At 62.2% G+C, this 115,343-nt stretch carries 87 protein-coding genes (2 of these 87 cut by a window edge); 83 read left to right on the top strand and 4 right to left on the bottom strand.

The features are described from left to right. From NUW13_03940 to NUW13_03585, 72 genes are all read left to right on the top strand, one after another. Positions 1–718, top strand: the final stretch of a protein-coding gene (locus NUW13_03940) for a PAS domain S-box protein (protein ID MCR4438178.1). It extends 1,505 nt beyond the left edge of the window; 718 of the gene's 2,223 nt are visible here — the last part of the coding sequence; the start codon falls outside the window, past its left edge; its stop codon occupies positions 716–718. 71 nt (positions 719–789) lie between these two features. Further along, positions 790–1,215 carry a response regulator gene (locus NUW13_03935; GenBank protein ID MCR4438177.1) on the top strand — a complete coding sequence of 142 codons (426 nt, stop codon included), beginning with the start codon at positions 790–792 and terminating at the stop codon, positions 1,213–1,215. Positions 1,216–1,415: 200 nt separating this feature from the next. Then, complete coding sequence (locus NUW13_03930; GenBank protein MCR4438176.1) at positions 1,416–4,844, top strand: PAS domain S-box protein; 3,429 nt, start codon at positions 1,416–1,418, stop codon at positions 4,842–4,844. A 52-nt stretch (positions 4,845–4,896) separates the two neighbouring features. Continuing rightward, positions 4,897–5,703: a response regulator gene (locus NUW13_03925; GenBank protein MCR4438175.1), complete on the top strand. Its 807-nt coding sequence runs from the start codon at positions 4,897–4,899 to the stop codon at positions 5,701–5,703. Positions 5,704–5,713: 10 nt separating this feature from the next. Next, entirely contained in the window at positions 5,714–6,226 is a 513-nt protein-coding gene (locus tag NUW13_03920) for a response regulator (protein ID MCR4438174.1), read from the top strand. Further along, on the top strand, positions 6,223–6,687 hold the full coding sequence (locus tag NUW13_03915; GenBank protein MCR4438173.1) for a hypothetical protein: 465 nt from the start codon (positions 6,223–6,225) through the stop codon (positions 6,685–6,687). The genes NUW13_03920 and NUW13_03915 overlap by 4 nt, the downstream gene beginning before the upstream one ends. A gap of 263 nt (positions 6,688–6,950) precedes the next feature. After that, positions 6,951–10,751, top strand: a complete 3,801-nt coding sequence (locus NUW13_03910; protein MCR4438172.1) for an ATP-binding protein — start codon at positions 6,951–6,953, stop codon at positions 10,749–10,751. A 49-nt stretch (positions 10,752–10,800) separates the two neighbouring features. After that, on the top strand, positions 10,801–17,751 hold the full coding sequence (locus NUW13_03905) for a PAS domain S-box protein (protein ID MCR4438171.1): 6,951 nt from the start codon (positions 10,801–10,803) through the stop codon (positions 17,749–17,751). A 159-nt stretch (positions 17,752–17,910) separates the two neighbouring features. Beyond that, on the top strand, positions 17,911–22,245 hold the full coding sequence (locus NUW13_03900) for a PAS domain S-box protein (protein ID MCR4438170.1): 4,335 nt from the start codon (positions 17,911–17,913) through the stop codon (positions 22,243–22,245). A 70-nt stretch (positions 22,246–22,315) separates the two neighbouring features. Further along, a complete protein-coding gene (locus NUW13_03895; protein ID MCR4438169.1) occupies positions 22,316–22,783 on the top strand; it encodes a response regulator in 468 nt (155 codons plus the stop codon). Further along, positions 22,780–24,369, top strand: coding sequence for a response regulator (locus NUW13_03890; GenBank protein MCR4438168.1), 1,590 nt, complete (start codon positions 22,780–22,782; stop codon positions 24,367–24,369). Before NUW13_03895 ends, NUW13_03890 begins: the two co-directional genes overlap by 4 nt. Before the next feature lie 14 nt (positions 24,370–24,383). Next, on the top strand, positions 24,384–25,595 hold the full coding sequence (locus tag NUW13_03885; protein MCR4438167.1) for a response regulator: 1,212 nt from the start codon (positions 24,384–24,386) through the stop codon (positions 25,593–25,595). Further along, positions 25,592–26,785: a response regulator gene (locus NUW13_03880; GenBank protein MCR4438166.1), complete on the top strand. Its 1,194-nt coding sequence runs from the start codon at positions 25,592–25,594 to the stop codon at positions 26,783–26,785. The genes NUW13_03885 and NUW13_03880 overlap by 4 nt, the downstream gene beginning before the upstream one ends. Continuing rightward, a complete protein-coding gene (locus NUW13_03875) occupies positions 26,775–27,980 on the top strand; it encodes a response regulator (GenBank protein ID MCR4438165.1) in 1,206 nt (401 codons plus the stop codon). The genes NUW13_03880 and NUW13_03875 overlap by 11 nt, the downstream gene beginning before the upstream one ends. Further along, positions 27,946–28,314, top strand: coding sequence for a response regulator (locus NUW13_03870; protein MCR4438164.1), 369 nt, complete (start codon positions 27,946–27,948; stop codon positions 28,312–28,314). The genes NUW13_03875 and NUW13_03870 overlap by 35 nt, the downstream gene beginning before the upstream one ends. 93 nt (positions 28,315–28,407) lie before the next feature. Continuing rightward, a complete protein-coding gene (locus NUW13_03865; protein ID MCR4438163.1) occupies positions 28,408–30,519 on the top strand; it encodes a PAS domain S-box protein in 2,112 nt (703 codons plus the stop codon). A 634-nt stretch (positions 30,520–31,153) separates the two neighbouring features. Then, entirely contained in the window at positions 31,154–31,567 is a 414-nt protein-coding gene (flgB, locus tag NUW13_03860; protein ID MCR4438162.1) for a flagellar basal body rod protein FlgB, read from the top strand. A gap of 18 nt (positions 31,568–31,585) precedes the next feature. Beyond that, positions 31,586–32,083 (top strand): flagellar basal body rod protein FlgC, encoded by a 498-nt coding sequence (flgC, locus tag NUW13_03855; protein ID MCR4438161.1) that lies wholly within the window; start codon positions 31,586–31,588, stop codon positions 32,081–32,083. Positions 32,084–32,114: 31 nt separating this feature from the next. Beyond that, complete coding sequence (locus NUW13_03850; protein ID MCR4438160.1) at positions 32,115–32,459, top strand: hypothetical protein; 345 nt, start codon at positions 32,115–32,117, stop codon at positions 32,457–32,459. Positions 32,460–32,508: 49 nt separating this feature from the next. Then, positions 32,509–32,811 carry a flagellar hook-basal body complex protein FliE gene (gene fliE, locus NUW13_03845; GenBank protein ID MCR4438159.1) on the top strand — a complete coding sequence of 101 codons (303 nt, stop codon included), beginning with the start codon at positions 32,509–32,511 and terminating at the stop codon, positions 32,809–32,811. A 26-nt stretch (positions 32,812–32,837) separates the two neighbouring features. Beyond that, positions 32,838–34,397, top strand: coding sequence for a flagellar M-ring protein FliF (gene fliF / locus NUW13_03840; GenBank protein MCR4438158.1), 1,560 nt, complete (start codon positions 32,838–32,840; stop codon positions 34,395–34,397). Position 34,398: 1 nt separating this feature from the next. Beyond that, positions 34,399–35,409, top strand: a complete 1,011-nt coding sequence (gene fliG, locus NUW13_03835) for a flagellar motor switch protein FliG (protein ID MCR4438157.1) — start codon at positions 34,399–34,401, stop codon at positions 35,407–35,409. Then, positions 35,402–36,022, top strand: a complete 621-nt coding sequence (locus tag NUW13_03830) for a FliH/SctL family protein (protein MCR4438156.1) — start codon at positions 35,402–35,404, stop codon at positions 36,020–36,022. Before fliG ends, NUW13_03830 begins: the two co-directional genes overlap by 8 nt. A gap of 19 nt (positions 36,023–36,041) precedes the next feature. Beyond that, on the top strand, positions 36,042–37,349 hold the full coding sequence (gene fliI, locus NUW13_03825) for a flagellar protein export ATPase FliI (protein MCR4438155.1): 1,308 nt from the start codon (positions 36,042–36,044) through the stop codon (positions 37,347–37,349). 30 nt (positions 37,350–37,379) lie between these two features. Further along, complete coding sequence (gene fliJ, locus NUW13_03820) at positions 37,380–37,832, top strand: flagellar export protein FliJ (protein ID MCR4438154.1); 453 nt, start codon at positions 37,380–37,382, stop codon at positions 37,830–37,832. Continuing rightward, the gene (locus NUW13_03815; GenBank protein MCR4438153.1) at positions 37,829–38,575 is read left to right on the top strand and encodes a hypothetical protein; all 747 of its coding nucleotides are present in this window, start codon (positions 37,829–37,831) and stop codon (positions 38,573–38,575) included. Before fliJ ends, NUW13_03815 begins: the two co-directional genes overlap by 4 nt. Positions 38,576–42,542: 3,967 nt before the next feature. Beyond that, complete coding sequence (locus tag NUW13_03810; protein ID MCR4438152.1) at positions 42,543–43,490, top strand: flagellar hook-length control protein FliK; 948 nt, start codon at positions 42,543–42,545, stop codon at positions 43,488–43,490. A gap of 15 nt (positions 43,491–43,505) precedes the next feature. Continuing rightward, complete coding sequence (locus NUW13_03805) at positions 43,506–44,162, top strand: flagellar hook assembly protein FlgD (protein MCR4438151.1); 657 nt, start codon at positions 43,506–43,508, stop codon at positions 44,160–44,162. Between the two features lie 26 nt (positions 44,163–44,188). Then, positions 44,189–44,584: a flagellar protein gene (locus NUW13_03800; GenBank protein MCR4438150.1), complete on the top strand. Its 396-nt coding sequence runs from the start codon at positions 44,189–44,191 to the stop codon at positions 44,582–44,584. Between the two features lie 81 nt (positions 44,585–44,665). Beyond that, entirely contained in the window at positions 44,666–46,651 is a 1,986-nt protein-coding gene (locus NUW13_03795; GenBank protein ID MCR4438149.1) for a flagellar hook-basal body complex protein, read from the top strand. A 91-nt stretch (positions 46,652–46,742) separates the two neighbouring features. Further along, positions 46,743–47,549 carry a motility protein A gene (locus NUW13_03790; protein MCR4438148.1) on the top strand — a complete coding sequence of 269 codons (807 nt, stop codon included), beginning with the start codon at positions 46,743–46,745 and terminating at the stop codon, positions 47,547–47,549. After that, complete coding sequence (locus tag NUW13_03785) at positions 47,546–48,274, top strand: flagellar motor protein MotB (protein ID MCR4438147.1); 729 nt, start codon at positions 47,546–47,548, stop codon at positions 48,272–48,274. Before NUW13_03790 ends, NUW13_03785 begins: the two co-directional genes overlap by 4 nt. Positions 48,275–48,310: 36 nt before the next feature. Continuing rightward, positions 48,311–48,931 (top strand): flagellar basal body-associated FliL family protein, encoded by a 621-nt coding sequence (locus NUW13_03780; protein MCR4438146.1) that lies wholly within the window; start codon positions 48,311–48,313, stop codon positions 48,929–48,931. A gap of 69 nt (positions 48,932–49,000) precedes the next feature. Beyond that, entirely contained in the window at positions 49,001–49,912 is a 912-nt protein-coding gene (gene fliM, locus NUW13_03775; protein MCR4438145.1) for a flagellar motor switch protein FliM, read from the top strand. A 5-nt stretch (positions 49,913–49,917) separates the two neighbouring features. After that, positions 49,918–50,832, top strand: a complete 915-nt coding sequence (gene fliN, locus NUW13_03770; GenBank protein ID MCR4438144.1) for a flagellar motor switch protein FliN — start codon at positions 49,918–49,920, stop codon at positions 50,830–50,832. Continuing rightward, on the top strand, positions 50,829–51,353 hold the full coding sequence (locus tag NUW13_03765; protein MCR4438143.1) for a flagellar biosynthetic protein FliO: 525 nt from the start codon (positions 50,829–50,831) through the stop codon (positions 51,351–51,353). Before fliN ends, NUW13_03765 begins: the two co-directional genes overlap by 4 nt. After that, positions 51,337–52,128 carry a flagellar type III secretion system pore protein FliP gene (fliP, locus tag NUW13_03760; protein ID MCR4438142.1) on the top strand — a complete coding sequence of 264 codons (792 nt, stop codon included), beginning with the start codon at positions 51,337–51,339 and terminating at the stop codon, positions 52,126–52,128. Before NUW13_03765 ends, fliP begins: the two co-directional genes overlap by 17 nt. A 13-nt stretch (positions 52,129–52,141) precedes the next feature. Beyond that, entirely contained in the window at positions 52,142–52,411 is a 270-nt protein-coding gene (fliQ, locus tag NUW13_03755) for a flagellar biosynthesis protein FliQ (GenBank protein MCR4438141.1), read from the top strand. A gap of 8 nt (positions 52,412–52,419) precedes the next feature. After that, positions 52,420–53,190, top strand: a complete 771-nt coding sequence (fliR, locus tag NUW13_03750) for a flagellar biosynthetic protein FliR (protein ID MCR4438140.1) — start codon at positions 52,420–52,422, stop codon at positions 53,188–53,190. A gap of 13 nt (positions 53,191–53,203) precedes the next feature. Continuing rightward, positions 53,204–54,298, top strand: a complete 1,095-nt coding sequence (gene flhB, locus NUW13_03745) for a flagellar biosynthesis protein FlhB (GenBank protein MCR4438139.1) — start codon at positions 53,204–53,206, stop codon at positions 54,296–54,298. A gap of 13 nt (positions 54,299–54,311) precedes the next feature. Beyond that, entirely contained in the window at positions 54,312–56,411 is a 2,100-nt protein-coding gene (gene flhA / locus NUW13_03740) for a flagellar biosynthesis protein FlhA (GenBank protein MCR4438138.1), read from the top strand. Beyond that, complete coding sequence (gene flhF, locus NUW13_03735) at positions 56,374–57,534, top strand: flagellar biosynthesis protein FlhF (GenBank protein MCR4438137.1); 1,161 nt, start codon at positions 56,374–56,376, stop codon at positions 57,532–57,534. The genes flhA and flhF overlap by 38 nt, the downstream gene beginning before the upstream one ends. A 3-nt stretch (positions 57,535–57,537) precedes the next feature. After that, positions 57,538–58,371 carry an AAA family ATPase gene (locus tag NUW13_03730; GenBank protein ID MCR4438136.1) on the top strand — a complete coding sequence of 278 codons (834 nt, stop codon included), beginning with the start codon at positions 57,538–57,540 and terminating at the stop codon, positions 58,369–58,371. After that, complete coding sequence (locus NUW13_03725; protein ID MCR4438135.1) at positions 58,359–58,610, top strand: hypothetical protein; 252 nt, start codon at positions 58,359–58,361, stop codon at positions 58,608–58,610. The genes NUW13_03730 and NUW13_03725 overlap by 13 nt, the downstream gene beginning before the upstream one ends. Positions 58,611–58,631: 21 nt before the next feature. Beyond that, a complete protein-coding gene (locus tag NUW13_03720; GenBank protein ID MCR4438134.1) occupies positions 58,632–59,402 on the top strand; it encodes a FliA/WhiG family RNA polymerase sigma factor in 771 nt (256 codons plus the stop codon). 11 nt (positions 59,403–59,413) lie between these two features. Then, complete coding sequence (locus NUW13_03715) at positions 59,414–59,698, top strand: hypothetical protein (protein ID MCR4438133.1); 285 nt, start codon at positions 59,414–59,416, stop codon at positions 59,696–59,698. 13 nt (positions 59,699–59,711) lie between these two features. Next, the gene (locus tag NUW13_03710; protein MCR4438132.1) at positions 59,712–60,413 is read left to right on the top strand and encodes a flagellar hook-basal body protein; all 702 of its coding nucleotides are present in this window, start codon (positions 59,712–59,714) and stop codon (positions 60,411–60,413) included. Between the two features lie 27 nt (positions 60,414–60,440). Then, positions 60,441–61,229 carry a flagellar basal-body rod protein FlgG gene (gene flgG, locus NUW13_03705; protein MCR4438131.1) on the top strand — a complete coding sequence of 263 codons (789 nt, stop codon included), beginning with the start codon at positions 60,441–60,443 and terminating at the stop codon, positions 61,227–61,229. A 91-nt stretch (positions 61,230–61,320) separates the two neighbouring features. Next, entirely contained in the window at positions 61,321–61,959 is a 639-nt protein-coding gene (flgA, locus tag NUW13_03700; protein ID MCR4438130.1) for a flagellar basal body P-ring formation chaperone FlgA, read from the top strand. 15 nt (positions 61,960–61,974) lie between these two features. Continuing rightward, positions 61,975–62,559, top strand: a complete 585-nt coding sequence (locus NUW13_03695; protein ID MCR4438129.1) for a flagellar basal body L-ring protein FlgH — start codon at positions 61,975–61,977, stop codon at positions 62,557–62,559. A gap of 70 nt (positions 62,560–62,629) precedes the next feature. Continuing rightward, positions 62,630–63,781 carry a flagellar basal body P-ring protein FlgI gene (locus NUW13_03690; GenBank protein MCR4438128.1) on the top strand — a complete coding sequence of 384 codons (1,152 nt, stop codon included), beginning with the start codon at positions 62,630–62,632 and terminating at the stop codon, positions 63,779–63,781. Positions 63,782–63,799: 18 nt separating this feature from the next. Next, positions 63,800–64,579 carry a transglycosylase SLT domain-containing protein gene (locus NUW13_03685; GenBank protein MCR4438127.1) on the top strand — a complete coding sequence of 260 codons (780 nt, stop codon included), beginning with the start codon at positions 63,800–63,802 and terminating at the stop codon, positions 64,577–64,579. Further along, on the top strand, positions 64,566–65,105 hold the full coding sequence (locus NUW13_03680; protein ID MCR4438126.1) for a flagellar protein FlgN: 540 nt from the start codon (positions 64,566–64,568) through the stop codon (positions 65,103–65,105). The genes NUW13_03685 and NUW13_03680 overlap by 14 nt, the downstream gene beginning before the upstream one ends. A gap of 9 nt (positions 65,106–65,114) precedes the next feature. Beyond that, positions 65,115–66,494, top strand: coding sequence for a flagellar hook-associated protein FlgK (gene flgK / locus NUW13_03675; GenBank protein ID MCR4438125.1), 1,380 nt, complete (start codon positions 65,115–65,117; stop codon positions 66,492–66,494). Positions 66,495–66,507: 13 nt separating this feature from the next. Beyond that, positions 66,508–67,623, top strand: coding sequence for a flagellar hook-associated protein FlgL (gene flgL, locus NUW13_03670; protein ID MCR4438124.1), 1,116 nt, complete (start codon positions 66,508–66,510; stop codon positions 67,621–67,623). Between the two features lie 46 nt (positions 67,624–67,669). Beyond that, positions 67,670–68,143: a flagellar assembly protein FliW gene (locus NUW13_03665; protein ID MCR4438123.1), complete on the top strand. Its 474-nt coding sequence runs from the start codon at positions 67,670–67,672 to the stop codon at positions 68,141–68,143. Beyond that, positions 68,115–68,381, top strand: coding sequence for a carbon storage regulator CsrA (csrA, locus tag NUW13_03660; GenBank protein MCR4438122.1), 267 nt, complete (start codon positions 68,115–68,117; stop codon positions 68,379–68,381). The genes NUW13_03665 and csrA overlap by 29 nt, the downstream gene beginning before the upstream one ends. Next, positions 68,353–69,498, top strand: coding sequence for a tetratricopeptide repeat protein (locus tag NUW13_03655; GenBank protein ID MCR4438121.1), 1,146 nt, complete (start codon positions 68,353–68,355; stop codon positions 69,496–69,498). Before csrA ends, NUW13_03655 begins: the two co-directional genes overlap by 29 nt. A gap of 120 nt (positions 69,499–69,618) precedes the next feature. Then, the gene (locus NUW13_03650) at positions 69,619–71,355 is read left to right on the top strand and encodes a tetratricopeptide repeat protein (GenBank protein MCR4438120.1); all 1,737 of its coding nucleotides are present in this window, start codon (positions 69,619–69,621) and stop codon (positions 71,353–71,355) included. A 10-nt stretch (positions 71,356–71,365) separates the two neighbouring features. Continuing rightward, positions 71,366–72,745, top strand: coding sequence for a tetratricopeptide repeat protein (locus NUW13_03645; protein MCR4438119.1), 1,380 nt, complete (start codon positions 71,366–71,368; stop codon positions 72,743–72,745). 234 nt (positions 72,746–72,979) lie between these two features. After that, complete coding sequence (locus NUW13_03640; protein ID MCR4438118.1) at positions 72,980–74,206, top strand: flagellin; 1,227 nt, start codon at positions 72,980–72,982, stop codon at positions 74,204–74,206. A gap of 92 nt (positions 74,207–74,298) precedes the next feature. Beyond that, positions 74,299–74,643: a flagellar protein FliS gene (locus NUW13_03635; protein MCR4438117.1), complete on the top strand. Its 345-nt coding sequence runs from the start codon at positions 74,299–74,301 to the stop codon at positions 74,641–74,643. Then, positions 74,640–76,409 carry a flagellar filament capping protein FliD gene (fliD, locus tag NUW13_03630; GenBank protein ID MCR4438116.1) on the top strand — a complete coding sequence of 590 codons (1,770 nt, stop codon included), beginning with the start codon at positions 74,640–74,642 and terminating at the stop codon, positions 76,407–76,409. The genes NUW13_03635 and fliD overlap by 4 nt, the downstream gene beginning before the upstream one ends. A 43-nt stretch (positions 76,410–76,452) precedes the next feature. Then, positions 76,453–76,818, top strand: coding sequence for a flagellar protein FlaG (locus tag NUW13_03625; protein ID MCR4438115.1), 366 nt, complete (start codon positions 76,453–76,455; stop codon positions 76,816–76,818). Positions 76,819–76,859: 41 nt separating this feature from the next. Continuing rightward, positions 76,860–77,249: a hypothetical protein gene (locus NUW13_03620; protein ID MCR4438114.1), complete on the top strand. Its 390-nt coding sequence runs from the start codon at positions 76,860–76,862 to the stop codon at positions 77,247–77,249. A 14-nt stretch (positions 77,250–77,263) separates the two neighbouring features. After that, positions 77,264–77,647, top strand: a complete 384-nt coding sequence (locus NUW13_03615; GenBank protein ID MCR4438113.1) for a hypothetical protein — start codon at positions 77,264–77,266, stop codon at positions 77,645–77,647. Between the two features lie 95 nt (positions 77,648–77,742). Next, positions 77,743–78,573: a protein-glutamate O-methyltransferase CheR gene (locus NUW13_03610; GenBank protein ID MCR4438112.1), complete on the top strand. Its 831-nt coding sequence runs from the start codon at positions 77,743–77,745 to the stop codon at positions 78,571–78,573. A gap of 15 nt (positions 78,574–78,588) precedes the next feature. Beyond that, positions 78,589–79,521 carry an HDOD domain-containing protein gene (locus NUW13_03605; GenBank protein ID MCR4438111.1) on the top strand — a complete coding sequence of 311 codons (933 nt, stop codon included), beginning with the start codon at positions 78,589–78,591 and terminating at the stop codon, positions 79,519–79,521. Between the two features lie 517 nt (positions 79,522–80,038). Beyond that, positions 80,039–81,364, top strand: a complete 1,326-nt coding sequence (locus NUW13_03600; GenBank protein MCR4438110.1) for an ATP-binding protein — start codon at positions 80,039–80,041, stop codon at positions 81,362–81,364. Positions 81,365–81,376: 12 nt separating this feature from the next. Beyond that, positions 81,377–81,592 carry a hypothetical protein gene (locus tag NUW13_03595; GenBank protein ID MCR4438109.1) on the top strand — a complete coding sequence of 72 codons (216 nt, stop codon included), beginning with the start codon at positions 81,377–81,379 and terminating at the stop codon, positions 81,590–81,592. A gap of 526 nt (positions 81,593–82,118) precedes the next feature. Continuing rightward, positions 82,119–84,566 (top strand): glycosyl transferase family 36, encoded by a 2,448-nt coding sequence (locus NUW13_03590; protein ID MCR4438108.1) that lies wholly within the window; start codon positions 82,119–82,121, stop codon positions 84,564–84,566. Between the two features lie 7 nt (positions 84,567–84,573). Continuing rightward, complete coding sequence (locus NUW13_03585; GenBank protein MCR4438107.1) at positions 84,574–86,184, top strand: putative N-acetylmannosamine-6-phosphate 2-epimerase; 1,611 nt, start codon at positions 84,574–84,576, stop codon at positions 86,182–86,184. Between the two features lie 192 nt (positions 86,185–86,376). Here the strand turns inward: NUW13_03585 and NUW13_03580 are convergent, their stop codons facing one another. From NUW13_03580 to NUW13_03565, 4 genes are read right to left on the bottom strand one after another with little or no spacing between them, the layout of a single operon-like run. Further along, the gene (locus tag NUW13_03580) at positions 86,377–88,269 is read right to left on the bottom strand and encodes a family 10 glycosylhydrolase (protein MCR4438106.1); all 1,893 of its coding nucleotides are present in this window, start codon (positions 88,267–88,269) and stop codon (positions 86,377–86,379) included. Between the two features lie 7 nt (positions 88,270–88,276). Next, positions 88,277–89,743 carry a DUF5009 domain-containing protein gene (locus NUW13_03575; protein MCR4438105.1) on the bottom strand — a complete coding sequence of 489 codons (1,467 nt, stop codon included), beginning with the start codon at positions 89,741–89,743 and terminating at the stop codon, positions 88,277–88,279. A gap of 5 nt (positions 89,744–89,748) precedes the next feature. After that, positions 89,749–91,917 carry a hydantoinase/oxoprolinase family protein gene (locus NUW13_03570; GenBank protein MCR4438104.1) on the bottom strand — a complete coding sequence of 723 codons (2,169 nt, stop codon included), beginning with the start codon at positions 91,915–91,917 and terminating at the stop codon, positions 89,749–89,751. 16 nt (positions 91,918–91,933) lie between these two features. Next, positions 91,934–93,409 (bottom strand): citrate transporter, encoded by a 1,476-nt coding sequence (locus NUW13_03565; GenBank protein ID MCR4438103.1) that lies wholly within the window; start codon positions 93,407–93,409, stop codon positions 91,934–91,936. A 240-nt stretch (positions 93,410–93,649) separates the two neighbouring features. On the opposite strand from NUW13_03565, the gene NUW13_03560 reads away from it, so the two are divergent. From NUW13_03560 to NUW13_03510, 11 genes are all read left to right on the top strand, one after another. After that, positions 93,650–95,512 carry an FAD-dependent oxidoreductase gene (locus tag NUW13_03560; GenBank protein ID MCR4438102.1) on the top strand — a complete coding sequence of 621 codons (1,863 nt, stop codon included), beginning with the start codon at positions 93,650–93,652 and terminating at the stop codon, positions 95,510–95,512. 238 nt (positions 95,513–95,750) lie between these two features. After that, positions 95,751–98,654, top strand: coding sequence for a TonB-dependent receptor (locus tag NUW13_03555; protein ID MCR4438101.1), 2,904 nt, complete (start codon positions 95,751–95,753; stop codon positions 98,652–98,654). 33 nt (positions 98,655–98,687) lie between these two features. Then, positions 98,688–100,724: a hypothetical protein gene (locus NUW13_03550; protein ID MCR4438100.1), complete on the top strand. Its 2,037-nt coding sequence runs from the start codon at positions 98,688–98,690 to the stop codon at positions 100,722–100,724. Positions 100,725–100,732: 8 nt separating this feature from the next. Next, a complete protein-coding gene (locus NUW13_03545; protein MCR4438099.1) occupies positions 100,733–101,686 on the top strand; it encodes a PorV/PorQ family protein in 954 nt (317 codons plus the stop codon). A gap of 3 nt (positions 101,687–101,689) precedes the next feature. Then, positions 101,690–102,508, top strand: a complete 819-nt coding sequence (locus NUW13_03540; protein ID MCR4438098.1) for a hypothetical protein — start codon at positions 101,690–101,692, stop codon at positions 102,506–102,508. Positions 102,509–102,520: 12 nt separating this feature from the next. Beyond that, positions 102,521–103,171, top strand: coding sequence for a hypothetical protein (locus tag NUW13_03535; protein ID MCR4438097.1), 651 nt, complete (start codon positions 102,521–102,523; stop codon positions 103,169–103,171). A gap of 20 nt (positions 103,172–103,191) precedes the next feature. Next, positions 103,192–105,156, top strand: coding sequence for a T9SS type A sorting domain-containing protein (locus NUW13_03530; protein ID MCR4438096.1), 1,965 nt, complete (start codon positions 103,192–103,194; stop codon positions 105,154–105,156). Between the two features lie 91 nt (positions 105,157–105,247). After that, complete coding sequence (locus NUW13_03525) at positions 105,248–107,122, top strand: family 10 glycosylhydrolase (GenBank protein ID MCR4438095.1); 1,875 nt, start codon at positions 105,248–105,250, stop codon at positions 107,120–107,122. A gap of 5 nt (positions 107,123–107,127) precedes the next feature. Then, the gene (locus NUW13_03520; protein ID MCR4438094.1) at positions 107,128–108,384 is read left to right on the top strand and encodes an ROK family protein; all 1,257 of its coding nucleotides are present in this window, start codon (positions 107,128–107,130) and stop codon (positions 108,382–108,384) included. 232 nt (positions 108,385–108,616) lie between these two features. Beyond that, on the top strand, positions 108,617–114,208 hold the full coding sequence (locus NUW13_03515; protein ID MCR4438093.1) for a T9SS type A sorting domain-containing protein: 5,592 nt from the start codon (positions 108,617–108,619) through the stop codon (positions 114,206–114,208). 239 nt (positions 114,209–114,447) lie between these two features. Beyond that, positions 114,448–115,343: the 5' portion of a T9SS type A sorting domain-containing protein gene (locus NUW13_03510; GenBank protein ID MCR4438092.1), read on the top strand. 484 nt of this gene lie beyond the right edge of the window; the window shows 896 of its 1,380 coding nt (coding positions 1–896); it begins with the start codon at positions 114,448–114,450; its stop codon lies off the right edge, out of view.

Raw genomic sequence — 115,343 nt, 5'->3', positions numbered from 1 at the left:
GCCGGTGATGATCCAGGGCGCGCACTATGGCGCCTTTGTCATCTACCAGGACATCACCCAGCGCAAGCGGGCCGAAGAGGAGCTTGTCAGCTCGCTCAAGGAAAAAGAGCTGCTCCTCAAAGAGATTCACCATCGGGTGAAGAACAACATGCAAGTGATCTCCAGTCTGCTCAGCCTGCAGTCTTCGTACATCAGCGACCCGCGCGCCTTGGCCATTTTCAACGACAGTCAGAATCGGGTCAAGTCGATGGCCCTCATCCACGAGAAGCTCTACCAGTCGAAGAATCTCTCGCGGGTGGATTTCGCCGAGTACACGAAGAGCCTCACCAGCCACCTCTTCGACTCTTATGGCGTGGACCCGGAGCGCATCACCATGGACGTGCAAGTGAACGGCATCGACCTGGCCATAGACAGCGGGATTTCCTGCGGGCTGATCGTGAACGAGCTCGTTTCCAATGCCCTTAAACACGCCTTCCCAGACGGGCGGAAGGGGAAAGTCACGGTGGGACTGGAGCGCGCGAACGGTTCCTACGTGCTCAAGGTGAGCGATGACGGCGTGGGCTTTCCTGCTCATGTGGATTTTCGCAACACCGAATCGCTCGGCCTGCAGTTGGTCAATACCCTCACCGATCAGTTGGAAGGGACCATTGAGCTGAGTGCCAACGGCGGCGGCACGACGTTCACCATTTGCTTCCCGGATGGCACCAAGCGCCGTTAGCAGAGAGGGCAAAGGAGCCTCCGTGGAGGTGGGGAACTGTTGAAAGGTAACTCACTGGCAGGAACAGCGACATGGACCGAGCCACTCGCATCATGATTGTCGAGGACCTCAACATCACGGCCCTGGACCTCAAGAATCGGCTGCGCAAGATGGGCTACGAGGTGGCGGCCTTAGCAGGGTCAGGGGAGGAGGCGATCCAGAAGGCGGAGCAGGTGCGGCCGGACCTTATCCTCATGGATATCCGCCTCAAGGGAGAGATGGACGGCGTGGAGGCGGCAGAGAGGATCCGGCAGAAATTGGACATTCCGGTCATTTACCTGACCGCGCACGCCGACGACTCCACCCTGCAACGGGCAATGGAGACCAGGCCCTACGGGTATGTGCTGAAGCCCTTCGGGGAGAAGGAGCTGCGCATTACCATCGAGATGGCCTTGCATCGCCACCGCGAGGAGAGCAAACTGCGCGACCAGGCCGGCACCCCTGCCCAGGTGCAATGAGTCGGTCGTTTCTGCCCTGGAGCGGTCGGTACGCGGGGGCGAGGTCGCACACCGTACCATGCTTGGGTCCGGAGAAACGCACGACTTGGGCAAACACCGACCTCACGTGCGGCCTGGCGAGCGCAGCGCACAGGGTTCGCAGCCAAGGCGCCACACGTTGCTCGGGTCGCTGGTAAAGAGGGTATGCCGAGAGGGCGCACATGAAAAAGGAGCACCACGTGGATGACCATTCTCCGCACCGAGGGGACCTGCACCGCGCCAGGATAACTGTGCTTGCCCTGGCATTTGCCCTTATTGGGGCAATGCATGCGTACTACTACTTTGTCCGCGGCCTGCCGGTGGGCAACGACGCGCTGGCCTGGCTGCTTGCGCTCGGGGGGGCAGCTGCCCTGGTGGAAGGGACCTTTCGCCTGCTGGAACGAAGGCAGGCCTCTTTGGAGCGTGAGATCAACCTTTGCCTCCAGGCAGATGTGGAACAGCAGCGGGCGCAAGAACAGTTGCGGCGCTACAATCAGGCGTTGACCCGGCTCACCACCAGCCCGCTGCTGTTCAGCGGCAATCTCGCTGCTGCCCTGCAGCAGATCACGGAGACCTCGGCCCACACCCTGGAGGTGGCGCGCGTGGGCGTGTGGATGTACGTGGAGGAACGCACGAAGATCCGCTGCCTCAACCTCTACGAGCTGGCCGCCAACCGCCACACCTCTGGTCAGGAGCTGTGCGCCGACCACTACCCCACCTATTTCCGCGCCTTGGAAGAGGAACGGGTGATCCCGGCGCACGATGCACGGGCGGACGACACGACCAAGGAGTTTGCGGCCGAGTATTTGGAGCCTCTGGGCATCGCCTCCATGCTGGATGCGCCGATTCGGGTCAACGGTGTCACCGTAGGCGTGCTCTGCCACGAACATGTGGGCCCTCTGCGGCAGTGGAGCGTGGAAGAGCAAGCCTTTGCCAGCTCCATGGCCGACATGGTTGCCCTGGCCATGGAGGCAAGCGAGCGCTGCCGCGCCGAAGAGTCCCTGCGCGAAAGCGAGCGGAGCCTGCGCAGCATCTTCGACAATATGGAAGAGATCTACTTCCTGGCGGACAACTCCGGCCTCTTGCGCAAATTGAGCCCGGCCGTGGAGCGCTACGGGTACAGGCGCCAGGAGCTTATCGGCAGGCATGTCGAGACGGTGTTCTTCAGCGCGGAGGAGCGGGCGTCGTTCTTGGCGGCGTTGGCCAAGCAGCGCTCGGTGAGGGACTTTGAGGTGCGCCTCAAGTACGCCGACGGCACGCCGTTCCATGCTTCCATCAGCGCCCGCTTGATTCTTGACGACGATGGGCACTGCACCAGCACCGAAGGCATTGTGCGCGATATCTCCGAGCGCAAGTGCCAGGAGGCGGCGCTCAAAGAGGCGAAGTGGTTGTACGAAACCCTGGTGCGTACCTCCCCGGAAGCCATTGTGCTCGTGGACCCGGAGGGCATCTTTGTGGCAGCTAATGAACGGGCAGCCCGGCTGTTTGGCTTTGCCTCGCCGGCCGACATGGTGGGCAGGCCGGCAGTTGTCGTCCTGCCCAAAGAGGCACACGAGCGCGCGCGCAGCATGTTGCCTTCGTGCCTTCCCGGTCAGGTCGTGGAACGGGAGCACACCCTTCTCCGCAAGGATAGGAGCAGTTTCCTGGCCGAAGTGAGCGCGTCGGCCATCCACGCGGCTGACGGCAAGCTCCGCGGCTATGTGGCCATCGTGCGCGACGTGACCGCACGCAAACAGGCCGAGCAGGAAATCGAGCGCCGGCAAAAGTACTTGGAGTCGGTGCTGGTCAACTCGCCCAGCGCCATTGTCACCCTAGACAAGAATCACCGTGTGGTGGAGTGGAACAAGGCCGCAGAGCACATCTTCGGCTACTCCCGCGAGGAGGCGCTGGGCAAGGATATCGACGAGCTCATCGCCAAAGGGGACGTGCGCAAGGAAGCGATGGGTCTCACCCGGCACGTGCTGAGCGGCAAGGACATCCTGGCGCACGAGGCGATGCGCCTGCGCAAGGACGGCACGCCGGTGGACGTCATCGTCTCGGGCTCGCCCATTCGTGTCGGCGACCAATTGCATGGCGTGGTGGCGGTGTACACGGACATCTCCGAGCGCAAGCGTTCCCAGGCTGCCCTGCAGGAGAGCGAAGAGCGCTTCCGCAACTTAGTGGAAACCTCCCCGGACGGGATCGTCAGCCACAGCCAGGGCAAGGTGATATTTGCCAACCGGGCCGCTGCCCGCATCCTCGGCTACGAAGGCCCTGAGGCAATGGTCGGCGGGTCGGTCATGGAGTGCGTGCACCCCGACTACCGGCAGACCGTCCTCGAACGTGTGTGGAAGATGATGGCTACCGGCGAACCGGTGCCCGCCATCGAGGAAAAGTTCCTCCGTGCAGACGGTACGGTGGTGGACGTGGAGGTGGCAGCCAGTCCCGTGGTGGTCGACGGCCAGTTGGCCTCGCAGGTGGTCTTTCGGGACATCACCGCCCGCAAGCGTGAGGAGAAGGTGCGCGAGGCTATCTACAAGCTGTCCGAGGCGGCCAACAGCGCCGACGATTTGCAGGCGCTCTTCCACTCCATTCACGCCATCGTCGGGGAGCTGATGCCGGCACGCAACTTTTACATCGCGCTCTACCACCCAGAGACCGGCACGTTGAGCTTTCCCTACTTTGTGGACGAAAACGACGAGCCGCCCAAACCGCGCAAGCTGGGCAGAGGGCTGACCGAGCATGTGCTCAAGAAAGGTACCGCGCTGTTGGTCCCGCGCGAGGGCTTTGCGGAATTGATAGCCAGCGGTGAGGTGGATGCCATCGGCACGCCCTCGGTGGATTGGTTAGGGGTGCCACTGGTCGGCACCACCGGCACCATCGGCGTGCTCGCGGTGCAGAGCTACACCGAGGGGGTGCGCTTCGGGGAGGAGGAGAAACGGATCCTGCAGTTCGTCTCCAATCAGGCGGCTATGGCCATCGAGCGCAAGCGTTCCAGCGAGCAGCTCAAGACCTCCCTCAAGGAGAAGGAGGTGCTGCTCAAAGAAATCCACCACCGGGTAAAGAACAACATGCAGGTCATCTCCAGCATGCTCAATCTGCAATCCGGGTGCATCGCCAATCCGGAGGTGGAGGCAGTGCTCAGGGACAGCCAGAACCGGCTGCGCTCTATGGCGCTCATTCATGAGAAACTCTACCAGTCGCGCGACCTGAGCCGGATCGATTTCAGCGACTACATTCGCAAGCTCACCGACGATCTGTTCCGTTCGTACAGCGTGAACCCGGAGCGCATCACACTGACCACGCATGCCGAGGATGTTTCGTTGGGCATCGATGCCGCCATTCCCTGCGGCTTAATCATCAATGAGCTGGTGTCCAACTGCTTGAAACATGCCTTCCCGGGCGGCAGAAGCGGCCAGGTGCAGGTCAGCTTGGTGCCGAAGAACGGCATGTACGAGTTGACGGTCAAGGATGACGGCGTGGGCTTTCCCAAAGACCTCGACTTTCGCAATACCGACTCGTTGGGGCTGCAGTTGGTGACGACGCTCACCGACCAGTTAGACGGCACCATCGAGCTCAACTGCAACGGAAAAGGCACGGAGTTCAGGATTCTGTTCAAGCGAGATGAATAGCGCCGGATGCCGGCGGGCGACAGACGGGAGAGCTTAAAGGGCAGAGGGTAGCATGGAACCGGCAGCACGAGTGCTCATTGTCGAGGATGAAGTCATCGTGGCTAAGGACATGGAGGCGATGTTGCGCAACCTCGGCTACGCGGTCTGCGGCATCGTGCGCACCGGCGAGCAGGGGGTGTGCCGCGCCAGGGATGAAGGGCCTGACCTGGTGTTGATGGACATCGGGCTCAAGGGGGAGATGGACGGCATCGAGGCGGCACGGCAGATTAGGGCAATCGCCGACATCCCTCTTGTCTACTGCACCGCCATCAGCGATCTTGCTACCTTTCAGCGCGCCAAGCAGACTGACCCCTATGGCTTTATCTGCAAGCCCTTCGAGGAGAAGGACTTGCGCAGCGTCGTGGAACTGGCGCTGCACCATGGCAGGCGGGAGCGGCAGCTCAAACTCATGCTGCGCCTCTTCCGTGCCACGCTCAGCTGCGCCGAGGAGGCGCTCCTGGTCGCCGACGTGAAAGTGGAGGTGGTCTACCTCAATGCTGCCGCCGAGGCGCTGACCGGCTGGAGCGAACAGGAGGCGGTGGGGGTCCCGCTGCGGGAGCTGCTGGTTTCGGCGCCAGGACTGGCCATTCCGGAGATCGCGACACTCGCAGAGGAGGGGCTTGCTGGAATCCTCCCTGTTGCCTTCAGCCTCTTCACGCGCGACGCCCGCCGTGTGGCGGTGAGCGGTAGCATCCAGGCCCTGACCGATGCAGGGGTGATTGGCTATCTGCTGCGCTTGCGGCACGCCCAGAGGGTCGAGCACGCGGATACGCCTGGCGCGGCGTGGGACATGGCCGCAAGCCGCGGCCCACGAGCATAGGGAGGAGACAATGGCAAAGCCCTATATCCTCCTGGTGGAGGACGATCCGGACGACCGGAGACTCACCGTGCGTCTGCTCCGCCAGGCATATGTCGAAGGCGACATCGTCACGGTGCGGACTGGGACAGAGGCGTTGCAGTACCTCTTCGGCACCGGGCAGTTCGGCGGTCGCGACCTGAGCTACAAGCCAGAGATGGTGCTCTTGGACTTGGGTCTGCCGGACATGGGCGGCATGGAGGTGTTGCGCTGCCTGCAGGCGAACGAGCGCACCAGGGACATACCGGTGGTGGTCCTGACCTCTTCGCACTCAGAGGAGGACCTGGTGGAAAGCTATCGCCTCGGCGCCAGCAGCTACCTGCGCAAGTCGGCACAGCAGTTGGGACTATGCTGCCTGGTGAGGGGCGGCTCATTGCAGGGCGCACGACCGGCTGACCAGGGGCAGCACGCCGCCGGCCGCTCATCACTCTCGCGCGTCAAGGGCGCTGCTCGAAGGCGAGGGGGAAAAAGAAAGGTCAAGGCATGAAGAGAGAAGGCAAGGTGAAGGTCGCAGCGGAAAATGCCGCCGAGCAGGGGCAAGTGGTTATCTGCATACGGGACATCATGCGCTTTGTGGATGCCCTGGAGCTCAGGCGGTCGTTGAACAAGGTGAACGGCCACGCCCTATTGGTGGCCATGACGCCCTGTCTGGTGGATTCCATCGCCGAGCGCATGCTGGGAGATGTGCCGCATCTGGTGCTGCATCCGCCCTTCGATACCCTGCGGGTGGAGCTTGCGGTGCAGCAGCTGAGCGGGGAAGGCAGCGGTCCGCTTCTTCTGGTGGAGGTGGCCTGCCCGGAGGACGCCGCCCGCGTTCGGCAGGCGGTGGCCGCGGCGGCCAGGTGCTTGTTCACCGCCAGCGCCGACCTGCGCCTGGCATGCCCCCCGGCACCTTGCGCCACGAAGCGTTTCGCCACGACCCGGCAGCACCAGGCCGCCGCTGCCTGAAGGGAGCACGGCGAGCGAGTAGCAAGGGAACGAGGATGAGCGGAATGGTAGCATGTGGCCTGCGCCCTGCCGGCCAGCCTTTCCATAGACGTGCGGCGGGCGATGAGCAGAGCGAGTGGAAGGGAGCATGATCGTGCAGAGCAGCGAGGAGGGAGCCCGTTTCACCATTGCCTTTCGGGAGGCGGAGACGTGTGACCGGGTGCCGGAGCCCGCTACGTCACCGGGCGGGACTGCACCGTGGGTGGAGGTTGTGGAGGCGGAAGATGGAAACGGTCAATTCCAGGAAGAACCTGCTAGGCAATGAACGGCAAAGGAGCTTTGCCAGAAAGGGCGAAGGAAACGCCCGTGTGCACTGCCTGACCAGGCAATTGCCGGGGTGCACGAGGGCCTGGGGGCGGGACAACAACAATGGGGAACGCCGAGGCCCGGCAAGAATACCTGGGCTACCAGCCTGGCTGGCCGCACTTGTTGCCGCCCTCGCTTTGGCAGGCACTGCCCTGGCTCAGGTGGAGCCGCGGGGATTCACGCACCTGACGGTTGCCGAGGGGCTGTCGCAGAGCATGGTCTACTGCATCGCCCAGGATAGCAAGGGCTACCTCTGGTTCGGCACCGAGGACGGGCTGAACCGCTACGATGGCTACACGATTCGCGTGTTTCGTTCCGATCCGCGCAGAGCCGGCGCTGCGCGTGTCAACCCGCTGATCAACATCTACGCGCTGTGCGCAGATCCCCAGGGCGGCCTGTGGGTCGGTGCCTATGGCGGCGGATTGAGCTACTACGACCCTGCCAGCGAGCAATTCCGCACCTATTTGCCCGACCCTCAGGACAGCACCAGCCTGAGCAGCTACAATGTCGCCGGCCTGTGCGTGGACCACGAGGGCGTCCTTTGGGTGGCCATCTTAGATGGCGGCCTGAACCGCTTTGACCGGTCCGACGGCACCTTTGTCCGCTACCGCCCCAAGGAAGGCGACCCCACCTCGCTGAGCAGTGCTTTTGTGCGCTGCGTGTACGAGGATCGCTCCGGTCGCCTGTGGGTCGGCACTGACGGCGCTGGCCTCAACCTGTTTGAGCGTGCGGAGGGCCGCTTCCGGCAGTACCGCCACGACCCGCGCGACCCGAAAAGCCTGATCGACGACTATGTGCGCGGTATCTGCCAGGGCAGCAGGGGCACCCTCTGGCTGGCCACGGACGGAGGCCTTGAGGAGTTTGACCCAGAGCGCGGCGTGTTCATCCACCACATCGGCAGGGCGCGTGCCCACCCTGGCATTCCGGGTGAACGGCTGTGGACGGTGTTGGAGGATGCGCAGGGCAACGTGTGGTATGGCACGCGAGGCGGCGGCCTGGTCAAATACGAGCCGGCCACCGGCAGGGCCACTCGCTTCGCCTACAACCCCGCTGACCCCCACAGTCTGCGCAGCGACGTGGTGTGGAGCTTGCTTGAGGACCGCAACGGCGTGCTCTGGGTAGGCACCATGAGCGGGGTCAGCGCCTATAAGGTTCACCTCAGCAAGTTCCCCCTGTACCGACACGATCCGGACGACCCCAATTCGCTCTGCGACAACTCCGTGCGCGCCTTTTTGGAGGATCGCCATGGCGACCTGTGGGTCGGCACCGACAACGGCCTATCCCGCTTGCGCCGCAGTGCGGGCTGCAAGTTCGTCTTCACCTCCTACGTTCTGGACACGACGCGCTTCAGCGCCACCACCGGCAGACGAGTCTTCGCACTGGCAGGGGATTCTACCGGCGGCCTGTGGATAGGAACCTATGGCGGCGGCTTGGCGCGCCTGGACCGCGCCACCGGGCGCCTGACCCGCTACCGTGGCAGCCAGGAGAATCCCCGCGCCTTGCCAAGCGACTTTATCAGGGCCTTGCACTGCGACCGGGAGGGCGCGCTTTGGGTGGGCACGGTACAAGGCCTAGCGCGCTATGACCACCGCCACAATGCCTTTGCTCGCTTCAGCAGCGAGCCAAACGATTCGACGACCCTGAGCGGCAACCAGGTGCTGGACATCTGTGCAGCCGACTCGGGCAGGTTGTGGATAGCCACCAGCGCCGGGCTGAACCTGTTCGACCCGCACACTGGGCGCTGCCGCCGCTATCTGCGCCAGGAGGACGACCCGTACAGTCTGAGCACCGATTACGTCACTGCCGTGTACCAGGACGCGCGAGGGGTCGTCTGGCTCGGCACCTTTGGCGGCGGCCTCAACCGTTTAGATCCGGCAACCGGTCGCTGCACCGTGTACACTGAGGCAGAAGGGCTTGCCAACAATGTGGTCTACGGGATACTGGCCGACCGCCAAGGCCGACTCTGGCTGAGCACCAATGCGGGCCTGTCGCGCTTCGACCCGGCCACCGGCAGTTTCCGCACCTATGGCGTGGCCGATGGCCTGCAGAGCAACGAGTTCAACGCCGGCGCCTACCTGCTGGGCCGCGACGGCACCATGTACTTTGGCGGCGTAGAGGGATTCAACGCTTTCCACCCCGAGGCGATGCACGACGACCCAGTGCCACCGGCAGTGGTGCTCACCGGTTTTCGGCTCTTCAACCAGCCGGTGCCCATCGGTGAACCGGTGAACGGCCGTGTCCTGTTGCCGCGCGCCATCGGCGAGGTTACCTCGCTGCGCCTCTCCTACGCCGACCGCGTGCTCACCTTCGAGTTCGTCGGCTTGCACTCCATTTGCCCGGCGCGCATCACCTACGCCTACAAAATGGACGGTTTTGACCGAGATTGGAACTATGTGGGCACCAGGCGTTTTGCCACCTATACCAATCTGCCTCCCGGCAAGTACCAGTTCAAGGTCAAGGCGGCCAATGGGGACGGGGTGTGGAGTGAGCCTGCAGAGGGCCTGGCCGTCGAAGTGGTGCCGCCGTTTTGGATGAGGTGGTGGTTCAAACTTGCTGCGACAGTGGCGTGTGTGGCCATCGGCATGGGTGCAGTGCAGTGGCGCACCAGTGCCGTGCGGCGGCAAAATGCCGAGCTCGAGATGCGGGTGGCGCAGCGCACTGCCGAGCTGCGCAAAGTGAATCGCGCGCTGAGCACCGAGGTTGCCGAGCGCAAGCGAGCGGAAATGGCCGTGCGCGCTGAGCGCGAGCAACTGCTGTCGGTCATGGAGAGCATTAGCGAGCCCATCTACGTGGTGGACATGGACACCCACGAAATTCTGTTTGCCAATGGCGCCCTGGAGCGCCCCTTTGGCAAGCCTCTGGTGGGCGGTACGTGCTACCGAGAGCTCCAGGGGCTCGATGCTCCTTGCCCGTTCTGCACCAACGGGCGCATTCGTGAACTGGACGGCGAGCCCTACGAGTGGGACTACCACAATCCCATCGTCGACAGAGACTACCACCTGGTGGACCGGGTCATTCGCTGGCCGGACGGGCGGAGAGTGCGGTTCGAGATGGCCATCGATGTCACCGAACGCAATCGCGCCATGGCCAAGCTCACGACTTCGCTCGAGGAAAAGGAGGTGCTGCTCAAGGAAATTCACCACCGCGTGAAAAACAACATGCAGGTCATCTCCTCCATGCTCCGCCTGCAAGCCGGCTACATCGACGACGCGCGCGCCCTTGAGCTCTTTCAGGAGAGCCAGAATCGGGTCAAGTCCATGGCCCTCATCCACGAGAAGCTGTACCAGTCGCAAGATTTGGCGCGCATCGACTTTGCCGACTATCTCCGCAACCTGACCAGCCATCTTTTCCGCTCCTACAGCGGCCGCTCCGACATCACGCTGAACCTCGAGGTAAGCGACGTCCGTCTTGGCGTGGACGTAGGCATCCCCTGCGGGCTCATCGTCAACGAGCTGGTCTCCAATGCGCTGAAGCATGCTTTCCCGAACGGCAGGAGCGGGCAGATCACGGTGAGTCTGCAGCGCACCGACGACACCTATGTGCTCAGCGTCAAGGACGATGGTGTCGGCTTCCCCAAGGACGTGGACTTTCGCGACAGCCCATCATTGGGGTTGCAATTGGTCAACACTCTGACTACGCAGTTGGAGGGTGAAGTGGAGCTCATCTCCAACGGGCAAGGGACAGAGTTCCGCATCACTTTCGGCGCCGAATCGGCGTGAGCCAGCGTGGCTGCCCTCCTATGGCACCGCAACGCGAGGAAAGGGGAAAATGGAACAGAAACAGCGGATTCTGATTGTTGAGGACGAAAGCCTGGTGGCCGCCGATTTGGCGCAGCTCCTGGAGAAGCTCGGCTACCGGGTCACCGGCCGGGTAGCGACCGGAAAGGCGGCCCTGGCCGCGGTGGAGCAGGAGAGGCCAGACCTTGTCCTCATGGACATCGGCCTGAGGGGCGAGCTGGACGGCATCCAGACTGCCGCGCAGCTCTCCGGCCGTTGCGGCATACCGGTGGTCTTTCTCACCGCCCATTCGGATGATGCGACGCTGGAGCGGGCCAAGCAGGCGCAGCCCTTCGGCTACATCCTCAAGCCCTTCGACGAGCGCGAAGTGCGCGCCACCGTGGAGATGGCCCTGCATCGGCATAAACTTGAGCAGATCCTGCGGGAATCCGAACAGCGCTTCCGCGCAGTAGTGGACAGCGCCGACGACGCGGTCCTTATCGCCGACGAGCAGGGGAACATCATCTTCGGCAACCAGACCGCCACGAGGGTGTTCGGCTACACCATGTCCGAATTGGTGGGGCGACCGCTCACCGTGCTCATGCCCGAGCGGTTGCGGGCGCACTTCAGCGCGCGCTTCCGGGAAAAGGCGGCCGTGCACCGGCAGGCGGTCCTGGGCATGAGCAACGAGTCGGTGGGTCTGCGCAAGGACGGCAGCGAATTCCCGGCCGAGCACTCGCTGGCCTGCTGGACTGTGGGTGGACGCACCTTTTTCAGCGCCACCATCCGCGACCTGAGCGAGCGCAAGGAAGCCCAAGAGGCCATCTGGCGCAAAGAGGTGATGCTCAGCACCATCATCAACTCCACGCGCGATGCGATGATTGCCGTGGACCGAGACGGCCTGGTGCAGGTGTTCAATCCTGCCGCCGAGGCCTTGTTCGGGCGCAGCCGCCAGGAGATGCTCGCCAAGAAGCTGGACGGCCTGTTTCGCGAGAAATGGTTCAAATTGGTGCGCAACTGCTTTGCGGAAAAACCGCAAGAGGCCGGGGTGGTGGAACTGACCGCCCTGCGCGCCAGCGACGAGCCAGTGCCAGTGGAGCTCTCCCTGTCCAAGGTCTCGTTGAACGGCAAGAGCTTGGTGGTCATGCACGTGCGTGACATCTCGGAGCGCAAGCGTTCCGAACAGGAGTTGCGCGAAAGCGAAGAGCGCTACCGCCAGGTGAGCGAGACCCTGCCGGTGGTCGTCTACAGCGCGCTGCCTGACGAGCATCTCAGCTTCCTGTTTGTCTCGCGGCGCATCGAGGAGGTGACCGACCACCCGAGCCGGGAATTCACCGCCGATCCAGAGCTGTGGTGGCGGCTGATCCACCCTGCCGACCGCGCTCGCGTCCAAGAGCAGCGGCGCCTACGCGGTCAGAGCGGCTTCCAGTGCGAGTACCGCATCATCGGCAAGGACGGCAGCCCGAGGTGGATCAGGGAGGAGGCCGTTCCTGTGCGGGACGCGGGCGGCCACATAGTGGCGGTGAGCGGCTTTCTGGAGGACATCACGCGACAACGGCACGCTGCCGAGCGGCTGCGGCGCGTGAACCGCGCTCTGCGCGTGTTGCGCCGCGCAAGCAAGGCACGCCTGGCCATGCAGGACGAGCAGGAGCTGCTGCAGCGCATGTGTACCCTGCTGGTCACTGTGGGCGGTTATCGCTTGGCATGGGTGGGGGTGGCAGAGCGGGACCGTACCAAGAGAGTTCGGCCGGTGGCACAGGCCGGCTACGAAGAGGGCTATCTTGAGGGCCTGCGCCTGACCTGGGCGGACAGGCCGCGCGGCCAGGGTGCCGCCGGCACTGCCATTCGCAGCGGCAAACCGGTGGTGTGCACGAACATCGCCACCGACCCGCGCTTTGCGCCGTGGCGGAAGGAGGCACTGCGCCGCGGCTATGGCTCCTCCGCTGCCATCCCCATTCTGGTCCAGGGGCAGGTGTTCGGCGCGCTCAACGTCTACGCCCAGGAGGCAGAGGCATTCGACCCGGCCGAGAGCGAGCTGCTGGCCGAGCTTGCTGCCGACATCGGTGCGGCGATTGCGGCGCTGCGGCTGTCCGCGGACCGGGAGGCGTTGGCCAAGGAGCGAAAGGACTATGGGGAGCGTTTCACCGCCCTCTTCCTGGAGAACACCCTCCCCATGGTGGTCCTGGACGAGCGCGGCAAAGTGCTGGAGGCCAACCCCGCCGCCCTGGCTTTGCTCGGCAACAACGAGCTCCTCAACGAAGAGCGGCAGGCATGCCTCTCACAGAGTGCGCGTGGCAAGGGGCGTGCGCGCCTGCCGCAGCTCGACCGCATCGAGCTGGAACGCCAGCTCAATGGCAAGGCGAAGAGTTTGGAGTTCAGACTGCTGCCTGCCACCTGGAACGGAAAGAAAGCTTTCCTCGGCGTCGGGCATGATGTGTGTGACTTTAAGCAAGAGCTTGCCCTCCGCCAGACCGCAGAAGAGCACTCCCGCCTGCTGGTGGAGAACGCCCACGAGGCCATCGTCGTCGTGCAGGAAGACGCGATCGTCTATGCGAATGCCAGGATCAGCCAGGTCACCGGCTATGCCCCGGAGGAGATCGTGGGCATGCGCCTGGTGCAGCTCATCCATCCAGAGGACCGAGAAAGGACGCTGGCGCAGTACCGCAGGCGGCTCGAGGGCGAGACGACTCCTGGCTTTGGCCGCACGCGGGTCATCACCCGGCAAGGTCAGGTGCGTTGGGTGGAGTTCAATGCGGTCAGTTTCATGTGGGAAGGGCGCCCGGCGACGTTGGCCTTCGTGGAGGACGTCACCGACCGCCACCAGGCAGAACTGGACCTGGTGCGCGAGCGTGACCTGCTCTACGCGCTCATGGACAACGTGCCGGACTGGGTCTTTTTCAAGGACACGGAGTCGCGCTTTGTGCGGCTGAACAAGGCGTGTGTCGAGGTGCTGGGCGTCGGCCACCCCCGTGAAGCCGTGGGCAAGACAGACTTTGACTTTTTCCCGCCTGACGATGCCCAGCGCTCCTTTGCGGAGGAGCAGCGTATCATGCGCACCGGCCAGCCGCTCGTCGGTCGGGTGGGACCTACGCCCACGCGCGACGGCAAGGTGCTGTGGCGCTCCGAAACCAAGGTGCCCATCCGCGATAAGGAGGGCCGTGTCGTTGGCCTGGTGGGCATCTCGCGCGATGTCACCGAGCTCTTGGAAAGCGAGCGCGCCAAACGGGAGAGCGAAGGGAAGTACCTCCACCTTGTCGAGCGGCTCACCGACGGCATCGTCCTCATCCAGGAGGGCCTCGTCAAGTATGCCAACCCGGCTGTTGCCGCCATGTGGGGCGGCACCGTGGAAGAGCTGCTCAATACGCCGTTCTCCAAGTATGTGGCACCTGAGCAGCTTCCGGCGGTGGCCGAGCGCTACCAACGCCGCATGCGCGGTGAGTCGGTGCCGTCGCTCTTCGAAACCCTATTGCTCGATAGGACGGGCGGGCGGCACGAGGTGGAGCTGAACGCAGGACTCATCACCTACGAGGGCAAGCCGGCGGACCTGGTCGTGGTGAGGGACATCAGCGCGCGGCGCCAGGCCGAACGTGCCCTGCGCGACAGCGAGGAGCGTTACCGGCACATCTCGCAGATGATTTCCGACTTTGCCTACGCCTTCCGCGTGGAAGAAGACGGCACCATGTGGGGCGAATGGCTCACCAACTCTTTCGTGCGCGCTTTCGGCTACACTATGGAGGAGATCGACCAGCGCGGCGGCTGGCTGACCATGGTCTATGCGGAGGACGTCCCTGCCGCCCTGGCCCATGCGAAGAAGGTGCAGCAAGGGCAGGCAGACACGTGCGAGTTCCGCTTTGTGACGCGCGAAGGGCAGGTACGCTGGCTGCGCGACTATGCCATCCCGAAATTCGATGCCGAGGCCGGCAGGGTGACGCGCATCTACGGAGCCGCCCAGGACATCACCGAGCGCAAGGAGGCTGCCGAAGCCCTGCGGCAGAGCGAGGAGCGCTATCGGCGCCTGGCAGAAAACGCTCAGGACATCATCTACCGCTACGACTTTGTGCCGCAGCGTGGCTTCACCTACGTCAGCCCCGCCGCTACCCTCATCACCGGCTACACACCAGAGGAGCACTATGCCGACCCGGACCTTGGGCTAAAGCTTGTCCATCCTGAGGACCGGCCACTGCTGGAGAAGTACTTGCAGGGCCAAGTGGACAGCGGGCCCATCGTGCTGCGCTGGGTGCGCAAAGACGGGCGCATCATCTGGACCGAGCAGCGCAACGTGGGCATTCGCGATGCGCAAGGTAACCTCATTGCCGTGGAGGGCGTGGCGCGCGACATCACCGAACGGAAAGAAGCCGAACAACGCCTGCGCGACAGCGAGGCCCGCTACAATGCCTTCGTCAACGGCACCACCGACATGGTCTTCCTCAAGGACAGCGACTTCCGCTACGCTATGGTGAATGCGGCAATGGCAGAGTTTTTTGGCCTGCCGCCTGAGCAGGTCATTGGCAAGACCGACTTTGAGCTGATGCCCAAGGAGCCGGCCGGGCACTGCCGCGCCTCTGACCTGCAGGCCATCGCCAACGGCGGCCCGGTGGTCAATGAAGAAGTGGTCGGCGACAGAATCTTCGAAACGACCAAGTTTCCGGTGACCATAGCCGGCCAGCAGGTGGTGGGCGGCATCATCCGCGACGTCAGCGAAAAGAAGCGGCAAGAGCATGAGCTGAGGGATGCGCTCTCCCTCCTGCATGCCACCTTAGAGGCCACCGCCGACGGCATCCTGGTGGTGGACCGGCAAGGGAAGGTGCAGAGCTACAACCAGAGATTTTGGGACATGTGGAGCATTCCCAAGGAGGTGGCCGCCACCCGCGATGACGACCAGCTCCTGGCCTTTGTCCTCGACCAGTTGCAGGAGCCCGAGGAGTTTCTGCGCAAGGTGCGCGAGCTGTACAGCGACCCGGAGGCCGAGAGTTTTGATGTGCTGCACTTCAAAGATGGCAGGGTGTTCGAGCGCTACTCCCGGCCGCAGCGCATAGGGCAGGAAGTGGTGGGGCGCGTGTGGAGCTTCCGCGACGTGACCGCGCGCGTGCGGGCGGAACAACACCTGCGCGAGCAGCAGGAGCAGGTGCGCGCCTTGGTCGAGGCTGCCCTCGACGGCGTGGTGATGCTTGACCAGGACGGCAACGTGACCCTGTGGAATCAAGCAGCCACGCGCATCTTCGGCTATGACGCAGACGAGATGACCGGCCGCAACCTGCATGCCCTGCTGGTGCCCCGCGAGCTGCGAGACAGGCACGCCGCTGCCTTTGCGCGGTTTCGCGAGACCGGCAGCGGCGCAGCGGTGGGCAGGACCATGGAGCTGGAAGCCCTGCGCAAGGATGGCACCACGGTGCCCATCGAGTTGTCGCTCTCTGCCGTGCAGCTCAAGGGAGCGTGGCATGCCATCGGCATTGTGCGCGACATCCGCGAGCGCAAAGCTATGGAGGCGCGCCTGCGCGAGAGCGAGGAGCGCTACCGCGCCCTGTTCGACCGCTCCATGGACTGTGTGTATCTGCACGACTTTGAGGGGAGATTCCTCGACGCCAACCCCTCCACGCTCAGGCTCTTCGGCTACGAGCCCAAGGAGGTGGCCCGTCTGTCCTTCGCCGACGTGCTCGATCCCGAGCAGTTGGCCCTGGCCAACAAGACGCTGCAGGAGATCGTGGAAACGGGCGCCCAGCGCTCGACGACCGAGTTCCGGGTGCGGCGCAAAGACGGCACCTATGTGGACCTCGAGATCACCTCGTCGCTCATCTTGCGCGATGGCAAGCCCTATGCCGTGCAGGGCATTGCCCGCGAGGTGACCGAGCGGAAGAAGTTGCAACAGGAGCTCAGGCGCGGCTACCAGACCATGGCCGCGCTGAATGAACTTCTCACCCTGTCGCTGTGGCCCGCGCCGTTAGAAGAGCTGCTGCAGCAGGCCTTGGCGATTGTGGCCAAGGTGCCATGGCTGGGCGTGGAGGCCAAGGGTGCCGTTTTCCTGGCCGAGCCTGGCGAGGGGTCGCTGGAGATGAAGGCGCACATGGGGCTGAGTGCGCCGTTGCTGGCCGCCTGCAGCCGCGTGCCTTTTGGGCGCTGCCTGTGCGGGCGCGCTGCCGAGCAGGCCGCCGTGGTCATCGCCGACCGTTTAGACGACCGCCGCGAGGTCAGCTACGAAGGGATGACGCCCCATGGCCACTGCTGCGTCCCCATCATCTCAGGCGAAACTGTCCTTGGCGTGCTCAATTTCTACATGCAGGAAGGGCACGCATGTGAAGGACAGGAGCTGGAGTTCTTGCGGGCGGTGGCGGGCGTGTTAGCTGGCATCATCCAGCGGCGACGCGCCGAGGATCAGGTGAAGGCCGCCCTGCAGGAGAAGACGGTGCTGCTCAAGGAGATCCACCACCGCGTGAAGAACAACATGCAGGTCATCTCCAGCATGCTGCGCCTGCAGGCAGGCTACCTGAGCGACCCGCAGGCCCTGGAGGTGTTCCAGGAGTGCCAGAACCGGGTGCGCTCCATGGCCCTCATTCACGAGAGCCTGTACCAATCCGGCAACTTGGCGCGCGTGGGCTTTGCCGACTATGTGCGGCGGCTGGCCTCGCAGCTTTTCCAGACCTATCGGGTCAAGGCAGACGGGGTGGAGCTGCAAGTGGATGTGGAGGACATCTACCTGGGGGTGGACACGGCCATCCCTTGCGGTTTGATCGCCAACGAGCTCATCACCAACAGCCTGCGCCATGCTTTCCCGGATGGCCGGGGAGGTCTGGTGACCGTTGGCTTGCACCGCGAGAACGGCCGCTATGTTTTGCGCGTGGCTGACGACGGCATTGGCTTCCCGAAGGACATCGACTTTCGTAACACCGACTCGCTGGGACTGCAGCTGGTCAACACGCTGGCCGGGCAGCTGGAGGGCTCGGTGGAGCTGGTGGACAACGGCAAAGGCACGGAGTTCCGCGTCGCATTCCCGGTTGTTGACCGCTGAGAGACGGGACTGCCGCGGCTGGTTCGACGGGCCCTTTGCGTGGTGAAAACATCAGGCCAGGAGAACCACGAAGGAACCATGTGTGAGGTGGGGAGAATGGGCAAGACAAGTGCAATAGCTTGCAGAAAGCGTGCAACAGCGCAGACCTGGAAGCGTACCTTGGCACAATTGCGTCCGGTTCTTGACAACATGCCCACTGCGGTGATGCTGCTGCACCGAGGGCGCGTGGTGTATGCCAATGCGGCATGCCGCCAGCTGCTGGGCAATGGGATTCTCTCGAACAACCTCGCTGGCAAGGGCTTTCGTCAGCTGGTCGATGGAAACGACCGCCAGTGCGTCGAGCAGTGGCTGCAAGAGCTCGCTTCCTCCCATCAGCCAGTAGCTGTTAAGCTGGCACTGAGAGGGAGCAGCGGCGCGGCCACCTGGGTCGGCGCAACCTTTGCCCCTGTCTCTCACGATGCCGAACTGGTCCTCGTTTCTCTGGCTGCAAATGGAGCGGCCCCCCTCGCACCGCACCATGAGCAGGAAGTCTATCGCTTGATCTTGGACAATGTCAATGATGGCATCGTCATGAGCCAGCAGCATCGTTTCATCTTCTTCAATCCGAGGTTTGCCGAGATGTTGGGGTACGAGCCCGAAGAGCTCATGACCATGGACTACCGAGCGCTGCACACGGAACAGGGGTTGGAAATCCTCGCGCGCCGCACCAGGGCCAGGGAGCGGGGCGAAGAGGTGCCGTCGCGCTACGAGACCACCTTCCGCAAGAAGGATGGCAGCGAGCTCCACGTGGAGGTCAACGTGGCCATCGTCGATCACCATGGGCGGCCGGCCACCTTTGCGGTGGTGCGCGACGTGAGCGAACGAGAGTGGGCGGCGCACGTGCAGGCGAAGCAGTTGGAGTTGGCCATAGCGCTCAGCCAGGTCACCGACGTGCAGGAGTGCCTGCGCCTGTGTTTGCGTGCGGCGCTGGACATTGCTGATATGGATGGCGGCGGCATCTACTTGGTGGACGGGGCCACCGGGGCGTTGGATCTCGTGTACGAGCACGGCCTCCCGCCAGAGTTTGTGGCGCAGGTGAACCACTATGGTCCCGATTGTCCCAATGCCAAGCTGGTGAAGAAAGGCAAGTCTGTCTTCACCAGTTATGCAGAACTGACCAAGAGCCTGGGGAAGTCCGTGTGCGGTCCCCTGCGCGCCATCGGCGTGATCCCGTTTTTGCACAAAGGCAAGGTGGTGGGGTGCATGAACGTCGCTTCCACCAGGCGGGATGAGGTGCCGCCCCGTGCGCGCGGGGCGCTGTGCTTGGTCTGTGCGCAGGTGGGCGGCGTGGTGGTCAGACTAAAGGCGGAGCAGACTCTCCATGATCGCGAACAACGCCTGGCGGCCATCATCGAAGGGATGAATGAGGGGTTGATCTACTTCGACGAACAGGGCTTGATCCGGTTTGCCAATCGACGCTTCTGCGCCATGGTGGGCTACACGCTCGAGGAGTTAGTCGGTGCCAATGGCGTCGGCTTGTTGGTTCCCAAGCAGGAGCGGGCCGTGGCGGGGACGTGGATAGATTCTTGCCTCCACGGGGAACTGGCGGAGCACGAGACCCAGCTGCAGAAGAAGAGTGGCGAGCGCTTCTGGGTGCGCTGCACCTGGGCACCGCTCCACGACCCACAGGGCAAGGTGATGGGCACCGTGGCCTTGGCCACCGACATCACCGATCAGCGGCGGGCCATGACCCTGCTCTCCTTGCTCTACCAAATATCCAATGCCGCCAATCGCACGTTCAGTTTGCAAGAGCTCTTTCGGGAAATCCACACCGCCTTGGTGGAAGCGGTGGATACGACCAACTTCTTCGTCGGCCTCTATGATGCGGACAAGGACGAAGTCACTTTTCCCTACTGGGTGGACGAGAGGGACAGCTATGCAGAACCGCTCTCGTTGTCGGCAGACGACTCGCTCTGCGCGCGGGTCATTCACGGGCGCTGCCCCTTGTTGGTCAGGGGGCCTGAGCTCGAGGAGCTGGTGAGCAGTGGCCAGCTCAGGCTCAGGGGCAGTAAGCCTCTGGTCTGGTTGGGGGTGCCGCTCATGGATGGTCAGGAGGTCATCGGGCTGATCGCCCTGCAAAGCTACCGTGATCCCTCCCTCTACAGCGAGCGTGATGTGGAGCTGGTGCAGGTGGTCTCCAACCAGATCGCCGGTGCCATTCGGCGCAAGCGGGCGGAAGAGGAATTCCGCCGCAGCGAGGAGAAGTACCGCCTCCTGGTGGAGAACGTCAACGACGCCATCGTCATCAGCCAGGATGACCGGTTTGTCTTTTTCAACCCGCAGTTTGCTCGCCTGTTGGGCTATGAACCGCACGAGCTGGCGAACAAGGACTACCGCGACGTCTACACCGAGCGAGGGGTAGCCTTGCTCATGGAGCGGCAGCGGCGCCGTCGCGCCGGCGAGGAGGTGCCGTCGCGATATGAGACGGCCTTCCGGCGCAAAGATGGCAGCGAGGTGGAGGTGGAGGCCAATGTCACCATCATCACCTATCAGGGGCGGCTGGCTACCTTTGCGGTGATTCGCGACATCACCGAGCGCAAGCAGGCGGAGGCGGCGTTGGGGCGCCGTGCCTTGCAGTTGCAGACGGCCGCCGAGGTGGCGCGCGCTGCTACCAGCATCCTTGACCCCGACGAGCTCATTGCGCAAGTGGTTAACCTCGTGCGGGAGCGCTTTAACTTCACCTACGTCGGCCTCTACTTGGTCGATGAGAGTGGCCAATGGGCGGTGCTGCGCGCCGGTACCGGGCCGCAAGGGCAGCACCTGGTGGAGCAAGGCCACAGAATACCCGTGGGCGGTAAGTCGATGACCGGCTGGTGCATCACCAACGCTCAGGTGCGCGTGGCGCAGCACGTGGAGGACGACCCGGTGCATCTGCCCAATCCATTTCTTCCTGAGACGCGTTCCGAGGTTGCCCTGCCCTTGATCGCCCGGGGCGAGGTCCTGGGCGCGATGACCATCCAGAGCGCGCAGGAAGCAGCCTTCACCGACGAAGACGTCGCCACCTTGCGCACTATGGGCGGCCACGTCGCCACTGCGCTGGCCAATGCCCGCCTGTACAAGGCCTTGGCGGACGAGCAGTTGCTGATGAGGGCGCTCATGGATTCTATCCCCGACACCATCTATTTCAAAGACACGCAGAGCCGCTTCATAAGGGTGACCAGGTCCCTGCTGCGAAAATTCGGTATCGATGACCCGGCGCAGGCGTTTGGTAAGACTGATTTCGACTTTTTCACCGAGGAGCATGCACGCGCGGCATACGAGGACGAGCAGAACATCATCCGCACGGGTGAGCCCATCGTGGGCACTGAGGAAAAGGAGACCTGGCCGGACGGTTCGGTGACCTGGGTGCGCACCTCCAAATTGCCGCTGCGCGACCAGCAGGGGCGTATCATTGGCACCTTTGGCATTTCCACGGACATTACGGCGCGCAAACGGGCAGAGCAGGCCTTAGCTGAGGAGCGCAATCTGCTGCGTACCCTCATCGACAGTCTGCCCGACCGCATCTATGCCAAGGATGCGGAGATGCGCTTTACCCTGAACAATGCCGCCCATCTCCATGCGCTGGGCGTGCAGTCGCAGGCGGAAGCGCTGGGCAAAACGGACTTTCACTTCCGTCCGCCTGAGGTAGCAGAGCGCTTTGCGGCAGAGGACCGCGCCATCTTGGAGTCCGGGCTGCCCGCGGCCAACCGGGAAGAGGAGACGATTCTCCCCAACGGCGAGCCCGGGTGGCTGTTGTGCACCAAGGTGCCGGTGCGCGATGCGGAAGGTAAGATCAGCGGGCTGGTGGGCATAAGCCGCGACATTACCGCGCAAAAGAAGGCCCAGATGGCTCTGCAGGCCTCGCTGCGCGAGAAGGAGGTCTTGCTCAAAGAGATCCACCACCGCGTCAAGAACAACATGCAGGTTATCTCCTCCATGCTGCGCCTGCAGTCCAACTACATCGAAGACCCCAAGACCTTGGAGCTGTTCAACGAGAGCCAGAATCGCGTGCGCTCCATGGCCCTTATCCATGAACAACTCTACCGGTCAAATGACCTCTCGCACATCGATTTTGGCACCTACGTGCGCACGCTCACTGGTCAGGTGGCCCGTTCCTACGAGAGCAAGGCCAACATCAACCTGGTGGTGGAGGCGGACGGTATCGCCTTGGGGGTGGACGCCGGCATCCCCTGCGGGCTGATCATCAACGAGCTGGTCTCCAACGCGTTCAAACATGCTTTCCGCGGCCGCGACTCCGGCACCATCCAGGTGCGCATGTACCATGAGGATGACAGGATCGTGCTGCGCGTGCGGGACGACGGCGTGGGCTTCCCCAAGGAGGTGGACTTTCACAACACCGAGTCGTTGGGCATGCAGTTGGTGACCACGCTCACCGATCAGCTGGACGGGACGATCGAGCTGGTGAGCGAAGGGCAGGGCACCGAGTTTGTCATCACCTTCCCGGCGTCGCGGTGAATCACGAGGGGTGCCATAAGTTTGGGTTCTTGCACCGGGTAGTCCGATCACGTCTACGGGTCGAGTGGCGATGGACGGTAAGCCGAAAATACTCGTGGTCGAGGATGAACAGATCGTGGCGCTGGACATGAAAGGGATGTTGCAGCGCCTGGGCTATGTGGTGACCGGGCTGGCAGCCACTGGAGAGCAGGCCATCGACAAGGCGGGCCTCACCAGGCCGGACCTGGTGCTGATGGACATCAAGCTGCGCGGCGACATGGACGGCGTCCAGGCTGCTCAGGAGATCAAGGCGCGCTACGGCATCCCGGTCATCTATCTTACCGCCAACACCGACCAGGAGACCTATGAGCGTGCCATGGCCACTGGGCCTGCCGGCTACTTGCAGAAGCCGTTCGAGCTCCAGGTGTTGGCCGCGGCGTTGGCCAAGGCGCTGCAGGCGACGCGCGCCGGCGCAACGACCGGTTCTTCCAGTCCGGACGCGTGCAGACAGGAGTGCGTGCAGGAGAATGCCGTGACCGAGGGTGGAGGGAGAGCATGAGTGACAGGCCTCGCATTCTCATTGTGGAAGACGAGGCGATCGTCGCCAGGGACGTGGAGAGCATGCTGCGCGACTTGGGCTACCAGGTGGTGGGCATCGCCGCCACCGGCGAGGCGGCCATCGCCAAGGCCAAGGAGACGTGCCCGGACCTGGTGCTGATGGACATCAAGCTGCGCGGCGACATCGATGGGGTCAAGGCTGCTGAAGAGATTGCTGCCTCCGTGGAGGTGCCCGTTATCTTCGTCACCGCCAATTCCGACGACCTGACCCTGCAACGGGCAAAGGTCACGACCCCATTTGGCTATGTGCTGAAGCCATTCGAGCCGCGGGAGCTGCACATCGCCGTCGAGATCGCCCTGTACCGGCACGTCGCAGAGCGCGAACTTGTCAGAGTGCACAAGCAGAACGAAGAGCTCCTGGCAGCGGTGCCGTCGGTGCTCATCGGTGTGGATGCCGAAGGGAAGGTAGTGCACTGGAACGGACAGGCCGAAGCGGTCTTCGCCATTGCCGCAGAGCAGGCGGTGGGACAGCGCTTTCGCGATTGCCCGGTGCGTTGGTCCTGGACGGCCATAGAAGAGAAAATCGCCCTTTGCCTTGAGCGGAGAGCCGCCATTTCCCTCAAAGAATTCCGCTACCAGCGCCCCGACGAGCGCGAGGGGTTTCTGAACGTGACCATTAGTCCCTACCACACGCGGGGCGGGCCCGCAGGGTTCCTGATGGCAGCCGAGGAAGTCACCGAGTACAAGATCCTGCAGCAGCAATTTCTGCAGGCGCAAAAGTTGGAGTCCATCGGTCAGTTGGCCGCGGGCATCGCGCACGAGATCAATACGCCCACCCAGTTCATCGGCGACAACACCCGCTTCCTGCGTGACTCCTTTGCCGGGCTTTTTGGCCTGGTGAACAAGTACCGAGAGTTGAAAGAGGCAGCGCGCCAGGACGACGCATGGCCGGAGCTGGTGGCCAGCATCGATGCGCTGGAACAGGAGGTGGACCTTGACTACCTGGCCGGGGAAATCCCCTTGGCCATCGACCAGACGCTGGAGGGGGTGGACAGGGTCGCGCACATTGTGCAGGCCATGCGCGCCTTCTCCCATCCGGGCGGGCAAGGGAAGACGGCGGTGGACTTCAACAAGGCCATCGAGACCACGGTGACGGTGGCTCGCAACGAGTGGAAGTACGTCGCAGATGTGGAGATGGCCTTGGACAATAGCCTGCCGCAGATCCAGGGTCTGCCAAACGAAATCAATCAGGTGATCCTCAACATTCTCCTCAATGCGACCCACGCCATTAAGGACGTGGTGGGGGCGCGGCCGGAGCGCAAGGGGAAAATCACCATCAGCACCCACCGCACCGACGGCTGGGTGGAGATGCGCATCAGCGACACGGGCCCGGGCATCCCCGCGGCCATCCGTCACCGCATCTTCGATCCCTTCTTTACCACCAAACCTGTGGGCACCGGCACAGGACAGGGATTGGCCATCGCCCACTGCGTGGTGGTTGAGAAACACAAGGGTTCTATTACCTTCGAGACGGCGGAGGGCAAGGGAACGACCTTCATCGTGCGCTTGCCCATTAACGGGGCGTAGTGGGAGAGAGGGCGATGAAGAGGCGCATTCTGTTCGTGGACGACGAGCCCAAGGTGCTGCAAGGGCTACAGCGCCTGCTGCATCCCATGCGCGCGGAATGGGAGATGCGCTTTGTGACCAGCGGCGAGGAGGCACTGGCCGTTTTGCGGGCAGAACCGTTCGACGTGGTGGTCACCGACATGCGCATGCCCGGCATCGACGGGGCTGAACTCCTGGAGCGTGCGCGGCAGATGCAGCCCCAGACGGTGCGCATTGTGCTGTCCGGTTACTCCGACCGCGAGACCGTGTTGCGCTCGGTGGGGACCGCGCACCAATACCTGGCCAAGCCCTGCGACTCGGAGTTGCTGCGCAGAGTGATCAGGCGGGCGTGCGGCCTGCGGCAGGTGCTTTCCGAGGAACGGCTTACCAAGTTGGTGGCGGACATGACCACCCTGCCAAGTCTGCCGACGCTCTATCAGAGAGTGCTGGCAGAGCTGCAGGCACCGGGCGGCTCCATTCACACCGTGGGCGAATTAGTCGCCCAGGATGTCGGGATGACGGCCAAGGTGCTGCAATTGGTCAATTCGGCCTACTTTGGCCTGCAGCAGTCCATCGGTGACCCGGTGCAGGCGACCATTTACCTGGGCATGGAGACGGTGCGCGCGCTCGTGCTGGCTGTGGGTGTTTTTGCGCAGCTGGAGCAGTGCAAGATGGCGGCCCTCGATTTGCAAGCCGTGGAGGAGCACAGCATGCGCGTGTGCGCCCTTGCGCGGCAGCTTGCGCCGCGCTGGCGCGCGGACGCGCGCTTTGTGAACGAGACCCTCATGGCCGGGATGTTGCACGATGCCGGCAAGTTAGTTCTTGCCGCCAATTTCCCCCAGGAGTACAACAAGGCGGTGGCGGCCGCCAGAGAGCGGCGCCTCACCCTGCAGCGTGCCGAAGAGGAGCACTTTGGCGCCGGCCACGCGGAGGTGGGAGCCTATCTGCTCGGCCTCTGGGGCCTGCCGGACCCGGTGGTGGAAGCGCTGGCTTATCATCACAGGCCGCAGCGCTGCGAAGGCAACCAGCCGAGCCCCCTCGCCGCAGTGCATATTGCCAATGCGCTGGACCACGCGCAAGAACCGGGAGGCTCGCGCAATGATGAGCAGCTTGACCAGGAGTACCTGGAGAGGCTGGGCCTGAGTCGTACCCTGCCCGCATGGCAGGAGCTGTACACTGCACTGGACAGCCAGGGGGTGGCGCCATGAACGACCGCATCCTGTGCGTCGATGATGACGCGAATATCCTTGCCGGGTATCAGCGCATTCTCCACGCTCGCTTCGCGCTGGACACCGCACGCGGCGGCAGAGAGGCACTGCTCAAGTTTGAGAAGGACGGGCCTTATGCCGTCGTCGTGTCCGACCTGCGCATGCCCGACATGGACGGCATCACGGTGCTCAGCAAGGTGCGCGACATGAGCCCGGACACGGTGCGCATCGTGCTCACCGGTTATGCAGACATCCAGATGGCCATGGCGGCAGTAAATGAAGGAAGCGTCTTCCGCTTCCTCACCAAACCCTGCCCGCCCGAACACCTGGCCAAGGCCCTACAGGCGGCGCTGCACCAGTACCACTTGCAGCGCGCCGAGCGCGAAGTGCTCGAGCTCACCTTGCGCGGCGTGGTGGACGTGCTCAGCGAGGTCTTGGCCATGGTCAACCCGCTGGCCTTTAGCCAGAGCACCAGGCTCAAACGCATTGTGCGCCACATGGCTCGATCTCTTGGCCTGCAGGAGCAGTGGCAGTATGAGGTGGCGGCTTCGCTCTCGCAAATCGGCTGCTTGGTGTTGCCGGAGGAGTTGCTGGAGAAAGTCTACGCGGATTTGCCGCTCAGCGAAGAGGAGCAAGAGATGTATGCCTCGCGCACCATGGTGGCGCAAAAGCTCTTGCGGGCCATCCCGCGCCTGGAAAGGGTCACGGCCATGATTGCCCGCCAGGACGAGCGCTTCCCTAAATGCAAAGAGCTTGCCGAGCTGTTGAGTTCGGAGCCCGAGGTATTGGGCGCGCAGATGATCAAGGTGGCTCTTGCCTTCGACAACAGGCTTCTGGCTGGCGCCAGTCGTGAGCAGGCCGTTGGCGCCTTGGCCATGCAGGACGAAGACTATCAACCGCTGCTGGTCGCCACTCTCTTCTCCATGCCCTCGCTGCGGGTGGAGATGGAGGGAGTGTTCGTACGGGTGCGTGACCTGAACACCACCATGGTGCTGGCCGAAGATGTATTTACCCGCAACGGCCTCTTGCTGGCAAAGGATGGGCAGGAAGTAAGCTTGGCCCTCCTGCATAGACTGCAGAACTTTGCCAGACGGATTGGCGTCAGGGAACCGATCCGCGTGTTGGTGCCGAAAGTGAAGGAAGAGACGACAGCGCTACAGGCGTCGGAAAGGCAGGCATATGGGGCATAGGGTCCTCTTTGTAGATGACGAGCCGCATGTGTTGGCTGCTCTTCGCCGTTCTTTGCGGAAAGAACCATACGAGCTCCTCTGTGCTACCTCGGCCGCAGAGGCGCTTCGCCTGATTGCTACCGTTCCGGTGGACGTGGTAGTCTCTGATGAGCAGATGCCGGGCATGAGTGGCTCCGAGCTCTTGGCAGAAGTGCGGCGCCGCCACCCCGACACGGTGCGGATGATGCTCAGCGGCAAGGCCACCTTAGAGGGTGCAATCCGCGCCATCAACGACGGCGCCATCTACCGCTTCTTCATCAAGCCGTGCGACGAAGTGGACCTGGCCACCACCATCCGACACGCCTTGGAGCATAAGGACCTGGTGGAGGAAAACCGGCGGCGTGCGGTGGAGCTAGCCGAGGCGAACAAGGAGTTAGAGTCGTTCAACTACACCGTCTCGCACGACCTGCGCTCGCCGCTGCAGTGCATCGAGGGATTTGCCCATGCGCTGCTGGAAGAGTATGCCGACCGGCTGGATGAGCAAGGCAGGCAGTACCTCCTTCACCTGCGAGCAGCAGCACAGCGCATGAGCCAGCTCGTCAGCGACTTGCTGCAGTTTTCCCGCAGTCACCGGGGTGAGCTCCGCTACGCGCGGGTGGACCTCACGGCCATGGCCAAGCAGATAGCTGCCGACCTGAGCTTCGCCCATCCGGAGCGGCAGGTGCACTTTGTTGTTGCGGAAGGGATGAGCGCGTGGGCAGATGAGGGATATCTCCGCGTCGTTCTGGAAAACTTGATAGGGAACGCCTGGAAGTTCACATCGAAGCACCAGACGGCGACCATAGAAGTCGGTGAACTGCGTGAGCATCGCCCGCCGCAAGCGGATGGGCAGGCGGTCTACTTCGTGCGCGACGATGGCGCCGGCTTCGACCAGACCTATGCGAGCAAGCTTTTCGTCCCATTTCAACGTCTGCACTCGCTGAGCGAGTTCGAAGGAAATGGCATTGGCCTGGCTACCGTGCAGCGCATCGTGGTCAGGCACGGTGGTAAAGTGTGGGCCGAAGGGCAAGTAGAGCAGGGGGCGACCTTCTACTTCACCCTTCCTGAACGTGAGGGTAGCATTGAGGGCGAGACGGCGAATACTTCTCGTGGAAGACGATCCGGCAGACGAGGCGCTGACCATGCGCGCCTTGCGCCGGAGCAGTGTGCCCTGTGAGGTCAAAGTCGTCCGGGACGGGGCGGAGGCTCTGGACTATCTGTTCTGCCAGGGTCGCTACCAGGGACAGGGCGCCACAGCCTTGCCGGACCTGGTCCTCTTAGACCTCAGGCTTCCCAAGATGGATGGCTTGGAGGTCCTGCAGCGCATCCGCAGCGACCAGCGCACCAAGGACCTCAAGGTGGTGGTGCTCACCGCTTCTGAGGCCGAGCAGGACCTCGTGCAGGCATACGGCCTCGGGGCGACGAGCTACCTGCGTAAGGCAGTGCGGCAGCTGGGTCTGGCCTGGCTTCTCAACAACGAAGCCACTGGCCCCCAGGGCCAACGTCACTGAGGCGGTGGGCGTCCGGGTCGAAAGGGGCAATGGGCCCCTGCTGGGGGCAGGGACTGCGGTAGTCGAAGGTACTTGCTAAGCGGCGGGTCTGCAATGGTAGATGCAGCTCTTGCACTGTTCACTGCCTGGGCAGTCATGGGGGCACAGTGGCTCTCCCCTGGACGCCTGGCTGCTACGGCGCAGTGGTCCGCTATCTCCCATGGAGTGGCGCCAACCATGTGCCTCAGGACGGCCGTCCGGCAGCCCACGCTTGGGAAGGTGGGCGGATGCTTCCACCGCGCCTGTCCCGCGTCCTCTGCGCCTGAGGCAGAGGGGGCAGAGCCCGGCGCGGATGGTGGCAATCTGTGCCAGGCAGGGTTTGTCCCCGGGCCGATGGGCGTCTCTGCACATCAAACGTGGTGGATCAAAGCCTTGCTCCTTGTGGTCTTGGCTGGCCTGGGGTTGGCATGCCACCTCCTCCTCGGCCGCTCCTCTCGCGCCAAGACCGCCGAGCTGCGCCGCCTGAACATGGAACTCACCAAGGAGATTGCTGAGCGCCAGAGCGCTGAGCGCAAGTTGCGCGAGGCTCACGAGCAGTTGGAAAGACGCGTGGCCGAACGCACGGCAGAACTGATCGCAGCCAACACCGTGCTGCAGTGCGAAATTCAGGAACGGCACAGCGTGGAGCAGGCCCTTAAGGAGCGGCTGGCCTTCGAAGACCTCATCGCCAAGCTGGCCAGCGATTTTGTCCGGCTGCGTGCCGACGAAGTGGGACAGGGGATCAACGCGGCGTTGGCGGCTGTCGGTTCCTTCACCGGAGTGGACGGCAGCTATGTGTTCGTCTTCTCCGATGGTGGCTCCACCATGAGCTGCACCCACGAGTGGGTGGCCGAAGGGATAAGCGCCGAGATCGATAACTTGCAAAGGCTGCCAGTCGATGCCTTCCCCTGGTGGATGAGCAGGCTGCGTAGCATGCAGAACATCTACATCCCGTGCGTGGCCTCCCTCTCTGAAGAGGCGGCTCCCGAAAAGGAAATCCTGCAGGCCCAGAGCATCCAGTCGCTCATCGTAGTGCCCATGGTTTCCGGAGGCGAACTCATAGGCTTCCTTGGCTTCGACTCTGTTCGCACCCAGCGCCAATGGCCAGAGTCCTTCTTCGTGCTCCTCCGCGTGGTGGGCGAGATGCTGGGCAACGCCATTGCTCGCAAGCGCGCAGAGGAGCAGTTGCGCCGCACCGAGGAAAGATTCCGAGCCATCGTGGAAGGCACGCAGGCCTTCCTGATGAACGTCGACCTGCACGGGCGCATCACTTATGCCAATGACGCGGCGGTGCGCGCCTTGGGCTTCACCAAGCAGGAGGAGGTGCTCGGACAGCGCTACCTGCGCTTCGTGCACCCGGATGACCGGCCGCGCGTTGCCCAGGCCTATAAGCAGCAGGTGCTCACCAGGCAGAGGTCTCTGTTCATGGAGTTTCGCACCGTAGACAAGGACGGCCAGGTGCGGTGGTTCAGCTTCATGACCAACCCGATGATTGAGGGCGACACCGTGGTGGGGCAGAACGGCGTGGCTCAGGACATTACCGCGCGCAAGATGGCCGAGGAGACGCTGGCTGCCTCCCTGCGCGAGAAGGAGATGCTCCTCAAGGAGATCCACCACCGGGTGAAGAACAACATGCAGGTGGTCTGTAGCCTTCTCAACCTGCAGCGCGAGCGGGTCACCTCACTGGAGGCGACGCAGGCGCTGCGCGACAGCCAGAACCGCATCAAGTCCATGGCCCTGATTCACGAGAAGCTGTACCGCTCTGCCAGCCTCTCGCAGATCGACTTTGGGGAGTACTTGCAGGGTTTGGTGAGCAACTTGGTACGCTCCTACGCGACCAATGGCCGGGTGAGCACCGAACTTGCCGTGCAGAAGGTAGAGCTGGGGGTGGACCAGGCGATCCCCTGTGGCCTGATCGTCAACGAGCTGGTGAGCAATGCCCTCAAGCATGCCTTCCCCGGGGAACAGGAGGGGATGATCCGCGTGACTTTCCAGCGGGAAAATGGCCGCTGCATGCTGGCTGTCGCCGACAACGGTGTGGGCTTCCCCTCGGAGCTTGACTTCCGTGCGACGAATTCCCTTGGCATGCAGCTGGTCACTACCCTGGTGGACCAGCTGGACGGGGAGATTCAGCTCCTGAGGAACGGCCCGGGCACTCATTTCAGCATCAGTTTTCCTGCGCCGTAGCGCAGCTGCCCTCTTTCGAGCGGCGAAAAGCGACTTTCTGCCAGGCGGCCGGTGAAGCCAGGTAAACTGTGCCACGAGTCCCAACCGCGTCACGCGCAGGCGGCGCAATGAGAATGGACAGCGGGCGATGGCGCAGAGAGTAAAGGGCGCCTCCCGGAGCACGCAGAAGACTTGGTTCCTAGGTCTCCTCTTGCCCGCTAAGTCTGCTTCCCTCTCGACGGCTATCCGACCAGCCCACGTCTCTTAACTCCGCGGAGCCTTAGCGCAGAACTTGCCCACCAGTTCTCCGCCTCGCCGCACCTTTGTGGTCTTTCCCCCCTTCGCCTCCTCGTCGGCGCTTGGCCACCTGAGCCACGGCGATTCCGCCCTCTACGCTGGGGTACACAGGCGATGTCCTCCGATAGATGGGAAAAAAGGTTCCCCGGGGAGAAATAACTCCCCATCCTGGCCTGCCGCCTCTGCTTCACCCCGGTTTTGCCGGCATTCAACGGCCGCTGCTATCTCTCAATTCTATTGAGGTTGTGGCTCTGCGTTCTCGGCTGTGGCGAGCCTCCCGGAAGTGGCACGCCTGTTGCTAGGGTCAGGGCGTGTTTTGCAGCCAGAGCTGGGAAGAGGACGTGGTGGAGGTGGCCTCATGCTCGACGGCATTTTCGACCGTACATCTATTCCTTTGCTGCACCGCCTGCTGAATTTGACGGCCGCACGGGAGCGAGCCATCGCTTCCAATGTGGCCAACGTCGCCACCCCCGGATATCGGCGCAAAGATGTGGCCTTTGACGAGCTACTCGAGGAGGCTACCGGCCGCGGTTTCCTGGCCGGGCTGAAGAGTGACGGGCGGCACATGGAGGTGGGCGGGGCGCGAGGCCATGGCGTGCCGGTGCCCATCGAGGAGAGCCCTGGTGGCAGTGCCGGGGCTAATGGCAACAACGTCAACGTCGAGACCGAGATGGTGGAACTGGCCAAGACGCAGCTCACCTACATGGTCTCCGCTCAGCTCATCAGCAACAACTTTAAGGCCTTGTTGGCCAGCATCCGTGGACGCACGTAGCCGGAGAGGAAGGTGACCATGGGAATCGAACGCCTGTTCACCGTGTTGAACGTGGCTGCCTCCGGATTGACTGCGCAGAGGCAGCAGATGGAGGTGACGGCCAGCAATATCGCTAATGCCGAGACCTTGGAGACGCCCGAGGGCGGGCCGTACCGCCGCCGGGAGGTGGTCTTCCGCCAGACCGCGGTGGAAAAGTTCTCCACCCTGGTACAGCGCGAGCTGGCGCGCCTGGGGCCCATCGGCGAGCGCATCATGGCTGCCCGCGAGCGACTCGGCGGACTCCGTTCCTCGCCAGCGGCAGTGGAGGCCAGACAGGTGGTGGACAACGTCGACCAGGGGCAGCTGGTCTACGACCCGGGCCACCCCTTGGCCGACGCCGAGGGCTATGTGCGCAAGCCGAACGTGAACATGATCAAAGAGATGCTCTCTCTGATGATGGCCACGCGTGCCTACGAGGCCAACCTGAGCGTGGTGCAAGGCACCAAGGCCCTGGCGAAGAAGGCTTTGGAGATTTAGGCGTGCGGCGTAGGCGAAAGTGAGGAGCAGCATGCGCATCGATTTTGTCGTCGATTCCTTTGCTAACTACGAACAGCTCGGCCCCGCACAGTCGGCTAAGGGGGAGCGCTTTAGGACCTACGGGCCAAAAGGGGCTCCTGCCCGGCAAGAACCTCCTCCGGCCGAGACAGACCAGGTGCGGCTCTCTGAGCAGCGGCCCACTCCACCGTCGGCGCCCCTGGAACAAGAAATCAGCAGCGTGCTCGACCCAGAGGAGCAGGAGATGTTGGGGAGGCTCTTTCCGCCTGGGCTGTTCGGAAGTGGCGTGCGCGCCTACAAGCTGGCCCAGGGCGAGGTATCTTCACCTCTGGGGCGCCACGTCGACACGCGTTCCTGATGAGGGCGAAGGGCACCAGGGGAGCGCCAACTGACACGAGGGAGCGACGATGAAGGTGAACGAGATTGTCCCGTTGCAGACCACTGTCCTGCCCGGTGCAGAAGCAGTGCGCGCACCACGGCCGGGTGAGACGCCGACCTTCAAGGAGATTGTCAACAAGTACCTGGAGGAGACGAACCAGCTGCAGCTCAAAGCAGGCGAGGCGGTGCGCCAGATGGCGGCCGGCGAGATCGATGACATTCACGACGTGATGATCGCCGTGGAAAAGAGCCGGGTGAGCTTGGAACTGGTCATCGAGATCCGCAACCGCCTGCTGGAGGCCTACCGCGAGCTGATGCGCATGCAAGTGTGATGGGTTGCCGGAGGTGAGAAGCAGCAATGGCTGAGCCTGCCCCCAAGGGGAAATCCTTCGCCGCCTGGTATCGCGAGGTATCGGCGCAGTACACGCCGCTGCAAAAGGTGGTCTTTGTCGCTACCATGGCCGCGATTGTTGGCGGCTTTGTCTTCTTGCTGCGCTGGGCAGCCAGGCCGGAGTTTGTGACTCTCTATGCGGACATGGACCTCAAGGACGGCGACAAGATCGTCGAGGTGCTCAAGAGTTCTAGGGTGCCCTACCGCATTGCCGACGGCGGACGCGCCATCCTCGTGCCGTCCAGCAGGGTCTACGAGATGCGCATGAAGTTGGCGGCACAGGACCTGCCACGCTCCGGGCGCATCGGCTATGAAGTGTTCGACAAGAAGGATATCGGCGTCTCGGAGTTTGTCCAAACGGTAAACTATCAGCGAGCTCTGGAGGGCGAGCTGGCGCGCACCATTCAGGCCCTCAGCGAGGTGGAGTTTGCCCGGGTCCATCTCGTCTTCCCCAAGGAGCGCCTGTTCAAAGAGGACCAGCAAAAGCCCACCGCCTCGGTATTGCTGCGCCTACGCCCAGGCACACGCCTCAGCGAAGGGCAAGTGGCGGGCATTGCCAATCTCGTCGCCAATAGCGTCGAGGGCCTCGACGAGCGAGACGTCACCATTGTCGACACCGAGGGGAAGATCCTCTCCAGCACCGCTGACCAAGATTCGGTCGTGGGGCTCTCTTCCAGTCAGCTGGAACTGCAGAAGAAGTACGAGGCCTACCTGCAGCAGAAGGCGCAGTCCATGTTGGACGGGGTGCTCGGCCTTGGCAATGCCATCGTGCGCGTGGCTGCCCAGCTGAATTTCAGGAGGGCTGACAAGGTCGCCGAGAGTTACGATCCGGACCTGGCTGCAGTGCTTAGCCAGGAAAACCTGGAAGAGACAAGCGGCGATACCTCCGGCAAGCCACTGGTGAGCTCCAGGCGCACGGTGACCAACTACCAGGTGAGCAAGACCGTTGAGCACGTGGTGGAATCGCTGGGCAATGTGGAGCGGCTGTCGGTAGCCGTTTTGGTGAACGGTGCCTACCGGAGCACGCCGGGCCCAGATGGCAAGCCCACCAAGGAATATGTGCCGCGCAGTGAAGAGGAGCTCACCAGCCTTGAGGCCATGGTAAAAGGCGCAGTAGGCTTTAGCGAAGAGCGTGGTGACCAGTTCGAAATCACCAATCTGCAGTTCGATACCAGCGTCCCCACCGCGGACGAGGAGTGGCTGAAGAACCTTGAGCACAAGGAGCGCATGGCGTTTTACATTTCGTTTGGCCAGAAAGTACTGGCCGGGGTACTGCTCCTGTTGCTCCTGGCTTTAGTGCGCTCTCGTCTGCGTCGCCTGCGGGGCAGCCTCACGACCCCGGAGGAGCCCACTGCCGCGCAGCTCATTGGCGAAAAGCGGGCGGAGTTGACCGCCGGCGCAGAAGGAGCGGTTCTGACCGAAGAAGCGAAGGCCAGAGCGCAGCTCGAGAAGCAAGTGACCGAGTTCACCAGACAAAACCCCCGGGCCGCGGCACGGCTGATCAGGTACTGGTTGCTGGAGGAATGAGATGCCTCCCGCCGAAAAGCTGACCGGGCGACAAAAGGCAGCCATCCTCATCGTGGCGATGGGCCTTGAGGCCTCCAGCCAGGTGCTCAAAGAGTTTTCGGAAGAGGAGCTTGAGCAACTCACCAAGGAGATTGCCGACCTCGGCCACGTCCCGCCGGAGACGGTGCAGAGTGTGATAGCCGAGTTCCGCGACTTGGTGGTGGCCGACGAGTACATGGCAGTGGGAGGACTGGACTATGCGGTAAACCTTCTGCAAAACACCGTAGGTCCGGTCAAGGCCTCGGAAATCATCCGTAAGGTTCACCGTTCCATGGAACTGCAGGGTTCGATGAAGATTCTGGAAAAGCTCGACCCGGTGCAACTGGTGAACTTTATCCAGAAGGAGCACCCGCAAACCGTTGCCCTTGTGCTCACCCAACTGGGCGCCGAGCAAGCCGCCTTTGTCATGAGCAATCTCCCTGAGGAGATCCGCAGTGAGGTGGCCTATCGTTACGCCACCATGGACCGCGTCTCCTCGGACATGATCGGCGAGGTGCAGAAGGTTCTGAAGTCGAGGCTGGAGCTCAGTGTCCACGGCTCCGAGCTGGGGGGCGTGAAAGCCGCCGCCGAGATGCTCAATTTCCTCGGACAGAGCTTAGAGAGGGCGATTCTCAAGGACATCGGCTCCCGCGACCCCGCCCTTGCCGAAGAGATTAAGAACCTCATGTTCGTGTTCGAGGACATTGTCCTGTTGGACGACCGCTCTATCCAGCGGGTGCTGCGGGAGGTGCAGACGCACGAGCTCGCTCTGGCGCTCAAGTCCACCACCCCCGAGGTGAAGCGGCGGATATTCCAAAACATGTCCGAGCGGGCGCAGGGGATGATCGACGAAGAGATTCAGTTCATGGGGCCGGTGCGCCTCAGCGAGGTGGAAAAGGCGCAGAAGGCGATTGTGGATGTTATCCGCAAGCTTGACGAAGAAGGGGAGATCATCATCACTGGGCGCGGCGAAAAGGAGGAGATCATTGTCTAAGCAGATCATCAAGCCCGGGGGGCAAGTGCGGGCGGTACGCGCCACGCTCAATGGCCACCCCCTTTCCGTGCAGATAGTGCCGGAGGCAGAGGGCGAGGCCGTGGACAACGTTGCCCAAGCCTACGCCAAAGGTTTCGCCGAAGGAAAGAAGCTCGGCGAGGAGACCGCGCGCAAGCAGCTGGGGGCTCTGCTTCAGCAGCTGGAGGCGTTGGTCAATCAGGTGGTGGGGCAACAACAGTGCCTGTTGCGCGAGGCCGAGCCGACGCTGGTGAAGATAGTCATGGCCGTGGTGCAGCGCGTGCTCAAACGGGAGCTCAACGGCAACAGCCAGTACATCGAGGCGATGGTGCGCGACGCCCTCAAGTACGTCCACGATAGCGCGCGGGTGGTGGTGCATGTCCACCCAGAGGACGCGGCGGCGCTTCGCCAGAGCGTCGATGACTTGGCCGCGAGCGTGGATGGTCTGGAAGTGCTGGAGTTGAAAGAAGACCCCAGGCTCGCCCGGGGAGGTTTTGTGCTGGAAACCGACCTGGGCACCATCGACGCCCGCTTGGAAGCGCAACTGGATGAAATCGCCCACGAGTTAGAGGAGAGCTTGGTTGGACAGTCCTGAGCGGACAACCACGGATGTCTTGCGACGGCTGGACGACTGTTTGACGAAAGTGTCCCGCGCCAACACCTTCCGCTTCGAGGGGCGCGTCACCGATGTGGTGGGCGTGGTCATCGAGTCGGAGGGGCCAAGCGCCAGCATCGGCGACGTCTGTCTCATTCGTTCCAAATCCGGCGACAGTGCGCAGGAGGCGGAAGTGGTGGGGATCCGGGGCCACAAGGTCCTCCTCATGGCACTTGGTGAGATCAACGGCATCGGCCCCGGCAGCCTGGTGGTGCGCAAGAGGCAGCAGTTTTCCACCCCGGTAGGGCCTGAGCTCCTGGGGCGCGTCATCGATGGCCTGGGGCGCCCCATCGACCACAAGGGGCCTCTGCGCACCGCCCAGCGTCGCTCCATCTACCAGCCGGCACCCGATCCTCTGACGCGCCGTCGCATCGAGCGACCGCTGGCTACGGGTATCAGGGCCATCGATGCCTTGCTCACCTGCGGCGAAGGACAACGCCTGGGCATCTTCTCCGGAAGCGGGGTGGGCAAGAGCGTGCTCTTGGGGATGATTGCCCGCAATACCGACGCCGACGTCAATGTCATCGGACTGATTGGCGAGCGGGGCCGCGAGGTGGGGGACTTTTTGGAACGCGATTTGGGCGAGGAGGGGCTACGGCGCTCGGTGGTGGTGGTGGTCACTGGTGACCAGGCAGCCCTGCTGCGCGTCAAAGGGGCTCTGGTGGCGACTACCATCGCGGAGTACTTCAGGGAGCAGGGGCTGCGTGTGATGCTGATGATGGACTCCATCACGCGCGTGGCCATGGCGCAACGGGAGATTGGCCTCTCGGTGGGCGAACCGCCCACCACGCGCGGCTACACCCCCTCGGTCTTTGCCTTTCTCCCCAAGCTGTTGGAACGAGCAGGAAACACCCAGAATGGCAGCATCACCGGGCTATACACCGTGCTGGTGGAGGGCGATGACCTCAACGAACCGGTCTCGGATGCGGTGCGCGCGATCCTAGACGGGCACGTGGTGCTGTCGCGACGGCTGGCCAATCTGAACCACTACCCGGCCATCGATGTGTTGGCCAGCACCAGCAGGGTGATGATCGACGTGGTCACTCCTGAGCACCTGGCGGCAGCGCGGAAGGTGGTGGAAATCCTCTCCACGTACCGCGAGGCCGAAGACCTCATCAACATCGGTGCCTATGTGCCGGGGAGCAATCGCAAGATCGACTATGCTCGCAGCATGATCGAACGCGTCAACGCTTTTCTCCGCCAGGGCATTGAGGAGAAGGTGGACTTTGCCGGGGCAGTGCGCGATGTCCTGGCCCTGGTCAGTTGAAGCCGGTGGTAAGCATAGGGGAGAGCAACGATGAAGGCCTTTCGCTTTTCCCTGCAGAGGGTGTTGGACGCACGCAAGCACAAGGAAGACCTGCGCAAGCGGCAGCTGGCTGCCGCTAAGGAGGCGGAGCTCGAAGAGCGTGAACGGCTGTCCTCGCTGGAACAACAGAGCCAGGAAGTACGCAGCGAACTGGGCTGTCACGTGGGGCGAGTGGTGAGGGCCTCAGAGATGGCCATGTACTACACTTACTCACAGCAGCTGGAGAGGCACATTGCCCAGCAGCAGCAGGCTGTGACCCAGGCGGCCCTGAAAGTGCAAGAAAGGCGAGAAGAGTTATTGGCCTCCTCCAAGGAAAAGAAGGCATTGGAAAAGCTCAAGGAGAAAGCGAAGGACCGCCACACGGTGGAGGCAGGTCGGGAAGAACAGGCGCACCTCGATGAGGCTGCTGCGCGCCTGTACGCAAGAAGGGTCTCCGTATCATGAACGCACTGAGCAAGCCAGATATCGGAGTGCCGGCTGCAGCCGGAGCGGCAGGAAGCCAGGTCAAGTCGGTGATCGCCCTTGCCGCTGTTTCGACCCTGTCGTTTGCCGGGCTGGTGGCCGCGTCATATTTTGCTTTTGTCAAACCGAAACTAACCTCCCACGTCGTGTCCCTTACCGCTGCCGATACCACGAACGTAGGGAACGCAATGAGCATGGACAGCCTCGGGCTGGTGTATCGCGAGGAAGTGCCGGGTGTGCCACGCAAGGCCGTTGCTGACACGACGGCCCAGCCCAGGAAGCCCCAGTTGCAGATGAGCGACGACTTTATTCGCGTGGTGGAGATGTACGAAGCGCGCATTGCCAAGCTCGAGGAGAAGAACTACCTGCAGCAGCTCAAAATAGACTCGCTGCAGAAGGAGCAGCTCAGTCGCAGGGCTGAGATCGATAGCATCAGCGAAGCGCTGCTGCGCAAATTCTCCACCCAGCTTGTCGTGCCGTCGGAGCCGGTGAAAACTAAGGCTGGGGCAGGCAGACAGCCTGCACGTACCGGCATGGGCGCCCGCGAGCTTGCGAAGATCTACGACGCCATGCCTGCGCAGCAGGCGGCCGCGGTGCTTTCGCAGCTGGAAATCGAGACCGTAGCCCAGATCCTGGTGTTGCTCCGGGAACGACAGGCAGCAAAGATTCTCTCGGCAATGGACAGCCAGCGGGCGGCGGAAATCAGTCGCACGATCGGTCGCTGAGCAGGAGGCCGTGACGGCTAAGATAGCACATAGTGCTCCCGTGGTGCCCGGTGGGGCGCGCCTCGCCACAGGCCAGGAGCGGCAAAGGACCCAGGCGGCGGGATTCATGCTTGCCTTGAGCAGAGAACTTGCCCAGAGGACAGGTGCTCCGGCTGTGCGCGCGGGGTCCAGACTGCCAAGCCAGGCCTCGGTGCCGACGTTCATGGTGAGCAGGACAGAGCGAGAGGCGCTTCTTGCTCAGTTGCCGTTGGGCGCGGAAGTCTTCCTACAAACCGGCCTTGCCGAGGGGAGGCTCACTGTTGACTCTGCGAGGAGCATGGGTTCGATTGCCCTTGAGCGCAAGGCTGCGGCTTTTTTGGCCATTGAGCGACTCCCAGGCTTTGGGGCGCAGAATCCGGTAGCGAGCGAGATTGCGGCGCGAGGCAGCGGCGAAGCAGCCAAGCCGCCACTGTTTGCCCTTGGCGACGCCCCAGCGACGCATCGCGGCCCAGGCGAGACTGATTTGCCCGATGGGGCGAGTCCCCTGCAGGCCCAGGGCGAGCCGGCCCGACCACGGGCTGTGCCGAACACGCGTGCGGAAGAAGCCGGGCTCGCCGGAGGAGATGCTCCGTTTGGCGGTCCTGTCAGTCGCAGGGCGATGGCGCAGGCGGAAGAGGCGCGGGTTTTCCCCGCCAGCGGGGAGGGCCAGAAAGCAACGAGCGCACAGGAAACTCGGGAAGTCCACGCTTCCCCGACGCCACCCGCTCCTTTCCAGCAAGCGCGTGGGCGGGTGGTGCAGCTTGACGGTCGTTCTCCGCTCACCGAGGACAATTTCGCCCTAATGCCTGGCGAACGTCAACTCTTAGCGCAGCCATGGCGCCAGGCCGCGCGCGGAGAGCCGCGTTTGCGGACGCATGGGTTGGACCTTTCACAATCACCCATCGCTCAGGCAACAGAAGGAGCAAAGCGCCCCCAGAGCCTCGCCGCTGGGAACGGTCCGCATCTCCCGCCTGCAGGGGCGCGGAGGGAGGGAGAAGGACGGTCGCGCGTCCAGGTGGCCGGGCGTGGGAGCTCTCCGGTGACTTCACCCCAGGTGGAGGTCGGCTCTCCGGGAAGCCCTGCGCCAGTCAGCGTTGCGGCGACTGGGGGGTACACGGCACAGGCAGAGGCTAAATGGGAGCCGCAGGCGACCAAAGCGACAGCTTCGAGCGAGCACCCAGGCCGGAACCAACCGTTCGCCGCCAGGGCGAGCAGAGCGGAGGCGGTCGGTGTGCAGCGGGGTGGGCTTGCGCCGGGAGGCGAGACAGCCGGCCCACAACAGCCCGGCGCCCGCGCGAACGGGAAAGGGAGCTTGCCACACCCGCCGGAGCCTCTGCCCCCTTCGCACGAGCGAGCTACCGATGCGGCCGCGGTGGATGGTAAGGCAACTAAGACGCCGGCGCATGGCGCGAGTGGGTTGGCGTCGGGGAAGATAGGGCCCCTTGGCGGGCAGACAAGAGACGCGACGTTGCCGACCAAGGTACTCGGGGCTGGCGGAGAGCGAAAGGCGAGTGCTGCGCCCAGGGAGCATGTTTCGGCCACACACAGCAGCGAAGGTGGGCAGGTGCGAGAGACCGCGCCCGCGCCTTCGGCTCCTCGCAAGGACGCGGCCGACAAGGGCCAAGCGCCGGTGGCTGCCCACGACCCTGCGCGGAAGCTCGTGAGGGAGCGGGGAATCGCCAATAAGTCCGTTGAGAGACTCTCTGCCAGCCCTCTGCCACAGGCCACTCCCAGAGAGCAGGCCAGGCCCGGACCCGCAGGTTCAACGACCGGCATGGACTTGCAGGAACGCACTCCTGTGCAGGGGCCGTCAAGGCCTGTGGCGGACCTACCGCCGGTAAAGAATGTTGAGCGTGCGATAAAAGGCCGGGAGGAGCCCAGGCCGCTCGCGCCTCATGGGGGCCAGTCCCATGCAGAGCCGGGCCCCGAGCAGATTGCGGTTCCCATAGGGTGCCAGAATGGAAGCCCGCTCGCGAACCCCCGCGCTTCGGCCCGCACGTTCGAGCAGCCTGTCTCCGCTCGGCATGCCTCTCTGAGGCAGGAGAAGAGGGTTGGAGGGAGTGGGGAAGGCCTGTTCACCCGCACGCTGGGAATCGACCGTGCGCAACAAGATGCTCCTTCGAGTGTGCAGAAGGCGGGGGCGGGACAGGGCGCGGACCGGCGGGGGGCAGATGCTGCAGCCGCACACGACGGAGCGCAGAGGCCGGTAAACGCGACGGAACTACCAAGGCATGATGCTGCCCCAGGAAAGCGCCTGGCGACAGAGGCACAGTCCGCAAAGAGCCAGAGAGGCCCTGCTGTATCCATGCTTGAGCCCAAGGCGGCTCGGCCCGCGGCATCAGGCGATGGGGTCATGATCATGCCGGGGCGTGCAGGCGAGGCCGAGGGCAAAGACGAAGGCGTGAATGAAAAAGGCATGCGCGCGACTTGGCAATCTTCCGATTCCTCTTCCTCGATGGCCGCAGCGGGAACCCTTGGCAAAACGGTGGAGGCGGAGGCGCCCCCTTCAAGTGGTGCTCAGCCGGTGCCGATGAGGCCCACGGCCGTAGCGGGGCCGCAGCGTCCGAGTCTAATGGGCGACGCAGGAGTGAGCCAAACGGCAGGGCGCACATCCACTGCCGGTTCTGGCTTGAGGGCCAGTACTCCCAAGAAGTCGACTGAAACGGAGGGGCTGCAGAGCCGCGAGGGCACCTCTGGGCGTGCGGTCCAGCACGACGGGGCGAGCGCCCTCCTTACGCCCCCGCCCCGCCGGCACTCGGAAGTTCGCTTGGAAGAAAAGCTCACCGACTCTGTCGAGGCAAAGCGCACGTCCACAGAGGACGCGGGCACAGCCGGTGCACATGGGGCCCGTGGTGCCATACCCCCGGCGCACGTCCCATCCTTGTCCTACGGTGCTGCCGCTGCTCCGCGGCGGGAGGCTGTCGCGGGCAGACCAGAGCCGGTGACACACTCCGCACGCCGGGGCGAAGACGAGCCGATACGCGGCAAGGAACCGTTGAAACCTCTCGACCGACACTCACAGCCCTCCGCACGGCAGGAAAAGACCCCGGCCCCGGCGCAGGCGGCTCCTCCGAGCCAGCCAGTGGTTCCTGGGCCCCAGGCTCAGCTGCGGGAGCCTCTCGCCACGGAAGCCGCACCGGCCCGTGAGCACCATAGGTCGGCGCAGGGTTTTGAACCGCCAATTGAGGCGCCACGCTCGGGTCTGACTCCTGAGCCGTTGAAGAGCAAAAACGAGGGCCACACTGGCGCGAATGCCCCTGCAGAGCCGGTTGCGGAGCGAAGGTTCTCGGGGGTCCTACACGATTCTACCCCCGAGGCGCCAGGAAAGGTGCTGAAGACCAACGCAGCAGGTGTGGCGGTGACCCCACCGGCCAAGACGGATGGGGCGGGTGCGCCACCCGTGGCGGCGCGCGAGAAGCAGGAGCCGAAGGCCGGAAGCCCGCCTGGTGGATCGTCGCGGAGAGCGGCGAAGACTTTGTCGGAAAGTGAGAGGCCCGCGCGAGCTGAGCGCGACACCTCCCCCCCTGCACACAGCGAGCTGGCAAGAGAGGTTCCCAAGCGCGCAAGGGCCCCCATCGGACCCATCGTCGAAGTCGCCGCCGCCCAGGCCGTGGAGAACCCACCGCTCTCTGGGCCTCCGCTGCGGGCCGGTACCCAAGGGGCACCGAGTGAGGCGGCGGCATCCAAGCAGGCTGAAGTGCTCCTTGGCCCTCGGGCCCGCGTGAGGCAGCACATCGAGGCAGAGACCCCTCGGCAGGAGGGACTGGCTTCTCCTCACCAGCGACCTGATGAAGGAGCTGTCTTGGTCCCGCACGTGCAAGTGGCTGGTAGGTCGAAGCCTGAAGCGGATGCGCGCGGAGAGGCAAGGGAGAGGGCTGCGAGTCACCGCACCGGCCATGGGCCAGAGGGGCGGAGACCTGCGCAGGTGCCTTCCGACCGCTGGCTCTCCATGACAAGCCCAGCTAAGGCTTCCATCGGACTGGAGAGTGGGTCTGCGCCCGACGGCCGTGTTGCGGAGGTGCAGCGCGAGAGTGGCACCGCACGGCGCGGTGGCGAGGAGAAAGCAGCCGCCGTCAAGAAAGGGTCGAACCCCTTTAACCGCCTGGCAGGAACAGACACGAGTGAAACTGCGACCGCCTCCGATCCCCGCGTGGCACCGATGGCAGGCGGAGAGGTTGAGCATCTGACTCTGCGCCGGGCGCAAACGGGCCTGGACGGCGAATCTGCCTTCGTGCGTGTCCGCAACGACGGGCAGCCTGCAGCAAGACCACTACCCGCAGACTCGCTATCTACGCGCAGCTCTCGGGCGGCAGCTGTCCGACCTTCGGCAGGAGAGCAACGCACCGAAGCTCTGGGTGGAGACGGCCAATTACCCCAGGCTGTGACCTCGCCGCATGCGCTGCACGCCAGGCCTGTGGCCGAGGCGACTCTGCTCGCGCGCAGCCAGGACAAGGTGCACGGACAGCGCGCACCTGTCGAGACCTTGGCCCGCGAGGTGGCGGTGCACGTGCGGCTGTTGACGCAGACAGAAGAGACGCGCCTCAGCGTCGTCCTTGACCAAGCCGACTTGGGGCGCATCGCCGTGGACTTGCTCAAGCGCGACCAGGCGGTGACCGTTCATTTTCGCGTCGAGTCCGCGGAAACGGAAACCCTGCTCAAGTCATCGTTCGAGGACCTGCGTGCCGTCCTCAACGACCAGGGAGTTCAGGTGGGCGATTTGACCGTGGCAAGTGACCAACGCCAGGGGCAGGGATCCCCACAGCGACACAGTCCCGAGGAGCCAGGGCGATGGCCTCTGGGGACTGAGTTTCCACGGCCAGCCGCCCGTGCAGCAGAGCCACCCCGGCCCAGGACGGCGCGCTTTTTGGGCTACAACACGATGGAAATCATCGCCTGAAAGGAGGTGAGGAAGATGGCAAACGTGTCAGCGGTGCGAGGCGCCAGCACTCCGGTAACCAATAGCCTGAGCGGCCCAGGCGGCACTCTGGGCAAGGACGCATTCATGAACCTGCTGGTGACCCAGCTCCGCTACCAGGACCCGCTGCAACCCATGGAGAACACCGAGTTCATCGCCCAGCTGGCGCAGTTTAGTAGTCTGGAACAGCTCTGGTACATGAACGCCAACAGCCAGACGAACACGCTCCTACTGCAATCGCTGCAGAACACGGTGATGAGCGGCTTCCTGGATCGGGAAGTCTGGGCCAGTGGCGGCAGGCTCTGGCTACCAGAAGGTGGCGAGGTCGCGCTCCACTATACAGTAGCAGGCCCTGCCCAGGTCACGGTGGAAGTGCTCAACGCTGCCGGACAAGTGGTGCGCACGCTCCAGGTTCAAGCGCAGCAGTCCGGGGACCAGCAGTGTGCGTGGGACGGGAAGGATAGTACGGGCCAGCGCCTGGCCAGTGGGGCCTACTTCTTCAGGGTGAGGGCCGTAGACGACAGCGGTGCTCAGGTGAGTGCGACGCCCTACACGGTGGGCACGGTGACCGGGGTGCGCTTCAGCAATGGCAGCGCCCAACTCCTGCTCGGTGGGCTGGAGGTCAGCCCCTCCGATCTGGTGATGGTGCGCTGAGGACTGTAGCGAAAGGAGGTGATGAGATGCCCGATTATCTGCAGGGGGTTGACCAGCTGGCGGGCGTGGGGCGCATAGAGCCGTCGCCTGCACAGCGTCAAGCCCCGGGTGAACGCGCACAGGGCTCCACCTTTGCGCAGATGCTTGAGCAGGAGGTGCGCAAACGGGAGGAAGTGCGCTTTTCCCTCCACGCCTTAGAGCGATTGCGGCTGCGGAACATCCAGCTCAGCCAGCAGGAGGTGGAGACCCTTGGCGGTGCGGTGAGCAAGGTGGCGGAAAAAGGAGGGCGCGACTCGTTGGTGGTGATGAATCGCGTTGCCTTCGTGGTCAACGTGCCGACGCGCACGGTGATTACCGCCATCGACCAGGCGCACCTGCGTGACAGCGTGTTCACCCAGATTGACAGTGCCGTCATCGCATGAACCAGTGGGCTGGACCCCAACGGGGAGGCCCTGCGCTGCTGACCGACTGAGGCAGCGAAACAGAGGAAAGGAGCAACCACTATGATGCGTTCACTCTTTGCTGGGGTCTCTGGGTTGAAAAACCATCAACTCCAGATGGACGTCATCGGCCACAACATCGCCAATGTGAACACCGTTGGCTTCAAAGCGGGCCGAGTCACTTTCCAAGAAAGCCTTTCGCAAATGTTACGCGCAGCAACTCGTCCGACCGAAGAGTCCGGTGGGTTGAACCCCCTGCAGGTAGGCACCGGCATGACCTTAGGGTCAATTGATACCATCTTTACCCAAGGGAGCCTGCAGCCCACCGGCGTGATGACCGACCTGGCCATCCAGGGCGACGGTTTCTTCATCCTCAGTGATGGCGCACTGCACTACTACACGCGCTCCGGCACCTTCCAGGTGGACGCCAATGGCACCCTGGTGCACCCCAGCACCGGCTTCGTATTGCAGGGGGTGATGGCGGACGCCGACGGCAACATCCAGCCCAGCAGGCCGGTGCAGAACATCGTGTTGCCGTTTGGCCAGAAGGTGCCGGCGAGGGCCACGACGTTGGTCAGCTTCAGCTGCAACTTGGACGCGGACACGCAGGCGCTGGCGCAGGTCCTGGCCGGTGACCTATCCAGTCACGCGGTGCTTACCGCCACTGGCGCGCCGACAAGTCTGACCATCGTCGCCGGCACCAACGACACGCTCACCATCACCGTGGACAATGACGCAGGCGGCACGGTGACCAAGTCCCTCACTCTGACCGCCGGCACGTACGCTTCGGTGGACGACCTTGTGGCGGAAATCAACGCCAGGATCCGCGCGGACAACTCGCTGAATGGCGAGGTCATCGCCGAGTTGGCGTCGGTGGGAGGTGCCAGCGTGGTGCGGCTGCGCACCGTGGACAGCGGCGGAAGCTCAACGCAACTGGCCGCCAGCGGCAACGCCGCCACCAACCTCAAGTTGCCGGCGACCACTGCCACAGGTACCACTGCCGCCACCGCGATCAACTCCTTGCCGCAGGTGGTAACCGCCCTCACCGCCGGTGATACGATCAGGATTTCTGGTCTCAATCCCGACGGGACGGTAGCCAACGGCACCTACACCTACGCTGCCGGCGATACGGTGCAGGACCTGTTGGATGCCATCAACGCCGTGTTGGTCGGCGCCTCGGCCAGCATGGACAGCGAAGGGCGACTGCTGGTGACGGACAACACTGCGGGCAGTTCTCAGACCAATCTGTCCCTGACACTGGACGATGCGGATAGCTCCGGTAGCGTGTTCCGCATGCCGCAGCTCAACATCTACCAGGAAGGCCGCGATGCGGGCACCCACACGGCCAGCATCGACGTCTACGACAGCCTGGGCCAGACGCACAACCTGGCGGTGATTTTCACCAACATCTCCACCCCTTCCAACCCGAACCGCTGGTCGTGGGAGGTGGTGGTGGACGACGGCAAGATCACCCCGACTTCCGGGAGCAAGGGGACGGTGAGTTTCAACGCAGACGGCAGCTTGCTGGTGTTCAGCAGCAACGACGGTCAACCGCTCTCCTTCAATCCTGGTAACGGGGCCGACACCGTGACCATAACGCTCGACGCCGGACAAGGCAACGGCTTTGCCGGCATCACGCAACTCAGATCGGTGTCGACGACCGTAGCCAAATCGCAGAACGGCTACGGCATGGGTGACCTGCAGTCCATTGCCTTCGACGAGAGTGGACGAATCACCGGTCAGTTCAGCAATGGAGTGTCCAAGGTGCTGGCGCAGGTGATCCTGGCCAGATTCAGTAACCCTGCGGGGCTGGTGCACGCCGGCAACAACCTCTACCTTGAGACCGCCAACAGCGGCAACGCGGTGAAGGGGACGGCTGGCACCAATGTGGCCGCAACCATAACCCCAGGGGCGTTGGAGATGTCCAACGTCGACCTGGCCGCGGAGTTCACCGACCTGATCATCGCGCAGCGTGGTTTCCAGGCCAATGCGCGCGTGATCGCCACCTCAGACACGATACTGGACGAAATTGTGAGACTGAAGCGGTAAGCAGAGGGAGAGGGTGGGGCCTTGGGGCCCCACCCAACCTCGCAAAGTAGTCTACATCCAGGCAGAGACTCAGGAGACAGGTAGAAGAAACATGGACGTTGCGACCATAATCGGCATCGTCTTTGGCTTCGCGATGGTCGCCTTCACCATTGCCACTGGTGGTGCGCCCAAGTTCTTTCTTGACCCCAAGTCCATTCTCATCGTCTGGGGCGGCACAGCGGCGGCCCTTTTCATCAATTTCCCCATGGCCAAGGTGCTGGGGGTCATCAAGGTCGCTAAGCGGGCCTTCATGCATAAGCTGCCTGAAAACGTCGATGTCATCGCCACGCTCGTGCGCCTCAGTGCCAAGGCCCGCATGGAAGGACTGTTGGCTTTGGAATCAGATTTGGAAAAGATCGAGGACGAATTCCTCAAGAAAGGGGTTCGCCAGCTGGTGGACGGTGTCGATCCCGAACTGGTGCGCGCGCTGCTGACCACTGAGCTGGTCAGCCTGGAGGAGCGGCATGCCGTGGGTCAGCGCATCTTCAACGCAGCCGCAAGCTATGCTCCCGCATTTGGCATGTTGGGTACCCTCATTGGCCTGATTTCGATGTTGTCGCGCCTCAACGACCCAACCAAAATCGGCGTGGGCATGGCCGTAGCCCTGGTCACTACCTTCTGGGGCGTGGTGCTCGCCAACCTGGTCTTTCTGCCCATAGCCGGGAAGCTGAAGACACGCTCAGAACAAGAAGTCCAGCAGCGGGAGCTCATCATCGAAGGGATCGCTTCCATCCAGGCCGGGGACAATCCGCGCATCTTGAACGAGAAGCTCTTGGCGTTCCTCGCTCCACAACTGCGCAGCAGTGCCGACACGCTGGAAAAAGCTGGCCTCGGCGCCAAGCAGAAGGCGGCAGCATGATCGCACGGAAGAAGAAAGAAGAGGAAGCGGTAGGCGCGCCGTGGATCACGTCCTACGGCGACATGATGTCGCTGCTTCTTTGTTTCTTCATTCTCATTGTCTCCTACTCTGTTGTTGAACTGGTCAAGTTTAAGCAGGCCATGGGCTCGTTGCGCGGCTCCTTGGGCGTGCTCTCTGAGGAAGAAGGCCGCAGAGTAGTGAAGACCTCGACCCCTTCGACGGTTGATCGCTCGGTCATGAGAAAGGACCTACTTGTCATCAACATGCCCGGCAAGAAGATGGTCACCTTGCAGGCCAAGGAGATCGCAGGAGTGGGGGTCTTTCTTCTTGCCACAGGGGTGCGTTTTCGTATCGTCGATCCATTGTTGTTTGAGCCTGGCCAGGTGACGCTCAAGCCGACGGCTCACCAGATTCTCCACGACATCGCCGACATGGTGCGGGAGATCAACTGTGAAGTGCGCGTGGAGGGGCACACGGACGACTCCCCCACCGGCGGCAGCCCATACAAGTCCAACTGGGACCTTTCTGCGGCGCGCGCCTTGGCAGTCGTGGAGCACCTGGTGTACCAGGAGCGACTCGATCCCACGCGGGTGTGGCTGGCCGGGTTCGCAGAGAACCGCCCAGTGGCCCCCAACGACACGCCCGAGAATCAGGCGAAGAACCGACGAGTGGAAATCTTCCTCAACTGGGAGTCAACCTACGGGAGCGAGGGTGGCTTCAAATAGCCTGATCGAGGACAGGTAACGAAGGAAACAAGGACTATGAATGCACCAGATGGCGGCGATGAGTTGATCCTGGAGCAGCGAGGCGGGGTCCGCGCCGGCAGCGACGCCGACCCCGAGGTTCCCAAGACCGGGAAGGGCAAGGGTCTGGTGAGCAAACTGCTCATAGGATTAGGGTTGTTGGGGCTGCAGGCGGGCCTTGCGTATGCAATAATGATGCTGGTGGTGCTCCCCGCAGCGCAGAAGCGGGCGAGCGCACCCCAAGTGAAGCAAGAAACCGTACAGCCCGCCAAGGAAGAGAAGAAGAATCGCCAGACCCCGGCCGAGTCTGTGCCCCAGTCCTTGGCAGACATGCGCATCGAATCTCTGTTCGCGCTCGAGGACGTGGTGATCAACCCTGCATTCTCCGGCGGAGAACGCTACTTGGTGTTGTCGCTGGTCTTCATCTCGGACACCAAGGAGACGCAAAAGGAGATCGAACAGAAGTTGCCGCTCATCCAAGATAACTTGAACACACTCCTGTCGCAGAAAGGGGTGTGGTGGTACTCGAACTCGGAGAACCGAGAGGCATTGCGGGAGGAGATCCGCGTGGCAGTCAACGAACTCCTGCGCACGGGTAAGGTTACGCGGGTGCTCTTCACCAAGTACGTCATTCAATAGGCGGCGGAAGGCATGGTACCAGGAACTGGTCATCCCCGACGCGGGCATCGTGTAGGCGCGGAGAGCGTTGTGCAAGAAGGGGGCCGCGGCCGGACCAAGCAGGCGATCCCCTACGATTTCAAGCACCCGGGTCGTCTGACCAAGGACCAGCTGCGGGGCATACAAACCATTCACGAGAACTTTGCCCGCGCGCTTTCGACCTACTTGACGACCTTGCTGCGGACGGTGGTGGACGTGCGTTTCATGGGCGTGAACCTCTTTGCATTTGCCGAGTTTGTCGACTCGTTGCCTGACCCCGACTGCGTGTGGGTCTTCTCCCTGCCCACCTTGGAAGGGAAGGGGATGCTCGAGATCAGCCCCAACATGGTCTTGCTCATTGTCGAGCGCTCCTTCGGCGGTCAGGCTTCAGGCGAACTCCCGCAACGCCCCATTACCAGCATCGAACAGAAGGTGGCGGAGCGAACCGTGGAGCGTTGTCTTGATCTCTACCGCCAGGCCTGGGAGAGAGCCGCTACCCTCACCATCAAGCTGGAGAGCTTCGAGGCTGACCCGCGGTTGGCGCAGATCGCCTCGGCAAGCGAGACGTGCCTGCTCTTTTCCTGGGAAGTTGTGGTCAAGGAGGCCAGCTTCGGCCTCAACATCTGCCTGCCGCTCTTTGTCCTTGACCCTCTGCTGCGGCAATTGGCCACTCAGAACTGGTTGACGGTGTCGGCCAAGCGGAGCACTCCCGAGACCAAGCGACAGATCGGCGAGCTGCTCGAGACCACTACCATGGCCGTGCGCGTATTCCTGGGCCGCACGAGCATCACCCTCAAGGAACTCTTAGATCTGCAAGTTGGCGACGTCTTAGTGCTGGATCAGAAAATCAATGAGGGCCTGCTCGTGGAAGTGAACGGGGCAAAACTCCTCATGGGCAGGGCGGGTGTAGTGGGGCGGAGCAGAGCGGTGCAAATCATCGACTGGATTGACAACGAGGTGTAATGGCCATGGATGCAAGGGACGCCAGTTTCCGAGACCTCATTGGCAAGTTGGCCGAGGCCAGTACAGCGCAATTGACGGCCATCAGCAGCGTGCCGGTGCAGCTGGCCGTCAGCGATGTCGGGGGGTTTGACCCGCGCGTGGTGCGCGGGACCTTCTCTGGCCCGCCGCTGACCGTGCAGGTTGAATGGGCAGGGCAGGACTTGGGCGCGCTGATCTTTGTGGACCGGCAGTTCTTCTTGCAGGCAGCCGCTTTGATCACCGGCAAGGAGGCGCCACTCGATCCTGAGGACCGCGGCGACCGCGCTGAGCTGGAAGGGATCTTCCGGCTGTCGTTGGACGCAGCAAGCGAGGCGCTGCGCGAACTCAGCGGCGGAGACGTCCAGTTTGGCCCCTTGCATTTGCTGAGCGAGGCTTCTCCGGATGTTGGCGCCTTGACCGGCTTCAGCATGGCCTCCTTGGACGTATCCGTTGGCGAACTCGCTTCCCGCATCATCTGTCTTGCTTCGCCGCAGATGGTGGCAGACCTGTTGGGAAACGTCCAGGTGGATGCATCCGATCAGGAGGCGGCGCAGGGAGCCGAACAGGTGCGCGTGCGCCCGGGGGCTTTTGCGCCGCTTGAGGATCGGACTTACACGGTGGGCAGTGCCCGTAGCCTGGACCTCCTCATGGATATCGAGCTGCCGGTCTCGGTGGAACTTGGTCGGGTGAACATGACGATTCGCAGCATCTTGGGGCTCGGCCCCGGTGCGGTCGTTGAGCTTGACAAGTTTTCTGGTGAGCCCGTGGACCTGCTGGTGAACAATAAGAAGTTTGCCGAAGGAGAGGTGGTGGTGGTTGACCAGAACTTTGGCGTGCGCATCACCGCGTTGGTGGGTGCAGCCGAGCGCTTGAATGCGGCGCGGGAAGGGAGGTCAGAATGAAGCAATCTCCGGGGCGCAGACTGCGCAGGATGCTCTTGGCCAGTTCGGCTGTCGTTTTGGTGGGCGCTACCGCCGTCGTGGCCCTGCAAGGATTCGACACCCAAGCTACCTCGCCAGGCGGCCACCTCCGTCTGGCCGAGGGAACCGCACCGGGCCCGAACATGGGGATGCTGCTCCTGCGCACATTGCTTGCGCTTGGCCTGCTGGTGGCAATCATCTCTTTGGGTGCCTACGGGATTCGCCGCCTGGCCGGGCGGAACACCGCTGGTGCGCCTTCTTCGAAGATGCAAGTATTGGGCTCGGTCTTCCTTGGCCCCAAGCGGGCACTGTACGCAGTGCACACCTCGGACCGCGTGCTCATCATTGGTGTCACCGAGGCGCAGATCAGCCTGCTCACCGAAATTGCTGACCCGGAGAAGGTGGCAGCCTTTGTCGCCGGCACGACCAAGGTGCCGGCAGGGCGCCCATTCGCCTCGTACCTCAACAGTCTGTTACGGGGTTCCCATGTCGCGACGTCGTAGGAGAGTGCGGCGCCGGACCTCTCGCCGGCGGCTGCTGGTGCTCGCGGTGGCCTGCCTCACACTGCTCGTCCTGGTGGCAGGCGTGGCCGCGCAGGACCTGGGCATCCCCAAGATTAGCGTCACTCTGGACCGTGCCCAGAAGCCGGGCGAGGTGGCGGTGTCTTTGCAGATACTGCTTTTCCTGACGCTCCTCTCGTTGGCGCCTGCTTTCGTGATCATGGTGACTTCCTTCACGCGCATCGTGGTCATCCTGTCGTTCTTGCGCCATGCCCTGGGCACGCAACAGGCACCGCCTACGCAAATCCTCGTCGGGTTGGCGTTGTTCCTCACGGTGTTCATCATGAGTCCGGTGTGGAACGACATCAATCGCGACGCCTTGCAGCCGTACATGCGCGGCGAACTGCCGCAGAAAGAAGCCTTCCACAAGGCCGTGGAGCCGCTCCGCGACTTTATGTTTCGCCAGACTCGGGAAAAAGACCTGGCCTTGTTCGTCAGCTTGGCGAAGATGGAGAAGCCGGAAAGCCGTGCCCAGGTGCCCACGCATGTGCTCTTACCGGCGTTTGTCATCAGCGAGCTGCGTATCGCCTTTCAGATTGGGTTTCTCTTGTACGTTCCCTTTCTGCTCCTGGACCTGGTCATTTCCAGCCTACTCATGTCCATGGGCATGCTGATGTTGCCGCCGGTGATGATTTCCTTGCCCTTCAAACTGCTGCTCTTCGTCCTGGTGGACGGCTGGAATTTGATCGTTGGCTCGATTGTGGCTGGTTTTGCATAGAGGAGGTCTGCGGATGACCGAGGAGTATGTCCTTCACATCGCCTATCAGATGTTCTACACTGCGTTGTTGCTGGCCGCACCGGTTCTGCTGGCGGGCCTCATCGTGGGCGTGGCGGTGGGCATGTTGCAGGCGGTGACCCAGGTGCATGAAATGACGCTGACCTTTGTACCCAAGATTTTGGCGGCGGTGGTTGCGCTCATCGTCTTCATGCCATGGATGTTGCGCGCGCTCATCGGGTTTACCTTGCGCCTGTATGGCCAGCTGCCCATGTTGAGCAGGTGAATGGGTTCGTGGTCGAGCTGAAGCTCAACGAGCTGTTGTTGGCCTTTGTGGCCTTGGCGCGCATCGCCACGGTGGTGGCAATCTACCCTCTCTTCGGCCATCAGAGCGTGCCGACGGCGACCAAGGTTGGGCTGTCGCTCCTGCTGACCGCGTTGCTCTTTCCCTCGCTGCGAGGGGCACACGCCGCGTTGCCCGTGCAGGTGGTGCCGCTCCTTTTGGTGCTCGCCAAGGAGGTGCTGATAGGCATGGCCATAGGGTTCGTGGCAGCGATGCTCTTCGCGGGGGTGGAACTCGGCGGGACGTTGGTGGGCATGCAGATGGGCCTGGCCATCGTCACGACCATCGATCCGCAGACCCGCGAGCAGGCATCGTTGATCGGACAGGCGCAGCAGTTGGTTGCTCTGTTGCTTTTCTTAGTTATCGACGGCCACCACTTCCTGCTCAGGGCACTGTTCCATAGCTTCGACGCCCTGCCGATTCTTGGCGGTTCGCTGAGCGGCGGTGTGGTGGAAAAGGTGGTGCGCATGGCCGGTGGCATCTTCAGTGCTGGCGTGCGCATTGGCGCCCCGGGTATTGTCGCGCTCTTGCTGACGACGGTGGCGCTGGGAGTTCTGGCGCGCACGGTGCCCCAGATGAACGTGTTCTTTGCGGCGTTGCCTGCGAACATCGCCATTGGGCTGCTTGTGTTGGCGCTATCCATCCCGGTCTTTGCGGTGGCCTTCAGGAAGCTCTTTGCAGAGTTCCAGCTGGACCTGTTGGCCTTGTTGAGGCTCATGTAGCGGCGGCCGTACTATGCCCGAGTGGTCTTTTCAGGACAGGACAGAACCGGCAACTCCCAAGCGGCGACGCGAAGCCAGGGAGAAAGGCAATGTCCCACGCAGTGTGGAGGTCAATTCAGCCCTGATTCTCCTTGTCGGCGTCGCGGCACTGTGGGCAACGGGTGGGCTTTTCGTGAACCAATTGAGCAGAGTCACCAAGACGGTGCTCGGAGGAATGGCGGGCATCGAGCTGACGCCGGAATCTCTGCCGACCCTGGCCTTGGCCGGGGCAGAAGCAGCCTTTGCCATGATGGCCCCGATTGTTCTTGTCTTGATTGTGGTCGGTCTGCTGGCCAACGCGGCGCAGGGGGGGCTGGTGCTGTCCACCGAGCCTCTCACACCACGGCTTGCCAAGATCAGCCCTGTGCGTGGGCTGCAGCGCATCTTCTCTACGCGCTCTGGGGTGGAGTTGGCCAAGGGGTTGTTCAAGCTGCTCGTGGTGGCGGTGATTGGTTTTGCCACCATGCACGCGCATTTTCGCGAACTCTTTCCCCTGGTGGAGCAGGGAGCCGGGCAGATCATGTCCTTTACGGCGCGGGTGGCGTTCGACGTAGTGTTTCGGGCAGCCTTGGCCCTGTTGGTGATGGCGGTGTTCGACTTTGCGTATCAGCGCTATGAGTGGGAGAAGAATCTGCGCATGACCAAGGAAGAGGTCAAGGAGGAGTACCGGCAGACCGAGGGCGATCCCCTGGTCCGAGCGCGCATCCGCAGCCTGATGCGTGAGCGGAGCCGCAAGCGCATGATCGCCAGCGTGCCCAAGGCCGATGTCGTGATCACCAACCCGGTGCACGTGGCCGTGGCATTGATGTACCGCGTGCACGAGATGGCCGCGCCGAAAGTGGTGGCCAAGGGGGCCAGGCGCATCGCCGAGAAGATCAAGGAGGTGGCGCGCCAACATGACATCCCCATCGTCGAAAACCCCTGGCTGGCGCAGATGCTGTTCAAGAAGACCCAGGTCGGACAGGAGATCCCCCTGGAGCTTTACCAGGCGGTTGCCGAGATTCTTGCCTATGTCTATCGGCTCAAGAGCGGGCTCTACAGCAGAGCCTATGGCAAGCGAACCCTGTAGGAGGCTCTCTTAGATGGCTTCACCTCTGCGCTCCCTGGGAAGCAACGGCGACATCATCCTTGCGGTGGGCGTGGTGGTCATCCTGATCGTCATGATTTTCCCCCTGCCCACGCCGCTCATGGACTTTCTTCTGGCCATGAACATCGCCCTGGCCTTGACCATCCTGCTGGTGTCGATGTACATCACGCAGCCGTTGCAGTTCTCCGTTTTCCCTGGGTTGCTGCTGGTGGTGACCCTGTTTCGCCTGTCATTGAACGTGGCGACCACCCGCCTCATCTTGGGCAACGCCTTCGCCGGGCAGGTGGTATCGGCCTTTGGCAACTTTGTGGTGAAAGGTAACTACGTTGTCGGCCTCATCATCTTCCTGATTCTGGTGATCATCAACTTTGTGGTCATCACCAAGGGTGCCGGGCGCATCGCCGAAGTGGCGGCGCGCTTCACTTTGGATGCGATGCCTGGCAGGCAGATGGCGGTGGACGCCGACCTCAACGCCGGGCTCATCGACGAGGCTGAGGCGCGGCGCCGGCGCGATGAGATCAGCCGGCAGGCCGACTTTTACGGGGCAATGGACGGCGCCAGCAAGTTCGTGCGCGGCGACGCGGTCGCCGGTCTGGTGATTACTTTCCTCAACATTGTCGGTGGCATCATCATCGGCCTAGCGCAGATGAAAATGAGCATCGGCGAGGCGCTGCGCACCTACACCGTGCTCACCGTGGGCGACGGGCTGGTGTCGCAGATTCCGGCGCTCATTATCTCCACCGCCGCGGGCATCGTGGTCACCCGCACCGCCTCGGAGTCGAATCTTGGCCGCGAGGTGGTCACGCAGATCTTCTCCAACCCTCGCGCCATCTTCGTCACTTCGGGAGTGCTGTTGTTCTTGGCGATTGCCCCTGGGCTACCGACTGTGCCGTTTCTGCTGATGGCAGGGGCCACGGGGTTCATAGGCTACAGGGTCAGTGCCGCGCAGCGCCAGGCGGCGGCAGTGAGCGCCGAGCCCAAGAGGCCCGTTGAGCCGGAGAAGGAGGTCGAAGAATATCTCCGCGTGGACCCCTTGGAATTGGAGATCGGCTATGGCCTGATTCCTCTGGTTGACCCGGAGCAGGGCGGCGACATCCTGAACCGCATCGCGCAGATGCGCAAGCAGTTCGCCATGGAGGTGGGCCTGGTCTTGCCGCCGATCAGAATCAGGGACAACATTCAGCTGAAGCCGAACCAGTATGTGATCAAGGTGCGGGGCGAAGAGGTGGCGCGCCACGAACTCATGCTCAGTCGCCTGTTGGCGCTCAACCCAGGCACCGCCAGTGAGGAGGTGGAGGGCATCAAGACCGTGGAGCCGGCTTTCGGACTCAAGGCGAAATGGATCGAGCCCTCCAAGCGCGAGCAGGCCGAAGTGGCAGGGTACACGGTGGTGGAGCCGCCGGCGGTGCTCATCACGCACATGATGGAGGTGTTGCGCACCCAGGCGCACCGCATTCTGGGCCGCCAGGAGGTGAAGAACCTGCTCGACACCTTGAAGAAGGACCATCCCGCAGTGGTGGAGGATCTGATCCCCAACCAGCTCAGTCTGGGCACGGTCGAACGTGTCCTGCAGAATCTGCTGAAAGAGGGCGTGCCGATCCGCGACCTGGTGACGATACTCGAGACGCTGGCCGACTATGCGCCGATGATAAAAGACGTCGACACCTTAACCGAGCTGGTCCGGCAGAGCCTTGGGCACGTGATTGCCCGCAAGTGTCAGGATGAGGACGGCGTGGTACGGGCCATCACCCTTGACCCGGAGATTGACGACTTGATCAGGAAGATGAGCGAAGACATGAAACGCGGGGCGGCCGTCGACTTGGGCACTGGCGTGGCCCTGCCGCCCGACACCTTGCGGCAGCTCTATCGCGCCGTGACCAGCGAAATCGAAAAAGTTGTCGCGCAAGGGCGGCAACCGGTCATCGTTACTTCCCCGCAGTCACGCATCTATTTCCGCAGGCTCATCGAGCCGGTGTTGCCCAACGTGGCGGTGGTGTCGTTTGCGGAGCTCCCCGCCTCGGTGAACGTCGAGTCGATTGGAACAGTGAGGCTCAGGCATGATCGTGAAGCGGTACCGAGCCCGGTCGGTGCATAGAGCGCTCGCCCAGGTAAAGGCGGAACTGGGCGAAAACGCCGTCATCTTGAAAACCTACAAGGTGCCGAAGCAGGGCATCCTTTCTTGCCTGTACCCGGAGGAGGTCGAGGTTGTCGCCGCGATCGAGGACCCCGCAAAGGCAGCCCAGCTCCACCAGAAACAGGAAGGCTCCAGCCCGCGCGATAGGTGCCAGAGCTTCGACCGCTTCATGTCCCTGTCGGCCGAGCTATGTCTGCAGGTGGACTCTGGCAACGGGGCCCCGGGGCGAAATGCTGTAAACCGGCCAGAGAGCGGCGCAGCGCCTCAGCAGGCGCGCTCCGTGCAGCGGCCGCTTGTCCCCGACTCTGTTCTGGCCAGGGAGCGCACGGCGTTGGTCAGGAGCGGCGTCCACCCAAGGATAGCGGCGCGCTTGGTGCGCACGGCAGCCTACACCCTTGGCGGCGATGAGCCGGCCAGCTGCGAGCGACTCCGCGAGCGCATCTTGCTGCAGATTGCCGGACTCATTCGCACGGCCGGTCCGCTCAATTGCCGGAGCGGCACGCCAAAAGTGGTGGCCTTCGTCGGCCCCACCGGAGTGGGCAAGACCACCACTCTTGCCAAGTTAGCAGTGAGCGGCAAGTACCACTACAAGAAAAAGATTGCCCTGATCTCGGCCGACACCTATCGCATGGCAGCTTTGGAGCACCTGAACACCTTCGCCGGCATCGCGCAATTGCCCATGAGTGCCGTGTACACGCCGGAGGAGCTGCGCGCTGCCATTGACTCGCACCGGGCGTGCGACCTCATCCTGATCGACACCGCGGGCCGCGGGCAGAGCGATGAGGAGCACATCGCCGAATTGAAGCAGATTCTCCAGGCTGTGCAAGGCGTGGAGGTGCACCTGGTGCTGCCGGCCAATATGAAGGGTGCCGACCTTGTGGCCAATGCGCGGCGCTTCGATGCCCTGCCGGTGCACAACCTGATCGTGACAAAGGTGGACGAGACCAGGACGCTGGGGTCGTTGCTCAATGTGCTGGGCAAGATCGGCAAGCCCATTTCCTACATCACCACGGGACAGAGCATCCCCGAGGACATTGAGCTGGCCAATCCGCAACGGCTGGCGCGCATGATGGTGAGGTGGTGAACAATGCGGCGCGAACAGTTAGCGACAGTGCGCGAAATCGTCCGCCACTCCCAAGAGACCGTGTGCAGGCTGATGGCAGTGGGCAGCGGCAAAGGGGGTGTTGGCAAGACAAACGTGGCCATCAATCTCAGCCTGGCCCTGGTGCAATTGGGGAAGAAGGTCTTGCTGGTCGATGCCGACCACAGTTTGGCCAACATCGATCTCCTCCTGGGGGTGACAGCTCCCAATAGCTGGCAGGAGGTCATGCTGGGTGAGAAGAACCTCGAGCGAGCGCTCTTTCACTACGACGGTGGCCTCGTGGTCCTTCCCGGGAGCACGGGATTGAGCGAGCTGTACGCGGGGCAACCGTCCCCGGCACGCTGGCTGATGGAGCAGCTCGGGCCGCTGCGCCGGCACCACGACTTTGTCATTCTCGACACGGCGGCAGGCCTGACCATGGAAATCGTCGAAGTGCTGGTCTGCACCGACGAGGTGCTGGTGGTGACGACGCCTGAGCCCACGGCCATCAACGACGCCTATGCGCTGGCGAAGGTCCTGCACCATGCGCGGCCCGAGCTGCCGTGGCGGCTGCTGTTGAACATGGTGGAATCGCGGCAGGAGGCAGATGAGGTGTGGGAGAGGTTTGCGCTGGTGGTGCGGCACTTCCTCGGTCGCGAGATTGCCTATGCGGGCCACGTCATCGCCGATTGGAGTGTGCCGCAGGCGGTCAAGCGGCAGCGCCCCCTGCTGCTTGAGTATCCAGTGGCTGCGGCCTCAGAATGTATTCGCGAGGTGGCGCGGAGGCTGGTGCACGCGCCGCTCTCGGCTGCCGGAGGAAATATCCAATGCGCCATCTGATTGTCGCGCTGGCAGCGTCGCTCGCGTTCCTGACCATCGTCATGTGCGTGTTCGGCGGCGTCTCGTTCTCGACAATGATGATGCGGGCGGCCGTGGTCGGTGGGGTGGCGCTGGTGGTGGGGTTCATCGTGGTGAGCATATGGGTGGCCTTCTCCCTGGTGGGCACACGCAAGGAAGCGCCGCCGGCGGGGCAGACTATCCCAACGAGCCAATCGACTGACAAGAGCCCCGGGCGTTGAACTTAGGGAAGTGGGACGAAGGTGGTGAAGGGCAGAGGTTCCCAAATCGTCGCCAGATACGCGACTGCAGAGCAGCTCTCCGAGCGCGAGCGGTGTATCCTCCGTTATCTGCCGCTGGTGAAGCGGGTCATCGGCCGGATGTTCGCCACGCTGCCTTCCTTTGTCGATCGCAAGGAGCTGTTTCAGGCCGGGGTCGTGGGGCTCATCCAGGCCATCGACCAGTACGACCCCTCGGTGGGCACAAAGTTGGAGAGCTATGCCATACCACGCATTCGTGGGGCGATTCTGGACAGCCTGCGCGAGATGGACTGGGCGCCGCGTTCCTTGCGCCACAAAGCATCGCTCATCGAACGGGCTATCGACCACCTGTGCGCCAAGCTTGGGCGGTCGCCCTCGGAGGAAGAGATCGCTAAAGAGCTTGGAGTGGACCTGGAGCGGTATCGCACCATGCTGGGGGAGGTGAGTGCGGCGCACTTGCTCTCCTTGGATCACCCCTTCTGGGAAACAGAGGAAGCCGAATGGGTGGACGAGGAGGTGCGGCTGAGCGATCCTGCGGCGCACATCGACGAGCAGGTGGACCGCCAGGGGTTGCAAGAGAGAGTAGTGGCGCTGCTGCGCGCCCTGCCCGAGCGTGAACGGCTTATCATGGTGCTCTACTACTACGAGGAGCTGACTTTCAAGGAGATTGCCGCGATTTTGGGGGTCACCGAGTCGCGGGTCTGTCAGCTTCACACGCAGATTGTCTTGAGCATCCGCAGCCAACTGCGGAGGGATGAGCGGATGAGCACATAGGGGAGCAAACTATGGCCGACTCTCTGGACAATGCCCGTCCCCTGGCGCCGCTGCCGGCCGACACCGACTACCGCGTCATGCCCAGGGTGCGCGAGCAAGACCGGGAACGTCGCTTCGACTCCCTTTTCCAGGAACGACAAGGGAATCGCAAGGAGCCAGAACGGGAACTGGAGCAGACGAGCCCTGCGGAGGTTGACACCTTCGAGCGGCACGACGCCGCGCCGCTCACTTCGCAAGGTGAGGCAGGCAAGGAGAGCAAGAGCCACTTGGGACAAAACCTGGACATTTCGGCATAAGGCAGGAGCGCATATGATCAAGGGATTCGAGTACTCCACAGAAGGGATGAACGCCACGATGTTGGTGCAGGACATCATCGCCAACAACTTGGCCAACGTGAGCACCACAGGCTTCAAGAGCGGGAAGCTATTCATCTCTCTGCTGGAGCAGGCGGACGCCAGCGCCCAGTTGCAGGAGAAAGAGGGCTTCGATCTCAGCCAGGGCGCCCTGAAAAAGACCGACAACCCGTGGGACCTCGCCCTCGAAGGCCCTGGGTTCTTCGTGGTGCAGTCGGCGCGGGGCACATTCCTCACCAGGAATGGCGCGTTCGCTCCTGATGCAGAGGGCTACCTGGTCACCCAAGATGGTTCTTTTGTTTTGGGAGAGCGCGGGCGCATCCTGGCAGGCGAAGGGGTCACCATCGGCCAGCAGGGCGAGGTGATGAAGGATGGGGTGCAAGTGGATCGCCTGCGCATCGTGCATTTTGCCGACGCCCGCGTCATCGAGCGCCACGGCCAGGGCCTGTTCGTCGTGGCGGTCGACGTCTCGCCCACAGAACCCCCGGCTGAGACGCGGGTGCATCAGGGCTACCTGGAGCAGTCCAACGTCGACCCGCTGCGGGAGATGGTGGCGATGATGTATGCCTTCCGTCTGTTCGAGGCCGACGCCAAGGCGCTGAAGAGTCAGGATGACACCCTTGGCCGCGCCGTCAACGAAGTGGCGCAGGTCAAGTAACCGAAAAGGCAAGAAAGGAGTTGGGCAATGAACCGCGCGATGCACGCCGCTGCTACAGGAATGAATGCGCAGCAGCTCTACATCGACACCATAGCGAACAACTTAGCCAACGTGAACACCACCGGGTACAAGAGGAGCAAGGTGGAGTTTCAGGACCTGCTCTACGAGACGATTCGGCCGGCCGGAGCGGTGACCACTTCCGGGGTGGAGACGCCGGTGCAGCTGCAGGTGGGGTGTGGTACGCGACCGGTGGCCACGCCCCGCATCTTCACCCAGGGCGACCTCACCTCTACCGGCAATGCCTTGGACCTGGCCATCCAGGGGGATGGCTTTTTCCAGATTCACCGTCCGGATGGAGTGACCGTCTACACGCGGGATGGGTCGTTCAAGGTCTCGGCGGATGGGAAACTCGCTACGGCGGCCGGCTATGTGGTGCAGCCAGAGATCAGCCTCCCTCTGGAGACGCAGAGCGTGCACATTGGCCGAGACGGCACAGTCACCGTGACGGTAGCAGGGAGCAGCGAGCCTTACGAGGTTGGCCAGCTGGAGCTCGCCCGCTTCATCAATCCTGCCGGGTTGAAGAGCATCGGCGACAATCTCTACGAGATGACCGTTGCCTCCGGGGAGCCGATCCTTGGCACGCCACAGAGCGAGGGCTTCGGCGAGGTGCTGCAGGGCTATTTGGAGGCCTCCAACGTGGAAGTGGTTGAGGAGATGGTGAGCATGATCGTCGCGCAGCGTGCCTACGAAATCAACTCCAAAGCGATCCGCACCGCCGACGACATGCTGGGCATCGTTACCAACCTGAAACGGTAAGGCCATGTCCCGGCGATTCCGCCACATCACTTGCTGGCTTGTGGTCCTCCTAGGGGCCGCCATCTGGGGACAGGAGGCGGGCCCCTGTCAGGTGGGTGCCGAGCAAATCGTTCGCCAAGCGATTGCTGAGTACGTGATTAAAGCGCGGCAAAATCCGGCAGAAGAGCTTGAGGTCAGCTGCGGGGTTGTTCCAACTGCGCTGCAGAATGCAGTGAAGGCAGCCGATAGCCTCCGCGTGTGGCCCGCCAACGGCGACGCCGACCTTTGTGGCAAGGTCATCTTTTCCATTGCGGCGCAAAGGAATGGCGAGGTCATCGGGCAGGGGCATGTGTTAGCCACGGTGCAGGTTTTTACCGAGGTGGCGGTGACCCGTCGGCGTCTGGACCGAAATGAGATGCTTTCCGTGGCGGAAGTGGGACTTGAGCGGCGCGAGCTCACCCAGATCAGAGGAACCCCGGTGTGCAGCCTTGCCGAGGTGCTGGGCAAGCGCACCCGGCGCATCGTATCTGCCGGCCAAGTTCTGCGCCGTGAGGACATCGAGCTTCCGCCGGTGGTCAGGCGGGGCGAGGTGGTGACCCTGCTGATGACCACCAAGAACCTGAGCGTGAGCTTGAAAGTCACCGCTCTGCAGGACGGGGCAATGGGCGAGCGCATCGCCGTCAGGTCAGAGGATGGCAAGCGCTACGCTGCCGAAGTGAAAGAACCAGGCCTGGTCCTCCTCAGGCCATAAGATGGGAGAAAGGCTATGCGAAGACTTCTGTTTGCCATGACTGTGGGTGTCTCGCTCCTCGCCTTGCGAGCGACTCCCTCATCGGCGCAGGTGGGTCTTGGCAACTCCCTTTATGCAGACCACAAGGCCCACCGCGTCGGTGACATCATCACCGTCTTGGTGGTGGAGGAGGCGGTTGCCTCCAGCAAGGCCAGCACGTCTACCGACAAGAATACCGGCGTCGAAGTCGACGTGCGCGGCGGGATGAAGGAGAAGAGTTTTCTGCCGCTCCTGGGGATTCGTGGCGGAGCCGGCAACGATTTTTCCGGTAAAGGCCAGACTGAGCGGCAGGGCGTGCTCAAGGCGCGCATCAGCGCCACCGTCGTCAACGTGCGAGAGAACGGTGATTTGGAGATCGAGGGGAGCCGGGAGGTGGTGGTCAACGGCGAGCGCGAACTGACCACCATTAGAGGCGTCGTCCGCCCCAGTGATATCTCCACACAAAACACCGTGTATTCGTACAACGTGGCAGAAGCGCAAATTGCCTACAAAGGAAGTGGCGCGGTGCATTCTGGGCAAAAGCCCGGCTACATAGCGCGCCTACTCAATTGGTTGTTCTGAACTGGCCCGTCTCGCGCCTGAGGTTACCTCAAGTTGGCGGGGCGGCTGCCGATAATAGGTACGGGGTGGTATGCGAGACCGTGACATCAAGGCGTGGAGCCGTGCGCAGCTCCTGGGGGTGAGCGGGGTTCTGTTGCTGAGCGTCTGCGGGGCCCCTCAGACGGTGGCCTTGGCCGGCGTACGAGTGAAGGACCTGGCTACCGTGGAAGGGGTGCGAGAAACCCCCTTGGTTGGCTACGGCCTGGTTGTCGGCCTGGATGGCACCGGAGATGGGCGCAACTCCATGGTGACCGTCAGGTCAGTGCGCAACATGCTCCTGCGCTTCAACATTGAGGTGCCGCAGGAGCGGTTGGTGGTGCGCAACGCGGCCGCGGTCATGGTGACCGCCTCTCTGCCGCCCTTCGCACGGGCCGGCACGCGCATCGATGTGACCGTTTCGTCCATGGGCGATGCCAGGAGTCTGGAAGGCGGCACCCTGCTGATGACGCCGCTGACGGATCACCAAGGCAGGGTCTATGGCGTCGCCCAGGGGGCGGTGTCCATCGGCGGTTTCAACGTGGAGACCATTGGCGGGGAGCGATACCGCAAGAACTATTCGGTGGTCGGTCGGGTGCCGCTGGGGTTGCTCGTCGAACGGGATGCACCCACCTCGCTGCCCCAAGGTGGCCTCCTGACGTTGGCGCTGAAGGAGCCAGATTTCACTTCGGCGATGCGCGTGGCGGCAGCCATAGACAGCGCCTTGGGGCAGAAGGTGAGCAAGGCGTTGAGCGCCAGCTCCATCACCGTTGCCGTACCAGGCGAGTTTCAAGACGATGCCGGCATGGTGCGCCTGTTGGCCACCATCGAAGGGTTAGAGGTCAATCCTGACCAGGTGGCGCGGGTGGTCATCAACGAGCGCACAGGGACCGTCGTGGTGGGAAAGGACGTGCGCCTTGCTGAAGCGGCGGTCTCCCACGGCAACCTGACCATCCAGGTGCGTGCCATCCCAGTCATCTCGCAACCTGCCGCCTTCTCGGAGGGGCGGACCGTAGTGGTTCCGCAGACCATGACCACCGTCAATGAGAACGGCAAAGGGAGCGTCATGGTCATGGAGGGCAACGCCACGGTGAGCGATTTGGCCCAAGCCCTCAACGCGTTGAAGGTGACGCCGCGGGACATGATTTCTATCTTTCAGGCCCTGAAGCAGGCCGGCGCTCTGCGTGCCGACCTGGTCATCATGTAACGCTTTGACGAGACAACCGTGAGCATCGAGCAGATCCGACAACGCTCTGGCACAGAGCCTGCCGACCCGGCGGCCGAACAAAGACGCCTCCGGCAAGCGTGCCAGGAGTTCGAGTCGCTTTTCTTGGCGCACCTGCTGAAGACGATGAGGGAGTCGAGCAGCGAGGAGGGCCTGTTCGGTGAAGGGCTGGGTGGCGACATCTACCAGAGCTTGTTTGAGACCGAGGTGGCGCGCAAGATGGCGCAGGCAGGGGGCGTGGGCCTGGCAGACCTCCTCTATCGTAGCCTGGTGCAAGAGGCCAGGCAACAGGTTCCGCCGCCTGTTCCCGAATCGTCGTCCGGGGGGCGGGCGGCACCACGTCTCACGCGTTACGATGCTTACATTCGCGACGCGTGCCAGCGCTACGACGTACCCCAGCATCTCGTCTACGCAGTGATTCGCCACGAGTCCGCCGGCAATCCGCACGCGGTGTCGGCCAAGAACGCCAAGGGGCTGATGCAGCTCACCGACCAGACGGCGCGCCAGCTGCGCGTCAGGAACGTCTTCGATCCCAAGGAGAACATCTCGGCGGGAGTGCGCTACCTGCGGCAGATGCTCGACCGCTTTGCCGGCGATGTCGAACTGGCGCTGGCTGCGTACAACGCCGGTCCAGGCGCTGTTGACAAATACAACGGCCTGCCGCCCTACGCGGAGACGCAAAAGTTCGTCCAGCGCGTTTTAGCTACTGCGGAGAGGTACCGCAGGCTGTTGACAGATGGCACTTCATCTGGGCCCGAGGTGGCAGATGATGGCGCTTGAGGCGGTGAACAACCCGAGCCCTGTCGCCCACCACGAGGAATTGGAAAGGGCGCTCGCAGACCTGGTGGCCATCATTGATAGGGAAGTGGCGTTGTTCCAAGACTTGTTGGACACTCTTAACCGCCAGCATCAGGCGGTCTTGCAAGAAGAGGCTGAGCCGGTGCTGGACAGCACGGCACGCGTGCAAGAGCTGGTGCAGGCATCGCGGCGCCTGGAACAGGACCGCGCGCACAAGGCCGCAGAGGTGTCCGCTCACCTGCGCCTGGACACTGAGCAGCCCACTCTCTCGCAAATCATACCCTTGGTGGAGAAGCAGTACGGGGAGCGGCTGCGCGACTTGCGCGACCTGCTCATTTCCCTCGCCAAACGCGTGCAGGAGACCAACCTGCGCAACAAGCAGCTGCTCAATCGGGCGTTGCACACGGTCACCAAGAGCATCCGACTCCTCAACGGACAGAACGGAGTCTACGACGACAAGGGCAGGGAACAACCGGCGAACCGGCAGTTTTTCACCATTCAGACTTAGGCAGGCTACATGGTCAGGATTAGCGATCTGTTGAACATAGCGCGAAGGGGCTTGCAGGCCCAGAGCCATGCCCTGCAGGTCACGAGCCACAACATTGCGAACGCCAACACCGAGGGGTATTCGCGGCAGAGAGTGACGATGACTCCCTCGCCACCTCTGCGTACCCCCACTGGCATGCTGGGCACCGGAGTGGACATTGCCCAGATTGAGCGGCTGCGTGAGGGTCTGTGGGACTGGCAGTTGCGCGCGGAGTACCAGGAGCTGGGCAGGTGGCAAGAGCAGGCCAGCGCCCTTGGGGAGCTGGAGGCGCTCTTGAACGAGCCTTCCGACACTGGGCTCTCGGCAACGTTGCAAGGATTTTGGGACAGCTGGCAGACGTTGGCGAATCACCCCGCGGAGGCAGCTGCGCGTCAAGAGGTGCGGCACTGGGGGCAGCGACTTGTGGCCGCCTTCAACGGGGTGTACCGCGGTCTGGGCACCGTGCAGCAGAACCTGGACGAGCAGGCGGGGCTGCTCATCAGCCAGGTCAATGACTTGGGGCGGCAGATCGCCTCGCTCAATGTGCAGATTGCCCAGGCAGAAGCCAGCGGACTCCAGGCCAATGACTTCCGCGACCGCCGCGACTTGCTCCTCAATGAACTGAGCAAGCTGGTAGATGTGCAAGTCCTCGAGATGCCTTCCGGCATGGTCAATGTGACGGTGGGCGGCGAAACCTTGGTGGGGGGTGACAAAGTGCGCAACATCGAGGTGACAACCACCACGGTGCAAGGCGTGGTCGTGCACAGTCTGCGCTGGGGGGTGAACGGCAGAGAGGTGCTCGTACGCGGCGGACGTGTCGGCGGCATGCTCGAGATGATCACCACCGTCATCCCCCAGTATCGCACTCGCCTGGACACGTTGGCCGCGGCAGTCGCTTCCGAAGTCAACCGTCTGCACCAGAGCGGCTACACGCCCGACGGCTCTACAGGCATCCCCTTCTTCAGTCCGGAAACGACGGGGGCCGGAGACATTGCTCTACATCCGGCGGTGGCCAATAGCGTCAACGCCATCGCCGCCTCCCTGGATGGCACTCCGGGCAATGGCGACATCGCCTTGCAGATAAGCCGCCTCAAGGACGTGCCCACCATCAACAATGGGACAGAGTCGATCGGCGGCTTCTTCCGCAGCACCATCACCGCCTTAGGGTTGGACATCCAAGCCGCAGACAACAGCGTGGAGAACCTCAACGGGTACATCCAGCAGCTCGAGATGAAGAGGGAGTCAGTTTCCGGCGTTTCGTTGGACGAGGAGATGGCGAACCTGATTGCCTTTCAGCGCGCCTACCAAGCTTCGGCCCGGGTGGTCAACGTGGTGGACGAGTTGATGCAGACGGTACTTCAGATGATTTGAGCGTGGAGGCCGTATGCGCGTCACCAACAAGATGCTTGTGGACAATCTCCTTGTCAAGCTGCAGAACTCGCTACGGCGGGTGGACCTCCATCAGGAGCAGATTGCTACCGGCAAGCGCATCAATCGACCCTCTGACGACCCTGAGGGAACGGCGCGGGTGCTCCGCCTCCGGGAGCTCATTGCCGACAACAGTCGCTTTCTTGAGAACATTGAGGACGGGCAGCATTGGCTGACGGCGACCGAGGCTGCGCTGGCCGATTCGGTGGAGATTCTTGCCCAGTTGCGCAGCAAGGTGGTGCAGGCACAGAACGATACGTTGACCGCCGACGAGCGACGAGACATGGCCAAGTGGGCCGCCGACTACCTGCAACAGCTCGTGCAGGTGGCAAACCGCCAAGAACAGGGCAAGTATGTGTTCGGCGGCACGCAGAACGCCACTCCCCCTTATGCCCTCACCAACTTGGTGAATGACGAGGCGTTCGTTGCCCAGCTCGGCAGTGCCGTGGAGCTCGCGCACACGGAGCTCTCCGCCGGCAGCATAGTGGTCACCGATGGCGGCGGTACCACCTTTGTGGAAGGGGTCGACTATGAAGTCGACTACGACAGAGGGACAATCACGGCGCTTGCCGGCGGCGCCATGAGCGAAGGTGCCACTTACTATGTCTCCTACCGCCTGGCCAGTCCCTTGCACCTTGTCACCAATCCAGCGGGAATCACCGGCGAGGTGAAGCGACAGATCGGCGATGGGGCGATAGTTACCGTCAACGTTCGTGGCCCCGAGGCATATGCGGGCGATGTCGACGTGTTCGCGGTCATCCTGCAGCTCAAGAATGCGCTGGTGCGCAATGACCACGACGCCATGCGGCAGGGACTGGAAGGGCTGGACCTGACTTTGGACCAAGTGCTGGCCGCGCAAGCCTGGGTCGGGTTGCAGTACGACCACCTTTCGATGATGCACGACCGCCTCAGCAACGAAGCGATCCTGTTGCAGCGTCTTCTGTCGCAGGTGGCCGACACGGACGTTGCCGAAGCAGTGGTGAGGTTGCAGGAGCAAAGGGTCTCCTACCAGGCAGCGCTGGGCGTCACGGCAAGCATCAGCCAGATGAGCCTGTTGAACTATCTGGATTAGCTTGTGCACGGTTGAACGGTGCGGGAGGATGAAGAAGGGAGGCACAATGACTACCGCCTTTCTCGGGCAGACAGAGTTCGACGAGGAGCTCATTCTGACTATCCCCGAGGGCCTGCCGGGGTTTGAACGCTACACGCGCTTCGTCATCCTCACTGTGGAGCGATTCCTGCCGTTTCAGTGGCTGCAGTCGGTGGAGGACGCTAACCTCTCGTTTCCGGTCATTCGCCCGCACTTCTTCTGCCCGGACTATCACCCCAGGTTGTCCCGGAAAGTGCTCGAGGCGCTGCGCCTGGACAGGCAGGAGGACGCTGAGTTCTACGCTATCATCACCATCGGGGCGACGCCCCAGGAGGTGACCGCAAACTTGAAGGCGCCGGTGGTGGTCAATCCCAAAGCGCGCTTGGCCAAGCAGTACATCCTGGAGGGCAGCTACTACTCCCTCCGCCATCCGGTGCTCAAAGAGCAGCCCATAAGCCAAGGAAGGCACGACTATGCTCATATTGACACGCAAGATCGGTGAGAGCATCACCATCGGGGACGACATTCGCGTCAAGCTGCTGGCCATCAACGGGCGGCAGGTGAAAATCGGCGTAGAGGCGCCCAAGGGTGTGGTGGTACACAGGGAAGAGGTGTACGAGCGCATAGTCGAGCAGAACCGCTTGGCCGCGCAGAGCGCAGCCGGCGTGCACCTGGAAGGGGCAATCGATTTGGTCAGGAGGAGGCTTGGCGATGAGCCGTGGCCGGAAGAAGGGCGTTAAGCCACCGGTGCCCCAAGGGTCGAATGTGAGCTGCGACTCGGAATCGCCTGCCGCTGGGGCCGATTTCGCCGAAGTCTGCGCGACGGCCAGCCGGCTCATGGGAGAAGGGGAATACGAGGCGGCCCTGCCCTATTTGCAAAAAGCGGTGGCAATCGATCCGGCCTATGCGCCGGGCTACTGCCAACTGGGGCAGGTCTACTACTCGCGCATGATGTGGCGCGAGGCAGAGGAGCATTTCAAGAAGGCGCTCGCCTTGGATTTTGACCTGCTGGAAGCCCACTACAACTTAGCGTTGCTGTACCAACGTCAGCGCCGCTTTCGCGAGGCCTTGCCCTTTTTCAAGCAGGTGGTATTGGCCAACCCGAGAGACTGGGAAAGCTTCCTGCGCATGGGGCAGTGCACGGGGGAGCTCGGCAACTTGGCAGATGCTGAGGCCTTCTACGCCGAGACGCTGCGCCTGAAGCCTGACTCCATGGAGGCGGCCGGCGGGTTAGCGCAAGTGTATCTGCGGAAGGGACTCCCGGACAAGGCCATCGAGGTCTTGCAACTCGGCGTGGAGGCGCATCCGGACTGCACAGAGCTCCGCGCTGCCCTCGCTTTCACTTACGAGCAAGTCGGTGAGTACGAGAAAGCCTTGGCCCAGTTTTATCGCCTGGTGACTGAGCAACCGGACGATGCGCAGTTCTTTCTCCACTTGGCGACCTGCTGCGTCGAACTAGGTCTTTTCCGCCAGGCCGAGCCTTTCTTTGCAAAGGCGGCCCAATTGGACCCAGAATCCTTGGAGGCCATTGAGGGCCTGGGCCGGCTTTACGTGCGCATGGGCAAGGCAGAGCAGGCCATCAATGCTCTGGAGCATTGGCTGAGCGTTGCCGATCGCAGCGCCGAATTGGGGATAGACGTACCCAGGGTCGAAAGGGCTCGTGTCCTCAGTCTGCTGGCCGACTGCTATGCGCGCAAAGGCGAACAGGAGCGGGCGCAGGCGCTGCTCTCACAGGCTTACGAGACCGGCCGGCGGCGGCAAGAGGCGGTACAGGGCGCATGCCCCCATGAGCAACGCCTCGCGAGCGAACCGAGCAACTCGCCCGACCGCCGCGTTCCGCCCGCAGACGCAGTGTGACTTTGCCGGCGCTATGCAGCGGCATGGCTATCACCGCCGACTGGGCGGGCAACGCTCCGCGGGAGCTTATCAATGCCTTTCTCTGGACAAGCCGGACGACCATGGAACTGGAGAGGTGGAATGACTATGGGGCGACGCGGCACAGTTGCCTTGTGCACAATTGTGAAGAACGAGGAACGATTCATCCGCAAGTGTCTGGCCAGTGTGCAGGGGGCGGTCGATGAAATCGTGATCGTCGACACCGGTTCCACCGACAGGACGGTGCAGATAGCTGAGGAAATGGGGGCCAAGGTCTACCACCACCCCTGGCAGGACAGCTTCAGCGAAGCACGCAACTTTGCGCTCCAGTTCGTGACCAGCGAGTGGGTGCTGCAGTTAGATGGTGACGAAGAGTTGGAGCGTGCCGATATCCCGCTCCTTCGCGAGGTGGTCAAGTCCCGCCAGGTGAACAGCCTGTTTGTCCCCATTCTCAACTACATGCCTGACGGCAGCATCTCGCGCCTGTACTACCGCAGACTGTTCCGCACGCATCTGGGCCACTACCAGGGCATTGTCCACAATCAACTCGTCGTGAGTGGAGCCACCGGCCAGGCCGAGATTCGCATCTATCACCACGGCTACAACCTGAGCCCGGAGGAAATGGCCGCCAAGCAGGCGCGCAGTGAACGCCTGCTCCTCAAGCAGATGGCCGAGGAGCCGGATGACCCTTTTCCACGCTTCAACCTCGGCAGAATATATCGCAACCAGGGCCGCTTCCAACAGGCAATCCAGGTGTGCCAGGAGGGCCTTGGGCTCTGCCTGCCAGGCGCGAGGACATCTACTTATTTCATGCTCTTGTTCGACCTGGCGTACTGTCTCATGATGGTCGACCGTCTCGGCGAGGCTGAAGCATACTGCCGGCAAGGTCTCGAGGAGGATCCGAAAAATCTGGACCTGCGCTTCACCCTCGGCACAATCTACGCGCGCCAGCAGCGGCATGCGGAAGCTGTCCGTGAGTACCAACGCTACCTCGACACCCTGGCCAGATGCGAGCGAGAGCCGCGCTACGGGTTCACCACCGTGATTGTGGATTCGTGGGGGTTTGAGAATCGCGCCCGCTACCACATCGGGCAGTGTTACATTGCCATGGGGAAACTGCACCAAGCGGAGGCCTGGTACAAGGATCTGCTGCGAGAAAAGCCCGATGCGCTCTGTTTCAGGGGGTTGGCACGCTGCAGGATTCTGAACAAAGACTTGGAAGGTGCACGGCAGACACTGGAGAGCGCCGTCGCCAGCGGATACGAAGATGCCTTCATCCACTTCCAGCTCGGCGAGGTGTGGCGAGACATGGGAAACTTTGTTGAGTCGGTCCGCTGCTTTGCGCGGTCTGCCGAGTTGGCTCCTTCCAATGTGGATGTTCTGAACGGATACGCGCATGCGCTGATGTCGGCCGGCCAGTACGAGGAGGCCGCCGAGGTGCTCAACAAGGCTCACGCGCTTGCGCCCTCGCACGTGGGGGTGCTGATAGGTTTGCTGCGGGCCTATCAGCGGCGCGGACGGCCGGACGAGGCCCGCGCCATGGTCGAGGCGCTCAGCGCGCTGGACATCGCCGATGCCCAGGCAAACCGGGAAGTCGGCGACGCCTGCGTGCGCCTTGGCCTCTACAGCCAGGCCATCTTCTTCTACGAAAGAGCCCTCGTCCTTGCCCGGCCTGAGGCGCGCGTCCTGGGGAACATCGCCTCCTGCTATGCGCAGTTGGGGCATCCAGAGGCGGCACGCCTGGGCTACCAGGCAGCCTTAGAGCTTGATCCAAACTATGCGTTGGCAAGACGTAACCTGGCCGTCCTGAACAGACTATCAGCGCCAGTAAAGGCTTAGGTGCGATGCTATGCGATCCGATACCGAACCAACCCTTTGCCTCTGCATGATTGTCAAAGACGAAGCAGAGGCGCTCCCACGCTGCTTGCGGAGCGTGCAAGGGATTGTCGACGAAATCGTGGTGCTGGACACCGGTTCCACTGATGCCACCCCGCAGATCGCTGCCGAGTTCGGCGCAAAGGTCCACTCTCATCCCTGGAACAACAGTTTCAGCGAGGCGCGCAACCACGCTCTGCAATTCGTGCAGAGTGACTGGGTCCTGGTGCTGGATGCCGACGAGGAGTTGGAGCGCGGCGACGCTCCGTTGCTGCGCAAAGCACTGCGCGGAGATGACTACCACGCCGTGCATCTGTCGGTTCTCAACTACATGCCGCAAGGAAGGGTGCAGCTGTACTCCCCACGGGTGTTCCGACGAGGCAAAGGTCGCTACGAGGGGGTTGTCCACAACCAGCTCATCTACGAGGGAGCGGCCCTGGTGACGCAGGTCCGGGTCTACCACTACGGTTACGCCCTTGCTCCAGAGAAGCTGACTGCCAAATACGAGCGTACCACGCGCTTGCTGCGCGTCCAGCTGGAAAAAAACCCGCAGGATGTGTTTGCCTGGTACAACTTGATCCGCATGTATCGCATCCGCCGGCACTTTGAACTTGCCGCCTGTACCGGCAGAGAAGTCCTGGAAGACCTCTCTTTTGAGGGCAAAGAGCACCTTTTCCTCATGATTTGCTACGACGTCGCGTGCTCATCCTTGGAGCTGGGCGACTTGCGGAGCGCGGAGGCCTTTTGCAAGAAAGCCCTCAAGGTGGAGCCGGCCTACATCGATGCCCTGTTCACCATGGGCGTCGTGCAGAGCAAGATGGGCCAATGGGCCAAGGCAGCGCGCGCCTACATTCACTTCCTTGAGGCCTTAGCTTCGCTGCGCAGATCACCGACCTTTCATCGGCTCTGCCTTGATACCATGGACTATGAGTTTCTGGCACATGCCCTTCTTGGCGAGTGTCTCCTCCACATAGAGGCCTTCCCTCAAGCGCGCGAGCATTTCGAGCGCGCCTTAGCGCTGTACGAAGCCAACCGCCATATCTGGCCTGATGAGGTTTGCCCGCACCCTGATATCCTCATGCAGATGGGCAATGCGGCGGTCGGTTTGGGGCAGTTCGACCTGGCCTTAAGCTTCTTTCAGCAACGCTTGCATCTTGGGGAACCCACGCCGCAGTTGCTCAACAACATGGCTGGGTGTTACGCAAAGTTAGGCGACCTCGACAAGGCCATAGATGCTTACGAGCACGCTCTGCGCCTGAACCCTCACTACGAGGAGGCACGCCGCAATCTCGCGCTCTTGCAACGTTTGCGAGGGAAGAGGGCTGCCATACCCTTGTCGCTTTCGAAGGTCTGACGGGGCATCTACAGGCGGCAGAGCCTGCCGCTTCCGCGCCCAGCACAAGCTATTCAAGTTTTGGGCATTCCGGCCGATTATGCTGATGGGAAGGGACAAGTGTGTGGGCAAGAGAACGGCAAGAAAGGAGGTGAAGTGCGGAAAGGGATGGGGGTCATTGGCGGGCGGTTGGGGGGAGGAGATGAGAGGCTCCCCTCGAAGCAAGGATGCTGATTTCATCACAAGGAGGTCGTCATGGCAGAGGTGGAACTGACGCGGATAAACACCAACATCGCCGCGTTGAACATGCTGAATGCTCTGACCAACATCAACCGCAATCTGAGCATTCACCAATTGCGCCTTGCCACTGGCAAGCGCATCAACCAGGCGGCCGATGATGCGGCCGGCCTGACCATTGCCAGCAAACTGAAAGTCCGGGCCGAGGGCCTTGGCGTGGCACTGAACAACGTGGCCGATGCCAAGAACATGGTGGCCGTGGCAGAGGGTAACCTGACCAAGATACTGGACATCTTGGGCCAGATGAAGGCCAAAGCCACGCAGGCAGCCAACGATACCCTGGGTTCGGAAGAACGTGCGGCCATCAACAAGGAACTGGCTCAGCTGGCGGCGCAGATCGATGACGAGGTCACCCAGGCCACCTGGAACGGCGTGCCACTCCTCAGTGGCGATAGCACTTCGTTCGTCTTCCAGGTCGGTGCTGCCACCACGGACGTGCTGACCTTCGACCTAAAGAGCTCGGAGGTGGGCTACACTGGTGGCTATACTGCCGTCAGCCTGTCGGTGGACCAGGGCGGTGGCACGGTGACCATCGGCACCGCCTCGGACTACTACGTGGCGCCTGGCGCGTACACGCTGACCGCCATTGCCGCCTCGGCAACGATCAACACGGGGGCCACGCAGCTCAATGAGGGCTTCTACACATTTCAGGTGGTCTCCGTTACCGAGGAGAAAGTGAAGTATCGCGTGCTGGATGCCTACGGCTCACCGTTGCAGATTTCCTCCACCAGTAACGGCACCGGGGCGCTGGCAACGTCGGCAGAGGCCACGCTGGACGAAGGGGCCACAGCCACCATCGATACCGGGCGCGGTTTCAAGTTCCAGCTGGGCGACTTGGAAGTTGACGACACTGGTTCCTTTGTCTTTAAGCTCGACAAGGCCGGCAACAACGTGAACGACCACGACAGTGCGGTGGCCTACATGAGCCAGATCGACGCGGCTATCACGAACGTCAATAAGGCGCTGAGCTACATTGGCGCGCGCGTGAACCGCATGACAGCCCAGGAAGAGAACCTGATGACCGCCAAGGTCAACACCGAGGCGGCCCACAACCGCATCATGCACGCCGACCTGGCCTTGGAACAGCTGGAGGCCTCCAAGCTGCTCATCCTGCAGCAGACGGCCACGGCCATGCTGGCCCAGGCCAATGTCGGTCCACAGGCAGTCTTGGCCCTGTTCAGGTAAGCCATTCCAGGAGAAGTGGGGTGGTGTTTGTAAAACCACCCCACTTCACTGGCGGTGTTCGGCTTCGAGATATAGACAGGGAACGGAACGCGATGACTATGACCCGTAAGGTAGACCCTCTCCTCAGATACCGCGAACAGGAGATTCTTTCTGCTCCGCCGGAAAGGCTGGTGGTGCATCTGTACGATTTCATTCTGCGCTGTTGTGCCCGACAGGATGGCTCCGGGGCGGCGCGCGCTCTGTCGGTACTCATTGACGGATTGAACTTTGACTACCCGGAAATCGCCGAAGGCCTCTTTCGGCTCTATGACTATTGCCTGCGGCAGGTGAAGAGACAGCGCTTCGAAGAGACGCAGACGATAATCAGCGAGCTCCGCGCTGCCTGGGAAAAGGCGACTGCCCGACCGGCGCTGTCGCCAGAAGGAGCAGCCATATGATCTCCCTGGACGCGCTGTTCAACCAGAGCTCAGCCATCGACGCGCTTGTCGAGAAGTACATGGCGCTCGAACGCAAACCGGTCACCGAGCTGGAGAACCGGAAATCTACCCTCAATGTGCGGGTCGCCATGTACCAGGACCTGAAGAACTATCTTACCTCCCTGAAGGCCCTTGTCGATGACCTGGCGGAGAGCAGCAGCGACTCCATCTTTAACCTGGTGAATGTGGTGAGTAGCAATGCCGCCCTGGTATCGGCTACGGTTTCCTCGGGTGCCGCAACCGGCACCTACCAGCTGCGCGTCCGGCAACTTGCCACCGCCACCACCGTCAAGAGCAGCGCTGCGCTGAATACGGCGGCAGGCGTAGTCAGCAGCGCGCAAGTGGTACCAGGTCCTGGCGAGCTGGATACCTCGGAGAGCTGGAGCGCTGCGGGATTTACCCAGACCCCTGATGGCAGCGTCACCATCAACGGCAAAGAATTCGTGCTTGCCGACTATGCCACGGTCGACGCCTTCATGGCAGCGGTCAATCAAGACGAAACAGCAGGGGCGAACATCTACTACGATAGTCTGCGTGATCGTTTCGTCATCGAAAGTGATGAGACCGGGGTCGACTTGGTGGTGAGCGAGTCGCCAGAGACTTACGGCTTTCTGACTGCCGGCAAGATTGTCCCTGGCACCTACACGACCAATAGGACGGGCGTGCAGGCCGATGTCTTCCTCTATCAGGCCAATTTCGACAAGGCGGTGGGGGAGGACGAGTCGGGCAGTTTCAAGATCAACGGCGTCACCATCACCTGGGATGCCGATACCGATACCTTGAACACCATCATTGGGCGCATCAACCGTTCCGCAGCCGGAGTGACGGCCTACTACGACGATACGCTCGACAAGCTGGTGCTCACCGCCAATCAGACTGGGAGCGACGAGATTGCGCTGGAGGACGTCACTGGCACCTTTTTGACCCAAACTTTGAAATTGGCGGGGGCTACCCAGACCCTAGGCCAAGACGCGCGCTTCACCATCAACAGCACTTCGGCCGAGGACGAAATCACGAAAGATTCCAATACTTTCTCCATCAATGGCATTACCTATGTGCTGCGAGGGGTGACCGTTGCCAATGATGATTATGCTGACCCGGCAACAACCGCCGTCACCATCACCGCCAGCAAGGACACCAGTACGCTGGAGGCCAAGATTCGCGCATTTTTGAGCAGTCTTAACACTGTTACCTCATACATCAAGGCCAAGTCGGCGGTGGATAGCTCCACGTATACGCGCGGTGCCATGACAGGTGAGACGGTTTTTACCAGCCTGCGCACGCAGCTCCTCGGAGCCCTGTTGGGTCGCGTGACAGGATTGGAGAGCGGCAAGCCCTCGACCGTGGCTGAAATCGGCATAACCGTTGATAGCGCACTGCAGGCCTCCTTGTCCGACGCCTCCAAACTCCGTGCGTGGCTCCAAGAAGACCCGGTGGCTGTGGAGAACCTTTTCAACTCCAGCGACGGAGTTGCTACCCGCATGGCATCCTTGCTGGAGGCATTCACCGATACGGGCGGCATCGTGGATGACCAGCAGACGAATCTGCGCGAGGAGGTGCGGCGCATCGACAACAGGTTAGCACGCCTCAACGAACAGCTCCAACGTCGTGAGGAATACTACCGCAAACAGTTGGCATCCATGCAGGAGGCTTTGTACGCGCTCGTGCAGCAACAAAGTACCCTTGCGGGCTTTTTGAACAGTTTCTCCTCTTGGAATTCCGGGTAATGGGGAGCCGGCTGGAGCCGGAGAGTGATTACGGAGGTGTGCTGTGGAGATCACGGATACTGAATCGGTCCGTGCCAACCTTCCCCTGATGGTGCCTCCAGCTCGCCGGGATGTCTCCGTCGAAAGGTCCCGGCCGGCGGAGACGAGGGAGGCTAAGCCCGAACCAGGCAGGCCGACGGAAGTCGATCCAAGTTTGGCCACCCAATTGGCTGGGGCGCTCAGCGACTTTGCCAATGCCATGAACGTTCGCATCGCATTCCTGGTTGACCAGGCCACGGGCAAGACGGTCATCAAGGTGATCGACCAGGAGACCCAGGAGGTGATACGCCAGATCCCTCCGGAGGAAATGCTGCGTCTGGTAGCACGCATGTCGCGTCTGCTGGGCGTGTTGCTCAATCGCGAGGCGTGAACGCGGAGACCGGCGGCGTCTCCCGCGACCGGTAGGACAAGGTGGAAACCGAAGAGATTCTTCGCCAGGGCATCCAGCTTCTCGAGCGCCTCGCCGCGCACGACGCGCAGATCGAGGCCAAGCTCAACGACGGCAACGTGGAGGAACTGCCCAACCTTGTGAGCCTGCGGAACGAGACCCTGGCACGCCTGGTAGCAATGGCAGAAGAGCTGAGGGCGCAAGGTACCAGGCCTGTGCAGGGCAGCAACTTGCACGCCGAGCTGCGACGCCTGGCCGACGCCAGTTTCGCGAGAAGCAGGGCCAACATTGCCCTGTTGCAGGTCAAGATCTACTTACTCCAGAAGGAACGTGAGGAACTCCAGGAAGGGGTTTGCTCCCTGAAGCGCTACTTGGGTGCTCCTAACGGGCGCCAGAAAGATCTCCTGTGCTGATGAGAGGATAGAACATGACGGTAAGGGAAATCAATGGTGCGCCGGAGGCCGAGGGGCTGCAACCTCGCCAAACGGAACAGAAGAAGCCGCCACAGAGTGCCCCGGCAAGGGCCGAAAGGGAACGAGGGGCTGCCGACCGGGTCGAGATCTCCGGCGAGGCAAGGAGCCTGCTCAGCAGTGGGCCCAATGATGTGCATGGGGACCGGGAGCGGCGGCTCTCGCTGTTGGACGACCGCCTCATCCGCCGGATTCTTGGGGAAGTGGACGCCGAGGAGGAGCCCCGGGCAGACAAGCTCGAAGAGGTGCGCCAACGCCTGCGCGAGGCCCACTACGAAAATCCGGAGGTCCTCTGGGAAACGGCCCGGCGCCTCATCGATGAGATATTTGGGGCGCGCTAACTGAGCACGCAACGCGCGGAGGCTCTTGACCCCTTTAGGTACAGTCTTGCGTCAGCCCAGTTGACGGGCGTGCTTCACAAAACAAGGGTGAGCAGATGGACGAAGTGTTGGCGCTCCGGGACTATCTTTACGAGAGAACGGGCCTGTATCTACCCAACAGTCGGCGCTATATGTTTGAGGGCCGGTTTCTCGCCCGCATGGAGGCGGTTGGACTGGCGAACCTGGGGCAGTACCTTGCCTACCTGCGCAAGGAAGAAAAGAGCAATGGCGAACTCACTTGCCTTCTCAACGAATTGGCTGTGGGCGCGCTGAGCTTTTTCGCCGATCCGGTCAGGTTTCGCGCATTGGGGGAGGTGTTCATCCCGGACCTTGTGCGGCGGGACAAAGACAGGAGCAAAGAGCTGGTCGTCTGGTGTTTGGGCTGCGGGACAGGACAGGAAACCTATGCCGCGGCCATGGTCATGCACCAACTCCAACAAACCTCGTTACAGGGATGGAACTGCCTGGCATGGGGCACCGACCGGAGCGTTTCTGCCATTGCTGCCGCGCGCGAGGGCGTGTACGCGGAGTTTGCCCTGCGTGGGGTACCTAGAAGCCTGTTGGAACAGTACCTTGTCCCGGGACAGGGTCAAGTAAGAGTAAGCCAGCACCTCAAGTCCATGGTGCGTTTTGACCAGTTCGACGTGGCGCGTTTGCCGACTGCTGTGCCGGAGAACAAGGTGGACATCATCTTTTCTTGCTGCGAGCTGGCGCATTTTGACCGCCAAGAGCGGGGGAAAATGGTCGAGGCCCTTCATCGCACCTTGCGCGACGGCGGCTATCTGGTCCTGGGCAACCTTGAGTCACTGCACGGGCTGCGCGATGGCTTCCGACTTGTGCATTTCCCAGGAGGATTCGCCTATCGGAAGCTCCTGAACAGCGGATGAGCACGAGGGTGTGGAATGAGAGAGGAGAGTAGAGAGGAAATCCTGCGCACGTACCTGGCCAAGATCGAATATGTTCCTACCATCCCGACGATAGTCAATCAGGTCCTCACGGAGTTGGAGAATCCGGAGGCGAACCTGCAAGAAGTGGTCGAGATCTTGATGGCCGACCAGGTGCTGACCCTGCGCATGATCCGGCTGGTCAATTCCGCATTTTGGGGCCTCAAACACCAGGTGCAATCCCTCAAAGAGGCCATCCTGTACATGGGGTTGCGGGAGGTGCGCAATGTCGTGTTGACCACGTGGCTGGTCAACGCCTTTGTCTCCAAGGTGGCGCGCTTCCGCATCGAGACCTTTTGGGAGCACTCTTTCGGGTGCGGGCTGGTGAGCCAGCAACTTGCCAGGGCCATGGGCTTCGGCCAAGTGGACCGCGCCTACTTGGGCGGATTGCTCCACGACATTGGCGAAGTGGTGCTGTGCCAGAACTTCCCCGAGGAATTTGCGCAGGTCGTGTCCCTGGTGGAAAAGAAGGGGTACGCGTACCAGGAGGCAGAGGACGAAGTGCTGGGCATCAACCACACTGACTTTGGCCAGTGGCTTGTCCGGTACTGGCAATTGGAAGAAGGGCTGGCTGAGGTTGCCACTGCCCACCACGAACCATCCCGAGCAAGGCGGGAGTCGGAGCTGGTGGCCATCGTCCATCTGGCGGACCTGCTCTGCCGGCTGAAGGGATTGGGGTATGGTTCCTATGAGCGTCTGCAGGTGTGTCTTGGGGATGACCCTGTCTGGCGTCTGCTCACTGCCAAGCGCGAACGCCTGGCCAATCTCGATATGGAAAGATTCTCCTTCGAGCTCGATGAGCAGGTGGAGGAGGTGAAAGTCGCCGTGGCCAGCATCTACAACAACCAGGCACACAGGCCGACTTTGAAAGTGGAATCGACCAGGTACTGAGGCTCCTCCCAAAATCTCCGCCAGCTTCGCCTGACCAGCGGTGTCGCAAAGTTGCACAGTTGGCAGGCCAAACAGTCAGGAAAGTCCCTCGAGTCCCGCCTTGCTGAACTTTCCGCTTGACTTTTCAGGTTTTCACGCTATATTTGTCACCGGTTGGTTCAACTAATGGACCTACCTTGAGGAGGCGGTTCCATACCTGGGGTATGAGGAGGAGCGATTGCCGGTCGCGTGATAGTGGTGTCGACCGGGAGCAGGGGTGAGCGAAACGACATAGTGTGGTGTGCATGTGCAGTTAGCGCGGTCCTCCGGCGTTGGAGAAGAGTGTGGCTGTGTGGAGGCGGAGCGGGCGACCTTCGAGAACGACCGCAAGGGAACGCGTTTTTTGTTGCTCCAGCGCTAACGGTGCACGTGGTGCGCAGGCCGTTGCCTAGTGCGACGCGGGGCGAGCAGGCGCTGCTCCATCCGCGAGGGCAACGGATGCACGTGGGTGGAGGTGGAGCTCATGGAGCACATGGACATGCAACAACCCCTTCTACTGGCGCGCGCCGAGGGGGCGCAGGATCCGAGCGCTCTCGCCCAGGCACGCGGCCATCGTTCCCTCGCCGGTCATGGGCAGGGTCTCCTCTTCCCGGAAAGTGAGCAGGTGGCCGGCTCCAGGTCGCATTTATCTCAAACGCTGGCGCATGAGCCGCCAGACGCGGAGCGTGGCACCTGTCTTCCCCCTCTCGAGACCATCTTCAGACAATGGGCCGACCTCGCCTCTGAGGCACTGTTGGCCATCGATGCGACAGGCAAGGTCTTGTTGGCCAATCGCGCCTGTGCGCAGTTGCTTGGCCTGCCGGTTGAAAGCTTGCGCGGCACGCACGTAGCCACGCTTCTGGGCTCGTCCTGTCCTCTGGTGGAGGCACTTCATTCGCCGCAGGTCACGCTATCTGGCCGGACCACTGCGGAATGGGAGTGGATAGCGACTGACGGCAGAACGGTGCCGCTGCGCATTGTCTGGTCCCTGCTGCCGGCCGGACCGGGCCAGGGCTCCCTCTACCTGGCCAGCGTCCAGGAACTCTCGGCGCTGCATGCACTGGAGGAAAGACTGCGCCAGGCGCAGAGGTTCGAGGCGATGGGAACTCTGGCCACTGGCATTGCTCATGACCTAAAGAACTTTTTGGCCGGCATGCTCGGCTGTGCCCGCTTTTTATTAGCAGAAATGGACGAGGGCGATGCGCACTATGGCGAAGTCAAGTCCATCGCGGAGACGGCCAACACCGCCATCGATCTTGTCAATCGCCTACTCGCCCTGACTCGCACTGCACCGAGCCAGATGCTGGTCTGCTCCCTCAACCAGCTGGTGGAGCGGACGGCCCTTGTTCTGCGGCGCACCGTTGCCGGGAACATCCGCGTGCGACTGAACCTTTGCGAGGAGCTTCCATCGGTCCTGTGTAACCCAGCCCAGATCGAACAGGTGCTTATGAATCTGGGTATCAACGCGGCGGAGGCCATGCCGCAGGGTGGCGAGCTCGTCTTCCGCACTGGTTTGGTGGAGTTGCATGAAGAAGCCTGGCAGGGGGTCCCTCCGGGGAGATACGCCTACTTCAGTGTGCAGGATAGCGGTGTAGGGATCCCTCCCTATCTGCAGCGCAAGATCTTTGAGCCGCTCTTCACCACCAAACAGCCAGGCAAAGGGAGCGGCATGGGGCTGGCCGTGGCTGAGGGCATTGTGAGGGAGCATCGCGGAATGATCGCCGTGGATAGCAGGGTTGGCGTTGGCAGTCGCTTCACGGTGTATCTGCCGGTGGCCATAGAGGACCAACCGGAACCGACGGCGGTGGCACCCATTAAGGCCTGAGGGGGCGCTCCTATGCAGGAAGACGCGGAACGTTGCTTCCCGGAAGAACCTTCCTCTGCACGGCCTGCAGCCAGTCGCGCCATAGCCGCGTATCGTCGCAACGATGCGCCTCCGCCAGCGGTAATCATCGATCTGCGCAAGGCACCACCGGAGCAAACGGGGCTGGACGAGGCGATCGAAGCCGCCAAGCCGGCCGCCATCGTCAGCATCTCCCCTACAAACCGTTGAGACCGCAGCCGAGCGTCGCAGAAGAGAGCCAGACCTGTGCAACAGGGGTTCTATTGACTTGCCGCCTCTTCTGAAAACCCGCCTCCGTGGGTTTCGCCTCCCTTTACTGGCACGTCTCTCCTGTTTGCGAAGGAATTTTCCCTTTGGCTTTTTCTCTCCGTTTGCCTATCTTATTGCGCAGTTGGTGCCGTAGGGAATTAGCCTGACTGCCATCTAAATCTGACATACTGGAAGTTGCTTCGGCCCTCTGACGCAGGCAGCTTTGTCAGACCCAAAGATGTGCTGACGGTTGTGTCCGCCCCCTGTGTGTCACGAAACGTACCACGGCCGGAGTCGATCGTTTGCCAGGTGGCTGCAAGGCCGGAAGCCCACGGTCGGCACTCACGAACGGGCCGCACGGAAGGCCAGCCAGGGGTATTCGTCTGAGCCGCGGGTTCAGACTTTTGGCACAACGAAGCGTGCCCCTGGAGTGCGAACGAACTTGCTGTGGATTGCACATTGCTGATTGCCAAGCTGGAGAGGTGTCGTGCAAAAGTACGGGACGTTCTCGGAGGATCGAAAGGAATTCATCATCACCCGGCCGGATACTCCTAAGCCATGGGTGAACTATATCTCCAATGGCCGCTACACCGGCCTTGTGTCGCAGACGGGGGGTGGCTTTAGCTTTTGCCCTTCGCCCAGAGATGACCGCATCACCCGTTGGCGCTACAATGGCCTGCCCATGGACCGGCCCGGGCGATATCTCTATTTGCGTGACCGCAGCTCGGGCATCTACTGGTCGCCCACCTGGCAACCGACGGCAACCGGCCTTGAGGAGTTCCGCTGCCACCACGGTGTGTACTACACGCGCATTGTGTCCGCATTTCGAGGCATTGAGGCGGAGATTCTCTACTTCGTGCCCATCGACGACGACTTGGAGGTCTGGCGGGTCAGGATCCGCAACAGGCAGCAGGCGCCAAGGGAATTGGACCTGTTTGCCTATGTGGAGCTCTGCTTGGGGCACGCGCTGGTTGATCTCATCAACCAGCCCAATGACCAGCACTTTAATGAGGTGCGTTTCGACCGCAGTGAGCAGATTCTCTTTGCCACCAAGCGCTATTGGGTGCGCTACCGGGGCCCGACAGTTCAGCAAGCCAACGAAGAGTGGGACAAGGTGGTTTTCTTTGCCTCCTCGTTGCCCGTGACAGGCTGGGATGGGAGCAAGGACCTGTTCATCGGACGTTGGCGCTCCGAGGCAAACCCGGAGGCAGTGGAACTTGGCCGCTGCACAAACTCCGAAATCACCTCCGGGGATGCAGTGGCGGCGCTCCACGCCGGGTTGGAACTCCAAGCCGGCGTGGAGCAGGAGTTCGTGGTTCTGCTGGGTGTGGTGCCCAAGAAGGAGTACCCGGAGGCGGGCGCGACGCTGGTGCGGAAGTACCGGGACCTCGGCCTCGTGCAGAGCGAGTACCAGCGCCTGCTCGACGAGTGGCGCGACTACTTGAGCGCCGTCCAGGTGGCCACTCCGGACGACGATCTCAACACCATGGTAAACGTCTGGAATCAGTACCAGACCTCGGTGACCTTTCGTTTTTCCCGCGATGCCTCCTACTATCACGGAGGCCTGCTCTTTGGGCGTGGCTTTAGGGACTCCTGCCAAGACACGTTGGGGCCGATGATCGCCAGGCCGGATTGGGTGCGCCAGCGGCTCGAGCAGATGTGTCGCGCGCAATTCGCCGATGGCAGTGCCTTTCACCTGCTTTTTCCGGGCAGCGGCACGGGTGAGCGAACAGGCCACGCCGACACACCTCTTTGGCTCCCGTTCGCCGTGACGCAGTATCTGAAGGAAACCGCTGACTGGCCCTTCTTGGATGCGAATGTGCCGTTTGCCGACCAAGGGTCCGGCTCAGTGTTGCAGCACGCCCTCTTGGCGGTGGACTACCTCTTAGCAAATCTTTCGCCACGCGGGCTGGCCAAGTTTGGCCCTGGTGACTGGAACGATACTCTCGACTACCTGGGCCGGGGCGGCAAAGGCGACAGCGTGTGGGTCAGCATGTTCCTGGCCTTCGTCCTCAAGGAACTTATGGAGCTACTGCACTACCTCGGCTCGAAAGAACAGGCTTCCCGCTATGGGAAGGCTTATGAACAGCTTCGCAACGCCATCAACCAGCACTGCTGGGACGGGGAGTGGTACATTCGTGGCACCAACGACTGGGGGGAGGTAATCGGCTCCGCCAGCACTCGGGAAGGTCGCATTTTCCTGAACGCGCAGTCCTGGGCGGTGATTAGCGGCGTCGCGCCAGAGGAGCGGGCGTGGCAATGCATGGAGGCCGTGCGCCTGCACCTGGACACGCCCAAGGGGCCAAAGATCCTGCACCCGCCGTACCGCACGATCGATCCGCGGATTGGCCTTGCGACGCGCTGTGTGGCCGGAAAGAAGGAAAACGGCAGCGTCTTCAACCACGCGGTAAGCTGGGCGATACTCGCGGAATGTCTCCTGGGGAGGGCGGAGCGCGCCTTCGACCTTTACAAGCGGGCTTTGCCCATGAACCCGGTGGTGGACATTGACCGCTATGAGGTGGAGCCTTACGTCTACGCCGAGTATGTCACCAGCCCCGACCATCCCACCTACGGCCAGGCAAGCCATTCCTGGCTCACGGGCTCCTCGGCCTGGATGTTCCGCGATGTGCTCGACTACATCCTCGGCGTCAGGCCGACGTACCGGGGCCTGCTCATCGACCCATGTGTTCCGGCGAAATGGACTTTGTTTCGGGTGCAACGGAGGTTCCGCGGGCATTTGTTCGACATGGAGGTGACCAACCCCGAGCACGTGAGCAGAGGGGTGGTCGAGGTGGTGGTGGCAGGGGAGCGCTTGGCTGGGAACCTTATTGACCTGGACGATGAGTGCGTGGCACGGGCGATAGCCGGCAAGGAGCGTGTGCCGGTGCGCGTGACCCTGAGCCACAAGGCGCGGGAGCCGCAGCGGAAGGGATGACTGCAGGATGACGCGCGACGGATTCCTTGCTGCAATCCGGGGCGGACTCATCGTCTCGTGCCAGGCGGACCCAGGAGATCCCCTGGAGGACACGGCCATGATGGCTGCTATGGCCAGGGCTGCTGCGGCGGGAGGCGCGGTCGCCATTCGCGCTGAGGGTGCGGCCAATATCCGGGCGATCAAGGCGGCGGTGGCTCTGCCAGTGATAGGCCTGCGCAAAAGACACTACCCGGAGTCGCCTGTCTACATCACCCCGACGCTGGAGGATGCGCTCGAGGTAGTCGCAGCGGGTGCGGATGTGGTCGCCTTGGACGCCACCTCGCGTTCCAGGCCTGGCGGTCAAGCGCTGTCGTCTCTGGTGGAGGAGCTCAAGAGACGGGGGGTGCTGGTGATGGCCGATGTGTCCTCACTCGAGGAAGGCCTTGCTGCGGCAGCACTGGGTTGTGACCTGGTAGGCACGACCTTATCCGGGTACACTGGCGCTGCGCCGCCACCGGACCTGCCCGACTTGGAGCTCGTGGCGGCGCTCCGTGCCCGGTTTGGGGCCGATGTGCCCGTCATCGCAGAGGGGAGAATCTGGACGCCGGAGCAAGCGGTGGAGGCGCTCAACTGTGGGGCATCTGCCGTAGTGGTGGGCACGGCCATCACCCGGCCCGCAGCTCTCACGCGACGGATCGCCCAGGCGCTATCCCGGCACCAGGCGCGTTTGCGGGCTACCGCCGTGGGCATTGACCTGGGTGGCACGCGGACACTGGTGGGTATTGGGGACCTCGCGGGGGACTTCCGCCACGAGCAGGCCTTTTCCACCCCTTGGAGATTGGGGATGGCAGCAGTGGTCGGCAAGCTGACCCAGGCCGTGCAGCAGGTGATCCAGGCCGCAGGAGCGACTCCCTGTGCGGTGGGTGTTGCCGCCACGGGCCGGGTGGACGTGGAGAAGGGAATGGTGGTTGGTGGTGTGCCGCTGGCGCACGACTACCTCGCCTACCCGTTGCGCAAGGAGCTAAGCCGCGCTCTGCGGCTGCCGGTGCATGTGGAAAACGACGTCAATGCCGCTGCCTATGCGGAATATCAGCTGCTTCCGCTGCCACGACCGTCGCGCTTTGCCGTGGTGACCATAGGCACGGGCGTGGGGGGTGGGATACTTATTGATGGCCAGCTGGTGCGCGGCATCAACGCCGGCGAGATTGGCCACCTGTGCGTGCGCCAAGGCGGTCGAAAGTGCCGGTGCGGTGCGCGTGGTTGCCTTGAGGCCTATGTGTCCAGGCGGCTACTTGCGCAACAGGCGCTCTCGACGGCACGGCAGGGCCTGGTACCGCTCGCGACCGACAGGGAACCCACTGCCGAGGAATTGGCCGCCCTGCTACGGGTCGGGGAGCCGCACCTTTCCTCCCTGTTCAACAGGCAACTCGACTATCTGGCCTGCGCTCTGGCCAGTCTCAGGAACATTGTCGATCCGGACATCGTCGTGCTCGGCGGCGAACTCTCGGCGCTGGGCGAGCACCTGCTGGAAGGGCTGCGTGTGCGTGTTGGGCCCCGCCCGCCGCTTCGCTGTGCGCACCTCGGCAATCGGGCAGGCGCCGTAGGAGGAGCCCAGCTGGCCTTGCTGCGTTTTGCCTGAAGTGCGGCCAAGGCTGGCAGCGGACACCGCTGCTGACGCCTGCAGCTTACCCGCAGGTGGCTGCTGCGCACCCTGGACGGCGCGCGGGACGAAGACGGACTCCGCTGGCAAGGGAAAGGGCGCCTTCTCGCCCAGGGCGCGTGGCGCGCACCTACGCCCAGGTGCGCGGGCAAATGAGACGGTCGCTGCAGGCTATCTGGTCAAGAGGAGCTTCGTCACGGCGCTGGACTCGGCTGTGCACACGCGACAGAAGTAGAGGCCGCTTGGCAGATGGTCGAGGCGCAGGCGAAGCGAATGTTGGCCCGGAGGCAGGTGCCCGGGAAGGACTTCGAGGACTTGCCTTCCAAGCAGGTCGTACACGGTGACCGCGGTCTCTCCTGCGTGAGGCACCTCAAGGAAGACTGTCGCAGCATCGTGGGCGGGATTGGGGTAGACGCGAAGGCGGACTGCACGTGGCATGAGCCGATCATGGGAAGAGGGAGTGCCTGTAAACACAACCTCCGGGGACCGCTTGCGGTCGACCATAATCATGGTCGCGTCGGCAACGATGAGGTCGCCGGGCAAGACACTGTGGTTATCGAGCTTGACCACGGTGTGCCTGCCCGCGGTCAAGTAAGCCGAACGCAGACGGCGCCACCCTGCGTTCAGGTAACCGCGCTGCGAAAGCACATGGACCGAGGTGTCGTGTGCCGAGTACACCGAAAAGCGCGCCCGATCGGTGGTTAGTGTGCCGGTGACGATGAAAGCCAACACGTGGTACCAGGCGCTCGCCGGCACCTCGAATTCGTATTCCACAGCTGCGTAGGAGGTGTCCCGGTGCAGGAGCGCCTTGCCGCGGTAGCCGGATGCCGTCGTCTGCTCCCAGGTCCCGATTCGCTTGGCACTGGCGTCGTCCTCATGTACGACCAGCGCCGGCGGACGCCACACGCTTTCGCCGCGATGCGGCGGCTGTGCCGATTCGCCATAGACCGTTGCCCGCAAAGTGTCCGCCAGCACACCGTTCCTTTGCCGTAGCCCTTCGTAGAAGAAGAGCGCCTCTCCCATGACGCCACGCGCACGATTGGCTTGGATCGCGTCCAGAAGATACCCAGGGGCGATCAGGTAGTTCTCGCCGCGCAGGTAGATGAGCATCCCGGCGAAGAAACGGTCCCTCATCGCCGAAGGAACGTAGCTCAGGGAGCTGTTCAGCTCGTAGAGATATTCGGCAAATGTGTAACGGTACAGTTGGGGGATGAGGTTATCGACGATGCCACTGGTGAACCAGGTGGGCGAATCCTGCAGGTACTCCTGGTAGGCCCACGGGTAGACGCTTGGGCTTGAGGAGACCATGAGCTGCGTGCTGCGGCGCTTCACCGAATCGCGCACGGCACTGTAGAACGCAGTCAATTTTTGCGCGCGCCAACGCATCCACTCAGGGTCGCGGTAGTTGGCGGGCGGTGCGCTGCCTCCGTGTTCCTGGGCATAAAGCTGGGCAGTTGCCACGTCGTAGCCGCCCTCAACAGGCATGGCGGGGATTCGGTCTGAAAACTCGATACCATCCACATCGTAGCGGTCCACTATCTCGCTCACCAGGGCCAAGAACAGCCCCTGGACTTCGGGGTTGATGCCCGACATCCAGTCGAAGCCGTTCTTCACCACCAGCGCCCCGTTGTTGTCGCGCAGGGCCCATTCCGGAAAAGTGCGCAGGATGTACCCGCCGCCCTGGGAGTAGGAGCAGGAAAAGCCCATTTCGAACCACGGCCAGACCTCCATGCCGTTGCGGTGGGCCTCAATGACGACACGTTCCAAGGGGTCCCGACCAGGAGAAAAGAGTGGGTACATGGCCTTGCCGAATAGCCTCTCCATCACCGCGCTGGGATAGAGCGTGTACACGCCGTCCACCCCATGCCCGTTCCAGACCACTGGCAAGACCACGTTGAAATTGTGCGCAGCCAAAAAGTCCATGGCGCGCGCAATTTCGCCATCGTCAAACAAGACATAGCTGTCCACGTTGGTCAGTTTGACCGCGCGGAGCTCGCGCCCTGGCTGCGCGTTGACGCACAAGGGGAGAAGGAGCATGAGCAGGTGGGAGAGAACTTTGCGCATGTGTACCTCACGTGCGCCAGTAGATTCGTCGCCGGGTAAGCCAGCTCACCATCAGCGCCAGCAACAGCGTGTAGCCTACGCCCCGCAGAAAGCCCAACCACGGCCGAGGAGTGAGAGCCGCGAGCAGTTTGTCGGCGCGCGTGAGAGCGAAGACAGGCCACATGGCATTGGCCATGCCCACGTAGGCGATCATCGGATTCTGGCCGTTGGCGACCAATAGCTGAACGAAACGCCGCTCGCGCCAGATGTCAATGACTACCACAAAGGCCGCCAGCAAGAAAAAGGACAGCCCGGTGGTGAGAAAGTAGTAGCTGAGCGTCGAATGGTCTTTCTTAATGCCACCTTCGTATGGCTCAAACACGAGGCCGGCCAGGAACCAGTAGCTTCCCCACAGGAGGAGTCGCTTCAGGAGCACCTCGTGCTCGGAAGTGGCGTTCCTGCTCAGCAACAGAACTCCCACGCAAAGGGCAAGGCCCACGAGCGTCGTCTGCCAGAGCCACCTTGCCTGCAGCCCCACCAGCGACACAATGAGCACGCCGAGGATCGTCCCCACGAGAGCGCCGCTGCGCAGGGTGTTCCACGCCTGCGCTCCCGCATGTCCCTGCTGCAGGCTCTTTGTCCAATGGAGGAACAGATCGCCGGCAATCGTACCTGGCAGGACCACAAAGAGGTACTGGTGGTAATAAAGCTTGTAGAGCCAGGGCGCCGGCGTGGCCTGCCACAGCCACTTTACCCAGCCTGGCTCTGCAGATGCCAAACGAAGCCCCAACAGGATGCCGAGCACCCCAAGACGAAGGAGCAGACGATTACGCGTGAGCAACCAGACCAGCGAGCCGGAGACTGCTACGTTGGCCAAGACCAAGATGATGATGTCACTCCTGTGCAGGGAGAAGCCGCTTCCATCGGGGTAACGGAGCACGGCCAAGAGAGCCGCCGCTGCTAACCAGCCCACGCCGCGAAGGGCGCCCCTTTGCCACCGCGGCCAGTGCGCGGGGAGGCGTGCGAACAAAGGGAACATCACGGCAAAGCCTGCCAGAGCAAGACCCCAGGTGGCAGCGGTTGGCTGCGAGTTGAGAACGTGCGGGCGAACGTGACGCAAGAAGATCGCGAAGAATGCCAGCAAGAAGCCGCGTTCCGCTGTGCTGAGCAGTACCGTCCGGATAGGCGTGCCACCCGCAAGACGACGCGTCAAGGCAAGAGGTATCGCTGCGCCCATGGAGAACAGAAAGAGAGGGAACACAAGGTCCACCCACGTGAGGCCGGCGCGCGTCGGATCGAAGCTGTGGGTAGGAGGGGGTAGTTGCGCGTGGTACATCCATGCCGGCAGCACCCCGTAAGGGATGATGCCAGAGAGAACCATTGCCAGGATGGCCAGGCCGCGCAGAGCGTCCAACGACAAGACGCGGCCACTCGAGGCACCGTGGGGCGAGGACGAGAAAGTGCTCGGAGAAGGCGACTGAATCGACGTGTTCATGCCGGCTACCTCTTTCGCGTGGCAAGAATGACCAGTGGCTCCTGCGGCGGCAACCCCTGAAGCTCAATCTCCAGCACGGCGTTGATGTGCGATTCCTGCGTCAAGCCCGTCATGTCGATAATCTTGGCGGAAAGAAGCACGTACAGGTCCGGAACAAGACCCCCGGCGTCGCCGTAGGTGGTCAGGCTCTCTATCAGGCTGGCCACCACGGGCTTGGCCTCCTGCACGGTGGTTGCCACCACTGAGGCGCAATCCTGAAGTCGCAGGCGTATCACCCCCTCGTGGTTCAGCACCCGGACCGGGTGCGTTTCCCTATGCAGGAGGCCAAAGCGGCGGCGCGCCGAGCGGCGGCCGGCAAACACGGCCAGAAAAGCGGTGCGGCCGCGAAGCTCCACTTGCGCAGCGGGCAGGCGCATTGAACGTGCGGCGATCGCGCGCAACTCTGCCTCGGTCAATGGAGCGATGCCCATGGCGCGCGTGCGGAACTCGCTCTGTCCTGTGGCGACCGCGGTCACCCGCTTACTCCGCATGTCAACTTCAACGGTCACCTCGATGCTCTCGGGCACCGCGCCCATGGCCTCCACCGAGCGCACTGCCTCTTGCCGAATGGCGATGAGGTCGGCTTCCGTGGGATTGAGCACAGTTCGCTCCACCACATCCCGGATGATACCCAGCGCCACGCCGATGGCCGAGACGACTTCGCAGTGCTGCGCAAGCGCATAAGAAAGTCCCAGGCCTTGGGCAAGCGGCGGAACCAGCGCCGGGGCGCCGCCGCCACCGCCCACAAGCTGGACGATCTCCGGGCTCAGCTTGTACTCGCGCATGAGCCCCCGCACCACGGGAAGCAACTTGTCGGTGGCCAGGGTGAGCATGCGCCTCGCCAGCTGACGAGCGTCGGCCTGCATGTGGCGGGCGAACACGGTGAAGAACGACTGCAGGGCGCGCGCATTGATGCTCATACGATGCCCCTCGGGAACTGTTCCCAGGAAATATGCCGCTCCCGTGGTGGTCAGCGTACTGCAGGGCTGGTGATGCCCCTTTTTGCGCACCGCCAAATAGTCGTCCGGGTCTCCTGGCCGTGGGCGAATACGCTGCAACTCGATGTCGTCCCAGTCGTCCTCCACGGCAAAAGCCATGTACTGCAGGCCAGCAATGTGCGCGCTTCGCGGTCCGACGTCGACGATCTCATTGCCGCGCAGCCGAGGCATAGAGCCACCGCCAATGCCCACGGTTCGCACATCCAAGGTGCGCACGTAGAGCCGGTGGCCGCCGACCTGGGCGCTCCTCACCTGCGGCTTCCCGTTCTTAATAACCGAGACGTCCGTGGAGGTCCCGCCGACTTCTACGAAGATGCCGTCGGAGATGCGGAGGTACATCAAGGCAGCAGCTACCCCTGCCGCTGGCCCCGAGAGCATGGTGAGGATGGGCCGCCGGCGCATCTCGTTGACATCCATGATGCCGCCATCGGAGCGCATGATCATCAATGGGGCCTTGATGCCGGTGCGTCGCAAGGCCTCCTCGGTCATGCGGGCCGTCTCCAGCATTACCGGCATCATGCTGGCATTGATGACTGCGGTGCGGGTGCGGATGCGGAGCCCATAGAGGCGCGAGATGTGGGTGGCCGCGGTGGCCAGATAGCCCATCTCCTGTGCTATTTCTGCCACCAGCTTCTCATTGCGCGGGTCATCCACGCCAAAGGCCTCGCTGGCCACAATCACTTGGGCGCCTTGAGCCACAAGGTCGGCCACCGCCTGCTGCACCGTCCGCCGCTCCGGGGGCTTGGAAACGTCCAAGTAAGTGTGGCTGACCGGCAGGTACTTTCCCGGTGCCAAGAGGATGCGATCCACTCGCGTCTGCCGACTGGTGATGCGTCCCTCAAGCCCCTTGCCCATGGCCACAATGCCCACGTGCGCCACATCCCCCTCGAGGAGGGCATTGGTGGCTTGCGTGGTGGAGTGCGCAATGAGCACCACCTCGTTGGGGTCGATGGCGGCAGTTGTCATCAGCCGTTCCAGCGATTCCACCACCCCCTTGGCGACGCCCTCCGCTGCCTGGTGCGTAGTGGGCACGCAGGCTTTTCCCACCAGCTCAAAGCTGGCGGTGTCCACCGCCACCGCGTGGGTGAAGGTGCCGCCGACGTCGATGCCGATCTTGATTCTGCGCTTGCGGTCCATGCGTTGTCTGTCCGTGCTACATGAAGCGCACACTCGCTGCCACCAGTCCCATCCAGGCTACGGCCCACGAGTAGGGAATGGTGTTCCATAGCACCTTCTGCACGTCCTGTCCCATCTGATTTGCCAGCCAGACGTTGTGCGTGTTTGTGGGGTCACTGATGCCTTGCACTTGCCCCACGGCCATCAGAACGCCCATCATGGCGCCAGGCATCATGCCGCTGGCCATGAATGCTGCAGCCAGTCCGTAGCCCATCCCCCACACGTTTAGTGGCCCGCGGTACAAGGCCAGGGGCGCGGCCAGACCGAACAGCAGCACGTAGGAGAGGGGAGAAGACGGGATGAGGCGCGTCATGTAAGGCCGCAGCAACGCCAGCACTGGCCATTCGCCGAGCTGGCGAGCGTGCCATGTGTCGCCAGGGCCCATGATGCCGTTCAACAGCATGCCGATGCCAAGCATCAAGGCCACAGCCGGCATCACCAGTGCTCCGCCATCAAGCACGCTCCGCACCAGCACATTCACCCCTCCTGGCCGGTAGGCGCACACGAACGCGTACACCAAGCCGCATACGAAGGCGGCAACAAAGTTAGTGTTGAAGAAAAGTATGAGGAAAAGGGGGACCAAGGGCGAGAGGTAGGCTCCCCAAAACAGTCCAGGGTTCGCTGTCCGTCTGGCCCGGCGCGTTCGCCATAGCCCCCAAGCGAAGGAGATGGCCATCAGGCCGGCGATGAAGCCCTCAAGCACCTTGCCAGCGGTGCGGAAGGCCGCAAGCATGGATGAACGCTGGTCGGGTGGCAGCCAATGCCAGCCCACCACAAGCCCGATCATGAGGCAAAGGAGGACGAGGACCAGCGTAAGAATGCTGCGCCGGCCGAATTGATGTCCGTCGCGGTGCACCTGCACAAGAGTGTAGGCCACACCGACCACACAGGTGAGACAGAACATAATCAGGGCGAAGGAACGGATCTCGGTCACTGGCAGTTGGAGCACGTCGCGATAGACTGCCCAATTGCCTGCGTTCAGCAAGCCGCCCATGCTGATGCCCATGAGGAAGACGCCGGTGATGGTGAGGGGTCCAAGGCCCACAGATGACATGATGGGTACGACGACCGTCGCCACCATGATGATTGCGCCCAGGCCCCCCAAGGCGGTGAATAGCAGGGTGATGAGCCCCAGCATCGTCAGGGCCACGACCAACGGGCTGTCGCCAGCCAGTTCGGCCCCTTTCTTGATGAGGCTATCGGCGACCCCAGTTTTTTGCAGCAACACGCTGAGCATGCTCCCGAAGAGGGCGACCGTATAGGCATTGTGGAGGCGAAGCGCCCCCTCACCCACCACAAACTGTACCACGTCTGCGACGTTGAGTCCCGCGACCAGCGGGATGAGAAAAGCCATGCAGGGCAGGCAGATGAGCGCGGGGAGCTTGCGGAGGAACATCGCTCCGGCGAAGACTACAAAGAGGAAGAGGACAACGAGAACTCTGAGGGTTTCCATCGCTGCAGGACCGTGTGCGAGTGCTTTCGTATGTGGTGCTCAAATATAGCATCTTTTTTCCCCTGTTGCAAGTGAGAAAAAAACTCGTGCCCGCCGTGGCCGCGCAAATCGGTTGCGCTGCACGGGCCGTTTTTGTATATTGAGCACGCAAGAGAAGCGAGGTATCCCGTGTGCGGTTCCAGAGGGATTGCGAAGCCAACAACAAGCTCAGGTCCTCCTGAAGGGAAGGCGCGCTTAGAGGTGGACGTGTTGGTGGTCGGGGCCAGTACCGGAGGAGTGTGCGCGGCGATCCAGGCGGCGCGCCTCGGGGTCAAAGTCGCCCTTGTGGAAGAGACCCCCTGGCTGGGCGGGATGTTGACGGCTGCCGGCGTGAGCGCCGTAGACGGAAATCACCTGCTGCCTTCTGGCCTCTGGGGCGAATTCCGCCAACATCTCTATGACCACTACGGCGGTCCCCAAGAGGTGGCCACTGGCTGGGTGAGCAACACACTGTTCGAGCCCCATGTGGGAGAGGCCATCTTCAGGCGAATGGTTGCGGCGGAGCCCAGCATCAATGTAACCCATGGCTATTGGCCGGTGCGAGTCCTCACCAGGCGCGGGCGGGTGCAGGGCGTGCAGTTTGCCAATCGCCGCGGTGAGCTTCTCACCATCAGGGCCACGGCCACCATCGATGCCACCGAATACGGCGATGTGCTGGCGGGTGCAGGTTGCGCTTATGACCTCGGGCGGGATGCTCGCTCACAAACAGGAGAGCCCGGCGCGCCCGAAGCCCCGGACCCCTTTATCCAAGACCTCACCTACGTGGCCATCCTGAAGGACTACGGCCAGGGCCATGATCGTACCGTGGGCAAGCCCAGGGGTTACGATGAGCAGCTCTACACGGGCACCTGCCGTGAGCTCGGTGGGCAAGGAACGGACGCGCCCGACTGTGGGCGCATGCTCTCCTATGGACGACTGCCGGGCCGCAAATTTATGGTCAATTGGCCAGTGCACGGCAACGATTGTTATCTCAACGTGGTGGAGTTGCCTCGCCCGATGCGCCGCGTCCTCCTACAGCAGGCGAAGCGGACCACGTTGGGCTGGATTTGCTTCGTGCAGAAGCATCTCGGATGGCGACATCTGGGCTTGGCTGACGATGAGTTCCCCACCCGCGACCGTCTGCCGTTGATCCCTTACAACCGCGAGGCGCGACGAGTGCGTGGTGTGGTGTGCCTCACCACCTTGGATCTGGTCAATCCCTACAACCAGGGGCGCAGGCCCCTCTACAAGACAGGAATTGCGGTCGGGGACTATCCTTTGGACCACCACCATGCCCGTTGCCCGGTCAGGGTCGAAGAAACATTTCCCGAGATCCCGGCCTTCACCGTGCCGTACGGCTGTTTGGTGCCCGAGGAAATAGATGGGCTGCTGGTGGCGGAAAAAACAATCTCGGTGACGCATCTTGTGAACGGGTGTACGAGGTTGCAGCCGGTGGTGATGCTGGTGGGGCAAGCTGCCGGTGCCGCGGCCGCGCTGTGTGTGCTGCGGCAGTGTCAGCCTCGTCAGCTTGCTGTCCGGGCCCTGCAGGAGACACTCCTTCGCCATGGCTGCTACCTCATGCCCTTCACCGACTGCCCGCGCGAGAACCCCTTTTTCGACGCGGTGCAACGTGTGGGGGTCTGTGGCCTGATGCGCGCCATGCCAAAGCCGTCCGGCTGGGCTAACCAAATGCTCTTCCTGCCCGAAGCGCCGGTGGAACTGCCCGATGCGCACCTGGCGTTGCTCAATGCCCGGCTGCACGACGACCTTGGCAGCCTGCTCGCACCGTTGTCCACACATCGCGTCCTTACGCGCGCCCAGGTGCTGGGGCTCATTTGTCGCGCATTGGGCCACCCTATCCCGCTCAGTGGCGACGCTGCCGAAGGGCCCGAGGGCCTCTCCGAAGAGGTTTCCCGGGGTCTTGCGCTGGCCGGGGAACGCGGCTGGCTGCGCGGAGCTCTGGCTGCTTCCGGGCAGCGATTGAGTGAGCCGATGCCTCGGGCGGAATTCGCGTACCTTTTGGACAAGGCCCTGGACCCCTTCGCTGCTAACCCGGTTTCGTTGCTCCCTGAACCTAGCTCTTAGGGGGATTTACTTCGCGCGCAAGCGAACTGGGGCAGCGCAATGAACTGGTGCGACTCCTGGCACTGGCCATCGGAGTACGGCCTTTTCCTCCTTGTTTCCCCCCTTTGACGGGTTGCCACAGAGGTGCTCCGGTCGCGAGGGCAAAAAATCGTGCGCTGCGACAGATTTTGCTTGACAATTCGCCAGCAAAGAGTTATCTTAGGATAGTTAAAGGTCTTTACTAACCTGGGAGCCTCGCGTGAGCCTGCGCAGAAGCCGGAGCATCTGGTACCTCGCCTTAGCCTTTCTCCCGGTGGGGAGTCACGCCCAATTCACGGGTAAGATCACCGGCCAGGTGGTGGATGCGGAAAGCGGCCAGGCATTGGCGGGGGCGAACGTCGTGGTCGTGGGCACCTACATGGGCGCAGCCACCGACGCGAAAGGCTGGTACGTGATCCTCAACGTTCCCCCTGGACGCCATCGCCTGGAGGTCTTCTACCTCGGCTACAAGAAGGTCAGCATTGACGGCGTCGAGGTGCGCATCGACCGCACGGCGCGCGTCGATGTGAAAATGACTCCGACGGTGCTTGACCTTGGGCAGTCGGTAACCGTCACCGCAGAGAGGCCCATCGTCGAGGCAGATAAGACGGCCAGCGCTGTCCATTACGACGGTCGCGACGTGCAGAACCTGCCGGTGGAGGGGCTGCGCAACGTCTTAGAGCTTGCTCCTGGCATCAGCCGCAATCCTGACGGCACAATCAGCATCCGCGGCGGGGGCGCCTTCGAGATCAACTACTCGGTGAATGGCATCACCAGCATGGTGACCAACACGGGTGTGCCGGCTTACGGTACCGGCGGCAAGTCCGAGAACAGTTGGAAGTACGACATCAACCCGCTGGCCGTTGCCCAGATGGAGGTGATTACAGGGGGCTTCAATGCCGAGTACGGGAACGCCCAGTCGGGTGTCGTGAAGGTGGTGACCAAAGAGGGAGGAGCGCGCTTTTCTGGCGCCCTGCAGGTGGAATACCGACCGGCTGGCCAGTACCACTGGGGCGATTATCTCTACTCCCACGATCAGTTCGAATGGCGCAAGTGGGGCTTGTTCGAGAACTGGTTGAAGGAGCCGCAGTTCAAAGATAACACCGGCGCGGTGAACATGGAGGAGGCGCAGCGCAACTATAGGCTCTGGGTGCGCAATCACACCCCTGCGGACGACAACATCCTCGGCGTCTACGACTACCGCAAGTATCCCTACACGCGGTACCTCTTCAGCTTTGGGGGCCCACTGGGGAGAGAGGCGAACAAGATGAACTTCTTCCTGACCGGTGAGATAAAGAACAACCCCACACGGCTGCCCACGCGGGAGAAAGTGCAACGTCTGGCAAACTGCTCCATCGTCCTGGCGTTTAAGCCGAATCCACAACACCACTTCAGGTCCACGACGCTTTATCAACACTTCTACGGGGGCATGGGCTCCGGTTCAGAAGACGTGCGATGGGCCGGCTTGTGGGGAAGTTACGGGGCCAAGCGCAAGTACACCTTGATCTACGATTCCCCCCGGGAAGAATCGGTGTTCGCACAAAGCGTCAACTACAAGCACATCTTCTCCTCGCGCGTCTTCTTGGAGGCCACCTTCACTTACCAGAACGAAATCCTCTACGCATACCAGACGCCCACGCCTGGTATCGACAAGGACGTGCAGCTGCACCCGAACCCAGCAGACCGGCAGCTCGAGGACCGCGGGCCGTGGAACGAGAAATACCGTGAGTACTACACCTGGTCCAGCCTCTACAACCAAGCGTCTCTCACGCGCTACTATGAAGCCCGCCTCAGCCTTACCCGCCAGTTTCGCACCACGAATCTTTTCAAGGCGGGGATAGAGGCGTGGCTCATGGACCAAGACTACAATGCCTCCTCCTCGCTCTGTGTGGCGGCCTTTATCTGGCGTACCGGGTTTGCCACCAATTACAAGGCCAAGAGCTGGTACGCTGCTGGTTACGTTCAAGACAAACTGGAGTTCGCCGGCATGGTTGCCAACATAGGTGTGCGCGTGGAGGCGTACAACTTTGGGGCCGACGTGCCGAAGGACAAATACAGCGTCTTCTATCCTGCCTTGGGAAGCCCAAGCATCGGCACTCCTGCGTGGGAACCCTCAAAGACGTTCGTCTCCTTTTCCCCCAGGGCAGGCATCTCCTTTCCTATCGGCGACAAGACGGCCTTCCGTATTCAGTACGGCCATTTCCGTTCCATGCCCACCATCAATCAGGCACTGGACAACCAGACCTACAACGGATGGGGTAGCTATGGGAACCCCAACTTGAAGCCAAAACTGAGCATCAACTACGAGGTCGGCGTGCAGCAGAACCTGTGGGATACCCACCAGCTGGACGTGGTGACCTACTACAACGACCTCAAGTACCAAATTGCGCCGGCCTACATCAAGGCGGCTACCGGCAGCCAGAACAAACCGGGAGACCTCAAGGGGAGCTACATCAGCTACGAGAACCGGGGGTATGGGAGCACGCGCGGCGTGGAGGTCAGTTTCGCCAATCGTCCAACTGGCAGATGGAGCTATCGCCTCTCTTACACACTCAGCCAAGGCAACTACGGCTACCACGGAGTCTACCTTCAGGCACCGGACATGACGCCTGAGCTGGAGCAGAAGTACAGCTACTCGGCGAGCGACTACCTTTCCCCTGAGGACCGCACGCACCGGTTCAGTGGTGCTCTGACCTACGCCATCGGCGCGGGTGGTGGCGTCAAGGTACTGGGCCTGCACCCTCTGGCGCGCATATCCATAGGGCTGGTCCTCATGGTGCGGAGTGGCCTGCCGTACTACTGGTCGCCCGAGTACCAGTACGAACACACCGTCGAGTCCAACCGCCGCTACCCGAGCGAGTCGCAGACGGACTTGCGGGCCGAAAAGCTGGTGGGTCTTGGACCCGTGACTCTGACGCTTGGTCTGCGCGTGCTCAATCTCTTCAACAACCAGCATCTGACGCCCATCTCCGACGCGGAGGAGTTGAATCGCTGGGTATTGAGAAGCGCAACCTACGCCGACGCTGACGATGCCCCTGATCGCGATGTGCGTCGCTACAACTACTTCCAGGTCTATCGTAATATTCCGCGCCAAGTTTTTCTGTCCGTGGGGTTGAGGTTCTGAGCCGGGGGGCGTAGAGCGGTGTTGAGAGGCACGGTGAAAATGGTGCGAAAGCGCGCACTCCGGGCAATGATTCTTCTTGCTGCAGGTCTGGCGGCAGGGAACTCTCCGGCCAACGCCCAGGGCAATCCCTACACGATCGAGCTCACTCGCGGCCGACTCTGGCATTCCTTCTACTTGTCGCAAGAGTGCGAGCCGATGGCCGACTGGAGCAGGAAGACCTATGGCCTGGACTGGCCAGGGTTTGCCAGCGAGGAGATCAAGCAGAACATCGGCGGGCATCATACGTACCTTCTGTCCGGCGGCTTCTTTCTGACGGCGAAGACGGATACCGGCACTGTGTGGGGATGGGACAACTTTGCCACTCACGGCACCGATGTTGGTATTGAAGGCGACCAGTTCCGCTACCTCATAAGCAAAGACAGCAAGGGCAAGCCCATTCACCGCAGGCGATGGCAGGACGGCAACTACTGGCTGCAGCGGGACCCCTACGAGGCGGAGGAGGTCATCGACACCCAGTGGGAAATGAACGGTGCCTGGTATCAACCATGGGATAACCAAAACATGCCTGTGCTGGTCAGGCGCACGGTGCGGCAGTGGTCAGGTTCTCGTGCCGATGAAGACTATGTGATTATCGAGTATGTGGTCAAGAACATGCAGCGGCGCAAGCCCCTCAACGGGGTCTATTTGCTTTTCACCTATGCCCTTTCTCCCAATCACCGGGGGTGGTCCTTGGTGTTTCCCAACTTCCCAGAGGGTGCGCGGAACACCCACGGTGATTGGGACCCGGAGCGTCGGTTGCTGACGGCCTGGGCTGGGGACTTTGCCCTCACTCCGGGCAATGACGAATCCTTTGATGTCTTTCAGGAAAGGGTCTATGATCCGGTTCGAGGCGGTCCGGCAGTGCGCTCACGTTTTCTTGCGCCGGGTCTCATCGGCATCAAGTTCCTGCACATATCTCCGGATACCGGCGGGCAGGCTAATCGCATCAACGGCTTTGCTTGGTCTGCTGCTCCACCCACCAACGACCACTCCGGCCCTTTTCTCGGCGTGGCCGGCCTCACCAGCAAGTACGCCGCCATGGCCAACCCGCTTCTTCTGTCTGAGGCATTTGCTGATCCTACCGACCCCCGCATGGGGCAGAACAGGCTTTATGCCAACTTTTCCTTGGGCCCCTATCACTTGGCGAGGGGCGATTCTATCAAAGTGGTGGTGGCAGAGTTTGTGGGGGGTCTGCCCTACGAGAGGGCGGATAACCCCCTGCTGACCATAACCGACCTCCGCGCCGCCGGGGATTCGGCAGTCTCCTACCTGGAACAGCGCGTGAGCTTCGCCTATGAGCATCACTACACGCTGCCCATGCCCCCGCCTGGCCCGCGCTTTGTGGTTTATCCTGTGCGGGAGGGCGGCCGCGTGGGCAACGTGATTTCATTCGGCAGCGAGGTGGAGTCGGTCCCTGATCCGCATCAGGGGGTGCCCGACGTTGCCGGGTATCGTATCTATCGCTCAGGCCAATATCCGTTTGGCCCATGGAAAATGTTAGTGGACATCCCGGTGGGTGACCCACGGTTCTTCCACGCGGACTCGCAGCGCTACATCTACCTGGACTCTGAGGTGGCGCTGGGTTATGCGTTCTACTACTCAGTCACCAGCTATGACCACGGCTGGCCTGCGTGGGCCATGGACCCCAGCTATCAGGTGCCACCACTGGAGTCCTCCATATTTGCCAATCGCATGCGGCAACCTTTCTACACCACGCTTCGCCCCACAGCAAAGCAGCTCGACCACGTGACGGTGGTCCCCAATCCTTTCTATCGCAGCTCCGGATTTGAGCTTGCCGGGGACGTGAAGCTGATCCAGTTTGTGAATCTCTCCGAGGAGTGCACCATTCGTATCTATACCGTGCGCGGGGATCTGGTCAAGACCATCCATCATCGTGACCCCTCGTCCGGAGTGGCGTTCTGGAACCAGATCAGCGACTATGGCCAGTATGTGAAGAGCGGTATGTACTTCTTCCAGGTGACCAACAAGCAGGGTGAAGTCAAGCTGGGCAAGTTTGCCATCATCAATTGAGGCTTCCCATGCGAAGTGCAAAGTGGATACTTCTTGTCTGCTTGTCTTGGAGCGCCTGTGCAATTGCCCAGGAGTTCGAGAAGATCGGCACCACAGGCTTCACTTTCCTGGAAATCCCGGTGTCTGCCAGGATTTTGGCACTCGGTGAGGCGGCGACTACCCTTTTCGACACTGGCGCCGAGGGCATCTACTGCAATCCGGCTGCTATTGCCTGGCAGCGTGCGCGCGGGGGGCTGCACGTGGCGCATACCTCCTGGTACGTGGAAACGGCCCTGCAGGCTGTGGCACTGACCTGGTCCCAGGGTAAGTTCGGCACCGTTGGTTTCCACGTGCGCTATTGCGATTTCGGCAAGATGGAACGCACCACCAACCCCACCGTTGACCAGGTCGGCTCCTACCTGAGCTTGGGGACCTACTCGGCGGGTGCCTATACGTTGGGCCTCAGCTACGCCCGCGCCCTCACGGACAAGTTCAGCTTTGGAGGTACCGTCAAGTACGTGCGCGAGACCATCGATCTCTACAGCGCAGACAACGTGGTGGCTGACCTTGGGTTCTTGTACGACACCGGTTTTCGCACATTGCGCATCGGCGCCTCCTTGCACAACTTTGGTCTGGATAGCAAATACGCCGAAGAGAAGTTCAAAATGCCGCAGACCCTGCGCATGGGGGTGTCGGCAGAGCTGTTGGGTTCGTCGGTGCGTGAGAACTATCTGACGGTGGTGGTGGAGGCCGTTCACCCGAACGATGCCGGTGAGCGACTGCACCTCGGCATGGAGGCGGTGCTTGGGGGAATCGGCGTTGTGCGCGCCGGATACAAGTTCGGCTATGCGGATGAGGGGCTGTGCCTCGGGGGTGGGTTGCGCCACAAGCTTTTCGGGACCGGCGTGAGGTTCGACGTGGGGTGGATGGAACATGCGAGTCTGAATTCCGCGCTTCTGTATGCGGTAGCGGTGGAGTTTTGAGGGATGCGTACTTGGCGCATCAATAAGCTCGCGTTTTTCTGCTGGAGCCTTGTGGCCGCGTGGGGTGCGTCCTGGGCCTGGGCGCAGGAGGGAGATCTGAGCCTGCGCATCGCCGGTTCAGTGCACAGCCAGAGTGAGGCCTCCAGGGCGGAACGTGCCGCGGGCATAGGGAGCGACTTGCAGATGCTCTTCCGGCTGTGGGGAGGTCTGCACGTCAAGGTAGGCGCAGGCTATGACTACCTCTGGTTGCGGCAACGGGATGTCTTGGACGAATGGCATTGGGACTACTGGGAAAAGACCTACATTGATTTCCTCCCTGGGGCCAAGGTGCAACACGTCAACCAGACGCTGCGCTACACGAGTGCGGACAGCATCTACTCGGCAGTATTTCATCCGAGTCAGCAACTCAAAGAGCTCCGGCTGCTGGTCGGGGTGGAGCAGGTGGTACCCCTGACTCGGCGATGGAACTTGGGGGCGGCAGGCGCCGTGGGCGTGGACTTTTTCTATCGAGAGCTGGAGATGCGAGAGGACTGGACAAAGCGTTTCAACGTCGACACCACCTCGGCCGACCTGGACTATGCCTTCCACTATCGGTTGCTGCACTTTGCACCAACTCGCAAAGGGGCAAGTGTGTTTGTGGCCCCGTCGCTGGGCGTGCGTGTGGCGGCTTCGTCGGCTGTGGACATCGGGTGGGAAGTGGCATACGTGCACTACCTCCGCGGGGAGCGTACCCTGGGCGTCCGTTTGTCAGAGGACGGGTCCCGGTGGCTGCCTCTAAGGGGGAAGCTGATGTGTAGTCTTGGTGTGACCTTCAAGTACTGACGGGGAGCGCCGATGCCAGGGATGCACCGTCGCGCATCTGCTATGTTGATTGCGGCAACACTTGCCTTGCCCGCATGGGGGCAAGAGCTCGGACAATGGCACGCAGGGGTTAGCCTCAGCTACTCCGCGCCCGTGAGTTCATTGGGCGAATGGTTCTTGCCGGCGCCCAATGGAGAAGTTGCCGTTGGGCAGCGCATCACTGACCAGTGGACAGTAGCAGGGGCCTTGGAGTTTGCTCGGTACGGCCGCGAAGCACTCAGCGGTTATGCTGCGGGGAAAGTGGAGTTGCTTCTGGAGCATGTGGGGGCGCTGGTAGTGGGAGAGTTCCAACTCACTGACCACGGGCGGGTGTTCCCCTTCTTGTTCCTGTCAGGTGGTGTCTACCGCTGGACCGGGGTGCGCGGCGCAGTGCCGGCTGATTCAACCGTGACCCCCTACCTGCCGGCCATTGCCGAACGGCGGTTGCGCGCCACGAACTGGGGCGTGCGCGCGGGATTGGGGTTGAAGACGGGCACCTGGCACCGCATGGCACTTGAGGGAAGAGTCTGGTATCGGCTGGTGTTGGGAGACCTGTGGCCCACCATGCAGCCGCACATCGAGCTCGAAGGGGTATCAGGTTTTCAGACAGGGAACGCCTCTGTGGGCGTGCGCTTTTTCTTCTGAAAATGACGCAGGAGGCAATTATGCGCCGGTTGATGAGCATCGTACTCCTTTTCCATTTGCCCCCCTTGGTTGCAGCCCAGTACCCGGTGAGGTGGGCAACCTCCCGCTACATGAACCCCGGCAGTGACGTAACGCGCTCGCTGGCTTACCGCCGGAGCAGCGACCACGTGCTGGTGGCCACACGCAGGTGGGGCGTGGGCCTTGTCGCCTTGAACGCGGCAACTGGTGACTCAGTAGGCGCGCTGGACACCCGCATCGTGGCCGGCGGGACCTATCCTATCAACATGGTCGCTGTGGCCGAGGACGGCACCATCTACGCCTCCAACCTCTGTGCGCCCCTCCACACGCCCGGTGCTACAGTGCGCATCTATCGCTATGCGGATGAGCATGCCTCCCCAGAGCTCGTTTTCGACGACCCGTTGGATGGCGGTCGTTACGGGGATTCTTTTGCCGCGATAGGTTCTGGGCTGCCGCGCTACGTCTACATCTCCGGCATGGGCAATCAGCGAATTGCAGTGTTGCGCGATGACGGTGGACCCAGGCTGCTGCTCGACCACTACATACCGCTGCCTATGCCTGGCGCGGCGCGCCATGGCATCTCGCCTACGGCGCCCTGCGGACCGGTGTGGATCAACGGGGCGGATGTGGGCTTCCCGCCACCGCAACTCATCGCCGACGACGGGACGGTCATTGCGGTGGTCCCGGACACTTTGGCCTCCAGAGGGGGCACCTCGACCATTCTGCACCTGCTTTTGGGGAACTACCGGCTGATCGCCGTCACCAATGCCTGGGCACTGTCGGTGCGTTGCGTGCGCTACTTCGAGGACGAGCTCGGCACCATCACCTTCGACTATTTTGGTGCCAACTCGGATTCCATCCCTCTGTTGTACAACGGTACCACTTTTATCAACAATGTGAATGCCACGAACTCGTTGTCTTATGATAGCAGGCGTCACTCTCTTCTGACGCTCTTTGGTTTCAACAGCATTGCTTCCCTGAGCCTTGATTCGCTTCTCAAAGCCAGCACACCGCGCTCGGAAGCGATGACGGTGAGCATTGACGGCAAGAACGACTTCTTCCCCACCGACCACGTGGGCCGAAGCAACGGCAGGGACATGTACTTGACCTGGTCTGCGGGCAAGGTCTTCGTCGGGATCACGGGGCACGCGTTGATCGATCCCACCTTGACCAATCGGCTCTATGTGGCCTTCGACACCGACCCGCACGGTGGGAATGGCTCGGCAGTGCCTCCTGAGCAAGCTGGGGGCGTAACGGCATTGCCTTTCTTGGCTGACGTTGTCTACATGGTCGATTCGTGGAACCAGCCCGACTACATGGTGGGCAACATCTACAAGTGGCAGGGGAGCGGCTGGACGCACACTCAGTTCGACGGCAACATGGCGTCCCAGGGAGCATTGGCCTATGCGGACAAAGGTCCCGGCAGACTGGCGGAACTGGCGGCCATCAGGAACGCCGCAGGGTTGGGCAACAGCTTCACCAGCTTGGGTCTCATGGCGTACGTGGCGCAGAGCGGGGCCGCTGGGGAAGTGCTCTGTGCCTTCCCTGACGCCAACCCGGTGGGAAGGGGAGTCGCATTCAACCACTACTTCTTTGTGGACAGTCTCGGCAGCGGTGTTTTTCCTACCGACACGGCGCAGGTGCACGTGAGGAGCAGGCCGACCGGAGTCTATGGTGGGGACGAAGCATCGATGCGCCCGGCGCGGCACGAGCTGGCGCAGAACTATCCCAATCCGTTCAATCCACAGACGCGCATCCGGTATGTCTTGGCCCGGGAAGGGAAGGTCCGGCTCGAGGTGTTCGACCTGCGCGGGCGGCTCATTCAGAGGGTGTACGAAGGGAAGCAACAGGCCGGAACGCATCAGGTGGTCTTCCACGGTGGGTCGCTGGCCTCCGGCGTCTACCTGTACCGACTCACCGTGAATGAGCAGGAGGTGGCGACCAAAAAGATGCTGTTGGTGAGGTAGAGAGTGAGCTGGCAATTCTCGGGCCGCATCATGGTCGGCCGCGGCAGCGCAGGCGCAGGGAGTCGGTCGAACTAACAGCATGTGGGCAACCGTGCACAGAAAGGCGAAAGAGAGCGTCCTGGCCGGAATTGTCTGTTGGCTGCTGGTGTTTGTTGCGGCGGCGCCTTTCGCGTGGAGCCGCCAGGGGGAGCTGCGCGGTGTATGGGTGGCGTGGGCAGGCGCCAACGTGCCGAGCAAGGAGAGAATCGCGGCGATCATGGATGATGTTGCGGCCCACGGCATGAACGCAGTCTATGTGGACGTGTGGCGTTATGGCTATCCGTACTTCCGCAGCCAGGTGTTCAATCGACTCACGGGTCTGTACACAGATCCGGTGCTTGCCGAGGGCAGGGACCTGCTGGCAGAAATGGTCGCCGAGGGGCACCGGGTTGGCCTACACGTGCACGCCTGGTTTGAGTACGGCTTCGTGGCCTGCCAAGGCAGCAATGATCACGTCTATCGGCAAAGGCCCGATTGGTTCGCTAAGAGGCGCGACGGCAGCGTGCTTTTCAATGGCGACTACCTGTACAAATGGCTCAGCCACTGCAACCCGGAGGCGCAGCAGTTTCTCATCGCCTTGTGCTTGGAAGTGGCCCGCAACTACGATGTGGACGGGGTTCAGCTGGACAGAATCAGGTATCCAGAGTTGGATTGTGGATACGATGAGGCCTCGGTTGCTCTCTACAAGGCAGAGCACAACGGCAACCCACCGCCGCAGAATCCCGGCGACCCTCACTGGATGAGGTGGCGGGCGGACAAGCTCACCTCGTTCATCGCCGTCGCCTACGACTCTTTGAAGCGGGCACGACCAGACCTGCCGGTGAGCAGCACCCCTATCGTCTACCCTTACGGCTACGAGAACTTTTGCCAGGACTGGCGACCGTGGATCAACGGGCGCCATCTGGATGTCGTGTCTCCGCAAATCTATCGCGCTTCCAACGCCATCTACGCCTCCGAACTGGACCTGCAGTTGGCGCACGTTCTGGACAGGACGGGCTTCTACCCGGGCATGACGTCCGTTTTCGACCAGTACCTTGTGCCCACGGAACAGCTGGCCGCCATGATCCAGACGACAAGGAGTCGAGGGCTCGCGGGGCACGTCATCTGGTTCTACGACACGCTCGTCGATGATTTGCCCGCGCTCTCGGCTGGAGTGTACCAGGAGCAGGCCTCGGTTCCGGCTATGCCAGTAAGCTGGCGTCAGCCCGCCATCATCGTGAACGAAGATGATTCGACGGTCACTCGCTCAGGCAGTTGGGTCGTTTACACGGGGATCGCCGGCTTCCGCGGTGGCTGCCTGTACACCAGCGCCTCTCCAGCTGCTGCCATCGAATATTCCGCCGTCATCCCGCAAGCCGGGTGGTACGAGCTCTATGCATTTGTCCCGTACCACTGGAATGCGGCACGAGAGGCTCGCTACCAGGTGATGCATGCGCGCGGCGTGGACACGGTGTCGGTCAACCAAGGACTCGCGGGCAACGCGCGGTGGCACAAGCTTGGGGACTTTTTCTTCCATGCAGGCAGCAGGCCCGTGGTGCGGCTGACCAATGAGGGTGTGGGCAGCCGCTACCTTTTCACCGATGCCATCATGTTGTGCAACAGCAACCGCGCGGCGTGGTTCTTGAGCAGCGTGCCTGAATCGCAGAACCGGCGGGTACGAGGTAGCGGCTTGGCGGTGAGTAGCTATCCCAATCCCTTTCATGCGACCGCTGCCATCGCAGTGGAAGGGGCCTCACCTGACGGCACGTCGCTGTCCATTGTCGACGTGCAGGGGAGGTGTGTAGCTCAGCTGCGAGGGGGTCTGACAGGAGGGGGGCGGTGGATGGCGCATTTCGACGGGCGCAATCTGCCGAGCGGGGTCTACTTCTGTCTTCTTGGCGAGGGGAGCGACAAGAGTGTGGTGCACAAGATGGTGCTGGTGAGGTGAAAGTCGTGCAGCGTGCTGACACCAGGCTCATCAAGAAGCTCAACGAGATTCGTCTCTTGCACCTATTGCGCGATCACAGCCCCATTTCGCGCAATGAGTTAGCGCGGCGGGCGCACATTTCCAAGGTGGCTGCCTCCGACATCGTTGCGCGGCTGGACCGGGCCGGCTTCATCATCACCGTTGGCAAAGGGGAAACCACACGCCGGGGAGGCAAGCCCCCCATTCTGCTGAAGCTCAACCCGGAGAGCGGCTACGTAGGAGGCATCGAGATCAAGCGGCAGCGCTCGCTGGTCGCGTTGGGCAACGTGGAATCCAGGGTGATGGGGTGCGAGCAGGTGACCTATGCCGCCGAGGCGCCGATGGAGGACGTGCTCAGGGCGATCTTCCGGGCTGTCGATGGTCTCCTGGCCAGGCATGGGGTTCCTCCTGAGCGCTTTGTCAGCATTGGCATCGCCATCCCCGGAATCGTGGACTACCGCAGGGGGAGATTGAGCTTCGCAGACACACTGCGCGGCTGGGCGCAGAAGCCTCTGGCGGAGCGCTTTGCCCGGCGGTACCGCGTGCCGGTGGTAATGGAGAACGATGTCAACGTCATGGCCTTGGGTGAGAGCCTCCTCGGCGCCGGCAAGGGCGTGGAGAATCTGGTCTGCATCTGGATTGGGGAAGGCATCGGCGCCGGGATCATCGTGGATGGCCAGCTGGTTCGGGGTGAGGCTGGCAACGCGGGGGAGATCGGCTACCTGGAAGTGGGACATATGCTGGCTCACTCCGGACGCATGCGCCGGCTCTATGCGGGGCAACGTTTCTTCGGCGACCTGCTTGCGGAACACAACTTGATCGCCGCTCTGAGAAATGAGTTGGCGGAGTCGATGCCTGAGGGAATGGCAGCGGAGATGGAGCTACTGTCTTTGCTCAAAGCTGGCGATGTGGGAGAGCCCCGCGTGCGGCAATGTCTGGAGGAGTACGCCTATGGACTCGCGGCCCTGTGCATGACCGTGGTCAAGACGTTGAACCCCACGCTGATCGTGTTGTCCGGGCGAGTGGTGGAGCATTCGGCGTACCTGGTTAGTAGGGTGCGGGCCATCTTGGTTGAGGAAATGGCAAACATACCTTTCCGGGCGAGCACGCTGGCCGTGGGGAAGCTCAAAGAGGAGGCGGGCATAAGAGGAGCCATCGCCTTGGCGCTGCTGAGCATTTTTGAGCCGCCGATGGTGATGAGCCGCAACCACCAACAATTGCAAATGGCCAAATTTTGTTCTTGACTTTTTGCCGTTTCTGTGTTATACTGTAGTGCGTCCGCAGCAAGGTTCACGGCAGGGGTTTCTCACAGAGAAAGGAGGTGATTAGCCGAACAACAGGTGGGGTGCCAACTAGGGCAGCAAGTCGGAAAGGAGGTGATGGGCGAGAAAGGTTCTGGCGAAGGATTGTCGTGGGGTGCAGAAAGGGGGAAGCAAGCGGCTGTGAGTTCTTCTCCTGTCCAACTGAGGAGGCAGTATGAGGAGGGTTCTATCCGTTGTACTGCTGATGGTCGTGGCAGCCGGGACGGCCTTTGCCGGCGAAGAGCTTACCACGGTCTGGGAGCGCAATGTTGCCAAGGGCACCCTGCCACCGTGGTTTGACACCGCAGGTCACTTTACCCGCGGTTTTGACTACGGCAAAGTGGACGGCCATGACCGTCTGTATGTGGTGAGTCGCTTTGGTGGTAGCTTTATCTACGTGCTTGACGCGGCCACCGGCGACTCGCTGGGCATGCTGGACAACACGGGAATTGCCGGCGGTACCTACGCGGTCTCTGACGTAGGTGTTTCCGCAGACGGCAAGATCTACGTGTGCAACCTGGCCGTGGGTGGCACATTCAAGGTCTACGTGTACAACACGGAGGCCGATTCGCCGAAGGTTGCAATCACCTACGACGCTACGGGCAAGAGGCTGGGTGACAAGATCACCGTCACCGGTTCCGCGGCGGACAACTCGTTAGTCATCTGGGCGGCCTCTGCAAACTCCAACTACTTGGTCAAGTTCACCACCGCCGACAGTGGGGCGACCTTCACGCCCACAGAGTTGGACATCGGCACTACGGGCGGCAGCGCCTCAGTGGGGCCACTGCCTGACGGAAGCTTCTACTGGAACGCGGCCGGCAAGAGCGCCATGAAGTTCACCGCCGAGGGTGTGCCCATCGGTACGGTACCCGGGAGCGTGGTAGCTACCGGGTCTAATGCCATTCGCTACATTGGCACCATTGGCCCAGATGAGTTCTTCATCACCTTTCAGTACGGCGCCGGCAACGAAAACGCTCGGGTGGTGAGAGTACCTGGTGGCGATGTCACCGCAGCGGAGACCTACTCGCTTACTCCGCCTCTGGGCACCAACGCCAACCCTAATGGCACAGGAGACGTGGCGGTGCAGGACCTTGGGGGTGGGAAGTACCGCATCTTCGTGCTCGGCACTAACAACGGCCTTGGCGCTTATGAGGTGAACACCAACTTCCTAAAAGGCCTCTACTATGTCGGCGCGCCGGGAACGAGGCCTGGTGGTGGCGATCCAGAGTTTGCTTCGCTCAAGGCGGCCTGTGACGCGCTCAACCAGCGCCTGATCATGGGTAACTGTGCGTTCCTCATCAGCAGCGACTTGACCGAGCCGGTGAATGTGGCGTTGGGCGTGGATCCCGCTCCGTACACGGTTACCTTCAAGCCTGCGCCGGGCGTCACGCCGACGATCACCTTCACGCAGAGCACCGACTCGCCGGGATTCTCTGGAGCGTGGGTCATTGGCACCAGGGACTTGAGCACCACTGCCGGGCTGGTGAGAACCACCAACATCGTCATCGACGGCAGTAACCAGGACGACGGCACGACCAGGGACATGCTGGTGACCACTGCACCCACGGCGCACAGCAATGCCACGCCTCTGCGGCTCGTGGGCGATGTGAACAACACGGTAGTGAAGAACTTGAAGGTGGTCACGCAGCAGAACGTCACCTACGGCGTGCTGCTTACCTATCGCTACGATAGCGGCAAGTTCTTTCTCCCTGACACGGTCACAGTGGAAAACTGCGAGATCATCAACAAGCTGCGTACCACCGCCCAAGGCCTGGCGATTTCGACCTTCGGGACTCCCGGAGCAGGGATCACTCCGGAGTCGATGAAGGGCATCGTCTTCAAGGGCAACAGGATCGAGGCCAGAACCCGCGGCATCTTTTTGAACTGGGCCGGGAGCACGGACATCATTGGCAACGAGATCTATGTGAACCAGACGGATGCCGGCTACATGAGTTTTGGCATCTTCGGGTACACGATCGCATCGGCTAGCGATGTCCTCAACATCTACAACAACAAGATTGTGCTCCTGTCTACGGCCAACAATACCTCCGGGGACTATGGCATCATCGGCATTCAGTGCGGGAGCAAGGGCACGTACAACGTGTACAACAACTTCATCACCGGGTTCGACGCCACCACCACGGCACCCAACCCGAACCTGAAGATGGTGGGTATCCGCCTGGCCACCGAAGGAGTGGTGTCCAATGTGTTCCACAACACCATCTACCTGCGCAACCTGAGCATCGTTCCCGGGACTGGCGTGGTGTTGTACACAGGGTTGGAAATCTCCAACGGCATCAACACGATCAAGAACAATATCGTCTACGTTGCCGAGGGCGATTTCAAGAGCTACGCCGTCTATCGCAGTGGAACCGCAGGCACGTTGGACGCCAACTACAATGATTACTACGTGGCAGACACCACCAACGCTCGTACCGGCTTCTGGAACGGCACCGATGCGACCACGTTGGCTGCCTGGCAGGCGCTGTCGGGTCTGGATTCCAATTCCGTGGCCAAAGCCGTGGAGTTGGTGAGCGAGACAGACCTGCATCTGACCGGTGCCTCGGTAGGCGACTTTGACTTGGCCGGGACGCCCATTGCCACCGTCACCACCGATATTGATGGCGAACCGCGTTCGGCCACCTACCCCTACATGGGGGCGGACGAGGGTGCGGTGGAGTTGCTGCCACCCACGCGGCCTCTGACGGTAGCCGAGGCGCGGATTGACGCCGATGGTGACTTTAGGCCGGACCTTCTCGGCCAAGAAGTGACCTTGCGGGGTGTCATCAACTCGCCGAACTTTGGCACGCGGACGCAGTACTACATGCAGGATCCAGGGAGCGCGGGCATCGTGCTCTACTCAGGCACGGTGAGCCTCAACTTGAAAGTGGGCGACCTGGTGGAAGTGAAAGGCAAGATCGACCAATTCCGCGGCATCACCGAGATCGTGCCGACCTCGGCCAGTGACGTGACGGTGGTGGACAGCGGCATCGTGCTGACGCCCAAGCTGATCACCATCCCCGAGCTCAACGAGGAGAATGAGGCGCTGCTGGTGCAGCTCAACAACGTCTGGATCGTCAACCCCCAGGCTTGGCCTCCAGAGGGGCAGAACAGCAGCAGCACGAACCGGGTGCTGGTCACCGATGGGGTGGATACCACCTACATCTTCATCGACAAGGAGACTGATCTTGATGGATGGACGCCGCCAAGCGGGCCGATGAACCTCATTGCCTTGTGCGACCAGTACACCACCTCGGCGACTCGGTACGACGACGGCTACTCGCTGCGTGGGCGGTTCCGCGAGGACTTTATGCCGCTTCCGCCCGTGGCGTATGAGCTCCCCATCTTCGAGGGTGCCACCAACGGCACTTTTGACCTGAATTGGGAGTTCAACGCAACTACGGGTCCTTCGACGCTGACAATTGCCGACTCCACAGGCAGTGCCTGGGGAAGCCACGTGCTGATCTTCACCGACTCGGGCTACACGGGCATTGCGCACGTGAAGAACGCGCTGTTCAAGGACTATACCGTCTCGGCGGACATCTACCTGGTCGGCCCGCCTGATCCGGTTTTCCCATTGTACACCGGACTGGCGATCAAGTCGGCGCATGACGAGCTCAAGTTCTACCGAGTGGTGTTCCGCAACTCCACGGCCGGCGATAACGGCCAGATCCGCCTGCAGGGCTACGATGGCGCCAGCTGGCACATTAGCAAGTACTGGAACCCAGGGGTGGACTTTCCGGCGCTGCAGACCGGGTGGCACAACTTCAAGGTCACGGTAATCGGCAACCTGTTCTGGGTGTGGATCGATGGCATGCTCTTGCCTGGATGCCCCTATGCAGATGCAAGCCCATTCTTGAGCGAAGGCTACCCGGGCATCTACGTGTACAACGCCACGCCCGGCACGGTGATCTTTGACAACTTCTCGGTCACCGAACCGGTAGTGCCGGTGGAACCGGCCGCCCAGCTCACGCCGTTGTGGGCCAAGACCCAGGCTGCCGGCACATTGCCTGCCTATTTTGCGCCTGCCAATTACACCCGTGGCATGGCCTACGGGAAGGTGAACGGTAACGACCGGCTGTACGTCGTGACGCGCTCTGGTACGCCACATCGGGTGGTGATTTACGACGCGTTCAGCGGCGATAGCCTCGGCGTGATGGAGGCACCACAGCCACCGGTTGGTTTCTTCCCGGTCAATGCGGTGGATGTGTCAGACGACGGCATCATCTTCGTCTGCAACATGACGCTTGACGCCGCGGCCACGCCATTTACGGTGTACCGGTGGGATAGCGAGACGGCAACACCGACCACGGTGATCAGCTTCACCGGCACCGCGGGCCGCATGGGCGACATGATCAGCGTCTACGGGAAGGCGAGCGACAACACGCTGACCATCTACGCCGGCGTAGCTAACGGTGACCGCTACGTCAAGTTCACCACCTCGGACAACGGCCACACCTTCACCGGTGAGGTTATCACCCTGGGCTCGGGCGGGTCTTTCAGTACCTTGCCCAATATCGCCCAAGCCGGTGACGGGTCCGTTTACGTCAAGTCGTACGGCAGGCCGTTGGTGCACTTGCGGGCTGACGGGTCGGTGATCGACACTGTTGCCACCACGGTGTTCCCCACTGGTGTGAGCAAGATCAAATACTTCGAGCACGGCAAGCACAAGGCCATTGTCGGGTACATCCCGGATCTGCGCGGTGAAGGGAATGCCGAGAAGCTGGTCGTGGTGGATGTGGCCTGGGGCGATGAGTTGGCGCGCCAGATTGCCTTCTCGCCGTCCATCGGCCGTGCCTCCAACCTCAACGGCACGGGCTCGGTGGATGTGGCGCCGGTCGATGCCAACACGATCATCTACTATATCCTGGGCACCAACAATGGGGTGGCAGCGTTCTCCAACAACCCCAACTTTGTGGTGCAGCGCCTGGATACGCTGTTCTACGGCAATACCCCAATCTTAGCGCCGAACCCCTACGGCCCCGGGTGGATTGCCGGCACGAACAGCTATGGCGACATCGGCAAGTACCAGCGGTTCGATTTCAAGGTGGGTGACGAGCTCTTCGGCTTCCGCTACTACTTTGCCTACAAGGAGGTCGTGGACACTCCCGACACCCTCACGCTGGTTGTGAAGACCGTTGCCGCCAATGGGGCGCCGGATTCGCTGCTGGCCTCATTGGTGACCACCACGGATGTGTTGGACACCACCGGCGCGGGCAACCTGTTCTTCCTCAGTGCGCCTTTGCGCGTCAAGGGGCCGGCGTTCATCGGCTTTGAGTGGCCGGCGACTGCCAACGACGCCTTTGCCATTTTCATGGACAAGGACGGCGAGGGCAACGGTGCCAACAGGGCGTGGGAGCGTTTTGGTGACGGCTCCTACAACGACTTTGGCACCACGCTCAACCCAACCTTCTCCTGGGCCATTGACGTCGACCTGTGGATTGCGGCCTACTACAAGAAGGCCATCCCGGCCTCTGTGGAAGAGCTCACTGCCGCACTTCCGACCAAGTTCGAACTGACGCAGAACTACCCGAACCCCTTCAACCCGACCACCACCTTCCGGCTGGCGCTGCCGAAGACAGCAGAGGTAAGGGTGACTGTGTACAACATGCTCGGCCAGCGTGTGGCTGAACTGTTCCATGGCCACTTGCCTGCCGGCGTGCATACCTTCACCTTTGACGGCAGAAACTGCGCCAGCGGCGTCTACTTCTATCGGGTGGAGGCCGGTGACTTTGTCGGCATCAAGCGGATGGTTCTGGTGAAGTAGGATCGGAGGTGATCTCGCGCGAGGGAGGCATCGGTTCGGTCCGGTGCCTCCCTCAATTTTCTCGAAGGATGCATTAGACGCTTATCCTGCGGGGAGCAGCCGCTCGTCGAGACCAAGACGGATGCTCATCCCTGCCGCCGGGCGAGAAGGCCGGACAGTGAGGCGCGCATTTGCTGCCGCCGAGTTTTCCCGATGCAGGAGAAGCTTTGGCGCAAACGCCTCCCGATGGAGGTTAAGCCATGAAGGCAGGAGTTCTGTTTGCCGTCGCTTGCGGGCTGCTATGGGGCATGGGGCTCAGCGCCAGGGCGCAGCAGCCTTGGGTCTACCAGCCTGGCATGGACATCCGCTTCCCGCAGCCCGATTCGTTGGTCAATCCCTACCTCTGCACTTTTGACAGCCATGACAACCTGTGGGTGCTCTCCAGTTCGGCAGCCAGGCCCAGGGCGTTGAACGCCCTGTTCAAGGCGAGTCCTGGTGACACAGTGTTCAGCCTGGTGGTGGACTACACCACCGACCTGAACATCGAGTCAACGCGGGGCATTACGGCCATTGGCGACACCATTTACGTGGTCTCGCGCATGCCAGGGACGCCAACCCCTTCCTTGGCCATCATGTATGAATACCTGGACGGTGACCCACAGCAACGCAACACCTACTCGGGCTCTGGCTACGGCACGTGGGTCCTCGGGTTGTCTGCGAACAGGGACAAGTACATCTACGCTTCCGTCTCCTTTCGCACCTCCATCCGCGTGTACAACTTCACGGACGCGGCGGCGCCGCGAGGGAGCTGGGTGCCTATTCTGCCCATCGAGTACCACCCCTCAGAGCCGGGCGGTCACGATGGCACCGGCCGGAGCATTATTCGCGATGTGGCAGTGATACCTGGGGCAGATTATTCGCTGAGCAGCACGCCATTCTATACCTCGCGCAACAGCGACTCCAGCGGACACATGGGCGGCGTCGCGGTGTGGACCGGAGGCGTGCAGACCGACCCGAAAGGCTACGCGGGACAGCGGGTGACGGACGTGGCCGCTGACCTGTCCTGGCTGTGGTGGACACCTTACGGCCTGTGTTGCGACCGCAGCGGCAATCTATACGCGTGCGGCACGGACAGCACACGGCGCTGGGTAAAGGC

It is taken from the genome of candidate division KSB1 bacterium (assembly GCA_024655945.1).
Lineage (GTDB): Bacteria > Zhuqueibacterota > Zhuqueibacteria > JANLFK01 > Oleimicrobiaceae > Oleimicrobium.
The sequence above is the reverse complement of the archived record's forward strand: the minus strand, read 5'-3'. Positions and strand labels throughout refer to the sequence as shown.

What these genes read in the sequence shown, in the direction of transcription:
- NUW13_03935 (MCR4438177.1), top strand. Translation starts at nt 790, where the DNA reads ATGGACCGAGCCACTCGCATCATGATTGTCGAGGACCTCAACATCACG.
- NUW13_03930 (MCR4438176.1), top strand. Translation starts at nt 1,416, where the DNA reads ATGAAAAAGGAGCACCACGTGGATGACCATTCTCCGCACCGAGGGGAC.
- NUW13_03925 (MCR4438175.1), top strand. Translation starts at nt 4,897, where the DNA reads ATGGAACCGGCAGCACGAGTGCTCATTGTCGAGGATGAAGTCATCGTG.
- NUW13_03920 (MCR4438174.1), top strand. Translation starts at nt 5,714, where the DNA reads ATGGCAAAGCCCTATATCCTCCTGGTGGAGGACGATCCGGACGACCGG.
- NUW13_03915 (MCR4438173.1), top strand. Translation starts at nt 6,223, where the DNA reads ATGAAGAGAGAAGGCAAGGTGAAGGTCGCAGCGGAAAATGCCGCCGAG.
- NUW13_03910 (MCR4438172.1), top strand. Translation starts at nt 6,951, where the DNA reads ATGGAAACGGTCAATTCCAGGAAGAACCTGCTAGGCAATGAACGGCAA.
- NUW13_03905 (MCR4438171.1), top strand. Translation starts at nt 10,801, where the DNA reads ATGGAACAGAAACAGCGGATTCTGATTGTTGAGGACGAAAGCCTGGTG.
- NUW13_03895 (MCR4438169.1), top strand. Translation starts at nt 22,316, where the DNA reads ATGGACGGTAAGCCGAAAATACTCGTGGTCGAGGATGAACAGATCGTG.
- NUW13_03890 (MCR4438168.1), top strand. Translation starts at nt 22,780, where the DNA reads ATGAGTGACAGGCCTCGCATTCTCATTGTGGAAGACGAGGCGATCGTC.
- NUW13_03885 (MCR4438167.1), top strand. Translation starts at nt 24,384, where the DNA reads ATGAAGAGGCGCATTCTGTTCGTGGACGACGAGCCCAAGGTGCTGCAA.
- NUW13_03880 (MCR4438166.1), top strand. Translation starts at nt 25,592, where the DNA reads ATGAACGACCGCATCCTGTGCGTCGATGATGACGCGAATATCCTTGCC.
- NUW13_03875 (MCR4438165.1), top strand. Translation starts at nt 26,775, where the DNA reads ATGGGGCATAGGGTCCTCTTTGTAGATGACGAGCCGCATGTGTTGGCT.
- NUW13_03870 (MCR4438164.1), top strand. Translation starts at nt 27,946, where the DNA reads ATGCGCGCCTTGCGCCGGAGCAGTGTGCCCTGTGAGGTCAAAGTCGTC.
- NUW13_03865 (MCR4438163.1), top strand. Translation starts at nt 28,408, where the DNA reads ATGGTAGATGCAGCTCTTGCACTGTTCACTGCCTGGGCAGTCATGGGG.
- flgB (MCR4438162.1), top strand. Translation starts at nt 31,154, where the DNA reads ATGCTCGACGGCATTTTCGACCGTACATCTATTCCTTTGCTGCACCGC.
- flgC (MCR4438161.1), top strand. Translation starts at nt 31,586, where the DNA reads ATGGGAATCGAACGCCTGTTCACCGTGTTGAACGTGGCTGCCTCCGGA.
- NUW13_03850 (MCR4438160.1), top strand. Translation starts at nt 32,115, where the DNA reads ATGCGCATCGATTTTGTCGTCGATTCCTTTGCTAACTACGAACAGCTC.
- fliE (MCR4438159.1), top strand. Translation starts at nt 32,509, where the DNA reads ATGAAGGTGAACGAGATTGTCCCGTTGCAGACCACTGTCCTGCCCGGT.
- fliF (MCR4438158.1), top strand. Translation starts at nt 32,838, where the DNA reads ATGGCTGAGCCTGCCCCCAAGGGGAAATCCTTCGCCGCCTGGTATCGC.
- fliG (MCR4438157.1), top strand. Translation starts at nt 34,399, where the DNA reads ATGCCTCCCGCCGAAAAGCTGACCGGGCGACAAAAGGCAGCCATCCTC.
- fliJ (MCR4438154.1), top strand. Translation starts at nt 37,380, where the DNA reads ATGAAGGCCTTTCGCTTTTCCCTGCAGAGGGTGTTGGACGCACGCAAG.
- NUW13_03815 (MCR4438153.1), top strand. Translation starts at nt 37,829, where the DNA reads ATGAACGCACTGAGCAAGCCAGATATCGGAGTGCCGGCTGCAGCCGGA.
- NUW13_03810 (MCR4438152.1), top strand. Translation starts at nt 42,543, where the DNA reads ATGACAAGCCCAGCTAAGGCTTCCATCGGACTGGAGAGTGGGTCTGCG.
- NUW13_03805 (MCR4438151.1), top strand. Translation starts at nt 43,506, where the DNA reads ATGGCAAACGTGTCAGCGGTGCGAGGCGCCAGCACTCCGGTAACCAAT.
- NUW13_03800 (MCR4438150.1), top strand. Translation starts at nt 44,189, where the DNA reads ATGCCCGATTATCTGCAGGGGGTTGACCAGCTGGCGGGCGTGGGGCGC.
- NUW13_03795 (MCR4438149.1), top strand. Translation starts at nt 44,666, where the DNA reads ATGATGCGTTCACTCTTTGCTGGGGTCTCTGGGTTGAAAAACCATCAA.
- NUW13_03790 (MCR4438148.1), top strand. Translation starts at nt 46,743, where the DNA reads ATGGACGTTGCGACCATAATCGGCATCGTCTTTGGCTTCGCGATGGTC.
- NUW13_03785 (MCR4438147.1), top strand. Translation starts at nt 47,546, where the DNA reads ATGATCGCACGGAAGAAGAAAGAAGAGGAAGCGGTAGGCGCGCCGTGG.
- NUW13_03780 (MCR4438146.1), top strand. Translation starts at nt 48,311, where the DNA reads ATGAATGCACCAGATGGCGGCGATGAGTTGATCCTGGAGCAGCGAGGC.
- fliN (MCR4438144.1), top strand. Translation starts at nt 49,918, where the DNA reads ATGGATGCAAGGGACGCCAGTTTCCGAGACCTCATTGGCAAGTTGGCC.
- NUW13_03765 (MCR4438143.1), top strand. Translation starts at nt 50,829, where the DNA reads ATGAAGCAATCTCCGGGGCGCAGACTGCGCAGGATGCTCTTGGCCAGT.
- fliP (MCR4438142.1), top strand. Translation starts at nt 51,337, where the DNA reads ATGTCGCGACGTCGTAGGAGAGTGCGGCGCCGGACCTCTCGCCGGCGG.
- fliQ (MCR4438141.1), top strand. Translation starts at nt 52,142, where the DNA reads ATGACCGAGGAGTATGTCCTTCACATCGCCTATCAGATGTTCTACACT.
- flhB (MCR4438139.1), top strand. Translation starts at nt 53,204, where the DNA reads ATGCCCGAGTGGTCTTTTCAGGACAGGACAGAACCGGCAACTCCCAAG.
- flhA (MCR4438138.1), top strand. Translation starts at nt 54,312, where the DNA reads ATGGCTTCACCTCTGCGCTCCCTGGGAAGCAACGGCGACATCATCCTT.
- flhF (MCR4438137.1), top strand. Translation starts at nt 56,374, where the DNA reads ATGATCGTGAAGCGGTACCGAGCCCGGTCGGTGCATAGAGCGCTCGCC.
- NUW13_03730 (MCR4438136.1), top strand. Translation starts at nt 57,538, where the DNA reads ATGCGGCGCGAACAGTTAGCGACAGTGCGCGAAATCGTCCGCCACTCC.
- NUW13_03725 (MCR4438135.1), top strand. Translation starts at nt 58,359, where the DNA reads ATGCGCCATCTGATTGTCGCGCTGGCAGCGTCGCTCGCGTTCCTGACC.
- NUW13_03715 (MCR4438133.1), top strand. Translation starts at nt 59,414, where the DNA reads ATGGCCGACTCTCTGGACAATGCCCGTCCCCTGGCGCCGCTGCCGGCC.
- NUW13_03710 (MCR4438132.1), top strand. Translation starts at nt 59,712, where the DNA reads ATGATCAAGGGATTCGAGTACTCCACAGAAGGGATGAACGCCACGATG.
- flgG (MCR4438131.1), top strand. Translation starts at nt 60,441, where the DNA reads ATGAACCGCGCGATGCACGCCGCTGCTACAGGAATGAATGCGCAGCAG.
- NUW13_03695 (MCR4438129.1), top strand. Translation starts at nt 61,975, where the DNA reads ATGCGAAGACTTCTGTTTGCCATGACTGTGGGTGTCTCGCTCCTCGCC.
- NUW13_03690 (MCR4438128.1), top strand. Translation starts at nt 62,630, where the DNA reads ATGCGAGACCGTGACATCAAGGCGTGGAGCCGTGCGCAGCTCCTGGGG.
- NUW13_03680 (MCR4438126.1), top strand. Translation starts at nt 64,566, where the DNA reads ATGATGGCGCTTGAGGCGGTGAACAACCCGAGCCCTGTCGCCCACCAC.
- flgK (MCR4438125.1), top strand. Translation starts at nt 65,115, where the DNA reads ATGGTCAGGATTAGCGATCTGTTGAACATAGCGCGAAGGGGCTTGCAG.
- flgL (MCR4438124.1), top strand. Translation starts at nt 66,508, where the DNA reads ATGCGCGTCACCAACAAGATGCTTGTGGACAATCTCCTTGTCAAGCTG.
- NUW13_03665 (MCR4438123.1), top strand. Translation starts at nt 67,670, where the DNA reads ATGACTACCGCCTTTCTCGGGCAGACAGAGTTCGACGAGGAGCTCATT.
- csrA (MCR4438122.1), top strand. Translation starts at nt 68,115, where the DNA reads ATGCTCATATTGACACGCAAGATCGGTGAGAGCATCACCATCGGGGAC.
- NUW13_03655 (MCR4438121.1), top strand. Translation starts at nt 68,353, where the DNA reads ATGAGCCGTGGCCGGAAGAAGGGCGTTAAGCCACCGGTGCCCCAAGGG.
- NUW13_03650 (MCR4438120.1), top strand. Translation starts at nt 69,619, where the DNA reads ATGACTATGGGGCGACGCGGCACAGTTGCCTTGTGCACAATTGTGAAG.
- NUW13_03645 (MCR4438119.1), top strand. Translation starts at nt 71,366, where the DNA reads ATGCGATCCGATACCGAACCAACCCTTTGCCTCTGCATGATTGTCAAA.
- NUW13_03640 (MCR4438118.1), top strand. Translation starts at nt 72,980, where the DNA reads ATGGCAGAGGTGGAACTGACGCGGATAAACACCAACATCGCCGCGTTG.
- NUW13_03635 (MCR4438117.1), top strand. Translation starts at nt 74,299, where the DNA reads ATGACTATGACCCGTAAGGTAGACCCTCTCCTCAGATACCGCGAACAG.
- fliD (MCR4438116.1), top strand. Translation starts at nt 74,640, where the DNA reads ATGATCTCCCTGGACGCGCTGTTCAACCAGAGCTCAGCCATCGACGCG.
- NUW13_03615 (MCR4438113.1), top strand. Translation starts at nt 77,264, where the DNA reads ATGACGGTAAGGGAAATCAATGGTGCGCCGGAGGCCGAGGGGCTGCAA.
- NUW13_03610 (MCR4438112.1), top strand. Translation starts at nt 77,743, where the DNA reads ATGGACGAAGTGTTGGCGCTCCGGGACTATCTTTACGAGAGAACGGGC.
- NUW13_03605 (MCR4438111.1), top strand. Translation starts at nt 78,589, where the DNA reads ATGAGAGAGGAGAGTAGAGAGGAAATCCTGCGCACGTACCTGGCCAAG.
- NUW13_03600 (MCR4438110.1), top strand. Translation starts at nt 80,039, where the DNA reads ATGCAACAACCCCTTCTACTGGCGCGCGCCGAGGGGGCGCAGGATCCG.
- NUW13_03595 (MCR4438109.1), top strand. Translation starts at nt 81,377, where the DNA reads ATGCAGGAAGACGCGGAACGTTGCTTCCCGGAAGAACCTTCCTCTGCA.
- NUW13_03585 (MCR4438107.1), top strand. Translation starts at nt 84,574, where the DNA reads ATGACGCGCGACGGATTCCTTGCTGCAATCCGGGGCGGACTCATCGTC.
- NUW13_03580 (MCR4438106.1), bottom strand. Translation starts at nt 88,269, where the DNA reads ATGCGCAAAGTTCTCTCCCACCTGCTCATGCTCCTTCTCCCCTTGTGC.
- NUW13_03575 (MCR4438105.1), bottom strand. Translation starts at nt 89,743, where the DNA reads ATGAACACGTCGATTCAGTCGCCTTCTCCGAGCACTTTCTCGTCCTCG.
- NUW13_03570 (MCR4438104.1), bottom strand. Translation starts at nt 91,917, where the DNA reads ATGGACCGCAAGCGCAGAATCAAGATCGGCATCGACGTCGGCGGCACC.
- NUW13_03565 (MCR4438103.1), bottom strand. Translation starts at nt 93,409, where the DNA reads ATGGAAACCCTCAGAGTTCTCGTTGTCCTCTTCCTCTTTGTAGTCTTC.
- NUW13_03545 (MCR4438099.1), top strand. Translation starts at nt 100,733, where the DNA reads ATGCGAAGTGCAAAGTGGATACTTCTTGTCTGCTTGTCTTGGAGCGCC.
- NUW13_03540 (MCR4438098.1), top strand. Translation starts at nt 101,690, where the DNA reads ATGCGTACTTGGCGCATCAATAAGCTCGCGTTTTTCTGCTGGAGCCTT.
- NUW13_03535 (MCR4438097.1), top strand. Translation starts at nt 102,521, where the DNA reads ATGCCAGGGATGCACCGTCGCGCATCTGCTATGTTGATTGCGGCAACA.
- NUW13_03530 (MCR4438096.1), top strand. Translation starts at nt 103,192, where the DNA reads ATGCGCCGGTTGATGAGCATCGTACTCCTTTTCCATTTGCCCCCCTTG.
- NUW13_03515 (MCR4438093.1), top strand. Translation starts at nt 108,617, where the DNA reads ATGAGGAGGGTTCTATCCGTTGTACTGCTGATGGTCGTGGCAGCCGGG.